This window comes from Nonomuraea sp. NPDC049625 (assembly GCF_040675285.1).
GTDB classification, from domain to species: domain Bacteria; phylum Actinomycetota; class Actinomycetes; order Streptosporangiales; family Streptosporangiaceae; genus Nonomuraea; species Nonomuraea angiospora_A.
This window is the reverse complement of record NZ_JBFAOQ010000016.1, coordinates 171,181-280,816: the sequence shown is the minus strand read 5'-3', so window position 1 is coordinate 280,816 and position 109,636 is coordinate 171,181. Positions and strand designations below refer to the sequence as shown.

The 109,636-nt window shown below is 70.2% G+C and carries 115 protein-coding genes, 2 tRNA genes and 1 other RNA gene (2 of these 118 running past the window's edge); 53 read left to right on the top strand and 65 right to left on the bottom strand.

The features are described 5' to 3' along the window. The 4 genes from AB0J87_RS49205 to AB0J87_RS49190 all read right to left on the bottom strand — a co-directional run. Window positions 1-2,120, bottom strand: the 5' portion of a protein-coding gene (locus AB0J87_RS49205; RefSeq protein ID WP_363979068.1) for a xanthine dehydrogenase family protein molybdopterin-binding subunit. The gene continues 178 nt to the left of window position 1, outside the view; the window shows 2,120 of its 2,298 coding nt (coding positions 1-2,120); it begins with the start codon at window positions 2,118-2,120; the stop codon falls past the left edge of the window. Window positions 2,121-2,190: 70 nt separating this feature from the next. Next, window positions 2,191-3,639, bottom strand: coding sequence for a multicopper oxidase family protein (locus tag AB0J87_RS49200; protein ID WP_363979065.1), 1,449 nt, complete (start codon window positions 3,637-3,639; stop codon window positions 2,191-2,193). Beyond that, window positions 3,636-4,025 (bottom strand): hypothetical protein, encoded by a 390-nt coding sequence (locus AB0J87_RS49195; protein WP_225963822.1) that lies wholly within the window; start codon window positions 4,023-4,025, stop codon window positions 3,636-3,638. The genes AB0J87_RS49200 and AB0J87_RS49195 overlap by 4 nt, the downstream gene beginning before the upstream one ends. Further along, entirely contained in the window at window positions 4,022-5,035 is a 1,014-nt protein-coding gene (locus AB0J87_RS49190; RefSeq protein WP_363979062.1) for a carboxymuconolactone decarboxylase family protein, read from the bottom strand. The genes AB0J87_RS49195 and AB0J87_RS49190 overlap by 4 nt, the downstream gene beginning before the upstream one ends. A 167-nt stretch (window positions 5,036-5,202) precedes the next feature. Here AB0J87_RS49190 and AB0J87_RS49185 point away from each other — a divergent pair, with 167 nt between their 5' ends. From AB0J87_RS49185 to AB0J87_RS49160, 6 genes are all read left to right on the top strand, one after another. Next, the gene (locus AB0J87_RS49185) at window positions 5,203-6,381 is read left to right on the top strand and encodes a sensor histidine kinase (RefSeq protein WP_363979059.1); all 1,179 of its coding nucleotides are present in this window, start codon (window positions 5,203-5,205) and stop codon (window positions 6,379-6,381) included. Next, a complete protein-coding gene (locus tag AB0J87_RS49180; protein WP_363979056.1) occupies window positions 6,378-7,037 on the top strand; it encodes a response regulator transcription factor in 660 nt (219 codons plus the stop codon). The genes AB0J87_RS49185 and AB0J87_RS49180 overlap by 4 nt, the downstream gene beginning before the upstream one ends. Before the next feature lie 19 nt (window positions 7,038-7,056). Continuing rightward, a complete protein-coding gene (locus AB0J87_RS49175) occupies window positions 7,057-7,656 on the top strand; it encodes a sulfite oxidase-like oxidoreductase (RefSeq protein WP_363979053.1) in 600 nt (199 codons plus the stop codon). A gap of 1 nt (window position 7,657) precedes the next feature. Further along, complete coding sequence (locus AB0J87_RS49170) at window positions 7,658-8,371, top strand: ferredoxin reductase (protein WP_363979050.1); 714 nt, start codon at window positions 7,658-7,660, stop codon at window positions 8,369-8,371. 11 nt (window positions 8,372-8,382) lie between these two features. Beyond that, on the top strand, window positions 8,383-8,649 hold the full coding sequence (locus tag AB0J87_RS49165; RefSeq protein WP_185069447.1) for a DUF6510 family protein: 267 nt from the start codon (window positions 8,383-8,385) through the stop codon (window positions 8,647-8,649). Window positions 8,650-8,783: 134 nt separating this feature from the next. Beyond that, window positions 8,784-10,190, top strand: coding sequence for an LCP family protein (locus AB0J87_RS49160; RefSeq protein WP_350723999.1), 1,407 nt, complete (start codon window positions 8,784-8,786; stop codon window positions 10,188-10,190). A 299-nt stretch (window positions 10,191-10,489) separates the two neighbouring features. Here AB0J87_RS49160 and AB0J87_RS49155 read toward each other — a convergent pair whose 3' ends face one another. Continuing rightward, the gene (locus AB0J87_RS49155; RefSeq protein WP_363979045.1) at window positions 10,490-11,056 is read right to left on the bottom strand and encodes an NAD(P)-binding domain-containing protein; all 567 of its coding nucleotides are present in this window, start codon (window positions 11,054-11,056) and stop codon (window positions 10,490-10,492) included. Between the two features lie 74 nt (window positions 11,057-11,130). Continuing rightward, window positions 11,131-11,727, bottom strand: a complete 597-nt coding sequence (locus AB0J87_RS49150) for a TetR family transcriptional regulator C-terminal domain-containing protein (RefSeq protein WP_363979042.1) — start codon at window positions 11,725-11,727, stop codon at window positions 11,131-11,133. A gap of 66 nt (window positions 11,728-11,793) precedes the next feature. Here AB0J87_RS49150 and AB0J87_RS49145 point away from each other — a divergent pair, with 66 nt between their 5' ends. Further along, window positions 11,794-13,062, top strand: coding sequence for a cytochrome P450 (locus AB0J87_RS49145; RefSeq protein WP_363979039.1), 1,269 nt, complete (start codon window positions 11,794-11,796; stop codon window positions 13,060-13,062). On the opposite strand, the gene AB0J87_RS49140 is transcribed toward AB0J87_RS49145, so the two are convergent. Continuing rightward, window positions 13,025-13,195 carry a DUF3073 domain-containing protein gene (locus AB0J87_RS49140; RefSeq protein ID WP_363979036.1) on the bottom strand — a complete coding sequence of 57 codons (171 nt, stop codon included), beginning with the start codon at window positions 13,193-13,195 and terminating at the stop codon, window positions 13,025-13,027. The two genes, AB0J87_RS49145 and AB0J87_RS49140, sit on opposite strands and share 38 nt — an antisense overlap. Before the next feature lie 87 nt (window positions 13,196-13,282). On the opposite strand from AB0J87_RS49140, the gene AB0J87_RS49135 reads away from it, so the two are divergent. Then, complete coding sequence (locus AB0J87_RS49135; RefSeq protein ID WP_090938046.1) at window positions 13,283-13,615, top strand: metalloregulator ArsR/SmtB family transcription factor; 333 nt, start codon at window positions 13,283-13,285, stop codon at window positions 13,613-13,615. Here AB0J87_RS49135 and AB0J87_RS49130 read toward each other — a convergent pair. After that, a complete protein-coding gene (locus AB0J87_RS49130) occupies window positions 13,608-14,162 on the bottom strand; it encodes a hypothetical protein (protein WP_363979033.1) in 555 nt (184 codons plus the stop codon). The genes AB0J87_RS49135 and AB0J87_RS49130 overlap by 8 nt on opposite strands. A gap of 77 nt (window positions 14,163-14,239) precedes the next feature. Here AB0J87_RS49130 and AB0J87_RS49125 point away from each other — a divergent pair, with 77 nt between their 5' ends. From AB0J87_RS49125 to AB0J87_RS49115, 3 genes are read left to right on the top strand one after another with little or no spacing between them, the layout of a single operon-like run. Then, window positions 14,240-14,752: a PadR family transcriptional regulator gene (locus AB0J87_RS49125; RefSeq protein ID WP_350724009.1), complete on the top strand. Its 513-nt coding sequence runs from the start codon at window positions 14,240-14,242 to the stop codon at window positions 14,750-14,752. Window positions 14,753-14,762: 10 nt separating this feature from the next. Beyond that, window positions 14,763-15,641 (top strand): 1,4-dihydroxy-2-naphthoyl-CoA synthase, encoded by an 879-nt coding sequence (locus AB0J87_RS49120; RefSeq protein ID WP_363979030.1) that lies wholly within the window; start codon window positions 14,763-14,765, stop codon window positions 15,639-15,641. Window positions 15,642-15,668: 27 nt separating this feature from the next. After that, complete coding sequence (locus AB0J87_RS49115; RefSeq protein ID WP_363979027.1) at window positions 15,669-16,583, top strand: aminoglycoside phosphotransferase family protein; 915 nt, start codon at window positions 15,669-15,671, stop codon at window positions 16,581-16,583. Here the strand turns inward: AB0J87_RS49115 and AB0J87_RS49110 are convergent. Further along, window positions 16,571-17,497 carry an NADP-dependent oxidoreductase gene (locus tag AB0J87_RS49110; protein ID WP_363979024.1) on the bottom strand — a complete coding sequence of 309 codons (927 nt, stop codon included), beginning with the start codon at window positions 17,495-17,497 and terminating at the stop codon, window positions 16,571-16,573. The two genes, AB0J87_RS49115 and AB0J87_RS49110, sit on opposite strands and share 13 nt — an antisense overlap. Before the next feature lie 141 nt (window positions 17,498-17,638). Here AB0J87_RS49110 and AB0J87_RS49105 point away from each other — a divergent pair, with 141 nt between their 5' ends. Genes AB0J87_RS49105 through AB0J87_RS49095 form a run of 3 tightly spaced genes read left to right on the top strand, consistent with a single transcriptional unit; the run spans window position 17,639 to window position 25,199 of the window. Continuing rightward, a complete protein-coding gene (locus AB0J87_RS49105) occupies window positions 17,639-18,190 on the top strand; it encodes a hypothetical protein (protein WP_350724016.1) in 552 nt (183 codons plus the stop codon). Next, entirely contained in the window at window positions 18,190-20,286 is a 2,097-nt protein-coding gene (locus AB0J87_RS49100; protein WP_363979020.1) for a flotillin family protein, read from the top strand. The genes AB0J87_RS49105 and AB0J87_RS49100 overlap by 1 nt, the downstream gene beginning before the upstream one ends. A 5-nt stretch (window positions 20,287-20,291) precedes the next feature. After that, complete coding sequence (locus tag AB0J87_RS49095; protein WP_363979017.1) at window positions 20,292-25,199, top strand: DNA repair ATPase; 4,908 nt, start codon at window positions 20,292-20,294, stop codon at window positions 25,197-25,199. Between the two features lie 86 nt (window positions 25,200-25,285). Here AB0J87_RS49095 and AB0J87_RS49090 read toward each other — a convergent pair whose 3' ends face one another. Beyond that, complete coding sequence (locus tag AB0J87_RS49090) at window positions 25,286-25,756, bottom strand: MarR family transcriptional regulator (RefSeq protein ID WP_363979014.1); 471 nt, start codon at window positions 25,754-25,756, stop codon at window positions 25,286-25,288. 50 nt (window positions 25,757-25,806) lie between these two features. On the opposite strand from AB0J87_RS49090, the gene AB0J87_RS49085 reads away from it, so the two are divergent. Next, window positions 25,807-27,027: an NAD(P)/FAD-dependent oxidoreductase gene (locus AB0J87_RS49085; protein WP_363979011.1), complete on the top strand. Its 1,221-nt coding sequence runs from the start codon at window positions 25,807-25,809 to the stop codon at window positions 27,025-27,027. On the opposite strand, the gene AB0J87_RS49080 is transcribed toward AB0J87_RS49085, so the two are convergent. Beyond that, window positions 26,989-27,867, bottom strand: coding sequence for a 4-hydroxy-tetrahydrodipicolinate synthase (locus AB0J87_RS49080; protein ID WP_363979008.1), 879 nt, complete (start codon window positions 27,865-27,867; stop codon window positions 26,989-26,991). The two genes, AB0J87_RS49085 and AB0J87_RS49080, sit on opposite strands and share 39 nt — an antisense overlap. A 71-nt stretch (window positions 27,868-27,938) precedes the next feature. On the opposite strand from AB0J87_RS49080, the gene AB0J87_RS49075 reads away from it, so the two are divergent. After that, window positions 27,939-28,808 carry a LysR family transcriptional regulator gene (locus tag AB0J87_RS49075; RefSeq protein WP_350724027.1) on the top strand — a complete coding sequence of 290 codons (870 nt, stop codon included), beginning with the start codon at window positions 27,939-27,941 and terminating at the stop codon, window positions 28,806-28,808. Here AB0J87_RS49075 and AB0J87_RS49070 read toward each other — a convergent pair. Further along, the gene (locus AB0J87_RS49070; RefSeq protein ID WP_350724028.1) at window positions 28,805-29,389 is read right to left on the bottom strand and encodes a TetR/AcrR family transcriptional regulator; all 585 of its coding nucleotides are present in this window, start codon (window positions 29,387-29,389) and stop codon (window positions 28,805-28,807) included. The two genes, AB0J87_RS49075 and AB0J87_RS49070, sit on opposite strands and share 4 nt — an antisense overlap. Before the next feature lie 80 nt (window positions 29,390-29,469). Here AB0J87_RS49070 and AB0J87_RS49065 point away from each other — a divergent pair, with 80 nt between their 5' ends. Continuing rightward, window positions 29,470-30,423: a zinc-binding dehydrogenase gene (locus tag AB0J87_RS49065; protein WP_363979004.1), complete on the top strand. Its 954-nt coding sequence runs from the start codon at window positions 29,470-29,472 to the stop codon at window positions 30,421-30,423. A 7-nt stretch (window positions 30,424-30,430) separates the two neighbouring features. Here AB0J87_RS49065 and AB0J87_RS49060 read toward each other — a convergent pair whose 3' ends face one another. The 4 genes from AB0J87_RS49060 to AB0J87_RS49045 form a co-directional block, all read right to left on the bottom strand. After that, complete coding sequence (locus AB0J87_RS49060) at window positions 30,431-31,375, bottom strand: serine hydrolase (RefSeq protein ID WP_363979002.1); 945 nt, start codon at window positions 31,373-31,375, stop codon at window positions 30,431-30,433. 70 nt (window positions 31,376-31,445) lie between these two features. After that, window positions 31,446-31,973 (bottom strand): flavoprotein, encoded by a 528-nt coding sequence (locus AB0J87_RS49055; RefSeq protein ID WP_350724033.1) that lies wholly within the window; start codon window positions 31,971-31,973, stop codon window positions 31,446-31,448. A gap of 61 nt (window positions 31,974-32,034) precedes the next feature. Further along, window positions 32,035-33,492 (bottom strand): argininosuccinate synthase, encoded by a 1,458-nt coding sequence (gene argG / locus AB0J87_RS49050; RefSeq protein ID WP_350724035.1) that lies wholly within the window; start codon window positions 33,490-33,492, stop codon window positions 32,035-32,037. A gap of 78 nt (window positions 33,493-33,570) precedes the next feature. Then, window positions 33,571-34,299 (bottom strand): class I SAM-dependent methyltransferase, encoded by a 729-nt coding sequence (locus AB0J87_RS49045; RefSeq protein ID WP_363978997.1) that lies wholly within the window; start codon window positions 34,297-34,299, stop codon window positions 33,571-33,573. A gap of 127 nt (window positions 34,300-34,426) precedes the next feature. Here AB0J87_RS49045 and AB0J87_RS49040 point away from each other — a divergent pair, with 127 nt between their 5' ends. The 3 genes from AB0J87_RS49040 (at window position 34,427) to AB0J87_RS49030 (ending at window position 37,313) form a co-directional block, all read left to right on the top strand. Continuing rightward, the gene (locus tag AB0J87_RS49040) at window positions 34,427-35,794 is read left to right on the top strand and encodes an LCP family protein (protein WP_363978994.1); all 1,368 of its coding nucleotides are present in this window, start codon (window positions 34,427-34,429) and stop codon (window positions 35,792-35,794) included. 125 nt (window positions 35,795-35,919) lie between these two features. Further along, complete coding sequence (locus AB0J87_RS49035) at window positions 35,920-36,849, top strand: ATP-binding protein (RefSeq protein ID WP_350724041.1); 930 nt, start codon at window positions 35,920-35,922, stop codon at window positions 36,847-36,849. A gap of 77 nt (window positions 36,850-36,926) precedes the next feature. Beyond that, on the top strand, window positions 36,927-37,313 hold the full coding sequence (locus AB0J87_RS49030; protein WP_350724043.1) for an SCO5389 family protein: 387 nt from the start codon (window positions 36,927-36,929) through the stop codon (window positions 37,311-37,313). Between the two features lie 84 nt (window positions 37,314-37,397). Here AB0J87_RS49030 and AB0J87_RS49025 read toward each other — a convergent pair whose 3' ends face one another. The 3 genes from AB0J87_RS49025 to AB0J87_RS49015 all read right to left on the bottom strand — a co-directional run bounded on the left by AB0J87_RS49025 (window position 37,398) and on the right by AB0J87_RS49015 (window position 40,137). Continuing rightward, window positions 37,398-38,381 (bottom strand): LLM class flavin-dependent oxidoreductase, encoded by a 984-nt coding sequence (locus AB0J87_RS49025; protein ID WP_363978990.1) that lies wholly within the window; start codon window positions 38,379-38,381, stop codon window positions 37,398-37,400. A 28-nt stretch (window positions 38,382-38,409) separates the two neighbouring features. After that, entirely contained in the window at window positions 38,410-39,081 is a 672-nt protein-coding gene (locus tag AB0J87_RS49020) for a ribonuclease HII (protein ID WP_350724047.1), read from the bottom strand. Between the two features lie 78 nt (window positions 39,082-39,159). Then, window positions 39,160-40,137, bottom strand: coding sequence for a LysR family transcriptional regulator (locus AB0J87_RS49015; protein ID WP_350724049.1), 978 nt, complete (start codon window positions 40,135-40,137; stop codon window positions 39,160-39,162). A 79-nt stretch (window positions 40,138-40,216) separates the two neighbouring features. Between AB0J87_RS49015 and AB0J87_RS49010 the strand changes: the two genes are divergently transcribed. The 3 genes from AB0J87_RS49010 (at window position 40,217) to AB0J87_RS49000 (ending at window position 45,545) form a co-directional block, all read left to right on the top strand. Then, a complete protein-coding gene (locus tag AB0J87_RS49010; protein WP_363978987.1) occupies window positions 40,217-41,503 on the top strand; it encodes a pyridoxal phosphate-dependent aminotransferase in 1,287 nt (428 codons plus the stop codon). Window positions 41,504-41,644: 141 nt separating this feature from the next. Beyond that, on the top strand, window positions 41,645-42,289 hold the full coding sequence (locus AB0J87_RS49005) for a GNAT family protein (RefSeq protein WP_350724051.1): 645 nt from the start codon (window positions 41,645-41,647) through the stop codon (window positions 42,287-42,289). Between the two features lie 256 nt (window positions 42,290-42,545). Further along, window positions 42,546-45,545 carry a BTAD domain-containing putative transcriptional regulator gene (locus AB0J87_RS49000; protein WP_363978984.1) on the top strand — a complete coding sequence of 1,000 codons (3,000 nt, stop codon included), beginning with the start codon at window positions 42,546-42,548 and terminating at the stop codon, window positions 45,543-45,545. 267 nt (window positions 45,546-45,812) lie between these two features. Here the strand turns inward: AB0J87_RS49000 and AB0J87_RS48995 are convergent, their stop codons facing one another. Beyond that, window positions 45,813-47,204, bottom strand: a complete 1,392-nt coding sequence (locus tag AB0J87_RS48995) for a methyltransferase (RefSeq protein ID WP_363978981.1) — start codon at window positions 47,202-47,204, stop codon at window positions 45,813-45,815. Between the two features lie 179 nt (window positions 47,205-47,383). Here AB0J87_RS48995 and AB0J87_RS48990 point away from each other — a divergent pair, with 179 nt between their 5' ends. Then, window positions 47,384-47,686: a hypothetical protein gene (locus AB0J87_RS48990; protein ID WP_192788942.1), complete on the top strand. Its 303-nt coding sequence runs from the start codon at window positions 47,384-47,386 to the stop codon at window positions 47,684-47,686. 13 nt (window positions 47,687-47,699) lie between these two features. Here AB0J87_RS48990 and AB0J87_RS48985 read toward each other — a convergent pair whose 3' ends face one another. The 3 genes from AB0J87_RS48985 to AB0J87_RS48975 form a co-directional block, all read right to left on the bottom strand. Continuing rightward, window positions 47,700-48,659 (bottom strand): NAD(P)-dependent oxidoreductase, encoded by a 960-nt coding sequence (locus AB0J87_RS48985; protein WP_363978978.1) that lies wholly within the window; start codon window positions 48,657-48,659, stop codon window positions 47,700-47,702. 74 nt (window positions 48,660-48,733) lie between these two features. Further along, entirely contained in the window at window positions 48,734-49,324 is a 591-nt protein-coding gene (locus tag AB0J87_RS48980; protein ID WP_363978970.1) for a TetR/AcrR family transcriptional regulator, read from the bottom strand. After that, window positions 49,321-49,836, bottom strand: a complete 516-nt coding sequence (locus tag AB0J87_RS48975) for a GNAT family N-acetyltransferase (RefSeq protein WP_363978967.1) — start codon at window positions 49,834-49,836, stop codon at window positions 49,321-49,323. Before AB0J87_RS48975 ends, AB0J87_RS48980 begins: the two co-directional genes overlap by 4 nt. A gap of 58 nt (window positions 49,837-49,894) precedes the next feature. Between AB0J87_RS48975 and AB0J87_RS48970 the strand changes: the two genes are divergently transcribed. The 4 genes from AB0J87_RS48970 (at window position 49,895) to AB0J87_RS48955 (ending at window position 53,303) form a co-directional block, all read left to right on the top strand. Beyond that, window positions 49,895-50,362: a helix-turn-helix domain-containing protein gene (locus tag AB0J87_RS48970; RefSeq protein ID WP_350724063.1), complete on the top strand. Its 468-nt coding sequence runs from the start codon at window positions 49,895-49,897 to the stop codon at window positions 50,360-50,362. 41 nt (window positions 50,363-50,403) lie between these two features. Then, window positions 50,404-51,189 (top strand): SURF1 family protein, encoded by a 786-nt coding sequence (locus AB0J87_RS48965; RefSeq protein WP_363978964.1) that lies wholly within the window; start codon window positions 50,404-50,406, stop codon window positions 51,187-51,189. A 10-nt stretch (window positions 51,190-51,199) separates the two neighbouring features. Then, window positions 51,200-51,943: a tyrosine-protein phosphatase gene (locus AB0J87_RS48960; RefSeq protein WP_363978961.1), complete on the top strand. Its 744-nt coding sequence runs from the start codon at window positions 51,200-51,202 to the stop codon at window positions 51,941-51,943. A 163-nt stretch (window positions 51,944-52,106) separates the two neighbouring features. Beyond that, window positions 52,107-53,303: an amidohydrolase family protein gene (locus AB0J87_RS48955; RefSeq protein WP_350724068.1), complete on the top strand. Its 1,197-nt coding sequence runs from the start codon at window positions 52,107-52,109 to the stop codon at window positions 53,301-53,303. On the opposite strand, the gene AB0J87_RS48950 is transcribed toward AB0J87_RS48955, so the two are convergent. From AB0J87_RS48950 to AB0J87_RS48940, 3 genes are all read right to left on the bottom strand, one after another. Beyond that, window positions 53,300-53,653 carry a YkvA family protein gene (locus AB0J87_RS48950; RefSeq protein ID WP_350724070.1) on the bottom strand — a complete coding sequence of 118 codons (354 nt, stop codon included), beginning with the start codon at window positions 53,651-53,653 and terminating at the stop codon, window positions 53,300-53,302. The two genes, AB0J87_RS48955 and AB0J87_RS48950, sit on opposite strands and share 4 nt — an antisense overlap. Before the next feature lie 160 nt (window positions 53,654-53,813). Next, window positions 53,814-54,776, bottom strand: a complete 963-nt coding sequence (locus tag AB0J87_RS48945; RefSeq protein ID WP_363978957.1) for an LLM class F420-dependent oxidoreductase — start codon at window positions 54,774-54,776, stop codon at window positions 53,814-53,816. A 62-nt stretch (window positions 54,777-54,838) separates the two neighbouring features. Beyond that, window positions 54,839-55,507, bottom strand: a complete 669-nt coding sequence (locus tag AB0J87_RS48940) for a TetR family transcriptional regulator (protein ID WP_350724074.1) — start codon at window positions 55,505-55,507, stop codon at window positions 54,839-54,841. Window positions 55,508-55,772: 265 nt separating this feature from the next. Here AB0J87_RS48940 and AB0J87_RS48935 point away from each other — a divergent pair, with 265 nt between their 5' ends. Continuing rightward, window positions 55,773-56,633, top strand: a complete 861-nt coding sequence (locus tag AB0J87_RS48935; RefSeq protein WP_363978954.1) for a hypothetical protein — start codon at window positions 55,773-55,775, stop codon at window positions 56,631-56,633. Window positions 56,634-56,746: 113 nt separating this feature from the next. Here AB0J87_RS48935 and AB0J87_RS48930 read toward each other — a convergent pair whose 3' ends face one another. The 5 genes from AB0J87_RS48930 to AB0J87_RS48910 all read right to left on the bottom strand — a co-directional run bounded on the left by AB0J87_RS48930 (window position 56,747) and on the right by AB0J87_RS48910 (window position 60,633). Then, window positions 56,747-57,805: an aspartate-semialdehyde dehydrogenase gene (locus tag AB0J87_RS48930; protein ID WP_350724078.1), complete on the bottom strand. Its 1,059-nt coding sequence runs from the start codon at window positions 57,803-57,805 to the stop codon at window positions 56,747-56,749. After that, the gene (locus tag AB0J87_RS48925; RefSeq protein ID WP_350724080.1) at window positions 57,802-59,076 is read right to left on the bottom strand and encodes an aspartate kinase; all 1,275 of its coding nucleotides are present in this window, start codon (window positions 59,074-59,076) and stop codon (window positions 57,802-57,804) included. The genes AB0J87_RS48930 and AB0J87_RS48925 overlap by 4 nt, the downstream gene beginning before the upstream one ends. An 84-nt stretch (window positions 59,077-59,160) precedes the next feature. Further along, on the bottom strand, window positions 59,161-59,688 hold the full coding sequence (locus tag AB0J87_RS48920) for a DUF5063 domain-containing protein (RefSeq protein WP_350724082.1): 528 nt from the start codon (window positions 59,686-59,688) through the stop codon (window positions 59,161-59,163). Then, window positions 59,681-60,280, bottom strand: coding sequence for a recombination mediator RecR (recR, locus tag AB0J87_RS48915; RefSeq protein WP_103957155.1), 600 nt, complete (start codon window positions 60,278-60,280; stop codon window positions 59,681-59,683). The genes AB0J87_RS48920 and recR overlap by 8 nt, the downstream gene beginning before the upstream one ends. Window positions 60,281-60,282: 2 nt before the next feature. After that, a complete protein-coding gene (locus tag AB0J87_RS48910) occupies window positions 60,283-60,633 on the bottom strand; it encodes a YbaB/EbfC family nucleoid-associated protein (RefSeq protein WP_350724084.1) in 351 nt (116 codons plus the stop codon). Window positions 60,634-60,941: 308 nt separating this feature from the next. Between AB0J87_RS48910 and AB0J87_RS48905 the strand changes: the two genes are divergently transcribed. Then, window positions 60,942-62,354, top strand: coding sequence for a GAF domain-containing protein (locus AB0J87_RS48905; protein WP_363978947.1), 1,413 nt, complete (start codon window positions 60,942-60,944; stop codon window positions 62,352-62,354). Between the two features lie 40 nt (window positions 62,355-62,394). Here the strand turns inward: AB0J87_RS48905 and AB0J87_RS48900 are convergent, their stop codons facing one another. Next, window positions 62,395-64,878: a DNA polymerase III subunit gamma and tau gene (locus tag AB0J87_RS48900; RefSeq protein ID WP_363978944.1), complete on the bottom strand. Its 2,484-nt coding sequence runs from the start codon at window positions 64,876-64,878 to the stop codon at window positions 62,395-62,397. Window positions 64,879-64,909: 31 nt separating this feature from the next. Beyond that, an RNA gene (ffs, locus tag AB0J87_RS48895) (signal recognition particle sRNA small type) lies at window positions 64,910-65,005 on the bottom strand. 86 nt (window positions 65,006-65,091) lie between these two features. On the opposite strand from ffs, the gene AB0J87_RS48890 reads away from it, so the two are divergent. Continuing rightward, a tRNA-Ser gene (locus tag AB0J87_RS48890) sits at window positions 65,092-65,176 on the top strand. A gap of 415 nt (window positions 65,177-65,591) precedes the next feature. After that, window positions 65,592-66,368: a class I SAM-dependent methyltransferase gene (locus tag AB0J87_RS48885; RefSeq protein ID WP_363978941.1), complete on the top strand. Its 777-nt coding sequence runs from the start codon at window positions 65,592-65,594 to the stop codon at window positions 66,366-66,368. A 13-nt stretch (window positions 66,369-66,381) separates the two neighbouring features. Here the strand turns inward: AB0J87_RS48885 and AB0J87_RS48880 are convergent, their stop codons facing one another. Both AB0J87_RS48880 and AB0J87_RS48875 read right to left on the bottom strand, forming a co-directional pair. Next, the gene (locus AB0J87_RS48880; protein ID WP_363978938.1) at window positions 66,382-67,593 is read right to left on the bottom strand and encodes a sigma-70 family RNA polymerase sigma factor; all 1,212 of its coding nucleotides are present in this window, start codon (window positions 67,591-67,593) and stop codon (window positions 66,382-66,384) included. Beyond that, window positions 67,590-67,961 (bottom strand): YciI family protein, encoded by a 372-nt coding sequence (locus tag AB0J87_RS48875; protein ID WP_350724098.1) that lies wholly within the window; start codon window positions 67,959-67,961, stop codon window positions 67,590-67,592. The genes AB0J87_RS48880 and AB0J87_RS48875 overlap by 4 nt, the downstream gene beginning before the upstream one ends. A gap of 218 nt (window positions 67,962-68,179) precedes the next feature. Here AB0J87_RS48875 and AB0J87_RS48870 point away from each other — a divergent pair, with 218 nt between their 5' ends. Beyond that, entirely contained in the window at window positions 68,180-69,667 is a 1,488-nt protein-coding gene (locus AB0J87_RS48870; RefSeq protein WP_363978935.1) for an MFS transporter, read from the top strand. Window positions 69,668-69,699: 32 nt separating this feature from the next. Here AB0J87_RS48870 and AB0J87_RS48865 read toward each other — a convergent pair whose 3' ends face one another. Next, window positions 69,700-70,329, bottom strand: coding sequence for a LysE family translocator (locus tag AB0J87_RS48865; RefSeq protein WP_363978932.1), 630 nt, complete (start codon window positions 70,327-70,329; stop codon window positions 69,700-69,702). 98 nt (window positions 70,330-70,427) lie between these two features. On the opposite strand from AB0J87_RS48865, the gene AB0J87_RS48860 reads away from it, so the two are divergent. Genes AB0J87_RS48860 through AB0J87_RS48850 form a run of 3 tightly spaced genes read left to right on the top strand, consistent with a single transcriptional unit; the run spans window position 70,428 to window position 72,621 of the window. Then, on the top strand, window positions 70,428-71,375 hold the full coding sequence (locus tag AB0J87_RS48860; protein ID WP_363978929.1) for a neutral zinc metallopeptidase: 948 nt from the start codon (window positions 70,428-70,430) through the stop codon (window positions 71,373-71,375). Between the two features lie 55 nt (window positions 71,376-71,430). After that, on the top strand, window positions 71,431-72,276 hold the full coding sequence (locus AB0J87_RS48855) for a neutral zinc metallopeptidase (protein ID WP_355192966.1): 846 nt from the start codon (window positions 71,431-71,433) through the stop codon (window positions 72,274-72,276). A 48-nt stretch (window positions 72,277-72,324) separates the two neighbouring features. Continuing rightward, window positions 72,325-72,621 carry a type II toxin-antitoxin system VapB family antitoxin gene (locus tag AB0J87_RS48850; protein WP_185069514.1) on the top strand — a complete coding sequence of 99 codons (297 nt, stop codon included), beginning with the start codon at window positions 72,325-72,327 and terminating at the stop codon, window positions 72,619-72,621. Window positions 72,622-72,925: 304 nt separating this feature from the next. On the opposite strand, the gene AB0J87_RS48845 is transcribed toward AB0J87_RS48850, so the two are convergent. From AB0J87_RS48845 to AB0J87_RS48780, 14 genes are all read right to left on the bottom strand, one after another. After that, on the bottom strand, window positions 72,926-73,624 hold the full coding sequence (locus AB0J87_RS48845) for a FadR/GntR family transcriptional regulator (RefSeq protein ID WP_363978925.1): 699 nt from the start codon (window positions 73,622-73,624) through the stop codon (window positions 72,926-72,928). Then, window positions 73,621-74,634 (bottom strand): aldo/keto reductase, encoded by a 1,014-nt coding sequence (locus AB0J87_RS48840; RefSeq protein ID WP_363978922.1) that lies wholly within the window; start codon window positions 74,632-74,634, stop codon window positions 73,621-73,623. Before AB0J87_RS48840 ends, AB0J87_RS48845 begins: the two co-directional genes overlap by 4 nt. A 37-nt stretch (window positions 74,635-74,671) precedes the next feature. Continuing rightward, on the bottom strand, window positions 74,672-75,433 hold the full coding sequence (locus AB0J87_RS48835; protein WP_363978919.1) for an SDR family oxidoreductase: 762 nt from the start codon (window positions 75,431-75,433) through the stop codon (window positions 74,672-74,674). Beyond that, on the bottom strand, window positions 75,430-76,473 hold the full coding sequence (locus AB0J87_RS48830; protein ID WP_363978916.1) for an alcohol dehydrogenase catalytic domain-containing protein: 1,044 nt from the start codon (window positions 76,471-76,473) through the stop codon (window positions 75,430-75,432). Before AB0J87_RS48830 ends, AB0J87_RS48835 begins: the two co-directional genes overlap by 4 nt. Continuing rightward, window positions 76,470-76,907 carry an RbsD/FucU domain-containing protein gene (locus AB0J87_RS48825; protein ID WP_363978914.1) on the bottom strand — a complete coding sequence of 146 codons (438 nt, stop codon included), beginning with the start codon at window positions 76,905-76,907 and terminating at the stop codon, window positions 76,470-76,472. The genes AB0J87_RS48830 and AB0J87_RS48825 overlap by 4 nt, the downstream gene beginning before the upstream one ends. Next, complete coding sequence (locus AB0J87_RS48820) at window positions 76,898-77,284, bottom strand: amidohydrolase family protein (RefSeq protein WP_363978911.1); 387 nt, start codon at window positions 77,282-77,284, stop codon at window positions 76,898-76,900. Before AB0J87_RS48820 ends, AB0J87_RS48825 begins: the two co-directional genes overlap by 10 nt. Continuing rightward, entirely contained in the window at window positions 77,277-78,602 is a 1,326-nt protein-coding gene (locus tag AB0J87_RS48815; protein WP_363978908.1) for an L-fuconate dehydratase, read from the bottom strand. Before AB0J87_RS48815 ends, AB0J87_RS48820 begins: the two co-directional genes overlap by 8 nt. Window positions 78,603-78,692: 90 nt before the next feature. After that, window positions 78,693-79,736 carry an ABC transporter permease gene (locus tag AB0J87_RS48810; protein ID WP_363978905.1) on the bottom strand — a complete coding sequence of 348 codons (1,044 nt, stop codon included), beginning with the start codon at window positions 79,734-79,736 and terminating at the stop codon, window positions 78,693-78,695. Then, window positions 79,729-81,291, bottom strand: coding sequence for a sugar ABC transporter ATP-binding protein (locus AB0J87_RS48805; RefSeq protein ID WP_363978902.1), 1,563 nt, complete (start codon window positions 81,289-81,291; stop codon window positions 79,729-79,731). The genes AB0J87_RS48810 and AB0J87_RS48805 overlap by 8 nt, the downstream gene beginning before the upstream one ends. 52 nt (window positions 81,292-81,343) lie before the next feature. Then, window positions 81,344-82,405, bottom strand: coding sequence for a sugar ABC transporter substrate-binding protein (locus AB0J87_RS48800; protein ID WP_363978899.1), 1,062 nt, complete (start codon window positions 82,403-82,405; stop codon window positions 81,344-81,346). Window positions 82,406-82,954: 549 nt separating this feature from the next. Beyond that, window positions 82,955-83,044, bottom strand: a tRNA-Ser gene (locus AB0J87_RS48795). A gap of 10 nt (window positions 83,045-83,054) precedes the next feature. Continuing rightward, window positions 83,055-83,492, bottom strand: a complete 438-nt coding sequence (gene tadA, locus AB0J87_RS48790; protein WP_350724347.1) for a tRNA adenosine(34) deaminase TadA — start codon at window positions 83,490-83,492, stop codon at window positions 83,055-83,057. A gap of 31 nt (window positions 83,493-83,523) precedes the next feature. Continuing rightward, window positions 83,524-84,000 (bottom strand): tRNA adenosine deaminase-associated protein, encoded by a 477-nt coding sequence (locus AB0J87_RS48785; protein ID WP_350724125.1) that lies wholly within the window; start codon window positions 83,998-84,000, stop codon window positions 83,524-83,526. A gap of 17 nt (window positions 84,001-84,017) precedes the next feature. Then, complete coding sequence (locus AB0J87_RS48780; RefSeq protein ID WP_355192944.1) at window positions 84,018-84,536, bottom strand: tRNA adenosine deaminase-associated protein; 519 nt, start codon at window positions 84,534-84,536, stop codon at window positions 84,018-84,020. Between the two features lie 197 nt (window positions 84,537-84,733). Between AB0J87_RS48780 and upp the strand changes: the two genes are divergently transcribed. From upp to AB0J87_RS48745, 7 genes are all read left to right on the top strand, one after another. Beyond that, window positions 84,734-85,372 carry a uracil phosphoribosyltransferase gene (upp, locus tag AB0J87_RS48775; protein ID WP_350724129.1) on the top strand — a complete coding sequence of 213 codons (639 nt, stop codon included), beginning with the start codon at window positions 84,734-84,736 and terminating at the stop codon, window positions 85,370-85,372. Window positions 85,373-85,492: 120 nt separating this feature from the next. Next, window positions 85,493-85,717 (top strand): hypothetical protein, encoded by a 225-nt coding sequence (locus tag AB0J87_RS48770; protein ID WP_192788986.1) that lies wholly within the window; start codon window positions 85,493-85,495, stop codon window positions 85,715-85,717. A 71-nt stretch (window positions 85,718-85,788) separates the two neighbouring features. Continuing rightward, window positions 85,789-85,971, top strand: a complete 183-nt coding sequence (locus tag AB0J87_RS48765) for a hypothetical protein (protein WP_192794450.1) — start codon at window positions 85,789-85,791, stop codon at window positions 85,969-85,971. After that, window positions 85,968-86,501, top strand: coding sequence for a PH domain-containing protein (locus tag AB0J87_RS48760; protein WP_192788987.1), 534 nt, complete (start codon window positions 85,968-85,970; stop codon window positions 86,499-86,501). Before AB0J87_RS48765 ends, AB0J87_RS48760 begins: the two co-directional genes overlap by 4 nt. 96 nt (window positions 86,502-86,597) lie before the next feature. Continuing rightward, complete coding sequence (locus AB0J87_RS48755) at window positions 86,598-87,941, top strand: helix-turn-helix transcriptional regulator (protein ID WP_363978892.1); 1,344 nt, start codon at window positions 86,598-86,600, stop codon at window positions 87,939-87,941. Window positions 87,942-88,041: 100 nt separating this feature from the next. Continuing rightward, the gene (locus tag AB0J87_RS48750) at window positions 88,042-88,716 is read left to right on the top strand and encodes a FadR/GntR family transcriptional regulator (RefSeq protein WP_350724133.1); all 675 of its coding nucleotides are present in this window, start codon (window positions 88,042-88,044) and stop codon (window positions 88,714-88,716) included. 99 nt (window positions 88,717-88,815) lie between these two features. Continuing rightward, a complete protein-coding gene (locus AB0J87_RS48745) occupies window positions 88,816-89,268 on the top strand; it encodes a universal stress protein (protein ID WP_355192939.1) in 453 nt (150 codons plus the stop codon). A gap of 168 nt (window positions 89,269-89,436) precedes the next feature. Here the strand turns inward: AB0J87_RS48745 and soxR are convergent, their stop codons facing one another. Together soxR and AB0J87_RS48735 are read right to left on the bottom strand one after the other, a co-directional pair. Next, the gene (gene soxR / locus AB0J87_RS48740) at window positions 89,437-89,970 is read right to left on the bottom strand and encodes a redox-sensitive transcriptional activator SoxR (protein WP_363978887.1); all 534 of its coding nucleotides are present in this window, start codon (window positions 89,968-89,970) and stop codon (window positions 89,437-89,439) included. A 9-nt stretch (window positions 89,971-89,979) separates the two neighbouring features. Then, window positions 89,980-90,411: an Lrp/AsnC family transcriptional regulator gene (locus AB0J87_RS48735; protein ID WP_350724139.1), complete on the bottom strand. Its 432-nt coding sequence runs from the start codon at window positions 90,409-90,411 to the stop codon at window positions 89,980-89,982. A 56-nt stretch (window positions 90,412-90,467) separates the two neighbouring features. On the opposite strand from AB0J87_RS48735, the gene AB0J87_RS48730 reads away from it, so the two are divergent. Then, window positions 90,468-91,382 carry an SMP-30/gluconolactonase/LRE family protein gene (locus tag AB0J87_RS48730; RefSeq protein ID WP_355192935.1) on the top strand — a complete coding sequence of 305 codons (915 nt, stop codon included), beginning with the start codon at window positions 90,468-90,470 and terminating at the stop codon, window positions 91,380-91,382. A gap of 2 nt (window positions 91,383-91,384) precedes the next feature. Here AB0J87_RS48730 and AB0J87_RS48725 read toward each other — a convergent pair whose 3' ends face one another. Both AB0J87_RS48725 and AB0J87_RS48720 read right to left on the bottom strand, forming a co-directional pair. Next, a complete protein-coding gene (locus AB0J87_RS48725; protein WP_363978884.1) occupies window positions 91,385-92,113 on the bottom strand; it encodes an ABC transporter permease in 729 nt (242 codons plus the stop codon). After that, window positions 92,110-93,015, bottom strand: coding sequence for an ABC transporter ATP-binding protein (locus AB0J87_RS48720; protein ID WP_363978881.1), 906 nt, complete (start codon window positions 93,013-93,015; stop codon window positions 92,110-92,112). The genes AB0J87_RS48725 and AB0J87_RS48720 overlap by 4 nt, the downstream gene beginning before the upstream one ends. A 109-nt stretch (window positions 93,016-93,124) precedes the next feature. On the opposite strand from AB0J87_RS48720, the gene AB0J87_RS48715 reads away from it, so the two are divergent. The 3 genes from AB0J87_RS48715 to dnaN all read left to right on the top strand — a co-directional run bounded on the left by AB0J87_RS48715 (window position 93,125) and on the right by dnaN (window position 96,404). Continuing rightward, entirely contained in the window at window positions 93,125-94,555 is a 1,431-nt protein-coding gene (locus AB0J87_RS48715; RefSeq protein ID WP_363978878.1) for a histidine kinase, read from the top strand. Continuing rightward, a complete protein-coding gene (locus tag AB0J87_RS48710) occupies window positions 94,555-95,208 on the top strand; it encodes a response regulator transcription factor (protein WP_350724149.1) in 654 nt (217 codons plus the stop codon). The genes AB0J87_RS48715 and AB0J87_RS48710 overlap by 1 nt, the downstream gene beginning before the upstream one ends. Window positions 95,209-95,306: 98 nt before the next feature. After that, on the top strand, window positions 95,307-96,404 hold the full coding sequence (dnaN, locus tag AB0J87_RS48705; protein ID WP_363978875.1) for a DNA polymerase III subunit beta: 1,098 nt from the start codon (window positions 95,307-95,309) through the stop codon (window positions 96,402-96,404). Here dnaN and AB0J87_RS48700 read toward each other — a convergent pair. Continuing rightward, window positions 96,387-96,857: a MarR family winged helix-turn-helix transcriptional regulator gene (locus AB0J87_RS48700; protein WP_363978872.1), complete on the bottom strand. Its 471-nt coding sequence runs from the start codon at window positions 96,855-96,857 to the stop codon at window positions 96,387-96,389. The two genes, dnaN and AB0J87_RS48700, sit on opposite strands and share 18 nt — an antisense overlap. A gap of 58 nt (window positions 96,858-96,915) precedes the next feature. On the opposite strand from AB0J87_RS48700, the gene AB0J87_RS48695 reads away from it, so the two are divergent. Beyond that, window positions 96,916-97,752 carry an SDR family oxidoreductase gene (locus tag AB0J87_RS48695; protein WP_363978869.1) on the top strand — a complete coding sequence of 279 codons (837 nt, stop codon included), beginning with the start codon at window positions 96,916-96,918 and terminating at the stop codon, window positions 97,750-97,752. A gap of 330 nt (window positions 97,753-98,082) precedes the next feature. Then, window positions 98,083-98,562 (top strand): GtrA family protein, encoded by a 480-nt coding sequence (locus AB0J87_RS48690; protein WP_363978866.1) that lies wholly within the window; start codon window positions 98,083-98,085, stop codon window positions 98,560-98,562. Between the two features lie 60 nt (window positions 98,563-98,622). Here AB0J87_RS48690 and dnaB read toward each other — a convergent pair whose 3' ends face one another. Beyond that, a complete protein-coding gene (dnaB, locus tag AB0J87_RS48685) occupies window positions 98,623-99,978 on the bottom strand; it encodes a replicative DNA helicase (protein ID WP_350724159.1) in 1,356 nt (451 codons plus the stop codon). A 283-nt stretch (window positions 99,979-100,261) separates the two neighbouring features. On the opposite strand from dnaB, the gene AB0J87_RS48680 reads away from it, so the two are divergent. Continuing rightward, window positions 100,262-101,563: an MATE family efflux transporter gene (locus AB0J87_RS48680; protein WP_363978862.1), complete on the top strand. Its 1,302-nt coding sequence runs from the start codon at window positions 100,262-100,264 to the stop codon at window positions 101,561-101,563. Between the two features lie 125 nt (window positions 101,564-101,688). Then, complete coding sequence (locus AB0J87_RS48675) at window positions 101,689-103,161, top strand: amino acid permease (RefSeq protein WP_363978859.1); 1,473 nt, start codon at window positions 101,689-101,691, stop codon at window positions 103,159-103,161. An 85-nt stretch (window positions 103,162-103,246) separates the two neighbouring features. Here the strand turns inward: AB0J87_RS48675 and AB0J87_RS48670 are convergent, their stop codons facing one another. The 7 genes from AB0J87_RS48670 to rpsF all read right to left on the bottom strand — a co-directional run bounded on the left by AB0J87_RS48670 (window position 103,247) and on the right by rpsF (window position 107,853). Further along, entirely contained in the window at window positions 103,247-103,990 is a 744-nt protein-coding gene (locus AB0J87_RS48670) for an amino acid ABC transporter ATP-binding protein (RefSeq protein WP_350724165.1), read from the bottom strand. Further along, window positions 103,987-104,988: an amino acid ABC transporter permease gene (locus AB0J87_RS48665; RefSeq protein ID WP_363978855.1), complete on the bottom strand. Its 1,002-nt coding sequence runs from the start codon at window positions 104,986-104,988 to the stop codon at window positions 103,987-103,989. The genes AB0J87_RS48670 and AB0J87_RS48665 overlap by 4 nt, the downstream gene beginning before the upstream one ends. After that, entirely contained in the window at window positions 104,985-105,842 is an 858-nt protein-coding gene (locus AB0J87_RS48660) for an ABC transporter substrate-binding protein (protein ID WP_350724169.1), read from the bottom strand. Before AB0J87_RS48660 ends, AB0J87_RS48665 begins: the two co-directional genes overlap by 4 nt. A 314-nt stretch (window positions 105,843-106,156) precedes the next feature. Beyond that, window positions 106,157-106,603, bottom strand: a complete 447-nt coding sequence (gene rplI, locus AB0J87_RS48655) for a 50S ribosomal protein L9 (RefSeq protein ID WP_185069541.1) — start codon at window positions 106,601-106,603, stop codon at window positions 106,157-106,159. Between the two features lie 14 nt (window positions 106,604-106,617). Next, window positions 106,618-106,854: a 30S ribosomal protein S18 gene (gene rpsR, locus AB0J87_RS48650; protein ID WP_020543048.1), complete on the bottom strand. Its 237-nt coding sequence runs from the start codon at window positions 106,852-106,854 to the stop codon at window positions 106,618-106,620. 64 nt (window positions 106,855-106,918) lie between these two features. Further along, window positions 106,919-107,485 (bottom strand): single-stranded DNA-binding protein, encoded by a 567-nt coding sequence (locus AB0J87_RS48645; protein ID WP_363978850.1) that lies wholly within the window; start codon window positions 107,483-107,485, stop codon window positions 106,919-106,921. 77 nt (window positions 107,486-107,562) lie between these two features. Then, the gene (gene rpsF / locus AB0J87_RS48640) at window positions 107,563-107,853 is read right to left on the bottom strand and encodes a 30S ribosomal protein S6 (protein WP_080044189.1); all 291 of its coding nucleotides are present in this window, start codon (window positions 107,851-107,853) and stop codon (window positions 107,563-107,565) included. Window positions 107,854-108,042: 189 nt separating this feature from the next. Between rpsF and AB0J87_RS48635 the strand changes: the two genes are divergently transcribed. Next, window positions 108,043-108,357 carry a hypothetical protein gene (locus AB0J87_RS48635; protein WP_363978847.1) on the top strand — a complete coding sequence of 105 codons (315 nt, stop codon included), beginning with the start codon at window positions 108,043-108,045 and terminating at the stop codon, window positions 108,355-108,357. Window positions 108,358-108,414: 57 nt separating this feature from the next. Here the strand turns inward: AB0J87_RS48635 and AB0J87_RS48630 are convergent, their stop codons facing one another. Next, window positions 108,415-108,594 (bottom strand): hypothetical protein, encoded by a 180-nt coding sequence (locus AB0J87_RS48630; protein ID WP_319714256.1) that lies wholly within the window; start codon window positions 108,592-108,594, stop codon window positions 108,415-108,417. Window positions 108,595-108,701: 107 nt separating this feature from the next. Between AB0J87_RS48630 and AB0J87_RS48625 the strand changes: the two genes are divergently transcribed. Next, window positions 108,702-109,445: a deoxyribonuclease IV gene (locus AB0J87_RS48625; RefSeq protein WP_355192904.1), complete on the top strand. Its 744-nt coding sequence runs from the start codon at window positions 108,702-108,704 to the stop codon at window positions 109,443-109,445. A gap of 63 nt (window positions 109,446-109,508) precedes the next feature. On the opposite strand, the gene AB0J87_RS48620 is transcribed toward AB0J87_RS48625, so the two are convergent. After that, window positions 109,509-109,636: the final stretch of a mannosyltransferase family protein gene (locus tag AB0J87_RS48620; RefSeq protein ID WP_363978843.1), read on the bottom strand. 949 nt of this gene lie beyond the right edge of the window; 128 of the gene's 1,077 nt are visible here — the last part of the coding sequence; the start codon falls outside the window, past its right edge; the stop codon is at window positions 109,509-109,511.

Genomic DNA, 109,636 nt, shown 5'->3' with positions numbered 1-109,636 from the left:
GACGGCGTCTCCAGCATCACGACCTCGATGTCCGGCACCTCCCGCGTCGTCGGCAGGAAGTAGTCGGTGATGGGCTGGCCTTCGGGGGTGTAGACGATCTCCTCGGTGAGCGCCTGGCCGATCCCCTGGACCACGCCGCCGCGGATCTGGCCTTCCACGACGGCCGGGTTGACCAGCACCCCGGCGTCGTTGACGACCCAGTAGCGCTCCACCTCGACGGCCCCGGTCTCCGGGTCCACGGCCACGGCGGCCGCGTGGGCCCCGTAGGCGAACGTGTAGGCGTCGGGGTCGTAGCTGACCCGTTCCTCCAGGCCCGGTTCGACCCCGTCCGGGAGGTCCCAGCCGCGCCACGCCGACGTGGCCAGCTCCCGCAGCGTGAGGGACGCCGCCGGGTCGCCCTTCACCCGCACCACGCCGTCGGCGATCTCCAGGTCGTCGGGGGCCGCCTCCAGGCGGTGCGCGGCCAGGGCCACGAGCTTGCCGCGCAGCCGCTCCGCGGCCCGGGTGAGCGCACCGCCGCCGACCACGAGCGAGCGGCTGGCGATCGACCCGACCGACGAGTACGGCGTGGCCGCCGTGTCCCCCAGCACCACCCGTATCCGCTCGATCGGCACCCCGACCCGGTCGGCCGCGAGCTGGGCCAGCGCCGTCTCGATGCCCTGCCCTATCGACACCACCCCCGACGACACGACCACCGACGCGTCCTGCTCCATGCGCAGGAACACCGACTCGTAGCCGCCCGCCTGGATGCCGGCGTCCCTGAACTCCTTCGAGGGCCCCATGCCGGTGGTCTCCACATGGCAGGAGTAGCCGATGCCGCGCCTGCGCCCGTCGGCCTTCTCGACCGGGGTGACCAGGTCGCGCAGGGTACGCAGGGCGTGCGGGTAGTCGCCGGAGTCGTAGCGCTGGTAGACGCGGTTCGTGTACGGCAGTTCGCCGGGCCCCAGCATGTTGCGCAGCCGCAGCTCGACCCGGTCGATCCCCAGCCTGCGGGCCGCCTCGTCGATCAGCCGCTCCCTGGTCAGGCTGCCCTCCGGCTGCCCGAACCCGCGGTAGGAGCCGGTCGGCGTGGTGTTCGTGACGACGCCGCGCACGCGTACCGCCACCCGGTCGAACCGGTACGGCCCCGGCAGCAGGGTGGCCGTCACCGCGAAGGTCGACGCGCCCACGTTCGAGGGGTGCGCGCCGATGTCGCCGACCAGGTCCACGTACATCGCCACGAAGCGCCCGTCCCCGTCGAGCGCCAGCCGCCCCCGGTGCACGGCGGCCCGCGCCGGCAGCGTGGCGACCAACCGGTCGCCCGGCGACTCCGACCAGCTCACCGGCCGGCCCAGGCGCATCGAGGCCAGGCAGATGAGCGCCTCGTCCGGGTAGACGTGCTCCTTGCCGCCGAACCCGCCGCCCGTGTCGCGGCTGATGACGCGTACCCGGTCGTGGGAGAGCCCGAACGCCTCCGCCAGGTGCTCGCGCACCTGGTGCGGCGCCTGCGAGGAGGTGTGCACGGTCAGCTCGTCGTCGGCGTACGAGGCCACCACGCCGCGCGGCTCCATGGGGTGCGGCGAGACGCGGCCCATCGTGAACGTCAGCTCCACGACGTGCGCGGCCCCCTCGACGAAGGCGGCGCAGTCCTCGTCGCCCATCGTGAAGTCGGTGAGCACGTTCGTGCCCCACTCCGGATACAGCAGCGGGGCCCCGTCCCGCATCGCCCGCTCCGTCCCGACCACCGCCGGCAGCTCGTCCAGCGAGAGATCGACGAGCTCGGCGGCGTCCCTGGCGGCCTCGGGGGTGCCGGCGACGACGAGCGCGAGCGGCTGGCCCGCGTACCTGATGGCGTCGTCCAGCACCCGGTAGGACTGCAGCCGCTGGCCGGGGGACAGGTGGACGCACGGCAGGCGCAGGTCGGGGGCGTCGGCGGGGGTGATGACGTCGAGCACGCCCTCCACCGCCCAGGCCGCCTTGGCGTCGCAGCCGAGCAGCCGCCCGTGGGCGATGGGGCTGCGGACCACGTACGCGTGGACCGTTCCCGGCAGCCGCACCGCCCCGACGTACCTGCCTCGACCGGTCAGCAACCTGGCGTCTTCCCGCCGCGGCGTCCTGGCGCCGACATAAGGCTCACCCATGGTCCCGATTCTGAGCGCGCCCGCCCCGGCTGTCGATGACCCCACCCCCTCCCGGTGGACCGACGCGGGGTCATACCACCTCGAAAGCCGCCATCATCGCCATGTCCTCGTGTTCGAGGTTGTGGCAGTGCAGCACGTACCGCCCCCGATAGTCGGTGAACCTGGTGACGATCTCGACGGTCTGCGCCTCGCGCAGCTCGACGGTGTCCTTCCACTCGGGCGGCCCCTGCGGTCGCTCCCCGTTCACCGTCAGCACCTGGAAGTGGTCGAGATGCAGGTGCACGGGATGCGCGACGTCGCTGGTCAGCCGCCAGACCTCGATGTCCCCGAGCCTGGGCCTGGCCTCCATGCGCTTGGGGTCGAACGGCTTGCCGTTGATCAGCCACCCCATCCCCCCACTGCTGAACTCGAAGTCCCGCGTCACCTTCGCCTTTCCGGGATCGAGCGCCTCCACCGTGGACAGCCGCTCCGGCACGGACGACTCGTCCTTCTCGTCCCGATCCACGGCGAACCGCATGACCCTCGCCTGCGCGCCCTCCCCCGCCAGGTTCCGCAGCTCGACCTGCCGGCCCACCTTGTACGCGGAGAAGTCGACCACCACGTCGGCCCGCTCGCCGGGAGCCAGCCGGAGCTGCCGCACCGTACGCGGCCGAGCCAGCAGTCCGCCGTCGGAGCCGATCTGGACCAGCGGCCCGCCGGTCGCAAGCTCGTACGTCCGGGCGTTGGAGGCGTTGCACAGCCGCAGCCGGTACCGGGCCCTGGCCACCCGCAGCTCGGGCCACGGCGCCCCGTTCACCAGGATCACGTCCCCGAGCACGCCCCCCATGTACGCCTCCCGCACCCCGGGCCGGCCCTCCAGCGCCGGATACAGCATCGTGCCGTCGGCGGCGAACGACCGGTCGCAGATCAGCAGCGGCAGGTCGCGTTCCCCGGCGGGCAGCGGCAGCGCCTCCTCCTCCGCGTCCCGCACCAGGAACATCCCGGCCAGCCCGCGCCAGACCTGCGGCCCCGTGTAGTCCATGCGATGGTCGTGGTACCAGAGCGTGGCGGCCCGCTGCTCCAGCGGGAACACGTACTCGCGGGACGCCCCCGGCGCCACCAGGTCGGTGGGGAAGCCGTCGGACTCGGGCGGGGTGTGCCCGCCGTGCAGGTGCAGGACGGTCGGCTCGCCGAGCTGGTTGACCAGCTTCACGACGGTCCGTCGCCCGGCGCGGGCCTCGATGGTCGGGCCGGGGAACGTGCCCCCGTACCCCCAGATCCCGGTACGCAGGCCCGGCAGCACCTCCACCTCGGCCGCCCGCTCGGTCAGCTCGTAGAAGTCGGCCCCGCCCGCGCTGCGCACCGGCTTGGCCGTCTCCGGGACCGGCAGCGGCACCGCGTACGGCCTGGGCAGCGGCGCCGCGCTCGTCAGGAGCTGCGGCTGCGGGGTTCCGGCGATCAGCGAGCAGCCCGGCACCCCGGCCACCGCCACCGCGCCCAGTCCCAGCAGCCGCAGCACGTCGCGTCGCGTGTGGGTCATTGCCGCGCCATGACCCGGTTGAGCTGCTCGACGCCTCCGTGGAACATCAGCACCCCCAAGGGCACGTGCAGGACCTTCAGCCCAGCGACTCCGAGAATCGCCTGCACCACCGTGGCCACCAGGAGGATCACCGCCGGAAGGATGAACTTGGCCTTCCCACCGCCGGGCCAGCGGACAAGGATCGCCGCGACGACATGGACGATCCCTATGACGAGCAGGGCGACGGCCGTAGCCATGTGCAGCGCCCGGCCGCCGGGCGTGGAAAGCAGCAGGCCCGCCGCCACCGCCTGGAACAGCAGTGCGACGGCGTGCAGGGGCGCCACGACTTTGAGCGCCCACATGGGCCAGGTCGCCGGCCGGACGGCAAGGGTCTGTTGCGCGGTCATGATCGATCTCCCGGGAGTGTTCGCGCAGGGAGGGCTTCCCCGGCGGTGATGAAGGTCTCCATGCGTTCCATGGCCGAGGCGGCGCCGAACGCGCAGAGCCGTACCAGGTCCTCGTCCGGCCGCGAGCCGCGCCAGGCGGCCACGTCCGCGTCGGTCACCCGGTACGGTGCGAGCGCGGCGAGCAGGGCCAGCCGCGCCCCGGCGCGCTCCCCCGCCGGAACCTCGGCGAGCGGCGCGTCCAGCCAGGCGCCGCCCATGGGCGGGCGCTCCCCGTCCCAGGCCGCCACCGTGTCCGCCACGGCGGCGCGGGCGGCGTCCCCGAGCAGTTCCCCACCGGCGGCTCCGGCGGCCCGCAGCGCGGCGTAGGCGGCGCCGGCGGCCGTGCCGGCGCCCCAGGCGGGCTCCGGCCGCGCGGGCAGGTCAGCGACCAGGGGCAGGCTCGCGCCCGGTGTCAGCCGCCTGCGCACCGTACGGGCCATCACCCGGCCGCCCACGCTCCTGACCAGGCGCGATTTCTGGAGGTTCGCGGGCAGGAGATTCTCGGTGAGCAGGGCCGAGGCCATGCGGTTGATGAAGTGGAAGGTCAGCGCCGTCCCGACGTGCTCCGCCCCTATCCAGGCCCCGCCGCGCCGCGACGTGGCCCAGGCCAGCAGCGCGGCGTGCTCGGGGTCGTCGGGCGTGCCGCCCGCGGCGATGGTCTCCGCCAGCCGGTGGTCGCCGGTCGCGTGCAGCAGCGTCGTGTGCGCGGCCACGCAGAACGGGCACCGGTTCGCCATCGACACGCCCAGCGCCACGACCTCCTTCCCGGTCCTGGACGCGGTCCCGGCCAGCAGCGACTCGCGCAGCGCGGCCCAGGTCGCGGCGAGCACGTCCGGCGCGGGCGACAGCGTCAGGAAGACCGCCATGCGCGCCATGCCGAAGTCGTCCGCGAGTTGCGCGTAGACCTGGGCCACCCGGCCGGTCGCCGCCTGCGGCTGCACCGGCGTGACATAACGGAACTGTGTCTCCATAGCCGGACATCGTGGTATTTCTCAGGCCCTCGGGGCGTCGTGCCGTGGTTGACTCATGCACCTACCGCCCAGGAAGAACCTTCGTGCGGAGTACTGCGCCGGGAGTAGTCCGGAATTACATCCAGGCGGCGAGGATCGTGCCCTGGTCAACGCTCTAATGTGCAGAGATGACCTTTCTGCGCGGATGGCACCCGCTCGCCGTGGACAGCGCGCTCGCCGCCGTCGTGGCCGTCATGCTGGCCGCCACCGTGCTGGTCACGCCGCAGGCGGGCGCCCTGGACCTGGCCGCCGTCCTGGTCGGCTCGCTCTCCCTCGTCGCGTGGCGCCGCGCGCCCCTGGTGCCGCTGGTCGTCGGCACGGTCAGCATGCTCGTCTTCTCCGTGCACGCCCAGCCGGGCCCGCCCGCCGCCTTCCCCGTGCTGATGGCGGTCTTCGCCGCGGTATGGGCCGGACACTTGCTGCTGCCCGCGCTGGCGAGCGTGGTGTTCCTGGGCGTCAGCCTGGCGATCAACCTGGCCACCGCGACCGGGCAGAGTCCCAAGGACATCGTCCAGGGAACGACGTTGCTGCTCGGCTGGTTCCTGGCGTCGGGGGTGACGGCGACGGTCGCCCGGCAGCGGCAGGCGTACCTGGAGCAGGTCGAGCAGCGGGCCGCGGAGGCCGAGCGCACCCGTGAGGAGGTCGCGCGCCGGCGCGCGGGCGAGGAGCGGCTCAGGATCGCCAGGGAGCTGCACGACTCGCTCACGCACAGCATCTCGGTCATCAAGGTGCAGGCGGGCGTGGCCGTGCACCTGGCCCGCAAGCGCGGCGAGGACGTGCCCGGGGCGCTGCTGGCCATCCAGGAGGCCAGCGGGGACGCCATGCGCGAGCTGCGCGCCACGCTGGAGGTGCTGCGCGACACCGACGCCGCGGACGGCTCCGGCGGCTCCGACGGCTCCGACGGCTCCGGCGCGCAGGACAGCCGGCTCGACCGGCTCGACGACCTGGTGGAGCGGGCCCGCTCGACCGGGCTGGCCGCCACGGTGACGATCTCGGGGGTACGGCACGAGCTGCCGCCCGAGGTCGACCGGGCCGCGTACCGGATCGTCCAGGAGGCGCTCACCAACGTCTCCAGGCACGCGGGCGGGGCGGCGGCGTCCGTACGCGTCGACTTCGGCGGCGACGAGCTGGTCGTGCAGGTGGACGACGACGGCCTGGCGAGCAGGGACGCGCCGCCCGTGCCCGGCGTGGGCCTGCTCGGCATGCGCGAGCGGGTCACGGCGCTCGGCGGCCGGCTGCGGGCCGAGCCCCGCCCGGAGGGCGGCTTCACCGTACGCGCAGAGCTTCCACTGGGGGAACCGACGTGATCCGCGTGCTGCTCGTGGACGACCAGGCACTCATCCGCGGCGGCTTCCGCGCCCTGCTGGAGGCCGAGGACGACATCGAGGTCGTGGCCGAGGCCGCCAACGGCGAGCAGGCCCTCGCCCTCGCCCTCGAACACCTGCCCGACGTGGCGCTCGTCGACGTCCAGATGCCGGTGATGGACGGCATCGAGGCGACCCGGCGCATCGCGGCCGACGAGCGGCTGAGCGAGGTGCACGTCGTGATCCTCACCAACTACGGCCTCGACGAGTACGTCTTCAACGCGCTCAGGGCGGGTGCGAGCGGGTTCCTGGTCAAGGACACCGAGCCCGCCGACCTGCTGCAGGGCGTCAGGGTCGCGGCCCGCGGCGACGCGCTGCTGTCCCCCGCCATCACCCGCCGCCTCATCGGCGAGTACGTGGCCCGCCGCCCCGAGCCGGACCCGCAGGGTCTGGAGGTGCTCACCAACCGCGAGCGCGAGGTGACCGCGCTGGTCGCCCGCGGCATGTCCAACGACGAGATCGCCGCGCACATGGTGATCAGCCCGACCACCGCGAAGACGCACGTCAGCAGGGCCATGACCAAGCTGCGGGCACGCGACCGGGCACAGCTCGTGGTCTTCGCGTACGAGTCGGGCCTGGTGACACCGCGTCATAGCTGATGGCGTGATGAAATGAGGCGTGAACATCATTTCGCGCGGTTTCCGCGGACGGCACCGGCCGGACGGCGACCGGGTGCCGCCGGGGCAGTACCTCGTCGACGACTTCCCCGTGCTGTCGGCCGGGCCGACGCCGCGGGTGCCGCTGGACCGGTGGGAGTTCGCCATCGACACCGAGGCGGAGCAGACCCACCGCTGGTCGTGGCAGGAGTTCATGGCGCTGCCCAGTGAGACTCCCATGGTCGACATCCACTGCGTGACCAAGTGGACCAAGCTGGACACCACCTGGGAGGGCGTCTCGCTCGACGTGCTCTTCGAGGACGTCGAGACCGCCGCCGAATACGCGCTCATCTACTCGTACGGCGGCTACACCACGAACCTCCCGCTCGAGGACCTCCTCGACGGCAAGGCGTGGATCGTGCACCGCTTCGACGGCGAGGAGCTGGAGCCGCGGCACGGCGGCCCGGCCCGGCTGATCGTGCCGCACCTGTACTTCTGGAAGTCGGCCAAGTGGGTACGCGGCATCCGGCTGCTGAACGAGGACTGGCCCGGCTTCTGGGAGACCGCCGGCTACCACAACTACGGCGACCCGTGGCGCGAGCAGCGCTACGAGGGCGACTGAGGTGCGCCGCCTGGCCTGGCGGGCGGCCGAGCTCGCCGAGATCGTCACCGAGACCGCGACCGCGCGCACGCTGCGGTTCCGGGTGCCCGAATGGCCGGGGCACCTGGCGGGGCAGCACGTGGACGTGCGGCTGACGGCCGAGGACGGCTACACCGCGCAGCGCAGCTACTCGCTGGCCGGCCCCGCCGACGGCGACCTCGTCGATCTGACCGTGGAAACCGCGCCGGACGGCGAGGTGTCGCCGTACCTGACCGAGGTCATCGAGGTCGGCGACCAGGTCGAGCTGCGCGGCCCGGTGGGCGGCTGGTTCGTCTGGCGGCCGGAGAGCAAGGCGCCGGTCGTGCTGGTAGCCGGCGGGTCGGGGATCGTGCCGCTGATGGCGATGATCAGGGCGCGCCGGCAGGCGGGCAGCCGGGTGCCGTTCCGCCTGCTCTACTCGCTGCGCGACCCGGACCGCCGCTACTACGCCGAGGAGCTGCGCCGCTCCGACCCGGGGCTCGACATCTCCTACCTCTACACCAGGTCCGCGCCGTCCGGCGCGTCCCGCCCGGCGGGGCGGATCATGCTGGACGACCTGGCCGAGGGCGGCTGGCCCGCGACCTTCGAGCCCGACTGCTACGTGTGCGGGCCGACAGGGTTCGTGGAGGCGGCGGCCGACCTGCTGCTCGCGCTGGGGCACGCGCCCGAGCGCATCCGTACCGAACGTTTCGGATAGGGGGAGCTCACATGACCGCAGAACACCTCGACGGCAACGCGCTGGCGGGCCCGCTCGGAGAGATCTTCGCCGTGGACGTCACCGCCGCCACCGGCCGCTGCGCGAGCTGCGGCCTCGCGGGCCCGGTCGCCTCGCTCCGCGTGTACGGCCCCGACCCCGGGCTGGTGGCCCGGTGTCCCGGCTGCGAGGAGGTGATCCTCCGGCTGGTACGCGGCCCGGGCACGGCCTGGCTCGACCTGCGCGGCACGGTTTCACTGCGCGTTAACCTGCCCGACTGACGACATTGGGGACAGATCGTTCCTCATGAAGGTGCCCGACTGAGTACACTCGGGCAGGTTCAACCGGCCGAGATCTGTACGGCGAGGCTCTTGGCCATGGGCGGCGGCCCGCGGCCCCGTCCCTCTGGAGTCACGTGAGCAGCGGGCTAGTCGACGCGCCCCCGTCCGAACCGAGCGCGCCACCCCGGCGGCGCCGCCGCTGGCTGCGCTGGACGATCGCGGTCACCGTGACCGTGGTCCTCCTGGTCGCGGGCGTGGCCGTCGGCGTCTACGCGAAGCTGACCGGCAACGTCAAGCACATCGACGTCACCGCCGACGACCTCGGCGCCACCCGGCCGCCCAAGGTCGCGGGCACCGCCATGAACGTCCTGGTCGTCGGATCGGACCAGCGCGACGGCAAGAACGCCAAGTACGGTCACCACATCGCGGGTGAGCGCACCGACACGATCATGCTCGTGCACGTTTCGTCCAAGCGCGACAACGCGATGGTCGTCAGCTTCCCGCGCGACTCGCTCGTCCAGCTCCCCGCCTGCCGCGCCACCGGCGGCCTGCCCGGCCAGCGGCCGCACCTGGGCATGATCAACGAGTCGTTCAACTCCGGGGGCATCGCCTGCACCTGGAAGACGATCGAGACGCTCACCCACATCCGCATCGACCACTTCGTGAAGGTCGACTTCACCGGCTTCAAGAGCATGGTCAACGCCATCGGCGGCGTCGAGATCTGCCTGCCCGAGCCGGTGAACGACAAGAAGGCCCTGCTCCACCTGCCCGCCGGGCGGCAGACGCTCACCGGCGAGCAGGCGCTCGGCTACGTACGCGCCCGCTACAGCATGGGCGACGGCTCGGACATCGGGCGCATCCAGCGGCAGCAGATGTTCATCGCGTCGATGGTCAAGAAGGTCATGAGCGGCGAGACGCTCACCGACCCCGCCAAGCTGCTGGGCATCCTCGACGCCGGCACCAAGGCGGTGACCACCGACCGCGGCCTGAACTTCGGCGTCATGAAGGACCTCGCGACCAGCCTCCAGGGCCTGAACGCCGGGCAGATCCGCTTCATCACCACCCCCTGGCACTACTCCCTCACCCAGCCCGGCCGGGTCGAGTGGGTGCAGCCGCAGGCCGGCCACCTGTTCCAGATCGTGGCCAAGGACCAGAGCGTCCAGGGCGTCAAGGGCGGCCAGGCCAAGGTGGGCCGTACCAAGATCCAGATCGAGCTCCGCAACGGCACCTGGCGCAGCGGCCTCGGCACCCAGGTGGCCGCCGCCCTGGAGCAGCGCGGCTACCACATCACCAAGATCGGCGACTCGGCCCGCAAGCCGCAGGCCAAGACCACCCTCCTGTACGGGCCCAACGGCGAGACCCGCGTACCCACCCTCACCAACGACCTCCAGAACTCCACGCTGCGGAAGGTGGCGGGGGCGCAGACGAACCGGCTGGTGCTGGTGATCGGCTCGGACTGGACGGGGCTGAAGCCGTTGCGCGCGGACGACACGGAGTCGATCAAGGGCTTCGACGCCACCCACGACACCTGCGCCACCTGACGCCCGGCACACCGCCGCACGAGAGCACCGAGCCCCATCGCACGGCGACGCCAGCGGCGCATCCTCGGCGCGCCACCGCACGAGAGCGCCGGGCCCCGCCGCACCCCACCCCGCCGACGCGGCGCGCCAAGGGACCAGGGCGGCCGAAACGCGGCGCCATGGACCAGCAGCGCGATACGCCACCCGATGGCGGCAGTGCGAGTGCGGTGATCGGCGCGGCGGGAGCGGTGCGCGGTGGGGGGCGGGTGCGCGGTGTGGTGGGCCGGGAGCGGGGGTTCGGTGGCCGGGTGTGGTGGGGGTCAGAGGGCGTCGGAGAGGCCGCCGCCGTCGATGGCGGTGAAGCCGGCGTCCTCGATCAGCGGCACCACCGCCTTCTTGGCCGCCTCGTCGTCCCCCCAGTAGGGCATGTCGGCCCGCGACCCGCCCCGCTGCCCCACCGTCCCCAGCGTCAGCAGTTCCTTCGAGTACTTCGTGTTGAACGTCCGCACCAGCCGGACCTCCGCCCCGAGCACGTGCTGCTGGTACTGCGGGCTGGTGAGCCCGCCGGGGACGGCGACCACCACGGACAGGCCGTCCCGTTCGGCGATCGGGTTGCTGGGGTCGACGACGATCTTTCCGGAGAGCGCGCCGTCGAGCTCCGCCGACACGGCGCGGAACGCCTCCCATCCCACCGCCAGCACGATGACCTCGCCGAACCGCGCGGCCTCGATCGGCGTGCCGCCTTGGGCCTGCCCGCCGGTCGCCGCCGTGGCCGCCTCCACGCGGCCGGGGTCGGCGTCGCTGAAGAACACCTCGTGTCCGCCCGTCGACAGCAGGCGGCCAAGAGGCACGCCGAGTCTTCCAGAACCCACGATTGACACACGCATGTCTTGATCACCTCGTCACCGAAAAGAACCCACCAGACCCCGCCGGTGACATTCCTCCCCAGGTCAGAGGCTTGCTACGCGATGAGCAACGAGAGAGCGGCGAGGGAATCGACGACCTGCCGGGCATCGGGCGTGGCGGCCGGATCGAGCAGCCACTGCAGCAGCAGCCCGTCGGTGATGGCCACCAGCACCGACACGAGCACCTCGGGCGCCACCGGCAGCTCGATGTCGAACTGGGTGACGGCCCGGCGCACCATGTCGGCGCCCGCACGGCGGCAGCGGGCGTACGACTCGGCCAGCCGTTCCCGCAGCACGCTCTCGCGCAGCGCCGCCGGGTAGCCCTCGACGAAGACCACGAGCTGCGGCCGCAGCTCCTCGAACCTGTCGACCAGCTCCGTCATGGCGCGCTCCAGCATCTCCCGCGCGCTGCCCGGCTCCGAGCTGAACATCGCCCGCTCGACCTGGGCGATCCACTGGTCGAAGAACTCGGCGAGGGCCTCGTTCAGCAGCGCGTCCTTGCCGCCGAAGTGGTAGCCGATGGAGGCCAGGTTGGTGCCTGAGGCGGCTACCAGGTCCCGGGCCGTCGTACGGGCATAGCCCTTCTCCTGCAGGCAGCTCACCGCTCCCGCCAGCAGTCTCTCCCGGTATCCACCGGCCTCTGTTCGTGCCACGTGATCCATGCTACAGATATATACAAGCGTCTATGACGGACGTACGTATACAAGGAAAGGTCGGAAATGATTCCTCCAGGGCCGAGACTTCCCTCGGCGATGCAGACGGCATGGTTCATCCGGGACGCGCCCGGCATGCTCACCAGGCTCCGGCGCAAGTACGGGCCGATCTTCACGGTCCGCTTCACCGGCCTCCCGCCGGAGGTCTACGTGACCACCGGGGAGCTGGCCGAGCAGGTCTTCCGGACCGACCACGGCGGCGGACGCGCGGGCGAGGCGAGGCGCGAGTTCCTCGCGCACATGGTGGGCGAGCACTCCGTCCTCACGCTCGACGGCGATCCGTGGTGGCGGCACCGCAAGCTGCTCAACCCGCCGCTGCGCGCCAAGCAGGTCGCCGGCTACCGCGACGACATCGCGGCCATAGCGGCGGAGCGGATCGCGACCTGGCCGCTGGGCAGGCCGTTCGCGCTGCGCGACCGCATGCAGGACATCACGCTGGAGATCATCATCCGGTTGATCTTCGGTATCCGGGACGCCGGGCGCGTCAGCCGGCTCCGCGCGCTGCTGCCCCACCTGATCGAGACCGGCGGGTCCCCGCTGATCCCCATGCTCCCGGAGAAGTTCCGCAGGATCCCGTTCGGGCCCTACCCCCGGTTCGTACGGGTGAGCGCCGAGGTGGACGCGATCCTGTTCGACGAGATCCGCCGCCGCCGGGCCGCGCCAGGAGGCACCGACGTGCTCGGCCGCCTGCTGGACACCGAGCTGAGCGACCATGAGATCCGCGACGAACTGATCACCATGCTCCTCGCCGGGCACGAGACCACCGCCACCGGCCTCGCCTGGGCCTTCGAACGGCTCCTGCGCATGCCCGAGATCCTCGACCGGCTCCCCGACGACGAGACCTACCTCGACGCGGTGGTCAAGGAGGTGCTGCGGGTCAGGCCGGTCGTCTACGAGGCGCCGAGAATGCTCGACGCCCCGCTACGGCTCGGCGAGTACGAGATCCCCGCCGGATGGTACGCCGGACCGTTCATCCCGCTCGTGCACCACGACCCCGCCGCCTTCCCCGAACCCGACGAGTTCCGCCCGGAGCGCTTCCTCGACGGACCCCAGAGCAGGGCCTGGATGCCGTTCGGCGGCGGGCGGCGCTTCTGCGTCGGCGCGCAGCTGGCGCTGCTGGAGATGCGCGTCATCATCCGCGAGGTACTGCACCGCCTGGAGCTCACGGCACCCGATCAGGCACCGGAGGCCAGGCGGCTGAAGAACGTCACGCTCGCACCCGCGAACCTGACCCGCGTCACTGCGCGCGCTCGGACTCCTGCTCGGACGCCGTAGGCGGATAGATCTCCTCGCTACGCGCATCGGCTCCCAACTCCTCGCGAAGCCGGTCATAGTCGATGTTGTGGTTGGTGTACTTCAGCTGGCGAGCGACCTTCGTCTGCTTCGCCTTGGCTCTTCCTCGGCCCATGGCTACTCCCTAGTCCCCGCTGTCATGCTATCCAACAACGTTACGACTTGAAGAATTATGCAACTGCGCTGGATTAGTCTGGGCTATATGCACGTGGAGGTCCACCAGGCCAAGGCCGACTTCTTCAGAACGCTCGGCCACCCCGCTCGCATCCGAGTGTTGGAGCTACTCCAGGAAGGGCCGCTTCCCGTCCGGGATCTGCTGGCCCAGATCGACATCGAGGCCTCGAGCCTCTCCCAGCAGCTCGCCGTCCTGCGCAGAGCGGGGATCGTGAGCGCGATTCGCGAGGGCAGCACCGTCGTCTACACGCTGGCCACACCCGAGCTGGCCGACCTGCTCGGGGCTGCCCGCAGGATTCTCACCGACATGCTCGCCGACCAGGGCGAGCTGCTCGCGGAGCTGCGAGCGGAGGTCACTTAGCCGGCGCCTGCCGCACGCGCTTGGGGTACCAGGCCGTGAAGACGGCGGGCAGAACGAATGTGAGCACCTTGATGGCGATGACGAGCGTCGTCGCGTGAGGTGAGACGGAAAGCACGAGCGTCAGGGAGGCCGCGGCGACGGTGAAGGCCGCCGCCCAGACCGTGGTGATCAACGCGTTGACGCGGTAGAACCGCGGGGTCTCCCAGACCTCCTTCGGCGCCATCGTGCGCGCGATGCCGAGCGTGAAGGGCCTGCGGATCGCCAGCGAGCCCCAGGCGGTGCCCGCCAGCCAGACGTTGACCAGCGCGGGGCCGTACGGAGTGAGCGGCGAGTGCGGGGCCACCAGCGACAGCGCCGTGAGGCAGGCGAAGAACAGCGCCGCGCTGCTCTCGATCACCATCTCGTCCCAGGCCTTGCCCGCCCTGCGGTCGATGACGACGAGGCCGAGGGCGATGACGAGCCCGGTGATGGCGCCCCAGCGCCACTCGTCGCCGGTGGCGATGACCGCGTAGACGATCCAGGGCAGGAAGCCGAGCAGACCGCGCATGGTGGGGTGTCCTTCCACATTCCTAAAGTGACATGTCGAAGCTAGAACCTCCTGCGCTGATATGTCAACATAGGAATATGAGCCTTCGACACGCCGTGCTGGGACTGCTCTCCGAGGGGCCCGCGAGCGGATACGACCTGATGAAGATGTTCGACATCTCGTTGTCGAACGTGTGGCCCGCCACGCAGAGCCAGCTCTACGCGGAGCTGGGCAAACTGGCCGACGCGGGTCTCGTGGACGTGTCGGCCGAGGGCCCGCGTGGCCGCAAGGAGTACGCGGTCACCGAGGCGGGCCTGGCCGAGCTGCGCCACTGGATCACCGAGGTCGAGCCGACCAGGGTCCTGCGCAGCGACATGCTGCTCCGCGTGTTCTTCCTGGCCCAGGTCGCGCCCGAGCAGGCCCGCGGATACCTCCGCCACCAGGCCGAACACGTCCGCAAGCACGTGGAGCACCTGGAGGGCCTCCGCGAGTTCCTCGAGAACCGCGAGGACAACCTCTCGGCGTACGGCCGGATCAGCCTCGAATACGGCCTGCGACTGGGCAAGGCGCAGCAGGAGTGGGCCGAATGGGCCGAAGGTCAGATCCGTTAGGCTCTGGCGCATGGTCTCCGAGCTGTTCGATCCCAAGGCGTGGCAGGCGGTCGAGGGATTCGACTTCACCGACATCACCTATCACCGGGCAGTCGACCAGGGCACGGTGCGGATCGCGTTCAACCGCCCCGAGGTGCGCAACGCCTTCCGGCCCGCAACCGTGGACGAGCTCTACCGCGCGCTCGATCACGCCAGGCAGACCACCGACGTCGGCTGCGTGCTGCTCACCGGCAACGGCCCCTCGCCCAAGGACGGCGGGTGGGCCTTCTGCTCCGGCGGCGACCAGCGCATCAGGGGCAAGGACGGCTACCAGTACGCCGACGGCTCGGCGGCCACCGGGCGGCTGCACATCCTGGAGGTGCAGCGGCTCATCCGGTTCATGCCCAAGATCGTGATCTGCGTGGTGCCCGGCTGGGCCGCGGGCGGCGGCCACAGCCTGCACGTCGTGGCGGATCTCACACTGGCCAGCGCCGAGCACGCCCGCTTCAAGCAGACCGACGCCGACGTGGCCAGCTTCGACGGCGGCTTCGGCTCGGCCTACCTCGCGCGGCAGGTCGGACAGAAGTTCGCCCGCGAGATCTTCTTCCTCGGCGACACCTACACGGCGGCCGACGCGCACCGCATGGGCATGGTCAACGCCGTCGTCCCGCACGAGGAGCTGGAGCGCACGGCCCTGGAGTGGGGCCGCAAGATCAACGGCAAGTCGCCGACGGCGCAGCGCATGCTCAAGTTCGCCTTCAACGCGATCGACGACGGGCTCGTCGGGCAGCAGGTGTTCGCCGGCGAGGCGACGCGGCTGGCGTACATGACGGAGGAGGCCGCCGAGGGGCGCGACTCCTTCCTGCAGAAGCGCGAGCCCGACTGGTCGCCGTACCCCTGGCACTTCTGAACCGCCGTCCCCGGGCAGACTGGGGGCATGAAGATCAGGGTGCCGGCGGCGTTGACCGAATCCCACGTGAAATACGACGGGGAGGCCGGTCGCGCCTGGTCCGCGGGGCTGCCCGCGCTGGCTGAGCGTTACCTGGAGGAGTGGGCGCTGCGGCTGGACGGGGAGTCCAGGCACGGGGTGGTGTCCCTCGTGCTGCCCGTCTTACGCGAGGACGGCACGAAGGCGGCGCTCAAGCTCCAGCCCGTCAACGACGAGAACGCCACCGAGGCCCCCGGCCTGCGCACCTGGGCCGGTGACGCGTCGGTGCTGCTGCTCGACTCCGACCCCGGGACCGGCACCCTGCTGCTCGAACGGCTGGAGGCCGACCGCTCGCTGTCCGGCATGCCGGACGACATGAAGGCCCTGGGCATCCTCGCGGACCTCCTGGCCCGCCTGGTGTCCTACCCGGCGCCCGAGGGGATGCGCCGGCTGGGCGACATCGCGCGAGCCATGCTGGACGACGTGGACAGGGCCGTGGCGAAGCTGCCGCGCGAGAGCGACCGCCAATGGATCCGCTACTGCGCGGGCGCCGTCGGCGAGCTCGTCCCCGAGCCGGGCGACCGGCTGCTGCACTGGGACCTGCACTACGACAACGTGCTGGCCGCCGGCCGGGAGCCGTGGCTGAGCATCGACCCCAAGCCGCTGGCGGGCGACCCGGGGTTCGACCTGCTGCCCGCCCTGCACAACCGCTGGGACGACGTGGTCGCGACCGGCGACGTGCGGCGGGCCGTGCTGCGCCGCTTCGACCTCATGGTGGACCGGCTCGGCCTCGACCCCCGGCGGGCTGCCGGGTGGACGCTCGGCCGGGTGCTGCAGAACGCCCTGTGGGACGTCAAGGACGGGGAGACCGAGCTCAACGAGATCGGCCTCGCCGTCGCCGAGGCCGTACGTCAGCGGATCTGAAGGACGATCTTGCCCTGGCCGTGGCCGGTCTCGATCTCCCGGTGCGCCTCCGCCGCGTCCTCCAGCGGGTACGTCCTGCGTACCGCGAACGTGAAGGCGCCTTCGGCGTACAGGCGGGCGTAGCGCCCTAGCCGCTCGGCGGAGCGCTGCCCCTGCACCACCCGGACGCCCAGTTCGGCCGCCTTGCCGTGCTCGACCAGCGTGACGATCCGGGCGCGGTCCTTGACCAGCTCGATCGAGACCTCCAGCGCGTGACCTCCGGCCCCGTCGAGCGCGGCGTCCACACCGTCCGGGGCGAGCGCGCGTACCCGGTCGGCGAGCCCTTCGCCGTAGACCACCGGGATGGCGCCGAGGTCGCGCAGGTAGTCGTGGTTGGCCTCGCGGGCCGTGCCGATCACGGTGGCCCCGCGCCGCCGGGCGATCTGCACGGCCGCCGTGCCCATGGACCCGGCCGCGCCGTGCACGAGCAGCGTCTCGCCCTCCGCGAGGCCGAGCCCGTCGATCGCCAGCTCGGCGGTCTGCACGCCCGAGGTCAGCCCGCCGGCCACCTCCCACGGCACCCCCGCCGGCTTGGGCGCCACGTCCGTCCCCGGCACCACGATGTACTCGGCATAGGCGTACAGCGCCGAGAACCCGAGCACCTCGTCCCCCGCGGACACCCCGGTCACCCCGTCACCCACCTGGTCCACCACGCCCGCGAACTCGTTGCCCGGAATGCGCGGGAAGGGAACGGGGCCCATGTACGGCGGCAACCACCCCGCCCGTACGGCCGTGTCGAACGGCTGCACGCCGGCCGCGCGCACCCGCACCCTGACCTGGCCGGGACCCGCCTGGGGCGCGGGCAGCTCCATCACCTTCAGGACCTCCGGGCCGCCGGGTTCGGCGAAGGCCGCGGCTCTCATCACGTCAGTCATGAGCCCAACCCTGCAACCTCAACCTAAGTGGAGGTCAAGCCGGGAAAGTCACCAGACTTTTCGGGAACTTTCCGCTTTAGTCGCGCTTTATCTGTATATAGTCCGTCAGGACATCAACGGGGGATGGGCACACGGGGCGGGATGATCGAGTTCTTAGACACCGTACTGAGCTTTCCGACTGTCATTTTCACTTTCCTTCTCGTGGTGGTCATCGGCTATTGGCTGACCGTGATCACCGGGCTGTTCGAACTGGAAGATGACGCCACCTGGCTGGGCCTCGGGGGAGTCCCGGCCGGGATCGTGCTTTCGCTGTTGATTGCCCTGGCCTGGTTGCTCTGCCTGATAGGCAGCGTGGTGGCGAGTGGCGGCCTGCTGATCGCCGTCCCCTTCGCCGCACCGGTCGGGGCCTGGCTGGCCATCCGTGGTCTGCTGGGTCCGCTACGCAGGCTGTTCCCCGCCGGGGACCGGCACTCGCGTGGTGATTTCGTCGGCCAGATGTGCGTGATCCGCACCGGCGCGGCCACCCCTGACTTCGGCCAGGCCGAGGTCACGGCCGCCGACGGCTCGTCCGCGATCGTGCAGGTACGCACGACCGGCGAGGACCGCCTCGCCCGCGGCGACGACGCACTCATCTTCGAATACGACAAAGACGGCGAATTCTTCTGGGTCATGCCCTACGAAAGTGAGCACTGATGGACGTCATCTCCACCGGCTTCGGCGTATTTCTCGCCGTCATCCTGGTCATCGTGATTGGCCTGCTCGTCGTCATCGGCCGCCTTTTCCGCAAGGTGGATCAGGGCAAGGCACTGATCATCTCCAAGGTCAACAAAGTGGACGTGACGTTCACCGGCGCCGTCGTCTTACCGGTCGTCCACAAGGCCGAGACCATGGACATCTCGGTCAAGACCATCGAGATCGAGCGGACCGGCCGCGAAGGGCTCATCTGCCAGGACAACATCAGGGCCGACATCAAGATCACGTTCTTCGTCCGCGTGAACAAGACCGCCGAGGACGTCATCAAGGTCGCCCAGGCCATCGGCACCGTGCGCGCCAGTGACGAGTCGACGCTGCAGGAGCTGTTCAGCGCGAAGTTCTCCGAGGCGCTCAAGACGGCCGGCAAGCAGCTCGACTTCGTGGACCTCTACACCAAGCGCGACGAGTTCAGGGACCAGATCGTCCGGCTCATCGGCACGGACCTGAACGGCTACAGCCTCGAGGACGCCGCCATCGACTACCTCGAGCAGACCTCGCTCATGCAGCTCGACAAGAGCAACATCCTCGACGCGCAGGGCATCCGCAAGATCACCGAGCTGACGGCGATCGAGCACGTGCGCACGAACGAGTTCCAGCGCAACGAGGAGAAGGAGATCACCCGCCAGAACGTCGACGCCCGCGAGGCCATCCTGGAGCTGCAGCGCCGCCAGGCCGACGCCGAGCTCAAGCAGCGGCGGGAGATCGAGACCGTCAAGGCCCGCGAGGAGGCGGAGATCGCCCGCGTGCAGGCCGAGGAGCGGCTGCGCGCCCAGAGCGCGAACATCAAGGCCGACGAGCAGCTCGGCGTGCAGAACGAGAACCGCGCCCGTGAGATCGCGGTCGCCGAGAAGAACCGCGAGCGCGTGATCGCGATCGAGTCCGAGCGGATCGAGAAGGACCGCGTGCTGGAGGTCATCGCCCGCGAGCGGGAGACCGAGCTGTCGCGCATCGCCAAGGACAAAGAGGTCGAGACCGAGAAGCGGACCATCGCCGAGGTCATCCGCGAGCGCATCGCGGTCGACAAGACCGTGGCCGAGCAGGAGGAGAGCATCAAGCGGCTGCGCGTGGTCGAGGAGGCCGAGCGCACCCGCCAGACTGTGATCATCGCCGCCGAGGCCGAGGCCCAGGAGAACCTGGTCAAGGACATCAAGGCGGCCGAGGCCGCGGAGGCCGCGTCCAAGTTCAAGGCCCGCGAGGAGCTGGTGCTCGCCGAGGCCAGGCAGCAGGCGGCCGAGCTGGAGACCAGGGCCAAGATCCGGCTGGCCGAGGGCATCCAGGCCGAGTCGGCCGCGGCCGGGCTGGCGGAGGTACAGGTCAAGGAGCGCGACGCCGAGGCCATCGAGAAGGTCGGCCGCGCGGAGGCGCTGGTGCTGAAGGAGCGGCTGGCCGCCGAGGCCGAGGGCGCCAAGTCCATGGCGCTGGTCGAGGGCGACCGGCTCAAGGCGCAGGCCGAGGGTGAGCAGGCGATGGCGCTGGCCGGGGCGGCCGCGGTGGGCGAGAAGCTCAAGGCCGAGGCCGAGGGTCTCACGCAGAAGGCGGCCGCGATGGCGGCGCTGGACGAGGCCAGCAGGGCGCACGAGGAGTACCGCCTGCGCCTGGAGGCCGACAAGGAGATCAGGCTCAAGCACATCGACGTGTCGCGGCAGGTGGCGGAGTCGCAGGCGAGCGTGCTGGCCGCCGGTCTCGCCAAGGCGAACATCGACATCGTCGGCGGCGACACGATGTTCTTCGACAAGGTGGTCGGGTCCATCACCGCGGGCAAGGTGGTCGACGGGTTCGTGGACCACTCGGAGGTCGCGGGCGCGCTGGTCTCGCCGTACGTGAACGGCTCGGCCAGCCTGGCGACCGACCTGGCGAACGTGATCGGCGGCGTGCGTACCGAGGACATCAAGAACCTGACCGTCTCCGCCCTCCTCATGCGGCTCATCCAGGACGGCGGCCCGCAGGCGACGGCGCTCGGCGAGCTGCTGGAGACGGCCCGCAGGCTCGGCCTGGCCGACTCCCCCGTGGCGGCGCTCGCCGGGGCCGCTCGGTGACCCAGGTGACCCAGCTGGAGGCGGGGACTTACGAGGTCCTCAGGAACAGGCTCCAGGCCCAGGCGAAGACCCTGACGGCGGCGGCCGAGGCGCTCAACGGGGCGCGGCTGAAGGTGTTCGGCGGCGCGGAGCTGCGCCTGCTGGGCACCGAGCGGATCCGCACGGAGAACAACTGCGTCCCCAGGGACATCGTCTCCCTGGGCGACGTGATGCTCTTCGGCTACAACGTCTTCATCGGGCTCAAGCCGGAGACGGCGGTGGCGGACGTGTTCGCGGTGCACCGGTTCTCCAGGGACGGTGACGCGTTCAGGTTCGACGCCGACAAGCTGGAGACGCTGGACGATCCGGCGTTCAAGAAGGACTTCGCCGAGCTGTACCGGTACTACAAGGAGACCAGGCTGCAGCAGCTGCGGCGGGCCGAGGGCAAGCTGCTGGCGGTGTTCCAGACGGGGCCGGCGGACCTGCGGGTGCTGCGGTGGACGGTCGACAACGGCGGCGTCCCGAAATATGTGGACAACCGGGGGGAGCGGGACCACACCTTCCCCCCGTCCCACGACTTCGAGTGGACGCCGACCACGCGCGACGACCACGTGCTCGGACGGCACCCGCACATCTCGATCGAGGGCGAGGTGTTCGTCGAGACGGTCGGCGGCGACCTGACCATCAAGATCGAGAACAACACGGAGACCGGCGCCGGCATCTACGCCGAGCCGGTCGCCGAACCGCTGCAGAGCCTGGCGGACGCCGACGTCGAGTACGCCAGGGTCGGGCCGCTCGTCCTCATGCGGATCAGGCCGTACAAGGAGACCGAGTGGCGCCACCTGGTCTTCAACACCCGCACCAAGGCCGTCATCAGGCTCGACGGCCTCGGCCAGGCGTGCCAGCGCCTGCCCGAGGACCAGGGGTTGATCTTCCCCGGCGGCTACTACCTGGCGACGGGGGCCAGCAAGACGTTCGACACGGACGTGACGGATCTGGAGTTCAAGCGGGTGGTCCGCTCGCCCAACGGCGAGGACGTCCTGTACGTCTTCCACGCCAGGGGTGACGGGCGCTCGCTGCTGCTGCCGTACAACGTGATCAGGAAGGAGGTCGCCAACCCCATCGTCTGTCACGGCTACTCGCTGTTCGACGACGGCACGATGGTGGTCTTCCGCGCGACCTCCGACGAGCCCACCCGGGTGCACCCGATGCAGGTCTGGCAGACGCCGTACGTCTCCGACACGTACGCCGCCGCCCAGCCCCCCGGGACGGGGCCCCTGGAGCGCATCGGCAACGCGGAGCTGGTGCGCGGCATCTCCGACTGCCTGTCCGTCTCGCGGATGGTCGAGGAGATGGCGGCGTCCGCGGGGACGTTCGAAGGGCTGATCGCCGCCTGCACGCGGACGTTCGACTCCTATCACTGGCTCGAGGAGCACGGCCTGAGCGGGCCGCTCGCCGACGTGCGGGCCACGGCCGAGCAGGTGCTGGACGAGTACGAGAACGTCGAGCAGCTCACCCGCCAGGCCGCCGAGGCGCTCACCGCCGCCTCCGAGGAGATCACCCACCTGGTACGCGAGGCGCGGGCGGACAGTCCGGTCACCGCGGACGCCTGGGTCGACACGCTGGCCACGCTGCGGCGGGCCCAGGGCCGCCTGGTGACGTTGCGCGAGACCCGCTACATCGACCTGGCCGGCCTGGACGCGCTGTCCTCCTCCGTGACGGAGGAGCTGGCGTCCGTCGGCAGGCGGGCGGTCGAGTTCCTGCAGGGTGCGGACGCGTTCACCGCCTACCATGCGGCCGTCGAGGAACTCGCCGCCGGGGCGGCCGCGATCGGCACGGTCGCGGAGGCCGCCCCCGTGGCGGACCGGCTGGCCGCGCAGGCGGAGGGGCTGGAGGTGGTGACGGAGGTCGTCGGCTCGCTGGACATCGCCGACGCGACCGTACGCACCTCCATCCTGGGCCGGATCGCCGAGGTCCTCGGCGGGGTGAACCGGGCGCGCGCCATCCTGGACGGGCGCCGGCGCGAACTGCTCGGGACGGAGGGGCGGGCCGCGTTCGCCGCCGAGTTCGCCCTGCTCGGCCAGGCCATCACGGGCGCGCTGGCGATGGCGGACACCCCGGCCAAGTGCGACGAACAGCTCGGGCGGCTGATGCTGCAGCTGGAGACCCTGGAGTCGCGCTTCGGCGAGTTCGACGACTTCGCGGCGCAGCTGTCGGCCAAGCGGGAGGACGTCTACGAGGCGTTCTCGGCCCGCAAGCAGACCCAGCTCGACGACCTCGCCCGGCGCGCCGACCGCGTCTTCGCCTCCGCCGAACGCATCCTGGGCAGCATCACCCGCCGCCTCGGCGCCCTCGCCTCCCTGGACGATGTCAACACGTACTTCGCCACCGACCCGATGGTGGCCAAGGTCCGCTCGGCCGCCGTCGAGCTGCGCTCGCTCGGGGACGCCGTACGGGCCGAGGAGCTGGACGGGCGCGTCAAGTCCGCCCAGCAGGAGGCGGGCCGGGCCCTCCGGGATCGCCTCGACCTCTTCTCCGACGGCGGGGAGACGCTCCGGCTCGGCCGCCACCGCTTCGCCGTCAACACCCAGCCCATCGACCTGACGCTGGTGCCGCACGGAAGCGGCCGTGAGCATGAGCGCGTGTCCATGCACTTCGCGATCACCGGGACCGACTACCGCTCGCCGGTGCCCGCCTCCTTCGCCGACACCCGGCCCTTCTGGGACCAGTTGCTGGTGTCGGAGACGCCTGAGGTGTACCGGGGCGAGCACCTGGCCGCCTCGCTCCTGGACTCCCTCTCCCCCGGGGCCACTCTTGAGGACGCGGTGCGGCAGGCGGTGGAGTCGCGCTATGACGAGGGGTACGAGCGCGGGGTCCACGACCACGACGCCGCTGCCATCCTGGACGTGCTGGTACGGCTGCGGTCGGGGGCGGGGTTGCTGCGGTACCCGGCCGAGGTGCGGGCGGCGGCGCAGCTGTTCTGGGCCTTCGGGTTGGACGAGGTTTCACGTAAAACATTCACCACGCGCGCCGTGTCACTCGTCCGAGCCCGCGCCGTCTTCGGCCCCACCCCGGCCCTGGACTCGCTGGCGGTCGAGCTGGAGACGTTGATCGCGGACTTCGTCGACGGCCTCCGCCCGAACCCACCGGGCGCGCCGGCAGCGGGCCTCCGCACGTCGGCGCCCGACCCTACCGTCGCGGGGGCCGGGCTTGCGGGAGAGTATCTCGTCGAGGAGCTGGGCAGCAGCCCGTTCGGGTTCGTGACCGGCAAGGCGGCGCGCGACCTCCTCGACGGCTTCCGCCAGGCCCTGGGCCCGGCCAAGCTCCGGGAGTTCGAGGACGAGCTCAAGAGCGTCCCGCTCCCCGAGCGCCTGCAACTGGCCCACGCCTGGATGGCCGCCTACCACCAGGGCCCCGAGGTGGCGGAGGCCATCGCGGTGCAGCTGTGCGACGTCCCCCGCCACGACTCCAGCGCCGCCGTCCAGGAGACCGTGGACGGCCTCCTGGGTGCCCACCCCCGCATCAAGGACCGCAAACTCGACATCCGGCTGGACGAGCTCCTCACCAGGACACGCCGCTTCCGCCAGGAGCGCGTACCGGCGTACCGGGCCTACCAGCGGCGCAGGAGCGAGCTGGTCGAGGCCGAGCGCCACCGCCTGCGCCTGGACGAGTACAAGCCCAAGGTCATGAGCGCCTTCGTGCGCAACCGCCTGCTCGACGAGGTGTACCTGCCGCTGATCGGCGACAACCTGGCCAAGCAGCTCGGAGCGGCGGGCGCGGGCAAGCGTACCGACCAGATGGGCCTCCTCCTGCTCATCTCACCGCCCGGCTACGGCAAGACGACCCTGATGGAGTACGTGGCCAGCCGCCTGGGCCTGGTGTTCGTCAAGGTGAACGGCCCGGCCCTGGGCCACGAGGTGACCTCGCTGGACCCGGCGGACGCGCCCGACGCGACGGCCAGGCAGGAGGTGGAGAAGATCTCGTTCGCGCTGGAGACGGGCAACAACACGCTGCTCTACCTCGACGACATCCAGCACACCTCGCCGGAGCTGCTGCAGAAGTTCATCTCGCTCTGTGACGCCCAGCGGCGCATCGAGGGCGTGTGGAACGGCCGCACCCGCACGTACGACCTGCGCGGCAAGCGGTTCGCGGTGTGCATGGCGGGCAACCCGTACACCGAGTCCGGGCAGCGTTTCCGCATCCCCGACATGCTGGCCAACCGCGCCGACGTCTGGAACCTGGGTGACGTCCTGTCAGGCAAGGACGACCTGTTCGCGCTGAGCTATGTGGATAACGCGCTGACCTCCAACCCGGTGCTCGCGCCGCTCTCCGGCCGCGACCGCGCGGACGTCGAGCTCCTCGTACGGCTCGCCAGGGGCGACACGACCGTCCAGCCCGACCAGCTCCGTCACCCGTACAGCAAGCCGGAGCTGGATCAGATCCTCAGCGTGCTGGCCAAGCTCGTACGCGTCCAGGAGGTCGTGCTGGCCAACAACCAGGCCTACATCGCCTCGGCCGCCCAGTCCGACGCGGCCCGCACCGAGCCCCCGTACCGGCTGCAGGGCTCGTACCGCAACATGAACAAGCTGGCCGAGCGCATCGTCCCCGCCATGAACGACGCCGAGCTGGAAGCGGTGATCGACGACCACTACCTGGGAGAGGCCCAGACCCTGACCACGGATGCCGAGGCCAACCTGCTCAAGCTGGCCGAACTGCGCGGCCGCCTCACCCCGGCCCAGGCCGGACGCTGGGCGGAGATCAAGACCGCCTACCTCAGGGCCAAGGCCCTGGGCGGCGCCGACGACGACCCGATGGCCCGGGCCGTGGGCGCCCTCGGCCTGCTGGCCGACCGCGTGAGCGAGGTCGGCACCGCCATCCGCGAAGCCGACCGCGTGAGCGAGGTGGACACGACCGTTCACGAAGCCGACCGCTAGGCCACCGGCCCCGGCTCGCTCGCTCTGGTGCTGCGGCCCGTGATCCCACCCACCGGCCGCCGCACACAGCACTGGAGGCTGCGGGGCTAGGTCGTCAGGTCGCGGGTGGCCACGCGTTGGAGGGCCGTGGCGCGGGTGACGTAGTCGAGGATCAGCTCCAGCTCGTCATCCGTGTACCGCGCGTACAGCTCCCCCAACGCCGCCACGAACGGCTCGAACAGCTCGCTGAACCCGGCCAGCCGCTCGTAGTTGATCTCCACGATGACCCGCCGCCGGTCCCGCGTGTCGCGCACCCGCCGCACCAGCCACTTCGACTCCAGCCGGTCGATCAGCCCGCTGACCGTCGCCGGCGCCAGCCCCGCGTGCTGGCCGATCTCCCCCGCCGTCAGCGGCCCCATGCGCTGCAGCAGGTCGAGCGTCTTCTCCTCGGTCATGCCGAGCCCCAGCCGCTCGCCCATGGCGGTGTGGTACATCACGGCGGCGTTGCTGCTGTCCCGCCCCGCCATGCCGAGGGCCTCCAGCAAATTCTTTCGCCGCTCCGAAATATCTCTGGACACAGGTAAAGCCTCCGCATATATTTCGTTCGACCGAACGAAAGGTTATCACTATGAAGGCTCTGATCATAGGCTGCGGCATCGCCGGACCCGTCACGGCGATGGCCCTGCGCGAAGTGGGTGTGGACGCCGAGATCTTCGAGGCGTACGGGCAGGGTGCGGAGGACGTGGGCTCGTTCCTGAACGTCGCCTCCAACGGCCTGGCCGCGCTCCGCGTGCTGGGCGCGCACCACAAGGTACTGTCGGAGGCCATCCCCACTCCACGCATGGTCATGTGGAGCGGATCAGGCAAGCGGCTGGGCGAGGTGGCCAACGGGCTGCGGCTCGACGACGGCACGGTGAGCCACACCGTCCTGCGCTCCGACCTCTACCGGACCATGCGTGACGAGGCCGCCCGGCGCGGCATCGAGGTCACGTACGGCAAGCGCCTGGTCTCGTACGACGAAAGCGCAAGACAGGTGACCGCCAGGTTCGCGGACGGCACGGAGGCGACGGGCGACCTGCTGATCGCGTGCGACGGCGTGCACTCAAGCACCCGCACGATCCTGGACCCGCAAGCTCCCGCCGCCCGCTACAGCGGCCTCTACAGCTTCGGCGGGATCGTCAAGGACGCCGGCTTCCCCGGCGAGCCGGGTGTCTACAACATGGTCTTCGGCAAGCGCGCGTTCTTCGGTTACACGGAGCGGCGAGCCTGGGGCGGAGAGCGGCAGCTTGCGTCACCAGCGGAGCCCCGTGCGAGCGCGACCATAGGCGCGGTACCGAAGTCGGGCGAGACCTGGTGGTTCGCGAACCTGCCCAGGCGGCTCGGCGACGTTCCGAAGGACTGGAAGCCGGTGCTGGTCAGGGCGTTCGAGGACGACGCGAACTTCTCCGCCGAGCTCATCCGGCGCAGCGACGTCCAGCCGGGGTCGCCGATCTACGACCTGCCGCCGGTGCCCGTGTGGCACCGCGGCCGGGTCCTGCTGATCGGGGACGCCGCGCACGCCACCTCACCCAGCTCCGGCCAGGGCGCCTCGCTGGCCATCGAGGACGCGGTCGTGCTGGCCAGGTGCCTGCGCGACAGCGGGAGCCACACGAAGGCGTTCGAGCGCTTCGAGGCCGAACGGCGGCCCAGGGCGGAGCGGGTGGTGGCGTACTCGAGGACGATCAGCAACAGCAAGGCCGCGAGCCCGGTCGCCCGGGTCTTCCGCGACCTGATGCTGCCGTTCTTCCTGAAGAAGAGCGCGAGCCAGGAGTCACTCGCCTGGATGTACCGCTACCAGGCGAGCCTGTGAGACCGCCGCCTCCCCGGCCGGGACCAGCGGCAACCGCACGTCCGGGGTCGGGATCAGGCCCTGGGCGTGCAGCACTCCCTTGATCACGGTGGGGTTCGGCTCGGCGAAGAGCGCGGCCGAGAGCCTGGCCAGCCGGTGCCCGAGCGCCCTCGCCCTGGCCGCGTCGCCCGCGTTCCAGGCGTCCACCAGCTCGACGTAGCCGCGGGTCTGCAGATGCGCCGAGGCGAGGATCCCGCCGACGGCGCCCAGCGCGAGCAGCGGCGAGATGAACGCGTCGTCGCCCCCCACCACCTCGAACCCCTCGGGCAGATCCCCCAGCAGGTCCACCGCGTCCTGGTCGATCCCGCCCGCCGCGTACTTCATGCCCGCGATCATCGGGTGCGCGCCCAGGTGCCGGAAGGTCGCGGCGCCGACCGCCTGACCCGTCCGGTACGGGATGTGGTAGATCACCAGCGGCACCGGCGTCGCCTCCGCCAGCGCCTCGAAGTGCGCGATCACCCCGCGCTCGCCCGGCCGCAGGAAGTACGGCACCGTCACCAGCGCGGCGCCGACCCCCGAGGGCAGGCCCTGCAGGGCCCGGGCCGTCGAACGCGTGTCGTTCCCCGTCACCCCCACCGTCAGCAGCGCCTGCCGCTCCGCGCACACCCGCGCGCACGCCTCGATCACCAGTTCCCGCTCACCGGGTTCGAGCGCGGCCACCTCGCCCGTCGTCCCCAGCGCGACCAGCCCGGCAGCGCCCTGGTCGAGGTAGTCCGACGCGAGCTTCTCGATCGCGTCCACGGCCACCTCTCCCGACGAGGTGAACGGGGTGACCAGCGGTACGTGTAGTCCTCTCAGCATGGTTCGAGCCTGTCCTGCCCGGACCCGTTAGGTCCAGCGCGGATTTCTTCGTTTGAGATTAAGCTCAGCTTATGCTCGACCCGCGCAAGCTCCACCTCCTCCGCGAACTCGCCCGGCGCGGCACCATCGCCGCGGTCGCGGAGGCGGTGACGTTCACGCCTTCGGCCGTCTCCCAGCAGCTCAGCGCGCTGGAGCGGGAGGCGGGCGTGCCGCTGCTGGAGCGCACCGGCCGTACGGTGGCACTGACACCCGCCGGGCACCTGCTGGTCGAGCACGCTCACGCCGTGCTGGAGCAGCTCGAACGCGCGTCGGCGGCGCTCGCCGCCGCGCGTGGCGGGCCTTCGGGGCCGCTACGGATCGGCGCGTTCCCGACGGCGGCCCGCGTGCTCCTGCCCCCGGCGCTCGTCGAGCTGACCGGGGCGCATCCCGGGCTGGTGCCGATGGTCTCCGAGATCGACCCCGCCGACGTCTCGGCCGCGCTGCGGGCGGGCGAGCTGGACGTGGCGCTCGTGCACGAGTACGACTTCGTGCCGCCCGTGACGGACGCGTCCATCGAGACGGAGCCGCTGTACAGCGAGCCCATGTACCTGACCGACCGGCCCTCCGTGGCCGACGCCCGCGCCGACGCGTGGATCACCGACAGGCCGGGCACCCTCTGCCACACCATGGCGATCCGGGCGTGCCAGGCGGCGGGGTTCGAGCCGCTCGTACGGCACCACATCGACGACTTCGACACCGTGCTCGCCTTCGTCGCCGCCGGGCAGGGGGTCGCGCTCGTACCGCACCTGGCGGCGATCGACCCGCCGGCCGGGGTGACGCTCACCCGCCTGCCGCTGAGCCGCCGCACGCTCGCGGCGTTCAGGAAGGGGAATGGCGAGCACCCGTCGATCAGGGCGGCCGTCGCCGCCTTCCACGCGGCGATCCCGCACCTGCCCCTCTAACGCAGCAGCCCTCTGACCAGGTCGGCGAAGCCGGCGGCGAGCCGTTCGTGCTGCCCGGCCCGCAGCTGGCTCGCGATCGGCTCCATGTGCAGCGTGCCGAGCAGCATGTGGGCGATCTGCTCGGCGTCCACGTCGGACCGCCCTTCGGCGATCAGCCGGGACACGTGCCGGTGCCAGGACCGGTAGATCGGGTTCTCCTCCCTGCGCTGCTCGCCGTGGGCCTTCGTGGTGACCCTGGCGTGCTCGATGGCGCTGACGAGGTTCCCGTTGCGCGCCGCCAGCACGGCCACGTCCGCGAAGAACGCGACCAGCCGCTCGACCGGCTCCGCGCCCGGCCCCAGCGGCGGCGGCCCCTCGGTGAACGCCTGCTCGAACTCGCGCGCCCGCTCGCTCATCAGCTCCAGCATGAGCCCCGTGCGGCTCCCGAACCGGTGGAACACCGTCCCCTTGCCCACGCCGGCGGCGACCGCCACCCGCTCGACCGAGACCTGCTCGGGCGGGTGCCGCCGCAGCAGCTCCTCGGCCGCCCGCAGGATGGCCTGCCTGTTGCGCGCGGCGTCGGCCCGCTCTCGACGTTCCATCCGGTCATTCTTTCCCATGGACAAACTTGACCAGTGGTCCATATATTAACTGGACCATCGGTTCAGTTAAAGGAGTTCACGTGCGCGCGATCGTCCTGTCGGAAAAGGGCGGCCCCGAACGGCTCGAAGTCGCGGACCTGCCGCGCCCCGGCCCAGGAGAGGGCCAGGTCCTCATCCGCACCCAGGCCGTCGGCGTCAGCTACGCCGAGACGCAGATCCGGGCGGGGACGCTGCCGTTCCCGCTGCCGCTGCCCGCCGTGATCGGCGCGGAGGCGGCCGGCGAGGTGGTCGAGGTCGGCGAGGGGGTGGACGCGAAGCTGCTCGGGAGCACGGTCGTGGGGGTCACCGGCGGGCTCGGCTCGTACGCCGAGTACGCCGTGCTCCCGGCCGCTCTGACGGCCCCGGTGCCGGACGGCGTGCGGCCGGACCAGGCGCTGGCCGCGGGGGCGCCCGGCGCGCTGGCCCTCGCCCTGCTGCACAAGGCACGCCTCGCCGGCGGAGAGACCGTGCTGGTCGAGGCGGGCAGCAGCTCGGTGGGGACGTACCTGGTGCGGCACGCGAAGGAGTTCGGGGCCGGGCGGGTGATCGCCACCGCCGGCTCGGCCGCCAAGCGGGACCGGACCGCCGAGCTGGGCGCCGACCTCGTGCTCGACCACGGCCCGGCCGGCTGGCCCGACGAGCTGCCCGAGGTGGACGTGGTGTTCGAGTCCATCGGCGGCACCACGGCCAGGCGGGTGCTCGACCACCTCACCCCCGGCACCGGCCGGATGCTGTTCTACGGGATGCTGACCGGGGAGCCCGCCGCCGTCACGGCCGCCGACCTCATGGAACGCGGGGTGACGCTCACCGGGTGCAGCGGGCCCGGCTGGGCCGGGGAGGTGTTCGGGACGCACTATCCGGCGATGCTCGACCGGCTCGCCTCCGGGCGCAGCGTCGCCTACATCGACCGTACGCTGCCGCTGGAGGAGGCCGCGCAGGCCCACCGCCTCCTGGAGAGCCGCGCGGTCACCGGCCGGATCCTGCTCATTCCGTAAGGAACCCTCAGGAGGCGAGGACCGCTTCGAGCACGGCCTTGGAGCTGTCCCCGCTCTGGTCGTAGTCACCGGCCGTCAATGCCACGACCAGCTCCTCCTCGGGCAGGACGAGCAGGTGCTGACCGCCGTTCCCGAGGCCGCCGACCCAGTGGCGGTCCTTGGTGTTCACGTACCACTGGTAGCCGTACTCGAACCCGTCCTCGATCACCACCCGCGACCGCACCAGCTCCCGGAGCCACTCGGCGGGCACGATGCCCCGGCCGCCGTCGAGCACCAGCTGCCCGACGGCGGCCAGGTCGACCGGCCGCAGCCGCAGGCCGGCCGCGGCGCTCACCGTGTCGTGGAATCCCTTGGACCACTCGAACGTGTCGATCCCGAGCGGGCGGAAGAGCGCGGTCGCGGCGTACTCCTCCAGCGGCCTGCCGGCCCCGCGGGCGATCAGGCCGCCGAGCAGGGCGCTGGCTCCGCCGCAGTAGTGCCAGAGCTTTCCCGCCTCCTCGACGACGGGCCGCTCCAGCAGGTACCGGTACCGGTCGGGCGCCAGCTCCATCGCGATCTCGCTGTTGGCCGGGCTGGTGTAGGGGGCGCTCTCGTCCCATTCGAGGCCGAGGGTCATGGTCAGCGCGTGCTCGACGGTCAGATGAGCGCGCTCCGGATCCGCCACCAGATCCTGATATTCCGGAAACTGGGCTACCAAGGGCGCACTCGGCTCCGGCACGAGCCCTTCGCCCAGCGCGATGCCGTACAGCAGCGCCACCATGCTCTTGGACACGGAGCGCAGGTCGTGCAGCGTGTCCCGGTCGAACTCGACGTGCCCCAGCGAGTCGCCCAGCCGGTGGTCCGGCCCCGCGCCGTAACGCTCCAGCACGATCTCCCCGCCCCGCATCACCACGAGACCGTGGAAGTTCGGCGCCTTGCCCGTGCCCAGGATCTCGTCGACCCGCTCAGCCATTGCCACGATGTTCCTCCTGAAAGTCGGCACCTCCTGGCATACCGCCTCACACAGTGTCAGGCGCAAGTCCTTAGGACAGCTCCGACAGCGCGCGTTCCCAGGGGAATCGGTGGGCGCCGGCGTCCGGCTCGTCCGTGGCGACCTGCCGTGGCAGGCCGAACACGACCCGGACGCCCTCGGCGCGCAGCTCGTCGATGCTGCGCAGGAAGGGCCGGCGGGCGGCCAGCGCGCTGTTGACGAAGGGCAGCACGACGACGGGGATGCCGAGCCCGGGCGCCTCGGCCAGCAGGCCCAGGGCATAGGTGTCGGCGATGCCCCCGGCGAACTTGTTGACCGTGTTGTACGTGGCCGGCGCGACGATGATCGCGCCCGGTCGAGGAGGTTTGGGCTCGTGCGGCTTGCGATAGCGGCTGCGGACGGGCCGGCCGGTCTGGGCTTCCAGGGCGGCCACGTCGATGAAGTCGAGAGCCGACGGAGTGGCGACGACCTGGACGGCCCAGCCCCGCTCCTGCGCCATGGCGACCAGCCGGCCGACGTCCGGGGCCGGCCCGGCGGCGCACACGATGATGTAGAGCTCGTCGCCCTGCGGTTCGGCCACGCGTCGGCTCCCGGGGGGTTGGCGGTGCCGCGGCTGCCGGGCAGCCGCGGCCGTCTCCTCGTCAGTCGGTGCCGGACTCCATCGCGGCGTGGTCGAGCAGCTCGTCGTCGCCGGGGATCTCGCCGCGCTCGCCACGGTTGGCGATCGCCTCGGCGCCGCCCTCGGGCATCTCGCCGATCAGCTCGGTCGAGGCCGTCTGCGGCACGTCGGTCAGCATCGGGTGCTGGGGTCCGACGATGCCGAGCCCGGCGTACTGCTCCAGCTTGGCGCGGGTGTCGGCGATGTCGAGGTTGCGCATGGTCAGCTGGCCGATGCGGTCGACCGGCCCGAAGGCGGAGTCCTCGGTGCGCTCCATGGACAGCTTGTCCGGGTGGTAGCTGAACGCCGGTCCGGACGTGTCCAGGATGGAGTAGTCCTCGCCGCGCCGCAGCCGCAGGGTCACCTCGCCGGTGACCGCCGTGCCGACCCAGCGCTGCAGCGACTCGCGCAGCATCAGCGCCTGCGGGTCCAGCCAGCGGCCCTCGTACAGCAGCCGGCCCAGCCGCCGCCCCTCGGCGTGGTAGTTGGCCAGGGTGTCCTCGTTGTGGATCGCGTTGACCAGCCGCTCGTAGGCGGCGTGCAGCAACGCCATGCCCGGCGCCTCGTAGATGCCCCGGCTCTTGGCCTCGATGATCCGGTTCTCGATCTGGTCGGACATGCCCATGCCGTGCCGGCCGCCGATGGCGTTGGCCTCCAGGACCAGGTCGACGGCGGAGGGGAACTCCTTGCCGTTGATGGTCACCGGCCGGCCCTGGTCGAAGCCGATCGTGACGTCCTCGGCGGCGATCTCGACGTCGGGGTCCCAGAACCGCACTCCCATGATCGGCTCGACGATCTCGATGCCCGCGTCGAGGTGCTCCAGCGCCTTGGCCTCGTGGGTCGCGCCCCAGATGTTCGCGTCGGTGGAGTACGCCTTCTCCGTGCTGTCCCGGTAGGGCAGCCCGTTGGCGAGCAGCCACTCGGACATCTCCTTGCGGCCGCCGAGCTCGGTGACGAAGTCGGCGTCCAGCCACGGCTTGTAGATCCGCAGGGAGGGGTTGGCGAGCAGGCCGTAGCGGTAGAACCGCTCGATGTCGTTGCCCTTGAAGGTGGAGCCGTCTCCCCAGATCAGCACGTTGTCGTCGAGCATCGCGCGTACGAGCAGGGTGCCCGTGACGGCCCGCCCGAGAGGCGTGGTGTTGAAGTAGGTGCGCCCGCCGGAGCGGATGTGGAACGCCCCGCAGGCCAGGGCCGCGAGCCCCTCCTCCACGAGCGCCGCCCGGCAGTCGACCAGCCGGGCGACCTCGGCGCCGTACGCCGTGGCGCGGCCGGGCACCGAGGCGATGTCAGGCTCGTCGTACTGGCCGATGTCGGCGGTGTAGGTGCACGGCACCGCGCCCTTCTCGCGCATCCACGCGACCGCGACCGAGGTGTCGAGGCCACCGGAGAAGGCGATCCCGACACGTTCACCGACAGGCAGAGAGGTGAGCATCTTAGACACGAGTCGAAGTATATACACACCTATGCATGACCATGCAAACCCCCTCGCCGGATTTCCGCCGCGATGTGCATCGCAGGCTCAGGCCGCGGGTTTCCTGACCTCCAGGATGCCGGTGCTGAACCACGGTCCGCCGTACCAGAACCGCCAGCCCGCGTCGCGCCGCCGCACGTCCACCACGCCGAGCGAGCGCAGCGTGCCCTCGTACGCGGCCGTGTGCTGGAAGTCGGCGATCAGCATCAACCCGCCGGGCCGCAGCACCCGGTGCGCCTCGCGCACGGCCTGCGCGCGCCCTTCGGCGTCGGGGATGTTGTGGATGGCCAGGCTCGACACGATCGCGTCGAACGCGCCGTCGCCGAACGGCAGGTCGCGCATGTCGCCCGTCACCAGCTCGACGCGGTCGGCGACGCCCTCGGCGGCGGCGTTCGCCCTGGCCTTGGTCTCCCGGTTGCCCGACTGGTCCTTCGACTGCCACAGGTCGATGCCGGTCGCCTTGCCGCGTTCCAGCCGCCGGGCCGCCATCAGCAGCACCGCGCCCCGGCCGCAGCCGAGGTCGAGCAGGAGCTCGTCGCCGTTCAGCCGCTCGAGCTCACCGGCCCAGACCGCGAACTTGCCGCGCCGCGTCGTATAGAGGTAGCTGGCCGCGCTGGCCAGCGTGTAGAGCCCGCCGAGCAGGAACGCGATGCCCGCCAGGGGGATGTCGAGCAGGAACGAGACCGACGCCAGGGCCAGGAGCACCAGCGCTCCGAACAACAAGCCGACCAGCGCCCAGGGAGCGTCGAATCCGTAGCTTCCGTGTCGCTTGCGCACACTCACGTTATATCTCAAGGTGGTCTTGACATGGAATTGACCTGACCCGTCCCTTCCTACCGTCTTTCCCGCACAGCGCATTACTAAGGTGGCGTGGATGGGCGCGCAAATGGGGGTTTGACCAGGCATGACGGAGAAAGAGCGGGGATTCGGCCTGGGGGCGAGCATGGCCCTGACACTGGCATCGTCCTTGTTGTGGGGAGTGGCACATCTGGCCGCGGAGCGCCGTAAGACGGGCTTGGCGCTCATGTTCGGATATGTCGTGATGCTGGCCGGCATCCTCATGGTGTTCACGGCGTACAGCACTCACCTGCTGTCGCTGGCGGTGCAGCCCCGCTGGCTCGTCGGGTTCACCGTGGTGCTGGTGGCGATCGCGATCGCCTGGACCGGCGTGGTCGTCTGGTCCTTCGTCCTGGTACGCCCGCCGAGCTCCGACAGGATCGGCCGCTTCCTGACCACGGCGCTGACGCTCGCGCTCTGCGCGCTCATCATGACCCCGACGGTGTACGCCACCAGGCTGGCGTACCTGTCACGCGATGTCGTGAACACCCTGTTCCCCAGCACCACCGCCACCGCGCCCATCATGGCCCAGGACCCGTGGAACGGCGCCCGCCGGGTCAACTTCCTGCTCCTGGGCGGCGACGCCGCGCCGAACCGGCCCGGCGTGCGTACCGACAGCATGACCGTGGCCAGCGTGGACACCGAGACCGGCGCGACCACCCTGTTCGGCCTGCCGCGCAACCTCCAGCGCGTCGAATTTCGCGCGGGCCCGGCCAGGGACCAGTTCCCCTACGGCTTCACCGGCACCGGCCCCGACACGCCCGGCCTGCTCAACGAGATCTTCCAGTACGCCGAGGAGCACCCCGAGGTGGTGCCGGGCGTGGAGCGGCGCCAGCGCGGGCCGGCTCTGATCAAGCAGACGATCGGCGACATCCTCGGCCTCAACGTGGACTACTACGCCCTGGTGGACATGAAGGGGTTCGCGGAGATCATCGACGCCATGGGCGGCGTGAAGGTCACCATCAAGGAGCCCATCGTGTACGGCAAGTACCGCGAGGGCCTGCTGCCGGCCGGCACCCGCAGGCTGTCCGGCGAGGAGGCGCTCTGGTACGGCCGCTCGCGCACCGACAGCGACGACTACGTCCGCATGGGACGCCAGAAGTGCCTGCTCAACGCGCTCGCCAAGCAGGCCGACCCGATGACCGTGATCAACAGCTTCGAGCGGCTGGCCGTGGCTACCAAGCGGGCCATCTCCACCGACCTCCCGCAGGACCTGCTGCCGGCCGTCATCGACCTCGCGCAGCGGGTCAAGGACGCCAAGATCCGCAGCCTCAGCTTCGTGCCGCCGCTGATCAACACGGCGTACCCCGACTGGTCGTTCATCCGCCGCAAGGTCGCCGAGACCCTGGAGGCCGGCCCGACCAGGGCCGGCACCGCCGCCGAGCGGACACCTGACCCGGAGACCCCGGTCAACCTCGACGCCACCTGCACCTGAATCGCCCGTCCGGAAAGGCCACGTGGAAACCGTCCACGTGGCCTTTTCGCGTTGTCCGCACACGCCCCGCACGGAGTGTGGCATGATGACAACGGAAACGGTTTTCATATCCACCTGGAGGGCCCGTGAGAGTGGCGTTCGTCGGAAAGGGCGGCAGTGGCAAGACGACGATGTCCGCGCTGTTCGCCAGACATGTGGCGAGCCAGGGCGGGCCGGTGGTGGCCGTGGACGCCGACATCAACCAGCACCTGGCCATGGTGCTCGGCCTCGACCGGCAGCCCGAGCCGCTCGGCGCCCACCTGACCGAGATCAAGGAGCGGCTGCGCGGCGACAACCCCCGCATCCCCTCCGCCGACGCCATGGTCAAGACCACCCCGCCCGGCCGCGGCTCCCGGCTGCTGAGCTTCGAGGACCTGGCCGCCGACCCGTACGCGCTGACCACCCCCGACGGGCTGCGCCTCCTCGCGACCGGCCCGTTCAGCGAGGACGACCTCGGCGTGGCCTGCTACCACTCGAAGGTCGGCGCGGTGGAGCTGCTGCTCAACCACCTCATCGACGGCCCCGGCGAGTACGTCGTGGTGGACATGACCGCGGGCGCCGACTCCTTCGCGTCGGGGCTGTTCACCCGGTTCGACCTGACGTTCCTCGTCGCGGAGCCGACCAGGCAGGGTGTGAGCGTCTACCGCCAGTACCGCGAGTACGCCGCCGCGTACGACGTCGCGCTGGCCGTGGTCGGCAACAAGGTCCACGGCCCGTCCGACGTCGACTTCCTGCGCGAGCACGTGGGCGACGACCTGCTCACCTGGATGGAGCACTCCGCCGCCGTCCGCGCCATGGAGCAGGGCCGCCACTTCACGCTCGACGACCTGGAGCCGGTCAACGCCGACGCGCTGGCCGTGCTCCGCAAGACCCTCGACGAGCAGGAGAAGGACTGGGCGCGCTTCGGCCGCCAGACCGTGGACTTCCACCTGCGCAACGCCCACGCGTGGGGCAACGACCGGACCGGGTCCGACCTGGCCTCACAGATAGACCCGGATTTCGTGTTCGGCCCCTGAGTGCCCCCCTCCAGGCATCTGGAGCGATCACGAATCCCCACTTAGCGTCAGATTGATCCCATTCGAGAGGAGACAGCATGTCGCTGACCGTTCCGAACGAACTGCTCGACCAGGCCAGAGCCGGCGAGGTGGACGACGCGGCCTTCATCGCGTGCGTCCGCGACTCGCTGCCGTACGCGTGGTCGCTGATCAGCGGGCTGGCCGAACAGCGCGAGCAGACCGGAGCCGAGTTCGCCGACAACCAGGTGCCGCCGCCGTCCGAGGAAGCCCGCGGCCAGCTCCTGCGCTGCCTGGCGAGCGACGCGATGCGCGGAGCGCTGGAGCGCCACTTCGGAGTACGGCTGGCCTTCCAGAACTGCCACCGGGTCGCCGTCTTCGACCCGACGGCGACCAAGGCCCTGCACGAGTTCGTCACCCCGAGGGCCCAGATCCTCAACCAGAAGCCGGAGCTGGTCGACTGCTGACCGTCCGGCCCGGTGACCCGGCCCGGTGATCCGGCCCAGTGACCCGGCCCAGTGACCCGGCCCGGTGATCCGGCACTGCCCGGGTCACCGGGCCCGTAGCAGCGGCAGCACCTCCGCCCCGAACCGCCGCACGTTCTCCACCGTCCGCCGGTGCTCGCCCAGCCCCTCGACCAGCAGGATGAACCGCTCGATCCCGGTGTTCTCGGCGGTACGCAGGATCGTCGCGGCACAATGCTCGGCCGACCCGACCGGATGAATCCGGGCCAACAGATCCACATATGCCGGGATATTTCGCATAGGTCGGGGGCGATCGTCCACCGGCACGTACCCCGCCAGCCCCGGCTCCAGCCACCGGGGCAGCGACTCCTTGATCTCCCGCACCGCCCCCGCCGTGGAGTCGGCCACGTAGGCCACTCCCGCCGCCACGTGATCGGTGGCGGTCCCGCCCCGGGCGATGTAGTCCTCGACCAGGGCGGCCTTCTCGGCGTCCCCGATGTGCATCCCGAGCAGCATCGGCAGCCCCCGCTCCGCCGCCACCCCCACGGTCGCCTCGGAGGTGCACGCGACCACCGGCCGCATGCTCGCGCCCGGCACCACCCGGACCTCCCTGAACCGGAAGAACTCCCCGTCACCGGCGACGGGACCGCCGGAGAGCCCGTCGAGCAGGAGGTCGAGCGACTCCCCGAACCCCCGCTCGAACCGCTCGGCCCCCGTCCCGAACACCTCCAGGTCCACCCACGGCCCGCCCCTGCCGACCCCCAGCGTGAACCGCCCGCCGGACAGGTGGTGCAGCATGGCCGCCTGCTCGGCCAGCGCCACGGGATGCTGCGTGGACAGCACGCTGACGGCCGTGCCGAGCCCGATCCGCGAGGTCCTGCCGAGGGCGACCGCCGCCAGGGTGGTCGCGGAGGGGCACACGCCGTAGGACATGAAGTGATGCTCGGCGACCCACGCGTCGTCGAACCCCGCCTCCTCGGCGGCCACGATCACTTCGACGGCATCGGCCAGCACCTGCCCGGCCTCCTGGCCGGGGAACTGCGCCGCGATGACGAAGACGCCGATTCGCACCCATCCGATGATGCCCGATGGTCCCCGCTCAGCCGAACAGGCTGGCCTGACCCTCTCCCACGAGGGGGTCCCGGTGGTGCTTGAGGTGCCGCCATCGAGGGAGGTCGTCCAGGTAGGACCACGAGAGCCGGTGGTGGGGCGTGGGGCCGAGCCGGGCCAGGGTCTCCTGGTGGAGGGGTGAGGGGTAGCCGGCGTTGTCGGCGAAGCCGTACTCCTCGCAGCCGATCGTCCCCATGTACGCGTCGCGCCGGACCTTGGCCAGGACGGACGCCGCCGCGACCGAGATGCTGGCCGCGTCGCCCTTGACCTCCAGGCGTACCGGCCAGGGCGGGCCGATGTAGTCGTGCTTGCCGTCGAGGATCACCGCGTCCGGGCGCACCGGCAGCGCCTCCAGCGCCCGCCTGGCGGCCCGGCGCAGGGCCTCGGTCATGCCCAGCTCGTCGATCTCCGTGTGGGTGGCCTCGCCGAAGCCGATGCCGGCCGCCCACGCGGTCAGCTCCTCGGCGAGCGGGGTGCGCCTGGCCGCCGAAACCTGCTTGGAGTCCGTGAGGCCGGACGGCGGCTCGGACAGGTCGGTGACGACGGCGCAGACCGTTACCGGTCCCGCCCACGCGCCACGGCCCACCTCGTCGATGCCCGCGACCGTGCGGGTGCTCGGCTGGGAGAGCAGGAGGTGCTCGATGTCGTACGTCGGCGCCATAACGGCAGACGCTATCGCCTCCCGGGCCGTTCACTGAGCCGTTCACTGGGCCGTTCACTGGGCCGTTCACTGGGCCGTTCACTGGGCCGCCTCGTCATCTTCCAGCGGATCGCCGGGCGGGCGGCGGTCCGCCGGGCGCACCGGATCCAGGTCGGCGGCGAGGTAGCGGGCGGCCACGTGGATCGCGCGGAGCGTCACCGACACCGACGGCCGGTTGACGCTGGAGTTGCGGGCGACCGCGTGCACGTCGCGCCCCACCGGGTTTCCCGGGAACTGGCGCACCGCCAGCCCCCGCACCCCTGCCGCCAGCGCGAGCGCGGGCACGGCGGCGATGCCGATCCCCTTCGCCACCAGAGAAAGGATCGTTCCCAGCCCCTCGAACTCCCACGGCGTGGGCCGGGTCCCGCCCACGTCCACCAGGAGCCGGTCCACCGCCAGCCGGGACGGCTCCCCGTCGGGCGTCGCCATCCACGGCTCGTCGCGCAGCTCCCGCAGGTCCACCGGCACGTCGGGGTCGGCCAGACGGTGCTTGCGCGGCACCACCAGCACCAGGGGGTCGCGCAGCAGCGGGAACACCCGCAGGCTCTCGTTGTCGCGAACCCGCCCGTACCAGTCGTCCACGAGCGCGATGTCCACCTCCCCCGACTGCACCTCGCGCATGCCCCGGCCCGACCTGCTCTGCCCCAGCCGGAGCGTCAGCTCGGTGTGGCGGCGCAGCGAGCGGGCGAGCGCCGGGGCGAACGCGACCGCGGCCGTCGGGAAGGCGGTGACCACGACCCGCCCCGCGGGTGTCCCCGCATGGGCGGACAGGTCCGACTCCGCCTCCTCGACCATGGACAGGATGCGCTCCGCGTGCGCCACCAGCCGCCGCCCCGCGTCGGTCAGCTCGGCACTGCGCGCGGTCCTGTCGATGAGGACCGTTCCGGTCTCACGTTCGAGCGCGACGAGTTGCTGCGACACGGCCGAAGGACTGTACCCCAGCGATGCCGCCGTCGCAGCGATACTTCCGCGACGAGCGAACTCGCAGATCAGGACCAAACGCCGCAATTCAAGCATCAGTCTTCCTTATGCCTACCCACGAAAAGCCTCGCTTGTGCTGATGCCTTCATCAAACCACCCTGGGAACGTGACAAACATGACCGTGACGTTGTCCGCCACTTTGGCGGCAAACGAGGACATCGACCGAAGACGGCGCGCCGGGGAGCGAGTGCTTCACCTGGCCTTCGGCGAGGCAGGGCTGCCCGTCCACCCGGCACTGCGCGACAGGCTGGCCGGCGCGGCCGAACGCAACGGCTACGGGCCGGTCGCGGGGGCATCCGAGCTCAGGACGGCGGCGGCGGGCTACTGGACACGACGCGGGCTCCCCACCGACCCCGGGCTCGTCGTCTGCGGGCCTGGCAGCAAGTCCCTGCTGTACGGCCTCCTCCTGGCGATCGGCGGGGACATCGTCCTGCCCATGCCCAGCTGGGTCAGCTACGCCGCCCAGGCGGAGCTGGTCGGCTCCCGCCCCATCCTGGTGCCCGCACCGCCAGGAGGGGGCGGAGTGCCCGACCCCGATCTCGTGGCCGGCGCGGTGCTCCGGGCCAGGGCCCAGGGCCGGACGGTCAACTCGCTGCTGGTGACGCTGCCCGACAACCCGACGGGCCGCCTGTCCGGTCCGGAGACCATCGCGCGGCTGGTGGAGATCGCCCGCGAGCTCGATCTGATCATCATCTCGGACGAGATCTACCGCGACGTCGTGCACGACCCGGCCCTGCCGTTCACCTCCCCCGCCGACCTCGCCCCCGAGCGCACGATCATCACCACCGGGCTGAGCAAGAGCCTGGCGCTGGGCGGCTGGCGGATCGGTGTGGCCAGGCTGCCCGCGGGCAGCCACGCGCTGCACAGGAGCCTGCTCGCGGTGGCCAGCGAGATCTGGTCGGCGCCCGCGGCCCCGGTGCAGGAGGCGGCGGCGTACGCCTTCGACGAGCCCCAGGAGTTGCTGGCCCGCATCGAGCTCGCCCGGCGGCTGCACGGCACGGTCGCCAGGGCCGTCCACGAAAGGTTCACCGAGATCGGGGCCGACGTGCCCGCCCCGCAGGGCGGCTTCTACCTCTATCCCGATCTGAGCCACCTCCGGCTCGGCGGCTCCGCCGAGATCACCAAGATCCTGCTGGAGGAACACGGCATCGGTGTCCTGCCCGGACACGCCTTCGGCGACGACCCGGCGGCGGCCAGGGTGCGGGTCGCGGTGAGCCTCCTCTACGGCGAGACCGCCGAAGAGCGACTGACCGCTCTGAACAGCCCGAACCCCCTCCAACTCCCCTGGATCGCCGACAATCTGGACTATCTTTCGAAGGGTCTGAACGAGCTGGCCTCGGTGTCGCACGAAGCGGTGCGTGAACGGCGTCCCGCGCTCGTCCCGACGCCATGTCACAGTTAGGCGAATCTTTCCCCAAGAGCGGGTTTACCATCGCTCAAAAGGGGCCGCTGACCTGCAGGAACACCCTGTCTGCAGAAAGCTGCAAAAGATCTTCCTAACTGCATGGTTACGTGCGCCCCCGCTTCCCCTCATCATGTGCTCATGCCCGCTCTTGTCACCTTGTCCGGGCGCTCCGTGCGCCTGGAACCTCTCAGCCTCGCGGCGATCGACGACCTCGTCGCCGCGGCGAGTGAAGACCGTTGCACTTACGCCTTCACTCGCGTCCCGGAAAGCCGGGACGAGATGGTCTCCTATGTGGAGGCCGCCATGGCTGAGCAGGCGGAGGGCCGCTCCATGCCCTTCGCCATCCGGTGGCTGAACACCGACCGCGTGGTCGGTGCCACCCGTCTCATGCACCTGGAGTACTGGCAGGGCCCCATGCCCTGGCCTCCGGGTACACGGGGTGCGGTGGGCGAGATCCCGTCCGTGGCGGACATCGGTTACACCTGGCTGGCCGCCAGTGCCCAGGGCACGGGTGTCAACCGTGAGAGCAAGTTCCTGATGCTCTCGCTCGCCTTCGAGACATGGAACGTCCACCGCATCACCCTCAAAGCAGATGTACGTAACACCAAGTCCCGGGCCGCCATCGAGGCCCTCGGCGCACACTTCGACGGGGTGCGGCGAGCGGATAGCCGAGGCGCCGACAACACGGTCCGAGATACCGCGTTCTACTCGATCCTGAGCTCCGAATGGCCGCTCGTACGCGAGCGGCTCGCCCTGCGGCTCGGACTGGTCGAGGCGGCCTGAGAACCTGTCCACCACGGCCCCGCCCCAAGAAAGTTTGGGCGGGGCCGTATTTTTTCCTGCCTACGCGTGCTCTACATGACACGCCCCCGCGGTGTGAATCATGCCTAGCCGATCATCAGCATCCAGGGGCACGCTCAACACCGGATCAAAGACGGATCAACGGCACATTTAACGATCAGTCCGGAGTCTAGGTGACAAAGGACGTTGGATCTATCATTTGGTAACAAAACGATCCATTGGCTGGGAGACATTCGGCATGGCTGGTCAGAGCGTCGAGGGCGGGCTGAGGTTCGCCGTGCTCGGTCCTGTCCGCGCCTGGCGTGACGGCCAGGAGCTCGATCTGGGCACTCCGCTGCAGCGTTCCATCCTGGGCATGCTGCTGCTGCGTGAAGGCCATGCGGTCACCCCCAACGAGATGATCGACGCGGTCTGGGGCGAGGACGCGCCCCCGCGGGCCCTGGGCGCCCTGCGCACCTACGTCTCCCGCCTGCGTACGGTGCTGGAGCCGGACCGGCCCGCCCGTTCCCGCCCGGAGCTGCTGACGTCCATCGGGAGGGGTTACGCGCTGCGGCTGCCCGACGGCTCGCTCGACCTGGTCCGCTTCGAACGCGGCGTCCAGGACTCCGAGAGCGCGCGCAAGGGCGGTCGGCTGCGCGAGGCCGCCGAAGGGCTGCGCGAGGCGCTGTCGCTCTTCGAGGGCGAGCCGCTGGCCGGGACCGTCGGCCCCTACTCCGAGCACCAGCGCGACCGGCTGGTCGAGCGCCGCATCAGCGTCGTCGAGACGCTCATGGACGTGGACCTGGAGCTGGGCGACCACGCGAAGGTCGTCTCCGAGCTGATCGCGCTGACCGCCGACCACCCGCTGCGCGAGAAGCTGCGCGCCCAGCTGATGCTGGCCTACTACCGGTGCGGGCGGCAGGGCGACGCCCTCAACGTGTTCACCGAGACGCGCGAGGCCCTCGTCGAGGAGCTCGGCATCGAGCCGGGCCCCGAGCTGGCCGCGCTGCACCAGCGCATCCTGGCCGCCGACCCCACGCTGGCCGCCGCCGAGGTGCCCGCCGAGGAGCCGGTGGAGGAGCCGGAGCAGCGCCAGGCCCCGCAGTTGCCGCGCCCCGCGCAGCTCCCCGCCGCCGTCAACGACTTCACCGGCCGCAAGGAGGTCGCCGTACGGCTCCGCACGCTGCTGTCGGCCCAGTCGTCGGCGCAGTCGTCGGCCGAGGGCGTGCCCGTGATCGCGGTCTCCGGCATCGGCGGCGTGGGCAAGACCGCGCTGGCCGTGCACGTCGCGCACCTGGCCGAGGACCTGTTCCCCGACGGCCAGCTCTATGCCGACCTGCGCGGCTACACCGACGAGGCGACCGTGCCCGAGTCGGCGCTCGGCGGGTTCCTGCGGGCGCTCGGCATCCCGCCGGACATCGTCCCGGACGGGCTGCCGGAACGCGCCGCGCTCTACCGGTCGATCCTCGCCGACCGCCGCATCCTCGTGCTGCTCGACAACGCCCGCGACGCCGAGCAGGTCAGCCAGCTGCTGCCGGGTTCGCCCGGGTGCGCGGCCATCGTGACGAGCCGCGGCAAGCTGGCCGACCTGCCCTCCGCACGGCTCATCGACCTCGACGTGATGGAGCCGGGCGAGGCGCTGTCGCTGTTCGCGTCGGTGGCCGGGGCCGAGCGCGTGTCGGCCGAGCACGGCGCGGCCATGGACGTGGTGGCCGCCTGCGGGTTCCTGCCGCTGGCGGTGCGCATCGTGGCCGCCAGGCTGGCCGCGCGCCCCTCCTGGACGGTCGCCTCGCTCGTGCCCAGGCTGGCCGACGAGCAGCGCCGCCTCGACGAGCTGCGTGTGGGCAACCTGGCCGTCGAGGCCACGTTCGCGCTCGGGTACGGCCAGCTCGCGCCGGCCCAGGCGCGTGCCTTCCGCCTGCTCTCGCTGTCCAAGGGGCCCGACATCTCCACGGGGGCGGCGGCCGCCGTGCTGTCGGTGAGCCAGTTCGAGGCGGAGTCCGTACTGGAGTCCCTTGTGGACGCGAGCCTGCTCGAGGCGCCCGCGCCCGGCCGCTACCGCTTCCACGACCTGCTCAAGCTGTTCGCCAGGCGCCAGCTGGACAAGACCGAGCCGCCCGAGGCCAAGGCGCGGGCGCTGCACCGGTTGCTCGGCTTCTACCTGGCCTCGGCCCAGTCCGCGCACAGCCTGGCCTACGAGGGCAGCATGATCCCGGCCAACATCGTGACGATCAGCGAGGGGCTGTCGTTCACCAGCGTGGACGAGGCCGTGGCCTGGCTGATCGCCGAGGGCGACTCGCTGTTCGCGGCCATCAACCAGGCCGCCGCGTCGGCCGTCGCCGGCGAGCAGTTGCTGCCCGCCGGAGACCTGCTGGTGGCGATGGAGCCGCTGCTGGAGGCGGGCACGCACACGCGGGAGTTCGCCCAGGGCACGCGCGCCGTGCTGAGCGCCGCGCAGCGGCTCGGCGACCAGGGCAGCGAGCTGCGCAGCCGGTACGTACTCGGCCGGGTGCTGTTCGCCGACAACCAGCTGAAGGCGGCCGAGGGCCACTTCCGGGTCGTCCACGAGCTGTCCACGGCCCGCGGCGAGAAGATCGTCACCGGCGAGGTGCTGAACGCCCTGGCGGTCGTCGTCGGCAGGCAGCGCCGCCACATCGAGGCGCTGGAGCTGTTCGACGCGGCGATGCGGTTCTACCGGGCGAACGACGTGCCGGCCGGCGAGGCGCTGGTGCTCAGCTACTCGGCCCGCGACCACCTGGGGCTCGGCCGGCCCGCGGACGCGATCGCGGCGGCGGAGAAGGGCCTGGCCCTGTTCACCGAGATCGGCAGCGGCGCCGGGACCGCCCGCGCCCGCTACCACCTCGGCATCGTGCTGTCCCGGGTCGGCCGGCTCACCGAGGCCGTCCACCACCACGCCGAGTGCCTGGCCTTCTTCCGGGCCAGCAAGCAGCGCGTCTGGGAGCAGCGGGTCTGCTCCCGGCTGGCCGAGACGTTCATCGCCGCCGGACGCCACCCCGAGGCCGTGCGCCACGCGGAGCAGGCGCTGGTGGTCTCCCGCGAGATCGGCCACCCGTACGGCGAGGCGCTGTCGCTCACGGTGCTCGGCAAGGCGCTGCGCGGTCTGGGCAGCACGACCAGGAGCCTGGAATGCCTACGGCAGGCGTTCGAGATCTTCTCCCGGCTCGGCGCCCCCGAGGCCGGGGACCTCAAGGCCCTGATCGAGGCTATCCCCGCCGAAGGGGCCGTCGTCGAGTCCTGAGTACAGCTCATCGTCCAGACGTGTCATCCACACATGGTTGATCAAGGCTGTCCTTAGGCCGTCACGAATATGTCGTGATGCAGCCCGGCCGGTCATCTGTCGCCACCACGCGTCGCTAGGGGGCCCGGTTATCCGGATGCTCCGCGTAGTGGCTAGCCGCCTCACCTTAGACGACCGGCCGGACCTGACACGGCCCTCGAACCCCCCGGGGTCCGTGTCTTGGCCATGAGCCTCCACCCCAGCGCTCAACGTCCAATTGACGGGCGATTAAAGCAGGAAGTAACCCTCCGCGATCAGCGGCCTGACCGCGTCGGAGTCGAGGATCTCACCGTCGCCGACCAGCTCGGCGATCACGTTGAGCAGGGGGCCGAGCGCCAGCTCGCCGTCGCAGACCCCGGCCAGCGCGGCCTCCACCGTGCCGACCTCCCTGCTGCGGCGCAGGCCCTGCGTCTGGCGCAGCACGATGCGGATGGGGTCCTCCGCGCCCGGCAGGCCGATGCGCTCGTCGAGCAGGCCGTCCGCGGTGCGCAGGAGCGCGGTGTCCAGGTCCTTGACGCGGTGCGCGGTGGCGATGGCGTCGAGCACGGAGTCCACGTAGTCGCCGACCGGGAGCGAGACCAGGTGGTCCAGGTGCTCGACGCGGACGACCGGGTCGAGCGTGCCGGAGTTGCGCATGGTGATCCAGCCGAACCCGATGCCCTCGACCTTCCGCTCGTCGAACCAGGCCAGCCAGCGGTCGTAGTGCTCGGCGTACGCCTTCGTGCCCTGCTCGGCGGCGTCCCTGAGCCAGAGCTCGACGTACTCGGCCGGGTCCTGCACGTCGCGCTGGACCACCCAGGCGTCGCAGCCGGTCTCGCGCAGCCAGCCGCCCACGCGGTCGTGCCAGTCCTCGCCCTCGACGTGCAGCCAGTTGGCCAGGAAGTGGGCCTGGCCGCCGGGGTTGAGGTGGCCGGGCGTGCGGCGTACGAGGTCGCGGCAGAAGCCGTCGCCGCCGGCCTCGCGGTAGGTCAGGCCGCCCCCGGGGCCGATGACGAACGGGGGGTTGCTCACGATCAGGTCGAACAGCTCGTCCTCGACCGGCTCGAACATCGACCCCGTACGTGCCTCCACGCCGGAGATGCCGGACAGCTCCCAGCTCAGCCTGGCCAGCTCCACGGCCCGCGGGTTCACGTCGGTGGCCACGATGTGCTCGGCCCGCCCGGCCAGGTGCAAGACCTGCACGCCGCAGCCGGTGCCGAGGTCGAGCGCGCGCCCCACCGGGCGGCGGGTGGCGAGCTGGGCCAGGTTGGCCGAGGCACCGCCGGCCCCGACCACGTGGTCAGGACGCAGCGCCGGGTCGCCGGGGCGCACCTTGCGGTCGGAGACGAGGTAGCCGCCGGTCTCCCAGGGCTGCAGGTGCACGGTCGCGCTCACCTGGTCGCCGTCGGCCCTGACCAGCCCCGAGTCGAGGACCTCCGGGGCGAGGGACGCGGCGGGGACGGGAACGCCCAGCCACCACAGCCTGATCGACGCCGCCAGCGGATCGAGGTCGGCGGTGGCGCGCAGGGCCGGCACCAGCTCCTCCCTGGCCAGGGCCGAGGCCGCCATGCTGCCCAGCCGCTCACGTACGCCGTCGATCGTGTAGTCGGTCTCCAGGAGGTGATGGCGCAGTCGTTCCACAAGTCCATCCTTTCACCACGGACACTCCCGCATGGCCCGATACCATCGGCGCTCGCACTGTTTCCGGATACCGACAGTGCTCATACTGTTACTTAGACACCCAAGCGTTCTGCAAGCGGCGGACAAGTAGTGAGCGGTATCTCTAGGGAAGTCGCCATGTCGCCCCGAGGAGCGGACCCATGCTGATCCCTTGCTTGGCCTGCGAGTCCCGGTTCGGACCTGACGAATACTTCCGCGCCTGCTCCGACTACAACCGCGGCATGGACCTGGTGTCCTGGACGTGCCCGCGCTGCGGCAACCGCGACGACCTGCGGGTGCTGCCCGGCGAGCTGGGGTTCGGCTATCCGCATCGGGGCAGGTTCGACGTGCACGACCGGGTCCGCGTGCCCGGCCTGCGCAGGCACCGCGGCGACCTGCGGCTGGACATCTCGCTCGACCGGGCGAGCTGGCGCGTCCACACCCGCCTCCGCCAGCCCGCGTAACGGCCCAGGCGGATCAGGCGAACGGCAGGGCGGGCACGCAGGCGTGGGCGGGCCGCTCGCCGCGCAGCAGCCGGGCGATATCCTCCACCAGCATCCCGGCCAGCTCCTCCCGGCTCTCCCCCGTGGCCTCGCCCAGGCGGGGTGTCAGCACCACGTTCGGCAGGCGCGTCAGGGGGTGGGCCGGATCGAGCCACTCGCCCTCGAAGTGGTCGAGCCCCGCGCCGCCCACCTGGCCCTGGCGCAGCGCGTCGACCAGCGCCGTCAGGTCGTGCAGCGCGCCGCGCGAGGTGTTGAGGTAGATGGAGCCCGGCCGCATCGCGCCGAACTCGGGGTAGCCGAAGAAGCCCCGCGTCTCCCCGGTCAGCGGCACGTGCAGCGACACCACGTCCGCCTCCGCCAGCAGGGCGGGCAGGGTGTGGGTGGCCTCGGGGACGAACGGATCGCAGGTGATCACCCGCATCCCCAGGCCCTCGCAGCGCCAGCGCACGGCCCTGCCGACGCGGCCCAGGCCCACGATGCCGAGCGTCCTGCCGCTCAGCCGCCTGCCGCGGTGGCGCTGGGCGGGCGGCACCTTGCCGACGCGCCCCTGGCGCACCTCCCGGTCCGCGGCCACGATGTTGCGGCTGACGGCGAACATCAGCGCGAGCGTGAGCTCGGCCACCGACTCGGGGTCGCGGTCGGCGGCGTGCAGGACGGTCACCCCGTACTCGGCGGCCAGCGTCAGGTCCACGCTGGTGGTCGGGCCCATGACGGCCACCACGTCGAGGGGCAGGGCGAGCACCGACGTGCGAACCTGGTCGCCGTCGGTGATGAGCACGGTCGCGCCGGTCTCGATGACCAGGTCGGCGAGCTGCTCGTCGGTGAAGCCGAGGCTGGGACGCGCGGGAACCTCGGCCAGGTCGGCTACCTCACCCAAGCGGGCGAGCGCGCTCTCCGGCATAGCGGGCAGTGCCAGCGCCCGAGGTCGAGTCACAAGTGGACAATAACACCACAGACGGTGCCCGGATCATCGCTCCCCGCGCTGGTCAGGCCCCTTGCGGGGGCCTGTCATTGCTGGCGGAGGCTCTGCCAGGCGGCGGCGCCCAGCCCCTTGATCTCCTCTTCCGTAGGCGTGTGGGCGCCCGCGAACCACAGGCGGCACATCTCCTGCGCGGGCCCCAGCCACAGCACGTAGCACATGGTCGGGTGGACGGGCTGGAGCAGGCCGTTCTTCATGTGCGGCCGCCACCAGTCGGAGACCTGGCGGAAGAACCCGCGCCGGGCCTCGGCCACCTCCGCGCCGCCCGGCTCGTGCTTGCGCGGCGGTCGCTCGCTGACCAGCAGCCTGGCCCTCTCCGGGTGCTCGCCGGCCCACCGCATGTGGAAGGCCACGACGGCCTCGATGCCGTCGCGGGCCTCCTCGTGGCTGACCAGCTCGGCGAGGAAGGCGGCCTGGTAGGCGGTCAGGATCTCCGCGTACAGCACGCCGAAGACATGCTCTTTGCTGGCGAAGTGGTGGTAGAAGCTGCCGACGCTGACGCCGCTCTCCTCGCGGAGGCTGGCCAGCGTGGTGGCCGAGACCCCGTCCTGACTGAAGCGGCGGAGGGCACCCTCGATGATGCGGGTACGGCCGTCGCGTCCGTTCTTGGCACTCTTCACGCTGTCAATGGTGTGCCAACAGAACCTTGTTCCGCAAATAGGCCGAGTGGATCGATCATAGCGGTCACCTCCACCGATCCGGAAGTCACCTTCATCTCGGCGTCCGGCCAGAGCCTGCGGACGAGTCTCAGGACGCGCCGGTTCTCCCCCAGCACGTCCATGCCCACGGTCCGCGCACCTCGTACGGAGGCCCTGAGCAGCAGCACGTCGATCAGCCTGGGCCCGATCCCCTGGCCCTGCCACTGGTCGGCCACGACCACGGCGACCTCCACATCGGCGCAGCCGCCCCTGAAGCTCATGGCGTGGCCGACGATCTCGCCGCCCTCGTTGATCGCGACGAGCGCGTCGCGGCGCTCGTCCAGCGCGAGCAGCGTGCGCACCAGCCCCGCAGCGGGACTGCTGACGCCGGTGAAGAAGCGGAGCGTCTGCGTGTGGAGCGACAGCCCCGCCAGGAAGCGTCTGATCCGTTCCTCGTCGTCCGGGCGCGCGGGGCGGATCTGGGTTCCCTGCATAGACTCAGCCTGCCCGCGAGCGCTGAGTCTGTCAAATGAACTCAGATATAATGTGGCAATGAACGTTCCCTTCCGGGTGGACAACTGCTCGATCGAGCGCACCCTGGACATCGTCGGGGAGAAGTGGACCTTCCTGGTGCTGCGCGAGGCGTTCAACGGCGTGCGGAGGTTCGCCGACATGCAGGCGATCACCGGCGCCCCCCGCCAGGTGCTCAGTGCCCGGCTCGCCCGGCTGGTCGACGAGGGCCTGCTGCGCAAGGAGCCCTACCGCGAGCCCGGCCAGCGGCAGCGCGACGAATACCGGCTCACGGACAAGGGCCGCGACCTCTATCCCCTCCTGGTCGCGCTCATGCACTGGGGTGACAAATACCTGGCGGACGAGGACGGGCCGGCGGTGCTGCTGACCCACCGCGACTGCGGGGCCCCCATCGAGCAGCATTTCCGGTGCGCGGACGGCCACGAGGTGAGCGGGCCGCGCGAGGTGACCGCGGTGCCCGGGTCGGGGGCCCAGCTCAGAAGCGCCTAGGCGCGTGAGGGGGCACCCCCTCCGGTGCCTACCCTTGAAGCGTGTACCGGTTCCTGCTGACGCCCCGATGGCTCGCGCTCCACGTGGTGGTGCTGCTGGTCATCCCCGCCTTCGTGTTCCTCGGGCGGTGGCAGTTCGGGCGCTTCGAGGAGCGCTCGGCCAACAGCGAGCGGGTCACGGCCAACATCGAGGCCGCGCCGGTGCCGCTGGAGCGGCTGGCGGTCCCGGGGCGGCAGGTCCGCGCGGACGACCGGTTCAGGAAGGTCACGGTCTCGGGCACGTACGACCCGTCCCACGCCCTCCTCGTACGCAGGCGACCCCAGGAGGGCCAGAACGGCTTCTACGTCCTGACGCCCCTCGTCACCGGCAACGGCACCGCGGTGATCGTCAACAGGGGCTGGGTCAAGGCCGGCGCCACCGCCGACGCCACGCCCGAGGTGCCCGCTCCGCCCACAGGACAGGTAAATGTCACCGGGAGGCTACGGCTCAGCGAGACCGAGGACTCCAGCGGCATCCGGGAGCGCTCCGGGCTGCCGGCCGGGCAGGTCCTGCTGATCAACGCCGACAAGATCGGCAAGGGGCTGCCGTACCGGCTGGTGGGCGGCTACGTGGAGCTGACCGAGCAGACGCCCCCGCCCGCCACGGCGCCGGCCCTGGTGCCCGAGCCTGACGTGGGCGCGGGTGGCGGCCTCAACCTGGCCTACGGGGTCCAGTGGTGGCTGTTCATCGGCATCGCACTGGCCGGCTGGGTCCTGCTGATCCGCCGCGAGGTGGCCGAGCGGAAGGCCGGCGATTCGTCCAAGGAGTCCGTCACCGCCGCCAATTAAGGTGTTGAGCGTGATCCGCCACATTGAGTTCGCCAACATCTTCAACTTCCGCGACGTAGGTGGATATGTCGCCCATGACGGGCGCACGGTCCAATGGCAGCGGCTCTACCGGGCCGACGCGCTCGGCTGGCTGGCCGGAGACGATCTCAGGATCTTCCGCGAGCTGCGCGTGCGTACGGTCATCGACCTGCGGCATGCGTACGAGATCGAGAAGGGGGGCCGCGTCCCGGACGCCGAGGGGCAGTACTACCAGAACCTGCCCATCGAGGGGCGCCGCTGGGACATCACGGCCTACAAGGAGGAGAGCGGGGTCGGGCGATACCTCGCCGACCGCTACCTGGAGACGACCGAGGACGGCGTCGAGAACCTCAGGACCGCCCTGGAGACGATCGCGCGGGCCGACAACGCCCCTGTGGTGATCCACTGCGCGGCCGGCAAGGACCGCACCGGGGTGCTCGCCGCGCTCGTCCTGTCACTGGCGGGCGTGGGCGAGGACGACATCGTGGCGGACTACGCGCTCACCGGGCTGGCCACCGAGCGGTTCGTCGCCAGCTGGCGCAGCAGGCACCCCGACGCGCCCATGTGGCCGGGGTTCGGCCTGGCGCCCGCGGAGGCCATGCGTCTCTTCCTCGGCGACCTGACGGCGCGGCACGGCTCGATCGAGACGTATGTCACACAAGTCCTGAACATTTCCCCGGCCACCATCTCCGAATTACGCGGCCACCTGCTGACTGAACCGGACTCCGAGGGGTAGTGGCAGGCCGGGTCCCACCTGCTGCGTCCAGGTGAGCGGCCCATCCCTGGCCTGGGACCGCCCGTCGGCCCCCCTCCTGGCGGTCCCGGGTCGAAGATCTCGGATACCCAACGGATACGTCGCAGCTTGTTCGACGTTATCCCGCCGTCGTACGGTTACCTGCGTGACTACGCCGCTGCTCCCCGACCCTGACCCGAGGCGGCGCGACTACGTGATCATCTCCGCCGACGATCACCTGATCGAGCCTCCCGACCTGTTCGAAGGGCGGCTGCCGGAGAAATATGCCGATGTCGCGCCCAAGGTCGTGGATACGGAGGCGGGCCACCAGGTCTGGCGCTACGGCGGGGCGACATACCCGTGCGCCGGCATCGACGTGGGCGCCGGGCTGCCCCGCGAGCAGCGCACGCTCGACCCCATCAGGTTCGAGAACATGCGCCCCGGCTGCCACGACATCGAGGCCCGCGTCGAGGACATGGACCTGGCGGGCATCTGGGCCGCGCTGTGCTTCCCCGGCATGCTGGCCGGGCAGTCCGGCATGCCGTTCGCCAGGACCCGTGACCAGGAGCTCGGTCTGGCCCTGGTCAAGGCGTGGAACGACTGGCACATCGACGTCTGGGCCGGCACCTACCCCGAGCGCATCATCGGCCTGCAGCTCCCGTGGCTACCCGATCCCGATGTGGCCGCCAAGGAGATCCGCGCCAACGCCGCCCGCGGCTTCAAGGCCGTGGTCTTCCCCGAGTTCCCGACCCGGCTGCGGCTGCCGTCGATCCACTCCGGCCACTGGGACCCGTTCTTCGCCGCCTGCGAGGAGACCGGCACGGTGGTCGCCCTGCACACGGGCGACTCGTCGTGGTCCCCGGTGCCCTCGCCCGACACGCCCATCGAGGCCATCACCACGCTGATGCCGACCAGCGCGATGTTCGCCTGCGCCGACTGGCTCTGGTCGGGCGTGCCGCTGCGCTTCCCCTCGCTGCGCCTCCTCATCGTCGAGGGCGGCGTGGGCTGGCTGCCCATGCTGGCCGAGCGCGCCGACTACGCCCTCGACCACCCGGTCGCGAGCGAGGCGTCGTGGGAGGGCGGGCTCAAGCCCAGCGAGGTGCTGCGCCGCAACTTCTTCTTCGGCACGCTCGACGACCACGCGCTGTCCGGCGTGCGGCTCGCGGTCGGGCTCGACCACGTGCTGCAGGAGAGCGGCTACCCGCACTCCGACTCGACCTGGCCCGACACGCAGAAGTCCGTGGCGCGCAATCTCGGAACGCTCCCGCCCGCCGACATCGCCAGGGTCGCCTACGGCAACGCCGCCCGCCTCTTCGGCCACCCGCTGCCCTCGCGCGCCTGGCTGCGGATGGAGGAGATCTAACCCTCTTCCTCGACCAGCCTGGCCTGGATGACGTTGCGCTCGTGCTCGACGTAGCGGCCGCTCTCGCCGAGCAGCGTCGCGGCGAGCCACAGGAACACGCCGAAGTCGTCGACCACGCCGACCATCACCAGGAAGTCGGGCACCACGTCGACGGGTGACAGGATGTAGACCACGCCGAGTCCGAGCATGGCGAGCTTGCTCTTGCCCATGCCCGCGTACTGTCCGCGCATGACCGCGCCGACCATCCGCGGGATCGCCCGGACCCTGGTCATCAGGCCGGGCGACCCCGGCTTGGTCACGTCGCGGTAAGTCCGCCAGGCCGCCGCTGCCCGTGCTGCCTTCGCCATCATGAGGAACCCCCTACCCCCGGCTTCTCACGACATAACGCGTCGGGACCGCCACGAGTTCCTGGCCTGCTCCCAGAAGGGGTCAGCGCAGCGCCGCGTGCTCGAACGGCCCGGCCACCGAGACGTCGTTCGCGTCCAGCCTCAGCACGTCGTGCATGGCCCCCTACAACCCTCGTGGGGCCAGGGCGCGCACGGCCTGCTCTATGGAGATCTCACCGCCCGGGACGGGCGCGAGGACAGGGGTGTCGAGGCCGTTGTCCACGTACTCCTGGATCCTGGCCCGGCAGGTGGCCGCGTCGCCGTGCACGATCAGGGCGTCGACCACCTCGTCGGGGATCGCCTTGAGCGCCGCCTGGCGGTCGCCGGCCTGCCACGCCTCGTGCATGGGCCGCAGCACCTCGCCCCGGCCCAGCCAGTCGTGGAAGGCGGCATACACCGGGACGGTCAGGTAGGTGGCCAGCATCCACCTGGCCATCTCGCGCACGCGGTCGACGTCCTCGCTGACGCAGACGAACAGGCGGGCGATCAGCTCGGTGCCCTCCCCGATCTCGGCGCGCACCTTGCGCACGTCGTCGGGTGAGAGCCAGTTGGTGATCGCGCCGTCGGCCTCCGCCGCGGCCAGGTGGAGCATCCTGGGCCGCAGCGCGGCCAGCACGATCTTCGGCGGGAGCTCGGGGGCCCGCTCCAGCTTGAACCCCTTGATCTCGAACGTCTCGTACGTCTCCGAGACCTTCTCCCCGGCCAGCGCCTTCTTCAGGAAGCGCAGCGTGTCGCGCGTGCGCGCGTAGGGCTTGTCGAACCGCCCGGCGTTCCACCGCTCGACGATCGCCGGCGACGAGGCGCCGATGCCCAGCACGAACCGCTCAGGCGCCAGGTCGGCCAGCGTGGCCGCGGACATGGCCAGCAGCCCCGGGCCGCGCGTCGAGACGGGCACGATGGCGCTGCCCAGCCTGATCCCCGGCGCCCACTGCGCGGCCATCGCCAGCGGCACGAACCCGTCGGCCCCGTTGACCTCGGCGGACCACGCGTCGGTGTAGCCCAGCTCGGGCAGCTCCGCGATCAGCTCCTGCGACTTCGACAGCGGGCGATCGTAGAAGGGGATGGTCATGCCCCAGTTGCGACTCATTCACGGCCTCCAAGCGCGTCCGCAGCGGCCGCTCCACCCTACCAACCGACCGGTATGGCGTCCTAGGCCCGCAACTCGTGGACCGCCGCGATGAAGTCCTTCGTGATCCCCCTCAACCCGGGCAGATGTGACAGCCCGACCAGCCGGTCCACCAGCGGCACCGTCACCTCGATCAGCCGGTACGTACGCGCGCAGCCCGGCGAGGTGTCGTGCACCCAGAACAGCACCATTCCCATGGACAGCAGCCAGAGCAGCTCGGGCAGCTCCTCACGCAGCTCGGCGTTCATGCGGTCCCGCGACCCCTCGACGACCTGGCGGTAGATCTCGATGGAGGCCTCACGGGCCGGGGACGACTGCTTGCTGAACGGGCTCAGCGGGTTGGTGGGCTCGGCCGCGTGCTTGAAGAACTTCACGGCGAACTCGTGGTAAGGCTCGGAGACGCGTACCCACTCGCGTAGCACCCCGCTCAGCCTGGCCGCGAACGACGTCTCGGTGGCCAGGAACTCCCTGCAGGCCTCCTCGTGCTCGGCCTGGGCGCGGTCGTAGTACGCCTGGATCAACGCCTCCTTGCTCTCGAAGTAGTAGTAGGCGTTGCCCACGGACACCCCGGCCTCGGCGGCGATGGCACGCATCGTGGTCGCGTCGAAACCGCGCTCCCTGAACAACCGCAATGCCGTCTCGACGATGACGTCTCGGGTGCTCTCCGATCCTCGGTTTCGGGCTTCGGACACGTTCGTCACTTTACGTCGTGATCGGGCGTCGGGCAGAAAACCCGCTCATCAGGCTGCTGTCCCTCTGTTGTGTCTGGTCAGGGCCATAGCAGCAGTCCAACCTAGCAGGTTTTGCAGTCCAAGGTCATGTAGCCGCACGGTGATCACCGCCACAAGGCAAAGTTGCACCTGCGGCATGAGTTATCTCCTGCGAAAGGTGGGATTGTCGTTTCAGGCGGAAGGGCTATTTCCGCGAAAAGGCATCGACATGTGGATACGTGGAACAGTGCGCCTCGCAGTAGTCGCACTCCTCGGCATTGAGATAACCATAATCGCGCTGGCCTCGGCCGCTTCAGCCGCCACCCACCCCGAAGGGTCGGCTGCGCCGGACAGCCAAAAATCGGCCGAGTCCGAGGGCTCGGAGCAGGGGGCCGGGCCGGACTCGGGCCGGACCTGGGCGTTCGATCGGCTCATGGCGGCCGGTGAGGACATCACCGCCACGCCGGGCTGGCCCTTCAGCGACTCGGCCGACGAACAGGAGGGACCGCCCGACGACTGGACGCCGCCCCGCCTGCACGGGCCCGCGCAGCTGACGGTCATCGACCCGCCGGCGATGGCACCGCGATCTCCGGCCACCAGATCCGCCAAGAGCCGCGTACGTACCAGAGTGGCCCGGATGCCCCGGGTACGGCCGCGCGCGGCGCTCAGGCGCTCTGAAGTCGATCTGACGCGTGTCCTGCCGCGCTTCGGGGCCATGCACATGTCCCACGGCCTGGCTACCGGCTGGCTGAGGAGCGGGGGCGTGCGGATGAAGTCGACCGGCAACTGCTCCAGCAAGCACGTGCACCACTGCACGTCGCTCGACTCGGTGCGGACCGGGACCATCGCCCGGATGATCGAGCTGAAGCGCGAGAGCGGCTGCCCGATCATGGTGACGGGTGGCACGGAAGCGGGCCACGCACCCGGGCAGTACAGCCACGGCAACGGCTACAAGCTCGACATCTCTCACAACACCTGCATCGACCGGCACATCACGCATTACCACGCGAAGGCCGGCGTGCGCAGCGACGGCGCCCGGCTCTACCGTTCCGGCTCAGGCACCGTCTTCGCCGACGAGAGCGACCACTGGGACATCCTCTTCCGGTGACAGAGCCCGGGTGAGGGTACGCCGTGCGGGGAGCGCACGGCGTCACACCACCTGGACAGCACCGGACGGCGGACGCCGTGCGGAACGCACGGCGTCACACCATCCGGATGAGGTTACAGCTCGCCCGCGACCAGCTCGGCGATCTCCGCCGCGTTGAGCGCCGCGCCCTTGCGCAGGTTGTCACCGCACACGAACAGGTCGAGCGTGTTGGGGAAGTCGATCGCCTGACGGATGCGGCCCACGTAGGTCGGGTCGTTGCCCACCACGTCGAGAGGCGTCGGGTAGACCCCGTTGGCCGGGTCGTCCATGAGGACCACCGTCGGCGCCGCCTCCAGGACGCGGTGCGCGTCGGCGACCGTGATCTCACGCTCGAACCGCGCGTGCACGGCCAGCGAGTGAGTCGTGATCACCGGCACGCGCACGCAGGTCGAGGAGACCTTGAGGTCGGGGATGCCGAGGATCTTGCGGGACTCGTTGCGGAGCTTGAGCTCCTCGGAGGCCCAGCCGCCGTCCTTGTAGGAGCCGGCCCACGGCACCACGTTGAACGCGATGGGCGCGGGGAACGGCGAGTCGTCGGGCAGCTTGTTGGCCAGCACCTTGCGTACGTCACCGGCCGCCTGGCCCACCGTGCGGTCGCCCGCCAGCGCCTCGACCTCGTCGTAGAGCCGCGCCGAACCCGCCACGCCGGCGCCCGACACCGCCTGGTAGGAGGCGACGACCAGCTCCGTGAGCGTGAACTCGGCGTGCAGCGCCCCCATGGCCGCCATCATCGACAGCGTCGTGCAGTTGGGGGTCGAGATGATGTTGCGCGGCCGGTTGCGCGCGTCGAGCGGGTTGACCTCGGGCACGACCAGCGGCACGTCCGGCTCCATCCGGAACGTCCCCGACTTGTCGATCACGATCGCGCCGCGCTCGGCCGCGATCGGCACCCAGACCGCCGACACCTCGTCCGGCACGTCGAAGATCGCGATGTCGATGCCGTCGAACACCTCGGGCGCGAGGGCCTGCACCACGACGTCCTCGCCGCGCACCTGGAGCACCTTGCCCGCCGAACGCGGCGAGGCGACGAGACGGATCTCGCCCCAGATGTCCTCACGCGACGACACGATGTCGCGCATGACGGTGCCCACGGCGCCGGTGGCGCCGATCAGGGCGAGAGTAGGCCTGCTCATCGTCCACTACCTCCGTACACCGTGGCTTCGACCTGGTCGGCATCGAGCGAGAACGCGCGGTGGGCGGCCTGCACGGCCGTGTCGACACCGTCCTGCTCGACGACCACCGAGATGCGGATCTCCGAGGTGGAGATCATCTCGATGTTGACCCCAGCGTCGGCGAGGGCCGCGAAGAACGTCGCCGTGACGCCGGGGTGCGAGCGCATGCCCGCGCCGATCAGCGACACCTTCCCGATCTGGTCGTCGAAGAGCAGCGACTCGTAACCGATCTGACCCTGGATCTTCTTCAGCGACGCCAGCGCAGTCTGGGCGTCGGCCGTCGGCAGCGTGAAGGAGATGTCCGTGCGGCCCGTGGCCGCGGCCGAGACGTTCTGCACGATCATGTCGATGTTGATCTCGGCGTCGGCCAGCGTTTTGAAGATCGAGGCAGCCTCTCCGACCTTGTCGGGGACCCCGACAACTGTGATCTTGGCCTCGCTCCGGTCGTGTGCGACGCCGGAGATGATCGGCTGCTCCATCTCGGTTCCTTCGGTGTAAGGGTCGGAGACGACCCAGGTGCCTTCCTTGGTGCTGAACGAGCTGCGTACGTGAATCGGCAGGTCGAACCGGCGAGCGTATTCGACGCAGCGCAGATGCAGGATCTTCGCGCCGCACGCGGCCATCTCCATCATCTCGTCGTACGAGATCCTGGGGATCTGCCGCGCCGCCGGCACGATGCGGGGGTCGGCGGTGAACACGCCGTCGACGTCTGTGTAGATCTCGCACACGTCGGCCTGCAGGGCCGCCGCCAGCGCCACCGCCGTGGTGTCGGACCCGCCGCGGCCCAGCGTGGTGATGTCCTTGGTGTCCTGCGAGACGCCCTGGAAGCCGGCCACGATCGCGATGTTGCCCAGGTCGATCGCCTCACGGATGCGGCTGGGCGTCACGTCGATGATGCGCGCCTTGCCGTGGATGGAGTCGGTGATCACACCTGCCTGCGAACCGGTGAACGAACGGGCCTCGTGGCCGAGGTTGGCGATCGCCATCGCCAGCAGGGCCATCGAGATGCGCTCGCCCGAGGTCAGCAGCATGTCGAGCTCGCGGCCCGGGGGCAGCGGCGACACCTGCTCGGCCAGGTCGAGCAGCTCGTCCGTCGTGTCGCCCATGGCGGAGACGATCACGACCACGTCGTTGCCGGCTTTTTTCGTCGCGACGATCCGCTGCGCGACCCGCTTGATGCAGGACGCGTCGGCGACGGACGAACCACCGTACTTTTGCACAACGAGCGCCACGAGAGTCTCCCGGTTTGGACTGTGAGCTGCCAGTCTACTGGGGGCTTCTCATGAACCCGATGGGCTGTACCACTATCTGGACGATCAGACGGTCGTCTCCTCGGCGACGTCCAGACGCGAGTGCGCGGCCAGGGCCTGGAGGGCACGCATCGCGGCGCCCGCGTGGTTGCCCCAGGTGTTGAAGTAGGAGTACTGCCACCACCAGAGCGCCTCGTGGGGCCGCCCCGCGTGGTAGTGGCGCAGGCCGTGGATGAGATCGGCGGCGACCGCGGTCAGGTCGTCCGAGAGCCGGTAGGGCGTGACACCGGTGTCCTTGTACGGGTCGAACACCTCGGCGTAGTCGTCGACCGGCCGCAGCCGCTCGGCCAGCGCGGTGCGGACGCCGTCGATGTCGGGGTCCTCGCTCATGGCCGGCTCGTAGTTGCCCGCGAGGATCACGTCGCGGTTGGCCCCGAGCTTGGCGCCGGCCAGGCTGACCTGCGCGACCTCCACCAGCAGCAGCGACCAGATGGCGTCGCCGCCCTCGCCGCCGGCGACCCTGGTCAGGCCGTCGACATAGTCCTGCGCGTGCCCGGAGATCTCTTCGGCCAGCGCATTCCACTGGTCAGACATCCAGCAGCCTCCGTCCTTCGAAAGCGCGGCCCAAGGTCACCTCGTCGGCGTACTCGAGGTCACCGCCCACAGGCAGACCGCTGGCCAGTCGTGTCACTTTGATGCCCATCGGCTTGACCAGACGGGCGAGGTAGGTAGCCGTCGCCTCGCCCTCGAGGTTGGGATCGGTGGCGAGGATGAGCTCGGTGACCCGGCCATCCGCCAGACGTGTCATGAGCTCGCGGATGCGCAGGTCGTCGGGGCCGACGCCGTCGATCGGGCTGATCGCGCCGCCGAGCACGTGGTACGTGCCACGGAACTCGCGCGTCTTCTCGATCGCGACGACGTCCTTCGACTCCTCCACCACACATATCACGTGGGTGTCGCGGCGCGGGTCACGACAGATCCGACACTCCTCTTCGGAGGCCACGTTTCCGCAGACGCGGCAGAAACGGACCTTCTCCTTGACCTCCAGCAGCGCGTGCGCGAGCCGCTTGACGTCGGCCGGATCGGCCGCCAGCAGGTGGAACGCGATCCGCTGCGCGCTCTTGGGACCGACGCCGGGCAGCAGGCCCAGCTCGTCGATCAGGTTCTGGACGACCCCCTCGTACATGCCTAGAACCCTGGCAACTGTCCGAGGCCGCCGCCACCCAGCCCCTGGGCCAGCGGGCCGAGCTTCTCCTGCTGCAGATCGGCCGCGGCGCGGACGGCGTCGCGGACGGCCGCGATCACCAGGTCGGCGATCGTGTCCGCGGTGTCCTGCGCGTCCCCGGCGTCGATCACGCTCGGGTCGATCCTGAGCTCCAGCAGCTCACCTGAGCCGTTGACCACGGCTGTGACAAGGCCACCGCCCGATGAGCCCTCGATCTGCGCGTCGTTGAGCTCCTGCTGGGCGCTCACAAGCTGCTGCTGCATGAGCTGGGCCTGCTCCAGCAGCTGCTGCAGGTTGACATCCCCTGGGTTCACCGTCGTGCGCTCCTCGTGGCTCCGGTTCTTGACTGCCACGAGCCTACGGGGTTTGGGCGTCGTCCTGTACTGGTGCAGCCCTACCTGGGATGTTTTTTGGCCGGATCTCGGCCCCCCTCCAGCGTCCGAGACCCGGCCACCACGTCGGCGGAGCGGCCGCACCACGCCGACGCGTTGCCACAAGAAGTTAGCGACCCTGACGTTGCACACACGTTGCGTTCATTCAATCACCCTGTGCAATCCCCCCTTAGGGGTTGCGCGGACCGCCCGCAGGACGGATGCTCTTTGTTGACTACTTGGAGTGACCGATGAGTTACGCAGACCTCGACGCGTACTCGCGCCTGCTACGCGGAGCGCACGAAGCGGCGGTGGCGGCCGGCCGCGTGCCTCCGGAGCTGCCCCGCCGCCTGATCACCGCCTCCTGGGAGCGGTCGCTGGAGGCCGGGATCGACCCGGAGGGCAAGAGCGCGCCCCTGGTCTACGACCTTTCCCACATCAAGGACGTCCGCCAGGCGCACCCGTTGCAGCCGTTGCTGCCCCTCATCGCCCAGACGCTGTCCAGCCTGGCCGACGAGGTCCTGATCGTCACCGACGGCGGCGGACGGGTGCTGTGGCGCGAGGGCAACCACGCGATCATGCGCCGGGCAGACCAGATCGGTCTGGCCGACGGGCACCAGTGGGCCGAGGGCACGGTCGGCACCAACGGCATCGGCACCGCGCTCGAAGCGGGCCGGCCCGTGCACGTCTACTCGGAGGAGCACCTCATGCGGGTGCTGCACATCTGGTCGTGCAGCGCCGCCCCGATCACCGACCCGGACTCGGGCCAGACCGTCGGCTGCGTCGACGTCAGCGGCACCTCGCGCAGCCTGCACCCCGCGACCGTCGCGCTGGTCGCCGCCACGGCCAAGCTCACCGAGACCCAGCTCGCGCTGCGCATGCACGAACGCGACGAGCGCCTGCGCCGCCGCTTCGAGTCCCTGCGCGGGCGGCCCGGGGTCCTGCTGTCGGCCACCGGCCGCGTGCTCTCCGGCGACCCGGCCGGCTCCCTGGGCGAGCGCATCCGCCTGTCCGGCCGGCGGGTGATACTCCAGGACGGTTCCGCCGCCGTGCTGGAGCCGTTCTCCGACGGCTTCCTCCTGCGTCTCACATCCTCCGCGGCGCCTCCCACGCTCGCCCTGTCCTTCCTCGGCGAGGGGCAGCCGGTGGCCACGTTCGGCGAGCTCGACCGGCCGCTCTCGCTCCGGCACGCCGAGATCCTGGCCCTGCTCGCATTGCATCCGCACGGGCTGACGGCCGAACAGCTCTCGTTCCACCTCTACGGCGACGACGGCAACCCGGTGACCATCAGGGCGGAGATCCACCGGCTGCGGGCCCAGCTCGGGGAGGCCATCGCGGCCAAGCCGTACCGGCTGACCTGCCCGCTGGAGGCCGACTTCCTGGAGGTACGCCGCCACCTGTCGGCCAACGACTCCTGCGCGCTGGCCCGCGCGTACCGGGGCCCGCTGCTGCTCCGCTCGGAGTCGCCGGAGATCCGCCGCGAGCGGGACGAACTGGAGGCGCAGGTACGCGTGTGCCTGCTGCGGCACGGGTCGCCGGACGAGCTGTGGACGTACGCGCAGACCTGCAGCGGCCGGGACGACTACGAGGTCCTGGAGCGCCTGGCCGCCCTTCCCTCCACCGACCCCCGCTCCGCCGCCGCCCGCTCCCGACTCTGCCCCTGACGCTCAGGTGCGGTCTTCCCGCTCGGCCTTCGGTGTGGTCTCAGGCGTGATCGATCTCGCCGATCACCCGGGCGCCGAGCTCGCGCTCCAGCAAAGCCATGCCGGAGACCGCGTCCACGTCGGCGTCGACGTCGTTCAGGGGGTCGACGTCGTCCGACTCCGGGCCCTTGTTGCGGCTGGGGACGCTCTCCGGCCAGGCCGCGGCGCTGCCACGGGCGGCCGGAACGCGCGGACCCGCCTGGGCCGCGGCCCGCGCCGCCGACTTCGCGGCGGCCATCCCGCCGCCGACCGCGACGACGGTGTTCGTGGGGTCGGGGGCCGGCGGTGAGCCGGGGCCGAGGTCGTCAGGAGCGTCGGGCCAGGACTCGTCCGTGGTCTGACGTCCGGTGGACCCGGCCGCGGGGTGGCCTGGGCCGGCCTCCTGGGAGTCCCCGTCCTCGTGGGACCCGCCGTGGGAGGCCGTACGCCCCTGGGAAACGTGAGCCCCCGGCTGGGCGCCCGCCCCACCCTGGGCACCGGCAGGTCCAGGCACGCCGGAGGGGGCGGAAGGCGGACCGGCCGAACCGGAGGAGGCGTGCGGACCGGTCGAGCCGGAGGAGGCAGCGTGCGGGCCGGCCGAGCCGGGCACCGCGCCATGACCTCCCGCTGGGCCATGACCTCCCGCCGCACCGTGGCCGCCCGCCGGGCCGCCGTGCGCGGGCGGGCGGGGAGCGCCCCGGGACGCGGAGCCGCCGCCGGGGGCCGGGGAGCCGCCGACGACCGCCTCGACGCGCCACGTGCCGCCGAGCACATCGCCGAGCGCACCGGCCACGACGGCGTCCTTGCCACCGCCCGTGAAGTTCTTCATCGCGCCGACCTGGGTGAAGCCCAGCGTGACGACGTTGCCTTCCACACCAACCACCTGGGCGTTGGTGCTCACGTTCGCCCAGACGACGATGCTGCGCTGCTTGAGCGAGGCCAGCACGGCGGCCCACTGCGCCTGCAGGGCCCCCGCCCCACTCCCGGTGGGAGCGCCGCCACTGGGCTGTCCGCCGTTGGCCGCCTGGGGCGCGCCGCCTGCCGCTGGGGCCGCCTGTGTCACGGAAGGCGAACCGGGACGAGCCGGCTCAGGCCAGTCGTCACCCCCCGCCGCACCGGAACCGGCAGCCGGACCCTGGCCACCCACCGCCGCTTCACCCGTGTTCTCAGCACCCGCCGGGGCCGGCGCGCCACCCTGCCCGGACGAGACACCCGGTCGAGGAATGGACACCGAAGCGGAACCGGCCGTACCGGCTGGACCGGAAACGGGCGGGGCGGAGACAGGCGGGACAGAAGCCACGGAAGGGACGGGTGGGGCGGCGACCCTGGCGGCGGCCATCTGAGCGACAGCCCCACCACGCTCCAGCCGCTCGATACGGGCGAGCAACGCTTCCTCACCCTGCGCGGCCCCCGGAAGCAGGACGCGCGCGCACATCAGCTCCAGCAGCAGCCGAGGCGAGGTGGCCCCGCGCATCTCGGTGAGACCGGCGTTGAAGACCTCGGCCGCGCGCGTGAGCTCCGCCGGGCCCATCGAAGCGGCCTGCTGAACCAGGCGCTCCAACTCATCGGCGGGCCGGTCGAGCAGCCCGCTCGACGCCGCCTCGGGGACGTTCGCCAGGATGACCAGGTCACGGAAGCGTTCGAGCAGGTCGGAAGCGAAGCGGCGGGGGTCGTGGCCGCCCTCGATGACCCGGTTGACCGCGTGGAACACCTGCCCGCCGGCACGCGCCGCGAACGCGTTGACGACCTCGTCGAGCAGGTCGCCGTCGGTGTAGCCGAGCAGGGAGACGGCCTTGGCATAGGTGATGCCGTCCTCCTCGGCCCCGGCGAGGAGCTGGTCGAGGATCGACAGCGAGTCACGCGCCGAGCCCGCGCCCGCCCGTACGACGAGGGGCAGCGCAGTGGGCTCGAAGGGCACGCTCTCGGAGGTGAGGATCTCCTCCAGCAGCGCGCGGAGCGTCGCGGGCGGCATCAGCCTGAACGGGTAGTGGTGGGTACGCGACTTGATCGTGCCGATGACCTTTTCCGGCTCGGTCGTCGCGAAGATGAACTTCAGGTGCGGTGGGGGCTCCTCGACGAGCTTGAGCAGCGCGTTGAAACCCTCCCGGGTCACCATGTGCGCCTCGTCGATGATGTAGATCTTGTAGCGCGCGGAGACGGGGGCGAAGAACGCCCGCTCACGCAGGTCGCGCGCGTCGTCCACGCCACCGTGCGAGGCGGCGTCGATCTCGATGACGTCGAGGTGGCCAGGACCGGTGGGGGCGAGCGCGACACACGACTCGCAGACACCGCACGGGTCGGGCGTCGGCCCCTGCTCGCAGTTGAGAGAGCGCGCCAGGATGCGCGCGCTGGAGGTCTTGCCACACCCGCGAGGGCCGCTGAACAGGTAGGCGTGGTTGATCCGCCTCGTACGCAACGCCTGCCGCAGCGGGTCTGTGACGTGCTCCTGACCCTTGACCTCGGCGAACGTCCCGGGCCGGTACTTGCGGTAAAGCGCAAGGCTCATGCGACCATCCCGCCTGCGAGGGGGCTCTCAACGAAGAGACCCCTCGCACACCCGCCAGAGCCCGCTTATCCTTGCTGCCTTCCGGCCCTGGGGAGGTTCACAGGATGACGCCGCGCGAGGGGTCCCTGCACAGTCTAGCCGGATGACGCAGTGCTCGCTCCACACCGGAAAAGGTGGTCTGCACACGCCCAGAAGTCCGGTAAGCTCGTCGGCGGAGGATTCGCCTAGTGGCCGAGGGCGCACGCTTGGAAAGCGTGTATAGGGCAACCTATCAGGGGTTCAAATCCCCTATCCTCCGCGCCTGGTTGAGGCAGTAAACGCGAAGGGGCCGACCCCATCCAAGTCGGCCCCTTTCGCTATTCCGGGCCTTCCCGCCTCCCAGATGAGACTCCAGACCTCTGCTTGGCCACGGCCTGCCGGATGTCGTCGGTGACGTGCTGATACCGCGCTGCCATGCCCGAACCTGACCACCCCACGCCGAACAGGCGGGCCGGTCGCCATCAGGTGTGACGTCGGAGGCGGTTTTGTCGAGATTCTGTGCACTGAGCGGTTGACGGCATCGCGGCGCTGTCATGATCTCGGAGGCGCCTCACCGATGGGATCCGCGATGCCTACTCGCTCGCTCGTGCTGCCGGCCGCCTCGCTCCTCACGGGCTGCCTCGCAGTTCTGGTGCTCGTCCAGGACTCCGACGTCAACTGCTGACAGGTGTCCCGTGGAGGATCTGTTCGGCGGAGCTGCGCCGTACTACGCGAGATACCGTCCGGGCTACGGCCGGGCGGCGATGGAGCATCTGGCGGAGACGTTCGGCGAGGACGGGCGGGTGCTGGATCTCGGCTGTGGTCCGGGGACGATCGCGATCCCGCTGGCCCGGCGGGTGAGGGCGGTGCTCGCGGTGGATCCGGCGCGGGAGATGCTCGCCGAAGGGAGGCGGCTGGCCGGGGGTGTCGCCAACATCACCTGGGTGCGGGGCGACTCGACCGTTCTGCGGGGGTTGCCGCCGTTCGAGCAGGTGGTGATGGGTCGGTCGTTCCACTGGATGGATCGTAGGTCCGTGCTGACGGAGCTGGACGAGCTGCTGCCGGCCGGCGGCGCGGTGGCGCTGGTCGGCCCGGCGAGGCAGCGGGGAGAGCCGTGGCAGCCGGACTCGCAACCGTGGCAGCCGGTCGAGAGGCGGGTGTGCGAGGAGTTCGGCCTCGACATCCGCACCGCGGCCAACTCGTTCCACGCGACGGGCGAGCACCACCACGAGGTGCTGGCCGCCTCGGCCTTCAGCAGGGTGGAGTCCCGGGTGTTCAGCCGGCGGCTGGTCTGGGACGTGGATGGACTGGTCGGGCTTCAGCTCTCCTACTCCTACAGCTCGCCCGCCAGGCTGGGCGACCGTCTGCCCGCGTTCGTCGAGACGCTGCGACGGGCGTTGCTCGCCGACAACCCGGCAGGCCGGTGGGAGCAGGAGCTGGCGAGCGAGGTGCTGGTCGCCAGGAGGCCCTGAGGCGCAGGCGAATCTAGGGTTTCACCCGGCCGGCCCGGGACTCCAGGTACCGCTGCTCGGCGAGGCTGGCCGTGGACTTCGCGGCGCGCCGGTAGTGCTCGTACGCCCCGGCCGTGTCGCCGGTCTTCTCCAGCAGATGCGCCCGTACGGACAGCAGCCGGTGATGCCCGGCCATCCGCTCGTCGCTGTCCAACGTGGACAGCAGGGCCAGGCCGGCTGACGGGCCCTCGGTTTCAGCGAGCGCGATCGCGCGGTTGAGGGTGACCATCGGGTTGGGCGCGATCCGTTCGAGGATCAGGTAGAGGGCGTGCACCTGCGGCCAGTCGGTCTCCTCGGCCGTGGCCGCGTCGGCGTGCGTGGCGGCGATGGCGGCCTGCAACTGGTAGGGCCCCAGCGCCGGGCCGGCCAGCGACGCCTTGACCAGCTCGATGCCCTCGTCGATCAGGCCCCGGTCCCACTTCGTACGGTCCTGCTCGTCCAGCGGTATCAGGTCGCCGGCCGCCGTCGTACGTGCCTGCTGGCGAGCATCGGTCAGCAGCATCAGCGCGAGCAGCCCGGTCACCTCGCCGTCCTCGGGCAGTTGCGCGTGCACCATCCTGGCCAGCCGGATCGCCTCGTGCGCGAGGTCGGAGCGGTGCAACTCGCTGCCCGAGGAGGCGGTGTAGCCCTCGTTGAAGATCAGGTAGAGCACGTGCAGGACGACCTGCAGCCGCTCCTCGCGTTCCGGGCCCTCCGGCAGGCCGAACGAGCTGCCGGCGGCCTTGATGCGCTGCTTGGCCCGGCTGATCCTGGCCGCCATCGTGGCCTCCGGCACCAGGAACGCGCGGGCGATCTCAGCAGTGGTGAGCCCGCCGACCGCCCGCAGCGTCAGGGCGGTCTGGGAGGCCGCGGTCAGGGTCGGATGGCAGCACAGGAACAGCAGGACGAGCGTGTCGTCGGTGTCCGGCACGTCCTCGGGCTTCACCTCGGTGGCCGTGGCCGACTCGCGCTCGCGGCGCGCATGGTCGCTGCGCATCTGGTCGATGAGCCGCCGGGAAGCGACAGTGACCAGCCAGCCGCGCGGGTTGTCCGGCAGTCCCTCGGACGGCCACTGCACGGTGGCGGCGAGGACGGCCTCCTGCACGGCGTCCTCACACTCCTCGAACTGGCCGTGCCGGCGTACCAACGCGCCGAGGACCTGCGGCGTGAGCTCACGCAGCAGGTCCTCGATGGCGGATGTCGTCATGCCTCCAATTGTCCGTCAGCGAACATCACCTGCCGCACCTCCACCCCCAGCCCCTGGATCGCGGTGTCCGGGATCTGGGTCGCCAGCTCGATCGCCCGCTCCTTGTTCTCGCAGTCGATCAGGTAGAAGCCGCCCAGGTACTCCTTCGCCTCCAGGAAAGGGCCGTCGGTCACCACCGGCTGACCGTTGCGTACGGACACCACAGCCGCCTGTGACGGGTCGACCAGCGCCTGCGTGGTGATCAGCTCGCCGGATTCCTTCAGCGCCTCGATGAACCTGCCGTGGCCGTCGCCGATCGCCGCCTTCTCCTCGTCGGTCAGCGCGTCGAGCACGGCCGGATTGATGTGCAGGCTGATCAGGAACTTCATCGTGTCCTCCTTGTGGTTCGCGAGCCCCGGCCGGGGCCTTCGACCGGTTGGTCGGAGCCGCTGCCGCCGTCTTGACATCCCCGGCAGAACATTCGCACAAGTTTTTCGCCGCCCCACCGTGGCGGCAGTCGCGCGAGGTCTCCCCCGTGTCGATGTCAAGAAACTCTCGACCGCTCCGACCAACCGGCGAAACGTCGAGAGAACAGGGAGTTTCGGATATGAGAGTCAACCGGGCATGGCTGGGACTGGCCGTCCTCATGCTGCCGACATTGCTCGTCGCGATGGACATGACGGCGTTGCTCCTCGCGCTTCCGCAGCTGAGCGCCGACCTGGGTGCCACCAACGTCGAGCAGCTGTGGATCAGTGACAGCTACGGGTTCATGGTGGCCGGCATGGTCATCACGATGGGGACGCTCGGCGACCGGATCGGCCGCCGGCGGCTGCTGATGATCGGCGCGGCGGCGTTCGCGGTGCTGTCGGTCGTGGCCGCCTTCGCGGCCGGCCCGCTGATGCTGATCGTCGCACGGGCGCTCCTGGGCATCGCCGGCGCGACCCTGGCGCCGTCCACACTGGCCTTGATCACCAACATGTTCCGCGACGAACGGCAGCGCGGGCAGGCCATCGCGATCTGGGCGACCTGCCAGTTCACCGGCGGCGCGCTCGGACCCGTCCTCGCCGGATTCCTGCTCCAGCACTTCTGGTGGGGATCGGTGTTCCTGGTCGCCGTGCCGGCGATGGCGCTGCTGCTGCTCACCGGGCCGGTCCTGCTGCCGGAGTTCCGCAGCGACCGGGCCGGCCGGCTGGACCTGGCCAGCGTCGGGCTGTCGCTCGTGGCGGTGCTTCTGATGGTCTACGGCCTCAAGCAGCTGACCGTCGAGAGCGTGCCGGTCGTGCCGGCGGTGGCCCTCGTCGTCGGCGCGGTCGTCGGATCGCTGTTCGTACGCCGGCAGCTGCGGCTGGAGACGCCGCTGCTGGACCTGCGGCTGCTCCGCAACCGGCCGCTCACGGCCGTGATCGTCGCGCTGGTCTTCGCCGGCATCGCCATGGCCGGCACGGGCCTGCTGGTGACCCAGTACCTGCAGAGCGTGCTGGGCTTCTCGCCGGTCGCGTCGGCGGTGCTGTTCGCGCCCATGGGCCTGGGCGTGGCGGTCGGCACCATGGCCGCGCCGGCGCTGGCCCGGCGGATGAAGCAGACGACCGCGATCGCCGGCGGGCTGGTGGGGTCGGCGCTGGGCAGCCTGCTCCTGGTCGCCGTCGACGGTCCGAGCGCCCTGCCGCTGGTGATGATCGGCATCACCGTACTGGCGCTGGGCACCGGCCCGCTGTTCGCGCTGGGCACCGGCCTGGTCGTCGGGTCCGTGCCGCCGGAGCGCGCCGGCTCGGCGGCGTCGATGTCGGAGACCGGCAACTACTTCGGCGGTTCGCTCGGCTTCGCGCTGCTCGGCGTGGTGGCCGCGGTGGTCTACCGCAGCCGGATGGACGGCACGTCCGACTCGCTGGCCGGCGCGGTCGCCGCCAGCCGGCACCTTCCCGCGAGCCAGGGGGCGGAACTGCTGCACGCGGCGCGGGAGGCCTTCACGGCCAGTCTGCACGTCACGGGCGGTGTCGCCGTGGTCGTCTTCGCCGGGATGGCCGTACTGGTCCTGGCCATGCGCCCGGCAACCCGGGCCGCCTCGGCCCCGCTCCCCGAGGGCGCTCGCTCATGAGCCGGTGGTCGCCGCTGTCAGCCGCGCCGACGCTAGGCGGCCACCAGGGCCTTCGATCGGTCGGTGGCCATGTGGATGGCGAAGGCGCCGAGGATCGTGCCGGTGACGTAGCGCTGGACGCGGAGCCAGAGAGGGCGGCTGCCCAGGAAGGCGGCCAGCGCGCCGGCCGAGATGGCGATCAGGCCGTTGACCGTGGTGGCGACCACGATCTGGACCGAGCCGAGCGCCAGGCTCTGCAGCAGTACGTGGCCCATCGAAGGGTCGATGAACTGCGGGAGCAGGGACAGGTACAGGATGGCGATCTTGGGGTTGAGCAGGCAGGTCAGCAGGCCCATGCCGAACAGCTTGCGCGGGGGTTCGGGGGTGAGCGTGCGCGGCTGGAAGGCCGAGGTGCCGCCCGGCTTGACGGCGTTCCAGGCCAGCCAGAGCAGGTACGCGGCGCCGGCGAGCTTGAGTGCCGTGTAGGCGGCCGGTACGTACGCGAAGACCGCCGTCAGCCCCAGGCACGTCGCGGTCAGGTAGAGCGTGAAGCCGAGGAAGACGCCGGTGAGGGAGATCAGGCCGGCCCGGCGGCCCTGGGAGATCGATCGTGAGATCAGATAGACCATGTTCGGCCCGGGCGTGAGAACCATGCCCAGCGACACCAGCGCGATTCCGATCAAGCCAGCCGTCATATCGGCAGATTAGCGGACATATCCGGTCGCGCGCATCCCAGTTTGTCGCGCTGCGTATTCGACCCGTTGCTGGGGAGTAGGGAGGCATGCAGTTCGACGACGACGCGCAACTCGATCCGTCGCAGGTCGAGGACGTACGGGCCTCCGGTCCGCAGCCGGGCGGGGGCGGGATGCCGGGCGGGTGCATGCTGCCCATCGGCGGCCGAGGAGGCTGCGGCGGCTGCCTGCTGCTCATCCTGGCGGCGGCCGGGCTGTTCCTGTTCGGGGTCATCCCCTCGCCGTTCAGCGGCCAGGGAGGCGGGCCGCAGGGCGGCGGGCGGCAGCCGAGCGCCCCGGCCATGCCCGCCCAGACCGGCAACCTGGCGGCGCGGTGCCGGACCGGCGCCGATGCCGAGCAGTCCGAGGACTGCCGCGTCGTCGGCACGGTCAACAGCATCCAGACGTACTGGCGGCAGGCGTTCCAGGAGCGCGGGCGCACGTACAAGCCCGCCAGGACCGTGCTGTTCTCCAACGCGGTCAACACCGGCTGCGGCACGGCCGACGCCGCCGTGGGCCCGTTCTACTGCCCCGTCGATCGCAAGGTCTATCTCGACCTGTCGTTCTTCAACACGCTCCAGCGCGACTTCGGCGCCGAGGGCGGTCCGTTCGCACAGGCGTACGTGGTCGCCCACGAGTACGGCCACCACGTCCAGAACCTGCTCGGCACCATGAACAGGGTCGGCCCCGACAGCAGGCCCGGCGCAGGCAGCCCGTCGGTGCGGCTGGAGCTGCAGGCCGACTGCTACGCGGGCGTCTGGGCGCACAACGCGGTCAAGACCGGCTTCTTCCGGGAGCCGTTCTCCCAGACGGACATCGACCAGGCGCTCAGCGCGGCCGCGGCGGTCGGCGACGACAGCATCCAGCGCCGCACGCAGGGCCGGGTGACCCCCGACGCCTTCACCCACGGCACCTCGCGGCAGCGGGAGAGCTGGTTCAGCGTCGGGTACGACAGCGGGGACCCCAAGCGGTGCGACACGTTCTCCGGAGGTATTTGATACCGGTCTGTGGGGAAGCTGTCATGCGGGCGGCACCTCCGGAAGGGACGTCAGCATGGACTTCAGGGACGATGTCGAGCTCGACTCCTCGCAGGTCGAGGATGCCGGCGGCGGTTATTCGGGCGGTGGTGGCGGCGGCTTCCCCGGCGGCATGATCATCGGCGGTGGCGGCATCGTCAGCCTGATCGTGCTCGTGCTGGTCGTCGTGCTGAACAACGTGGGCGGTGGCGGCGGCGCCGAGCCCGCCCAGCGGCGGTCCCCGTCCAACCTGTCCGGGCAGTGCCGGACGGGCAAGGACGCCGACCAGTCGGAGCGGTGCCGGGTGGTGGGTGTGGTCAACAGCATCCAGGACTACTGGAAGCAGGAAATTTCGGGATATCGGGCGGCGAAGACCATCCTCTACTCCGGTCGCTTACGTACGGGCTGCGGCACGGCCAGCTCGGCGGTCGGCCCCTTCTACTGCCCCGGCGACCAGCGCGTCTACCTCGACCTGAGCTTCTTCGACCAACTCCACACCCAGTTCGGCGCCAAGGGCGGGCCGTTCGCGCAGGCGTACGTGATCGCCCACGAGTACGGCCACCACGTGCAGGACCTGCTCGGCGCGCTCGACACGGGCGGCTCCTCCGTCTCCACCGAACTCCAGGCAGACTGCTACGCCGGCGTCTGGGCGCACAACGCGGTCAAGACCGGCTTCTACGAGAAGCCGTTCACCCGGACGGATATCTCCGAGGCCCTGGACGCCGCCGCGGCGGTCGGCGACGACAGAATCCAGCAACGCACCCAAGGCAGAATCGATCCTGAATCGTTCACGCACGGCAGCTCCAAGCAACGCGTCAACGCCTTCCAACGCGGCTACGAAAAGGGCACAGCCGACTCCTGCGAACCGGGCGACCTGCGCTGACGCTCCCGGACAACGCAAGGAATCGGATTCTCTCCTAAAATCGGGGGGGTGATCTTCAAGCTTGTCGGCGACGGACGCCCTTATCCCGACCACGGTCTCTCTAACCGAGAGTGGGCGCAGATCCCTCCACGGCAGGTCCGGCTCGACTCGTTGATCACCACGAAGGCCGTACTGGACCTGCATTCGCTGCTCGCCGCCGACTCCACCTTCTACGGCGACCTTTTCCCGCACGTGGTGCAGTGGCAGGGCGAGCTCTATCTGGAGGACGGTCTGCACCGCGCGTTGCGCGCGGCCCTGCACCAAAGATCGATCCTGCACGCCAGGGTCCTCGAGCTGCCCAACTGAGAAAGGAAAAGGGAGCCGCGGGATTCGCGGCTCCCTTTTCGCATGCGCTCCATAAATGATGTTGGAAAGGCTCGGGAGCGCCCCGCCTCATGACGAAGGGCCGCCGACCCGTCGGTCGGAGGCCCCTGATGAGCGCCGCGATCAACCGGCCTGACCTGGTGGGGCCACCCCCGCCATTCGATCCCACCGCCGCCGCGGTGCCGGCCGCGCTCGAGGGAGCCATGCCGGCGCCGTGGGCGCGCCGCTCGTCGTGGTTCATGGCCACGTCGGTCAGGCAGGTTCCGGTGCCGTTCGCCGTAGGCGCTCAGCGGGGGAGGGATTCGGTGGTGCGCAGGTATTCCCTCAATCCCCGTTCGGTGCTGCTGACGTGCAGCAGTGCAGCGGCCTGGCTGAGAGCGGCGTCACGGGTGGACAGGGCCGTGAAGATCGCCTCGTGCTCGGCGAGGGTGCGGCCCGCAGCCTCGGCGTCAACGAGGCCACGCCAGATGCGGGCGCGCAACGTACGGCCGGAGATGGCCTCCAGGAGGGTGAGCAGCGTGTCGTTGCCCGTGGCTGAGACGACGGCACGGTGGAAGGCCGCGTCGTGGGCGTTGAGCCGTTCGACGTCGTCGCGGGCCTCACGCATGGCGTCCAAGTGCTGTTGCACCTCGGCGAGTTGTTCGTCGGAGATCCGGATTGCGGCCAGTGCTGTGGCGACCGGTTCGAGGAGCCGACGTACCTCCATCAGATCCTGCAGGGCGGCCGAGTCGCCCTGCAGCAGCTCCACAGCCCCGCCGAGACCCTCGAAGAGCAGACTCGGCTGCAGGCTGGTCACGTAGGTGCCGTCCCCCCGCCGGATCTCCAGGACTCGCGCGACGGCCAGTGCCTTGACCGCTTCCCGTGCGAGGTTGCGGGACAGGCCCAGTTGAGCGGCCAGATCCGGTTCCGGTGGAAGCTTCGAACCCGGCGGCAGGGCTCCGGTGCGGATCAGCTCACGGATCTGCTCAATGGCCTTGTCGGTCAAAGACAATGCGAACTCCTCTGGCGCCCCTTCTCGGCGGGCACGTCCGATCTGATCAATCCTTGGGCACGAAGATCCTCCCAAAGGCCTTCGGGGATGTGCCGACGGTGGAGTTCCGCGTTCCGTGCGACCTGCTCAGCATTCCGCATGCCCAGGGTGACGTTGATGATATGGGGATGGGTGTACGGAAAGGCAATCGCCGCTGCCGGGAGAGTCGTGCCGTGCGCCGCGCAGACCTCGGCGATCGCCAGGGCACTGGCGACCAGGGCAGGCGGCGCGTCCCGGTAGTCGTACTTCATGCCCTCGGCGGGCCGGTCGAGGGAGAGCAGTCCCGAATTGAACACGCCGACCGCCACCACACTTTTGTCCAGTTCCTGAGCGGCGGGCAGGACGTCGTCCAATGCCGACTGGTCGAGGAGCGTGTAGCGGCCGGCGAGCATCACCACGTCGGCGGCGGTGTCACGCAGGAAGCGGGCGAGCATGGCCGACTGGTTCATGCCGGCGCCGATGGCGCCGATCACCCCTTGGTCGCGTAGTTCCGCCAGGACGGGCATGGCCTCCTCGGCGGCCTGCCTCCAGTGGTCGTCGGGATCGTGCAGGTAGACGACGTCCAGACGGTCGAGGCCCGTGCGCTCCAGTGTCGCCTCGATGGAGCGCAGTACCCCGTCCCGGCTGAAGTCCCACTGCCTGCGCAGGTCGTCCCGGACGACGAAACCCTCGTCGTCAACCCCGCGCGGCCGCTCGTTGGGCACCAGCAGACGGCCCACTTTGGAGGATAGGACGTACTCGTTCCGCGGACGGTCCCGCAACGCGGCGCCCAGGCGGTGCTCGGACAGGCCCAGGCCGTAGTGGGGTGCTGTGTCGAAGTACCGGATGCCCGCGTCCCAGGCCGCTTCGACCGCGGCTGCCGCGTCGAGGGCCGGTGTGACGCGGTGGAGATTGCCTATGACGGAGGCCCCGAAGCCGAGTTCGCTGAGCTCGACAGAGGTGTTCGTGATCTTCCGGTGTCGCAAGGTGCGCTCCTTGGGAGTGCGAGGCCGGCGCCGACGGTCATCGGCCCAGCCATCCGCCGTCGACGGGGAGCACGGTGCCGTGCACGTAGGCGGCGGCGTCGGAGGCCAGGAACACGGTGGCGCCCGCGAGATCGTCGGCGGTGCCCCACCGCCCGGCCGGGATGCGGTCCAGGATCGCCCGGCTGCGCGCCGGATCGTCCTGGAGAGCCTGAGTGTTGTCGGTTGCGATGTAGCCGGGCGCGATGGCGTTGACGTTGACGCCGTGCGGGGCCCACTCGTTGGCCAGCGCCTTGGTCAGGCCGGCGACACCGTGCTTGGCGGCGGTGTAGCCGGGTACATTGATGCCGCCCTGGAAGCTGAGCAGCGACGCCGTGAAAAGGATCTTCCCGTAGCCTCGGGACACCATCGCCGCGCCCACCGCCCTGGTCAGCGTGAACTGGGCGCTGAGGTTGACCTGGAGGACCAGCTCCCAGTCGGCGTCGGCGTGTTCGGCCGTCGGGGCGCGGCGGATGGTGCCCGCATTGTTGACCAGGATGTCCACCGGTCGCTCACGTCCAGCGAGGTCCGTGGCCAGGGCCCGGACTGCCTCGGCGTCGGCGAAGTCGGTGCGGATCGCCTCGAAGGTACGGCCTGCGGCAAGGACGTCCTTCTCGACGGCGCTGCCGGACTCCTCCAGGTTGGCGCTGACGCCGATGACGTCGGCGCCGGCCTCGGCCAGCGCCCGGGCCATGGCCCGGCCGATGCCGCGCCGGGCGCCGGTGACAACGGCAAGTCTTCCCGTGAGGTCGAAGGCAGTCATACGGCTGCTCCCTGTGCGTCGTCGGTGCAGTCCACGAGGATCTTCATGACGTCGCCACCCGCCTCGAGCGCTTCGAACGCGGCGGGCGCCTGGGTGAGTGGCACCACCTTGCTGATCAGCTGCTCGGCGGGGATGGTGGCGTCGGCGACCAGCGTGACCGCCTTCTCGAAGTCTGAACGGTCGTACAGCCTTGCGCCGATGAGGGTCAGTTCGCGCCAGAAGAACCGATGCAGGTCGACCTCTCGAGGCCGGGGGTGGATAGCCACGAGGCACAGCCGGCCGCGTACGCCCAGCACTTGGACCGCGGTGTCCACACCGCCTGCCGCGCCGGAGACCTCGAATGCGACATCCGCGCCTGCGTCGCCGGTCCACTGCCGGACCAGTCCGGGCACGTCCTCGGCAGCCGGGTTCCAGGCGGTCAGCCCCAACTTCTGCGCCAGGATCCGCCGGTGGCCGCTCAGCTCCACCACGCGGACTTCGGCACCGGCGGCGCGCGCGACCAGCGCGATCAGGATGCCGATGGGTCCGCCGCCCACGACGACCACCCGCTCACCGTCCCGCACTCGGGCCCGGCCGACGTCGTGTACCGCCACCGCAGTGGGCTCGACGAGCGCGGCGCGGTCCAGGGGGAGCGAGTCGGGCAGCCGTACGAGGGTGGCGGCGGGCACGATCCAGCGCTGCTGCATCGCGCCCGGGGAGTCGATACCGATGAAATCCAGGTGCTGGCAGATGTGCCGGTTGCCTGCGCGGCAGGCGGGGCAGCTGTCGTCCCAGCGCAGCGGCATCACGGTGACCGCGTCGCCGGGCCGCCAGCCTTCGACGTCCGGCCCGACACGGAGGACACGGCCGGACATCTCGTGCCCCAGGACCGCGGGTGTGCTGACCCGGGCGTCCATGTCACCGTGGAAGATGTGTAGATCGGTGCCGCAGATGCCGACGTAGGCGGGGGCCAGCTCGACCTCACCCGGTCCGGGGGAGGCGGGTTCGACGGGCGCCGTGTCCAGGGTTCGGGCAGCCGTGTAACGGACGGCGAGTGTCATCGTGTTCTCACGTTCCTTTCAGTGCGAACGCCGATGGTCAGCAGCAGGTTCGCGTAGGTACGGATGTCGGCGGTGACGATCGCCAGCGCCAGGTCGGGTGAGCGGGCGGCGTCGTAGAACTCGAAGCGGCCGAGTTTCTCGACCGGGACGGGCGCCAGCTTCGAGCGGTACTCGGTGATGGCCGGCGGCTCCGGTGCGCCCTCGGGGGGCACCATCACCTGGGCCGACTCGACGGGCAGGGCCCGCAGCAGGACGTCGAGCACGACGGTGACGTCCAGCAGGCCGGGGGTCAGGTTGAGGTGGACCGTCCTGGCACGCTCGCCGGTGGCGGTGCTGGCGGGGTAGTGGCCGTCGGCGAGCAGGACGCGGGCGCCGTGGCCGGCTCCGGCCAGGGCTTCGAGGATTCCAGGGTGCAGCAGTTCGGTCAGGAGCATGGGGCGGTCCTCCCGTCGGCGGCGGATGTCAGGCCGTAGAAGGTGGTCGCAGTGTCGGCGAGCACGGCGTCGGTCTCGATGGCGGAGCAGCCGCTCAGGAGTACCTCGACGGTGGCGGCCCAGCGGTTCCAGCCCCCCGCCAGGACGCATAACGGCCGGTCGGAGCCGAACATCAGCCGCTCGGGGGTCTCGACCACGGACGTGATGCACTGGACGACCACCGTGCTCGTCAGCTGTCGGCCGGCGAGGAGCCGGGTCGCGGTCGATCGCAGGTCGTCGAGGCCGAAGGTGCGGCGGATCAGCTCGTGGCCCGCCTCGTCCAGCCAGGGCTGGGGGCGGTGGTCGAGGTTCCACACGTGATGGTGGGCGTCAGGCACGGGCGGTCCAGACCGGGCCGTCGGGGTAGGCGTACTCCTTGAGAGACTCCGGGTGCATCTGCGCGCTGAGTCCGGGCAGGGCCGGGGCGAGGTAGTGGCCGTCCGCGACGCGGACCGGGTCGACGAAGTGCTCGTGCAGATGGTCGACGTACTCGATGACCCGGTCCTCGACCGTGCCGGAGACGGCGACGTAGTCGAACATCGACAGGTGTTGCACCATCTCACACAGGCCCACACCGCCCGCGTGTGGGCAGACCGGCACCCCGAACTTGGCAGCGAGCAGCAGGATCGCGATGTTCTCGTTGACGCCGCCGACCCGTGCCGAGTCGATTTGCACGATGTCCACCGCGCCCGCCTGGAGGAGTTGCTTGAAGACAACCCGGTTGGCGATGTGCTCGCCGGTGGCGACCTTGATGGGGCTGACCGCCTTGCGAACGGCGGCATGCCCGAGGATGTCGTCCGGGGAGGTGGGCTCCTCGATCCAGTACGGCTGATAGGGGGCCAGGGCGCGCATCCAGTCGATGGCGGGCTGCACGTCCCATCTCTGGTTGGCATCGACCGCGATGCGAATGCCCTCGCCCACCGTCTGACGAGCAGTGCGCATACGCCGTAGATCGTCCTCGAGGTCCGCGCCGACCTTCAGCTTGATCTGGGTGAAGCCGTCGGCGATGGCCTCGCGGGCGAGGCGGGCCAGCTTCTCGTCGGAGTAGCCGAGCCAGCCAGGGGTGGTGGTGTAGGCGGGGTAGCCGCGCTCCAGCAGGTGGGCGATGCGCTGCTGGCGGCCCGGTTCGGCGCGGCGCAGGATCTGAAGCGCCTCCTCTGGAGTGAGGGCATCGCTCAGCCACCGGAAGTCGATCTGGGCGACCAGCTCCTCTGGCGACATCTCGCCGAGGAACCGCCAGACGGGCTTGCCGGCCCGCTTGGCCGCGAGGTCCCAGGCGGCGTTGACGACGGCGCCGGTGGCCATGTGGATGGCGCCCTTCTCAGGGCCCAGCCAGCGCAGTTGGGGGTCGTGGACGAGAGAGCGGGAGAACTTGCCGAGGTCGGCGCAGACCTCGTCGACGGACAATCCGACCACATGCGGGGCCAGGGCCGCGATGGCGGCGGCCTGGACATCGTTGCCACGGCCCGTGGTGAAGGCCAGGGCGTGGCCCTCCAGTCCGTCACCGGCGTCGGTGCGCAAGATGACGTAGGCGGCCGAGTAGTCGGGTTCGGGGTTCATCGCGTCCGATCCGTCCAGATGCTCGGACGTCGGGAACCGGACGTCCATGACGTCGAGCGCGGTGATGCGGGCGGATACGGGCACAGCGGAGGACATGGCAGCAACTCCTGTGGCGGCAGGCGGCGACACGACCTCCTGCGACGGAACAAAGACGGGGCGGCGTACGGCGGCGTGGGGCCGCCCGGTTCACTCCTGGACCTTGCCGCCCGTGATGCGGGAGATGGTCAGCGCGACCAGGATGATCAGGCCGTTGAGGGCGCCGATCCACTGGGCGGGGACACCCGCGAGGGTGAGCACATTCTGGATCATGAAGAGCAGCAGGATGCCGCTGAAGGCGCCGAACATGGTGCCCTTGCCGCCGTTGAGGCTGATCCCGCCGATGACGGCGGCGGCGAACACGGTGAAGATGTAACCGTTGCCCTGCGCGGAGGCGACGGAGGCGAGACGCCCGGAGAGCATCAGCCCGGCGAGTGCGGCCAGCAGGCTGCCGGTGACGATGACGATCCACAGCACCCGGTCAGTGCGGATACCGGCCGCCTTCGCCGCGTCGACGTTGCCGCCGATGGCGTACAGCGAGCGGCCGAAGCTGGTCCAGCCCAGGACGACGATCGCGACGGCGAACAGCACCAGGCAGATCCAGATAGAGGCGGGTATCCCGAACCACTGGGCGCTGCCCAGGTAGAGCATCGACTCCGGCAGTTGGAAGAAGGTCTGGCCGCCCGAGATGCCGGTGAGGACACCACGCAGGACGATCAGCATGCCGAGGGTGACGATGAAGCCGTTGAGACCGAAGCGGATGATCAGCAGGGCGTTGACCACGCCGATGAGCGCACCCACGGCCAGCGTGATGGGAATCGACCAGGCGCCGGGGAGGAGCCCGAGGCCGGGTCCGACGCCGGTCGGCACCACCAGCAGGGCGGCGACGCCGGGCGCGAGGCCCATGGTGGACTCCAGAGACAGGTCCATCTTCTTGACGATCAGGATCATCGTCTGGGCGAGGACCAGCAGGGCGATCTCGGACATGGTCTGCAGGACATTGATCAGGTTGTCGCCCTGGAGGAAGACCGGGTTGACGATCTGGCCGACGATCGCGATCGCGACGATCGCGGGAACCAGAGCGAGGTCACGCAGCCGGGCCACGGGTATCCGCCCGCCGAACAGCCCCTTCCGCCCGGCCTCGGGCTTCGTGGGCTTGGGGGCGGGCGTGTCCGCGAGGGCGGTTTCAGGCATTGAGGTCCACTCCTTCCATCGCGGCCACTAGGTCGTGGTCGTGCCAGCCGCGGGCGATCTCTGAGGTCACTCGGCCCTGGAACATCACCAGGACCCGGTCGCACATGCGCAGGTCGTCGAGTTCGTCGGAGGCGATGAGCACTCCGGTGCCGCCTTCCGCGGTCTCCTCGACCTTGCCGAGGAGGAACTCCTTGGAGCGCACGTCCACGCCTGCGGTCGGGTTGATCAGCACCAGCAGCCGGGGGTCGTCGGCGAGGGCGCGGGCCATGACGACCTTCTGCTGGTTACCCCCGGACAGCGCGGAGACCGACAGGTCGGGGCCTGAGGTCTTGATCGCCAGTTTCTCGATCATGCCCTCGGCAAGCTGGTCCCGGCGGTCGCGGCTCAGGAACCCTCCCCGGCTGAGCCGTTTGGGCACGGACAGCGTGGCGTTGTCCGCGATCGACATGTCGGGTACGAAACCCTGGTGGTGCCGGTCCTGCGGGACGAACCCGGCGCCGGCGGCGAGCGCGGCGGGCACGCTGCCCGGCTGTGGCCGCCGCCCTGCGATCTCGACCTCGCCGCCGTCGGCGGCCAGCAGCCCCACGACTGTCTCGGCGACCTCGATGCGACCGCTGCCGGCGGCCCCGGCCAGGCCGACGATCTCGCCCGCGCCCACCTTGAAGGTGACGTCCTCGTAGGCCTGGCCGGTGAGGCCCCGGACGCTCAGCGCCGACGTCGCGCCGACGTCGAGGGCGCTCGCCCGTTCCTCGCGCCTGTCGGCCGCCGCCTCGCCGGTCATGGCGGCGATGAGCTCGGTGCGGGGAAGTTCGGCGACCGGCGCGGTCAGGATGTGCTGGGCGTCTCGGAACACCGTCACCATGTCGCAGATCTCGTAGATCTCCTGGAGGTGGTGGCTGATGAACAGGAAGGTCACGCCCTGGCGCTGCAGATCGCGTATTCTCTCGAAGAGCCGGTTGATCGCCGCGCCGTCGAGTTGCGCGGTCGGTTCGTCGAGGATGATGAACCGGGCTCCGAAGGACAGCGCACGGGCGATCTCGACGAACTGCCGCTGTTCCACGCTGAGATCGCCGGCCGGAGCTTGCGGATCCACGTCCACCGACCAGGTCGACAGCAGTTCCCGCGCCCGCCTGCGCACGCCCTGCCAGCTGATCAGCCCGCTCCGGCCGTGCTCATGCCGGTTCAGGAAGAGGTTCTCGGCGACGGTCAGCGTGGGGATGATCGTCGACTTCTGGTAAACACAGGCCACCCGCTGCCGCCAGGCGTCGCGGTCCGCGAGCCGGGGCGCCAGGCTGCCGCCGAAGGTGACCGTTCCCTCGTCCGGGGCCTGAAGTCCGGTGAGGACGGACACCAGGGTCGACTTGCCGGCCCCGTTGCGGCCGACCAGCGCGTGGGTCTCGTTGGGCATGATGGTGATCCGGGCGCCGTTCAGGGCCACCGTCGGACCGAATCGTTTGACAATGCCCGTCGCCTCGACGACGGGAGGGCCGGCCGGGGCTCTCCCGTCGTGCGCCGGGGCGGACGCGGGGGTGACTGCTCGCTCCCCGTCGCTCATCTCAACCGCCTTGTGTTCGTGAGCCGTTCTGTTTCCTGACGAGCTCTGAGACTCAGCCGAGGTTGTTGCCCCACAGGGACGTGTCGGTGCTCTTGAGGCTGGGGACACCGCCGTAGGTGCCGCCGTCGGCGGTGACGAGCGGGGCTGCGAGCTGGTCCTCCAGCAGGCCGTCACGGACCTGGACGATGGTGCTGTCGTGGTCGGTCTTGCCCGGCTTGAACGTCTTCCCGTCCATTGCGGCCTTCAGGTAGTACAGGGCGTACTTGGCGTAGAGGTCGGCCGGCTGGGAGACGGTGGCGTCGATCTTGCCCTCGGCGATGGACTTGAGCTCTTCGGGGATGCCGTCGTTCGAGACGACGAACACGTGCTTCTGGTCCTCGGGACCGACCAACAGGCCCTTTTGGTTGAGCACCTGGAGCGTGCCGGACAGGGCGAAGCTGGACTGCATGTAGACGCCCTTGATGTCCGGGTGGGCGGTCAGGTCTGTCTGGAGCTTCTGCGCGGCGACGGCGCCGTCCCAGTTGGTGGCCTCTCCCAGCACCGTGATGCCCGGGTAGTTCTTCTTCATGCAGTCGTTGAACGCCTCGGTGCGGTCACGGCCGTTGATGGAGGCAAGGTCGCCTTGAAGCATGACGACCTTGCCCTTGCCGGCCAGCTTGGTGCCCAGGTACTGGCACGCCTTCTCGCCGTAGGCACGATTGTCGGCGCGCACGACCATGTAGACCTTGCCGCTGTCGGGGCGGGTGTCGACGGTGACGACCGAGATCTTCTTCGCCTCCAGCTGCGCGAGGGTCGGGGCGATGGCGGCGGTGTCCTGCGGAGCCATCGCCAGGCCCTTCACACCCTGGCTGATGAACGTCTGCGCGTTGGCGGTCAGCTTGGCGACGTCATTCTGCGAGTTGGTGGTCTTGAGCTCGAGGCCAAGCTCCTTGGCGTACTCGGGCGTGTACTTGATGTACGAGTTCCAGAAGTCGGTGTCGGAGCGCGGGTAGTCCACGCCGACCAGTGGCGTGGAGCTCGACGTGGCCGTGGTGCCGGAGCTGCTGCAGGCGCTGAGCAAGACCAGCGCGGACACGGCGGAGGCGGTGGAGCACAGGACAGTTGTGAGTCTCATCGGCACTTCCTCGCACTGATCCCGAAGCGGGGGATGTTTCATATCGGCGGCATCCGTGTGTCACCAACATGAAGAGATGGGATGTATTTAAGGCCGAATCTGGGGCACTGTCTACCCCAAGGGGCACTTTGCTGCGATGCTCTCGGTAGATCTCTTATCTGGACATCACCGGCAACGAGCGAGAGGATGGATCCATCCCATCAATTCAGTTCAACGCGTGCATGATGTGATCCGGCCATGCCGACCGCTGGATGCTGCCCCATCGGGCACCGGTGGGCAGGATGGTGTCTTCGTCCTCGCCCACGGTGGGCACGTCGGCGGCGGCCGACGGGCCGCCGGGGCGGGCTTGAGGTAGCCGGCCGCTTGCCGTCGATTTACCAGGCGACGCGGTAGCTCGCGCGCCCCTTCAGGCCCTTGCGCGGTTCGATCGATGCCATTCTCTGGCGTTCCTTCCAGGTCGGAAGGTGAGCGACCACCGCCACCGGGAATCCGTCCGCGTGATCTTGACAGACGAAGGGCCCCCGACCCGTAGGTTGGAGGCCCTTCTCGTGGCGGTGGTGGTGGGATTTGAACCCACGGATGAGTTGCCCCATCACACGCTTTCGAGGCGTGCGCCCTCGGCCACTAGGCGACACCACCGCGCATGAGCTTACCGGATCCGGCGAGTAGCGAAGAACCGCTTTAGTACCGACGAGCACTCGTCCGCCAACACTCCCATGACGACCTCGGGCCGATGGTTGAGCCGGCGGTCGCGTACGACGTCCCAGAGCGAGCCCACGGCCCCGCCCTTCTCGTCCACCGCGCCGTACACGATCCGGTCGACTCGCGCCAGTACAGCGGCGCCCGCGCACATCGTGCAGGGCTCCAGGGTCACCACGAGCGTGCAGCCGGCCAGCCGCCACTGCCCGCGCCGCACGGCCGCCTGCCGGAGCGCGAGAACCTCGGCGTGGGCCGTCGGGTCGGCGGAGGACTCGCGGTCGTTGCCCGCCGCGGACAGGACCTCGCCGAGCGCGTCGAGCACCACCGCGCCCACGGGGATCTCTCCCCTGGACCCCGCTGCGTCCGCCTCCGCCAGCGCCAGGCGCATGGCCTCCTCGTACGTCACAGCGAGAGCCGGGTCACCGCAGCCGGTCGAGCTCGTCGGCGAAGGCCAGCCGCTCGGCGATCACCGACAGGATGTCGGCCGGCAGCATGCCCTCCTCCATGCTCAGCTCCAGCAGCTCCTCGGAGCTGACCCCGAGGTCGCTCAGCAGCTCGTAGTCACCGGCCGGGCGCACGCCGAGGCCGTTGGCCTCCTTGTCGGGCGCCACGCCGGCGAACTCGGCGAACAGCTCGCCGAGCGGGTCGGACAGGATCGCGTGCGCGTCCGACAGGAACACGCGCGGCTCCTCCTCGCCCCGGTAGCGGGCGATCGCGAACCACTCGTCCTCGACCTCGACGCAGAGCAGGGCCAGCTCGTCGCCGGAGAGGCTCAGCGTCTCCGTGACCGCGTCACCGAGGTCGTCGACGATCTCGGCCGCGCTCAGATCGACCTCGGCGCCGCTCCAGCCGTCCGAGGTCCTGACGAAAGCCGCAGAGAAGGTGTTGGACGCCATGTCCGAGCTCCAGGGGGTCAGCCGAAGACCGATTCGATGGCACGCTCGAACGGCTCGGAGAAGCCGAGCCGCGCGGCGATGCTGGACAGCACATCTTCGGGCAGCAAGTCGATGTCGCCGGAGAGGATGCCCAGCTCCATCTCGTCCAACCCGAGATCGGCGAAGATCGACAGATCTCCGGCGGGGAGCACGGTCTCCTCGTCCTGGAGGATCTCGTCGAGCTCCTCCTCGTCCGGCACCGGCACGTCGAGGTACTCGAGAACCTGGCGGGCCAGCGGGAAGTCCCAGGAGGCCGCGATGTCGGACAGGAACACGTCCACCCGCTCGCCCAGGACCCGCAGCGCCACGAAGAACTCGTCACCCACGGCGACCAGGCCGATCGTCCCGCTCTCGCTCGGCTGCTGGCGCAGGGCATGGATCAACCCCTGCAGGTCGGACGTGAGCACGACCGGCAGGAGCTCGGCATCCCAGCACCCGTCCTCGCGATAGACCACGATGGCGAAGTCCAGAGCGTCATCTTCGTCTGCCATCGCCATCCCCACCCGACTTCTGACACGACAGGTATTACCAGCACCCAATCGTTTCAGACCCGCGCACGAGGCGTGTGCCTCTCGGACTAAATTGTGATCAAAACCCATGGCCTGAGGGGCCGCCGGGGGTGGGCGCGGTCAGGGGGCCACCGCAGGTGGCGGGGGTCCCCATGCACGTTCCCCAGCGGATAGCCTTGCCGTTTATGGAAACCCTCGTCGTCGACCATCCGCTCGTGGCCCACAAGCTCACCACGCTGCGCGATGTCCGCACCGACTCGCCGACCTTCCGCAGGCTCGCGGATGAGCTGGTGACGCTGCTCGCGTACGAGGCCACCCGCGACGTGCGGATCAACGACGTCACGGTCGAGACGCCCGTGGCCCCCGCCCACGGCGTGCGACTGGCCAAGCCGTACCCCCTGGTGGTGCCCATCCTGCGCGCCGGGCTCGGCATGCTCGACGGCATGACCCGGCTGCTGCCCACGGCCGAGGTCGGGTTCCTCGGCATGATCAGGAACGAGTCCACCCTCCAGGCCGAGACGTACGCCACGCGGCTGCCCGACGACCTGTCCGGGCGCCAGTGCTACGTCGTCGACCCGATGCTGGCCACCGGCGGCACGCTGGCGGCGGCCGTGCAGTTCCTGTTCGACAGGGGCGCGGTCGACGTCACGGCCATCTGCCTGCTGGCCGCCCCCGAGGGCCTGGCGTACATGGACAAGGTGTTCGCCAACTCGGGCAAGCCCATCCGCGTGGTGACCGCCGCGCTCGACGAGCGGCTCAACGAGAACGGCTACATCGTGCCCGGCCTCGGCGACGCGGGCGACCGCCTCTACGGCGTGGTCTGACGCCACGACGGCTGAAAAGCACCTTTCCCGTCACACGCAGTCATCTCTTCGTTACATACTGTTGTTTCGTGGGTACGAAGAGGCAGGAAGGCAACTTCCGCATGCGCGTGGGGGAGCACGATGAGCGATCACAGCGAGGCGGAGCCGGCTCCGTACGCGGAGGTGGAAACTGTGCTGTGCGACGAGTTCGCCGGCATCCACTCCGCGACCACCGTAACGCGCTGCGTTGAAGCTGCGCACTACGGCGCGCTGGAGGTCACCGGTTACGCCCATCCAAGCCTTGTAGAGCGCATCGCACGCAAGCACCTTCACGTCCTGGCCCTGGTGGCCAGCGAACGCGGCTGACAAGATCAAAACTATCCCGCGAAGGCATCTTTACCCGGGCATCCGGGTGGGTAATGTATAGGGCGGGTGGAGTGGGTAAGGGCACGGAGGCGACGGTGCAGGTCAAAAAAGTCCTCACATACGGTGGTATCGCATTTGTCGCGTACTACCTGTTCGCGCGACCATCTGACGCCGCGGACGCGGTGAGAGGAGCGTTCGACACGGTGTTCAACGCGGCCGACTCGCTGGCTCAATTTGTGAACAGCCTGTCATGAGACTTGTGACCCACGGGGACTCCGCCCCGTCGTCGGTCAACCGATACCTTCTCCCCCAAGAACAACAGTTCATCATGGTCCGGCGGCACCCTGCGATCTTGCTACGCCCGGTTGCCGAGGTGCTCGCCGGCCTGATCGTCGCGGGCTTGCTCAGCAAGTTCTTCGGAGGCAGCGATCAGGGTGGCACGGCGCTCGTCGTCGTGTGGTGGTTGTGGCTCCTGCTTCTGGTGCGTTTCGTGTGGAAAGTCGCGGAGTGGTCGGTCGATTACTTTGTGGTGACTTCGAAGCGCATGCTGCTGACAACGGGCTTGATCACCCGTAAGGTCGCGATGATGCCTTTGGGCAAGGTCACCGACATGAGCTTCCAAAGAAGTCTGCTTGGGCGCATGCTCGGTTACGGTGAGTTCATCCTCGAGTCAGCAGGTCAGGACCAGGCACTCTCGACCGTGGAGTACATTCCGTACCCCGAGACGCTGTACCTCGAGGTCTGCGGGATGCTTTTTCCCAGCAAGGACGAGAGCGACGATTAATCTCCTCGCGGGGAATTCTTCACTCGGGGATACCCGATTCGGCTACTTCATGCAATCATTGCGTGTTGTTGACCCTTCCCCGCCTTGAGAGATGAGATGCCGAGTCAGGGAACCATCGGTGACCGCGTCCGCGGACTGCGGCTGAACAGGCGGATGTCCCAGGCCCAACTGGCCGGACCCGACCTGTCTGACAGTTATGTCTCGCTCATTGAGTCGGGCAAGCGCACGCCGACTCCTGTCGTGGCCCGGCTGCTGGCCGAGCGGCTGGGGTGCACGACCGAGTTCCTCCTTCACGGGATCGAACCTCGGCAGCGCATCGACACGGAGCTCGGCCTGCGTCACGCCGAGCTCGAGCTGCAGCATGGCGACCCGTCCGTCGCCGCCGACCGCTTCACGGAGATCGTGAAGGCGGCCGACGAGGAAAACGCCATGCTGACCGCGCACGCCCGGTTCGGCAGGGCGCGCGCGCTCGAGGCCCAGGGTCGCCTCGGCCAGGCGGTGGAGGCGTTCGAGCGCCTGCGCAGGGAGGCCGCGGCTCACCCCGAGCGGCTGGCCGACCTCCCCCTCACGATCGCACTGAGCCGCTGCTACCAGCGGGCGGGCGACCGCCTGCGGGCCCGCGACCTGGCCACCGCCGCCCTCCAGCAGGCCGAGCGGCTGTCCATCACGCAGGGCGAGATCGCCGTCGACCTGGCAGCCGCTCTGGTCGAGGCGCGCAGCGAGCGCGAGAGCGAGTCCCGCGAGCTGGGATACGTCCAGCGGGTGCTGGCTCTGACCGGCGTTCCTCAAGTTGTGGACCGTTCCGGAGAGATCCAGGCGCTGTGGCACGCGAGCGCCGCCGCCGCTGCCGGCGAGGACTCGGCGCTGGCCGTGCGCCTCGCCGACGACGCCATCATGGTCGGCCGCCAGGCCCGGCTGTCGCTGCAGCTGGCCAGGACCGCCATGCACTGGTCCAGGCTGACCACGGTGCCGGCCGACGAGGCCGAGCGCCTCATCTCGGCCGCCGCCGAGGCGTTCGCCACGTTCCCCGGCACGGCGCGCGAGCACGGCGAGAGCCTCATCGTGCACGCGCGGGTCGTGCTGCGGACCGGCGCCTCGGCGCGGGCGAGCGAGCTGGCGAACACGGCTCTGAGCCTGTCGCACGACCGCGCCGGCACCACGCCCGCCGAGGCCCACCTCGTGCTGGCCACCGTCGCGTTCGACGAGGGAGGCGACGCCTCCGCGCACCTGCGCGACGCCCACCGGGCGCTCGACACGCTCGACCGGCCGGTGTTCGGCTCCGATCGGCAGGCCGCGCGTTGCTGGCGTGAGCTGGGCGACCTCTACGGCAGGGCCGGGTCCAGAACACAACAGACCGCCGCATATCGTAAGGCCCTCGAAGCCGCTGGAGTCCGTTCGGCCATGGCGGGGGTGACCGTCGACGCCACAGTTTCGCGCTGATCCTCCGGGAGCTCCAGATTTGGCGTTTTGAGTCTGGAATAATTAGGGTCTACCAGTCATTGACTCATAGGATGATTGGTTTCCCCGGAGGAGGCGGACTGTGAGTCTGCGTACGGCGCAGCGGGCTTCGCTCGTCGACCAGGTGATCGATCAGCTCAAGGAGCAGATCACCTCAGGGTCGTGGCCGATGAACGGCAAGATTCCGACCGAGACCGTGCTCGCCGAGCAGCTCGGGGTGGGTCGCAACACCGTTCGGGAGGCCGTACGCGCGCTCACGCACGCCGGGCTGCTCGAGTGCCGTCAGGGGGACGGCACTTACGTCCGCGCGACCAGCGAGCTGTCCGGCGCGATGCTGCGGCGGCTCAAGCAAGCCGAGCAGCTCGAGATCCTCGAGGTACGTCGTGCGCTGGAGGTCGAGTCCGCGCGCCTGGCCGCAACCCGGCGCACGGACGACGACATCAAGCGCATCGAGGCGGCCCTGGCCGAGCGGGACCGGGCCTGGGAGCTGGACGACCCCGACTACTTCGTCGAGGCCGACCTGGCCTTCCACATGGCCGTGGCGCACGCGACGCACAACCTGGTGCTGATCGACCTGTACGAGGACTTCTCGGCGGCTCTGCGCGCCAGCATCACGGCCGCGGGGACCTCGCTCGACAAGAGCTACATCCCGCACGACGCCATCGCCCGCGCCATCGCGGCGGGAGACGCGGCGGCGGCCGAGCGGGCGGGTCACGCCTGCATGGAACACATCCTCATCGCCCTCACCGAGTCCTGACCCCTCCCCCGGGGTGTGACGAAGGAGACAGCCGGCTCTGGAATGGCGCCTGATCGCTTCAGTGCTTTAGCGGAAGAGTGAAGCGAAAGGAAGAACGCCATGACCATCCTTGTCGCCTACGACGGCTCGGCCGACTCACGGACCGCGATCGAGTTCGCGGCCAAGCATCTCGCCGCCGAGCCCACCGTCGTCGTCACGGTGTGGGAGCCGCTGCTCGTGCAGCTCAAGAAGTATCCGCTGGCCGCGGGCGCCCTCGACCAGAGCACCGAGGACGAGTCGCACGCGCAGGCGGAGCAGCATGCCCGGGAGGGGGCCGAGCTGGCCATCGCCGCCGGGCTCTCGGACGTCACCTATCGGGCGGTGGCTGACAACGAGTCGATCTGGAAGACGATCGTCGATGTGGCGGATGAGGTGGATGCCTCGGTGATCGTCACGGGGTCGCGGGGGTTGGCGGGGGTGCGATCGGTGCTGCTGGGGAGTGTGTCCAACCACGTGCTCCATCACGCGCACCGGCCGACGCTCATCGTCCCGCCGGCCAAGCCCGCCCGCTGAAAGCGGCTCAGGACCTCAGCCGAAGCGCCGCGCTTCGGCTGGGGTCCTTTTGCGTGAGGAGGACGGCCCTGGGGTCCCTCCAGGGGCCGAGCCCGACCGCGAGAGGTCCCTCGGGTGAGGGCCGGGCCCGACCGTGACGACGGCGAGGGGCAGCCTTGGGGTGGGGCGTCAGGAGGCCGTGGGGAGGGGCGTTTCCGTGAAGGGGGCGCAGCCGGGTGAGGGGGCGCAGGACTGGGGTGGGGGGCAGAGGCGGGTGTCGATGCGGCGCGCGCCCGGGCCCTCGTCGCCGAGCCGGTCGTGGGGGTTGGCCACCGGGCACCGGTCGAGCGACAGGCAGCCGCACCCGATGCAGTCCGTGAGATCGTCCCGCAGCCGCTGAAGCTGCTCGATCCGGTCGTCCAGCTCCCCGCGCCAGGCGGCCGACAGCCGGGCCCAGTCGTCCCGGTTGGGCGTGCGCTCGTCCGGCAGTTCGGCGAGGGCGTCCTTGATGGTCTTCAGGGGGATGCCGATGCGCTGGGCCAGCCTGATGAACGCGACCCTGCGCAGGCTGTCGCGGGTGTACCGGCGCTGGTTGCCCGCCGTACGGCGGCTCTTGATCAGGCCCTTGGTCTCGTAGAAGTGCAGGGCGGACACGGCGACCCCGCTGCGTTCGGCGAGCTCGCCGACGGTGAGCTCCTTGGTGTTCCAGGCGACCTTCGTCATACCTGGAGATTACTTGAGGGTTCGCTCGAACAGGGTCTCGAGGACCACGATGGTCTGCGTCCCGGTGACCCCGTCCACCCCGAACACCCGGCGCAGCACGTCCTGCAGCTCCACCGTCCCGGCCGTACGGACCTTGAGCAGCACCGACGCGGGACCCGCGATGACGTGCGCCTCCTCGATCTCCGGGATCGCCGCCAGCCGGTCTGCGCTGTCGCCCATCCAGGTGCTCCCGTCCACCAGCACGTACGCCGTCACCGCACGCCCGAGCGCCGCCTGGTCCACCTCGATCGTCGTCCGCCTGATCACCCCGCGCTCGCGCAACTTGCGCACCCGTTCATGCGCGGCCCCGCTGGACAGCCCCACCGCCTTGCCCAGCACCGCGTACGACCGCGTCGCGTCCTCCTGCAGCAGGCCGATCAGCATTCTGTCGATATCATCCACAGCCGAATGCTATCCAGTGATATGCCTGAGATGTCGAACAGCATATTGTGGACGGCATGACGGACACGATCCCCACTGAGTTCGAGGTGCTCGACGAGCGGTTCGCCGCGGTAGGCGGAGACGACTATGTCGAACGCCTCCACACCGGCACCCGCTGGGCGGAGGGCCCTGTTTACTTCCCGGCCGGCCGGTTCCTGGTCTGGAGCGACATCCCCAACGAGCGGATGCTGCGCTGGGACGAGATGACGGGCGCGGTCGGCCTGTTCCGCCAGCCGTCCGGCTACACCAACGGCAACACCCTCGACCGCGAGGGCCGTCTGATCTCCTGTGAACACGGCAACCGCCGCGTCACCCGCACCGAGCACGACGGCTCGATCACGGTCATCGCCGACCGCTGGGAGGGCAAGCGGCTCAACAGCCCCAACGACGTCGTGGTCCGCTCCGACGGGTCGATCTGGTTCACCGACCCGCCGTACGGGATCCTCAGCAACTACGAGGGCTACGCCGCCGCGCAGGAGATCGACGGCTGTCACGTCTACCGCGCCGACCCGGTGACGGGCGAGGTCCGCGTCGTGGCCGACGACTTCGCCCGCCCCAACGGCCTGGCGTTCTCGCTCGACGAGAGCCGGCTCTACGTCGCCGACACGCGGATGAAGCACCTGCGCGTGTTCGAGGTGCGCGAGGACGGCACGCTCGCGGGCGGCAAGGTCTTCGCCGAGGGGACGGAGCAGGACATCTTCGACGGCCTGCGGCTCGACGACACGGGCCGCGTCTGGGCCGCGGCAGGCAGGGCGCTGCTCTGCTACGACCCGGACGGCACGCTGATCGGCCGGCTGAAGCTCCCGGAGCCCACGGCCAACCTGGTGTTCGGCGGGCTCAAGCGCAACCGGATGTTCATCACGGCCTCGTCCTCGCTCTACTCCCTGATGACCAACGTCACCGGCGCGCGCCCGGTCTGGGCCGGGCGCTAGCCTCACTCCCACCTGAACAGCCGCACGGCCAGCCCACTGAAGATCAGCAGCCCGGCGCCCACCACCACGAGGTGCGCGGTCTGCGGCGCGTGGCCCGCCCAGGTGTCCTTGAGCGCCTGGGCGAACGGCCCCGCGACGGAGTAGTCGCTGACCGTCCGCAGCGCGTCCGGCATGAGGTCGCGCGGCACCCACATGCCCCCCAGGAACATCAGCGGGAACATCACCGCGGACCCGATCCCCGGCGCGACCTTCGCGTTGGGCGCCAGCGCGGCGATCACCAGCCCGATGGCCTGCAACGCGGCGCTGCCGAGCAGGAAGACCAGGATGAATCCCACCCACTGCCGCGGCGCCGCCGACCCGAACACGAGCGAGCCCGTCACGATCAGCAGGGCCGTGGTGACCGCTCCGACCACCAGATTGATCAGGAGCTGCACCCCCAGCAGCCGTGCCGGGTGCACGGGCGTGGTGGACATCCGCCTGAGCACCCCTTGCTCGCGGTAGCCGGTCATCACCGCGGGCACCACGCTGCAGGCCAGGGTCAGCAGCGAGAGCAGCGTCATCAGGCTCGGCATCTGCGTGTCCACGGCCCGCTCCCCCGAGGCCCCGGGCTTGGTCATGTCCGGGATGCTGAGGCCCAGCACGAGCAGGAGCGCGACCGGCAGCCCGATCGTGAAGAGCAGGAACGGCCATTCGCGCAGGTGCAGCTTGGTCTCCACGAGGAGCAGCTTCATGACAGCTTCCTTCCGGTGAGTGCGAGGAACGCGTCGTCGAGCGTGGTCTGCTCGATCCGCAGGTCTCCTGGAACGACCCCGTACTGGGCCAGGGCGAGCGTGACGGCCGGCGCGAGGTTGCCCGTGCCGCTCACCACGACCTGCTCGCCGCTCCTCGTGACCTCGCGTACCTCCGGCAGGGCCAGGAGCAACGCGTCGTCGACAGGAGCCGACGGCCGGAACCTCAGCCGCTGCTCCCCGCCCACCTGCGCGATGAGCCCGGCAGGCGTGTCCGTGGCCGCCACCTTGCCCGCGTCGATGAGCGCGAGCCGGTCGCAGAGCCGCTCGGCCTCCTCCATGAAGTGGGTGACGAGCACGATCGTCACGCCGGAGTCGCGTACCTGCTCGACCAGCTCCCAGGTGTCTCTACGGGCCTGCGGGTCGAGCCCGGTGGTCAGCTCGTCCAGCACGGCCACGCGCGGCCTGCCGACCAGCGCCAGCGCGACCGAGAGCCGCTGGCGCTGCCCGCCGGAGAGCTTCTTGAACGCCGTGTCGCGCTTGCCGCCGAGGCCGACCCGTTCGAGCAGCTCGGACCAGTCGGCGGGGTCGGGGTAGAAGGAGGCGTACAGGTCCATGGCCTCCCACACCTTGATCTTCTCGGGCAGCGCCGCGCTCTGCAGCTGCATGCCCAGCACGTGTCGCAACTCGCCCCTGTTGAGCTGCGGGTCCAGCCCGGCCACCCGTACGGTGCCACCGTCGGGCACGCGCAGGCCGGCCACGCACTCGACGGTGGTGGTCTTACCCGCGCCGTTCGGGCCGAGGATGCCGAAGATCTCACCCTCCGCCACCTCGAACGACACGTCGTCGACCGCCAGGTGGTTCGGGTACTGCTTGCGCAGGTTCCTGACTTCGATGACCTTCATGCAGTCGACGCTAGGAACACGGCCTTCGCCGGGGAATCCGGCTGGATGTCGGGCAAGGGTGTACCTAGGTGCAATGGTCCGGTCGCCCCCGTTGGACCAGACTGGGGGCATGCTGCTCCGAAGGTTCGGTCAGGCCGCGGCGCTGCTCGCGCTCCTCCTCGTCGAGGTGCCGGCGATCGTGCTCAGCCTCACCATGCTGCTGCTGTCGTTCGGGGTGGGCATGGTGTTCCTGTATTCGCCGCAGGTCCGGCTGGTCAGGAGGCTGGCCGAGCTCAACCGGCGGCTGATGCGGAGCTGGACCGACGTCCACATCGAGTCCCCGTACCTGCCCAAACCCCCGCCGCCGGAGCCGCAGTCGGACGGCCTCTACCGCTCCGACCGGACCCTCTACAAGACGCCCCGGATCCCCGCGTGGAACAACCGGTGGAAGTGGCTGACCTCCGACCCGGCGACCTGGCGCGACATGATCTGGCTGGTGCTCGAACCGGTGGTGAAGGCGGCGCTGCTGCCGGTGTTCGTCACGCTCCCCGAGCGTGGCCTGCGGATCTACGCCCTCTGGAGCGACCTGATGCTCCGCGCGACCGTCGCCAGCCGCCTGGCGAGCCAGGTGAGCCACCTCAAGCGGACGCGTAACCTGGCCGCCGACTCGCAGGCGGCCGAGATGCGCCGGATCGAGCGGGACCTGCACGACGGCACGCAGGCCCGGCTGGTGGCGATCGGCATGACGCTGGGCGCGGTCGAACAGCTCGTCGACGACGATCCCGCGGCGGCCAAGGCGCTGCTGTCGAAGGCCCGGGACACCTCTTCCGAGACGCTGACCGAGCTGCGCCGGGTCATCCGCGGCATCCACCCTCCGGTGCTGGCCGAGCGCGGGCTGGCCGACGCCGTACGCGCGCTGGCCATGGACAGCCCGTTGCAGGTCACGGTGGACGTGGACCTGCCGCACCGGCCGGAGGCGCCGGTGGAGGCGGCGGTGTACTTCGCGGTCAGCGAGCTGCTCTCCAACGCCGCCCGGCACGGCGACGCTCAGGCGGTGACGGTGGACCTCAGCACCGACGGCCCCAACCTGCGGGTCACGGTCACCGACGACGGCCTGGGCGGCGCCGACCCGGCCAAGGGCAGCGGCCTGTCCGGGATCGAGCGGCGGCTGGCCGCATTCGACGGGCTGCTCGCCCTGAACAGCCCGCCGGGCGGCCCCACCACCGTGGCGATGGAGCTGCCCCGGGTGCTGCCCGAGCACTGGGCGGGCAGCCTGCCCCGGCTGCCGCGCTGGAAGGCGGCCATCGTCGTGTTCCTCTGGGCCACGGCCTGGTGCCCGACCTTCCCTCAGGGCATCGTGGCCGGCGTCATGAAGACGATCGGGTTCGAGGAGAAGAGCTGGTTCCTCGCCCTGTACCTGCCCGGGCCCTGGCAGTGGCCTGTCATCCTCGGCATGATCACCCTGGGCCTGTGCATGCACATCCTGGCCATCTGGATACCCTCCAACCACAACCGCGACCTCTGGGTCGCGCGTGCCACGCCGATCAAACCCTGGTGCTGATGAAGAACCGCGTACTCGTCGCCGAGGACCTCTACCTGCTCAGAGACGGGCTGGTGCACCTGCTCCAGGCCCACGGCTTCTCGGTCGTGGCGGCCGTGGAGAGCGGGCCCGAGCTGCTGCGAGGCCTGCTGGAGCTGCGGCCCGACGTCTCGATCGTGGACGTGCGGCTGCCGCCCACGTTCACGGACGAAGGGCTGCAGGCGGCGCTCGCGGCCAGGAAGCAGGTGCCCGGGCTGCCCGTCCTCGTGCTGTCCCAGCACGTCGAGCAGCTCTACGCGCGCGAGCTGCTGGCCGACGGCTCGGGCGCGATCGGCTATCTGCTCAAGGACCGGGTCTTCAACGCCGAGCAGTTCATCGACGCCGTACGCAGGGTCGCCGAGGGCGGCACGGCCATGGACCCCGAGGTCATCGCCAAGCTGCTGGCCAGCAACGCCAGGCACGAGCCGCTGGCCGCGCTCACGCCGCGCGAGCGGGAAGTGCTGGAGGCCATGGCGGAAGGGCGCTCCAACACGGCCATCTGCCAGCGGCTCTATCTGAGCGAGAGCGCCGTGGCCAAGCACACGGCCTCCATTTTCGCCAAGCTGGGGCTCGCGCCGTCGGACGACGACAACCGCCGCGTGCTGGCCGTACTCGCCTACCTCAACAGCCGCTAGGAACCCTCCACCTGGGGTTGGCCATCCGGAGACTGCCCCGACTTGTCGGTCGCACCGGCTATTTTCATAAGGGCATGGCGACGAAGGGGTGGTAGCAGGTGAAAATCCGGGTTAACCGCGATGTTCTGGCAGATGCGGTGGCGTGGGCTGCCCGAGTCCTGCCCTCCCGCCCCGTGATGCCCGTCCTGTCCGGGCTGCTGCTGGAGGCGAGCGACGAGCTGGTCCTGTCCGCGTTCGACTACGACGTCTCGGCCAGGGCCTCGGTCGACGCCGACGTGGCCGAGACGGGCAGCGTGCTGATTCCCGGTCGGCTGCTGGCCGAGATCAGCAGGAGCCTGCCCGCCGACGACGTGGAGATCGTCACCGAGGGCGCCGAGGCGGTGCTGACCTGCGGGAGCGCGGAGTTCGGGCTGATCACGATGCCGGTCGAGGACTTCCCGACCATGCCCACGATGCCGCCGAGCATCGGCGCCGTCGGCGGCGGCGTGTTCGCCTCGGCGGTCGGCCAGGTCGCGCCCGCCGCCAGCCGCGACGACACCCTGCCCATGCTCACCGGCATCAGGGTCGACATCGAGGGCGAGTCCGTGGCCATGGCGGCCACCGACCGCTACCGCATCGCCGCCCGCGACTTCGCCTGGCGCCCGGCCGGCCCCGACCTCGCGGTCTCGGCCATGGTCCCGGCGAAGGTGCTGGTCGAGGTGGCCAAGTCGCTGCGCGGCGGCGAGGTGTCGATCGCGATGGGCGACGGGGTGGCGGGGTTCGAGAGCGTCGGGCGGAGCACGACCGTGCGGCTGCTCGACGAGCAGTTCATCGACTATCGCGCCCGGCTGACCTCCGACTGGTCGATCAGGGCCGACGTGGCGGTGGCGCCGTTCGTCAACGCCATCAAGCGGGTCGCCCTGGTGGCCGAGCGCAACACCGCGATCCGGCTGTCGTTCAGCCAGGGGCAGGTGCTCATCCAGGCGGGCGGCGGCGACATCGGGCGCGGCGCCGAGGTGGTCGACTGCGAACTGCGCGGCGACGACATCCAGATCGCCTTCCAGTCGCAGTTCCTGCTCGACGGGCTGACCGGGATCGAGAGCGAGCTGGCCCGCATCAAAATGGAGTCGCCGACCAGGCCCGCCCTGATCCAGGACGTGCCCGGCGACGCCGAGCCCGCCTTCCGCTACCTCGTCATGTCACTCCGCCAGGGCTGAGCCGCCGGTCTGGCGCTCGGCGACCAGCTTGAACACCCTCTTGAACTCCGTATACGCCTCCTCGCCCACGGCCTCGGCATGCTCCGCCTCCATGGCGGCGAGGATGGCGTCCGACTTGACCATGTGATCGCGGCCCTTCTCGGTGGGCACGATCAGCTTGGCCCGCCGGTCGGCCGGGTCCGGCTGGCGCTCCACGTAGCCCAGCTCGACCAGCTCGTCCACCAGCGTGCCGATCACCTGCTTGTGCTGGCCCGACTGCGCGGCCAGGTCCGTGGCCCTGCTGCCCTCCTCGTCCAGGTACGCCAGCACCGCCCCGTGCCGGGGCCTGAGCCCGGGATGGCCCTGCTGGGCCAGCGTCTCGAACAGCTGCCGCTGCAGGCTGAAAAGAGTCCTGCTGGACAGGATGCCGAGATCGGGCTCTTCCTGCTTGCGCCGGCTCCTGCGCACGGTCACGCCCTCCATTTAGTCATCAATTTTGATTGTCACTGAATCTTACTATATCGTCGACGGCATGAGCATCTTGATCACGGGTGCCAACGGCACCGTTTCCAGCGCTGTCCTCCGCTCCCTGTCCGGGACCGCTGACGTGCGGGTCCTCGTGCGTGACGCGGCCAAGGCGCCGTCGGGGGTGGAGGTCACGGTCGGCGATCTGGACGACCCCGCCACGCTTGACCAGGCCTTCCAGGGTGTGGACACGTTGTGGCTGCTGACCGCCATGGGCCCGCAGGCGCCCCACGCGAGCATGAACGCCGTCTGGGCCGCCCGGCAGGCCGGGGTGAGCCACGTCGTACGCATGTCGGCCATCGGCGCGGCCCACGACGCGCCGACCCGCAACGGCCGCCTGCACGCCCTGTCGGACGTCGAGCTCGCGGCCTCGGGCCTCGACTGGACCGTCATCCGCCCGGCCTTCTTCATGCAGAACCTTTTCGGCTCGGTCAACGGCGACACCTTGTACGGCGGGCTCGGCGAGGGGCGGCTCGGCATGATCGACGTACGCGACATCGGCGACTTCGCCGCCGCGGTCCTGCGCGCTCCCGCACAGCACAAGGGCAGCACCTACACTCTCACGGGCCCGGCCGGCGTCTCACTGCGGGACGTGGCCGCCGTGCTGGGCGAGGTGTACGGCACTCCGATCGCCTATCAGCCGATGGCGCCGGACGACGTTCGACGGTCGATGGTGGACGCCGGGCTGTCCCCGTGGATCGCGGCGGTCACCAAGGAGTACCTGACGGCGTACTCGGCGGGGTGGGGTGACTACACGACGCCGGACTTCGAGAAGGTCATGGGCCGCCCGGCCCGCTCGTTCGCCGACTTCGCCCGCGCCCACGCCGCCGAGCTCCGCCCGTGACCGTCACTCCGGGAGCGGGGCGGGGCCTCCGTGGTCGCGCAGCCGGCGCAGGAACGTCAGGACGCCGGTCAGCCCCTGCGCCCGGACCGGGCTCCCTTCGCCGGGCAGCCCGCTGACCGACCCCGGCCGCGCCGCAGCAGTGCCCGACGACGACGAGCCGGGGCAGCCACGCCAGGCAGACCTCGGCGCAGCGGATCGCGAGCCCGCCCTGCACGCGGCCGCCGCGGTGGCCGGCGCCGACGAGGTCGTGGACCGGTGAGAAGATCGAGGGTGCTCCGAATATCAAAAGCAGTACTCGCGAGATTGCCGGAACCACTGCACGCACTTGCGTTGAAGCACCGTGAACTGCTGAAGTTCGCGGTGGTGGGTGGAACAACGTTCTTAGTGGACAACACGGTGTTCTACGGGTTGAAGCTGACCATTTTGGAACCGAAGCCGGTGACCGCGAAGATCATCGCGGTGCTCGTGGCAACGATCGTGTCCTACGTGTTGAACCGCGAATGGTCGTTCCGGACCAGGGGCGGCCGCGAGCGCCGTCACGAGGCGGCGCTGTTCTTCCTGGTCAGTGGCGTCGGTCTCGTGCTCAGCTCCGCGCCGCTATGGATCTCCCGGTACGTATTTCACCTGGAGACCCCGGATGTGAGCCTGGTGACCCAGGAGATCGCCGACTTCATGAGCGCGCAGATCATCGGCACGCTGATCGCCATGGTCTTCCGCTTCTGGGCGCTCCGGAAGTGGGTCTTCCCCGATGAAAAGACTCAGTCCGGCAGCGTGCGGCTGGCTCCCGATTCCACGGACGAGGCGGCTTGACGCCGGCGAATCCAGAAGCCGTTTCGGCGATTGGACTGCTTCATGCCGCTGCTGCGCCCGTCAGTGCTGCGCCATGTCCACGAACCGGCTGTAGTGGCCCTGGAACGCCACCGTCACCGTCGCCGTGGGGCCGTTACGGTGCTTGGCCACGATCAGGTCCGCCTCACCCGCCCGCGGCGACTCCCGCTCGTACGCGTCCTCCCGGTGCAGCAGGATGACCATGTCGGCGTCCTGCTCGATGGACCCGGACTCACGCAGGTCGCTCACCGCGGGGCGCTTGTCCGTGCGCTGCTCCGGACCACGGTTGAGCTGGGAGATCGCGATGACCGGCACCTCCAGCTCCTTGGCCAGCAGCTTGATCGCACGGGAGATCTCCGAGACCTCGTTCTGCCGGCTCTCGGTCTTCTTCGGCGAGCTCATCAGCTGGAGGTAGTCGATGACCACGAACCGCAGGTCGTTACGCTGCTTGAGCCGCCGGCACTTGGCCCGGATCTCCATCATCGACATGTTGGGCGAGTCGTCGATGAACAGCGGCGCCTCCGCCACCTCGCTCATCCGCCGGGCCAGGCGCGTCCAGTCGTCGTCGCCCATCATGCCCGAGCGCATGGCGTGGAGGGCGACCCGGGCCTCGGCGGACAGCAGACGCATGGTGATCTCGTTGCGCGACATCTCCAGCGAGAAGATGACCGTGGTCATCCCATGCTTGATAGCCGCAGACCGGGCGAAATCCAGACCTAGCGTGCTTTTACCGATGGCAGGCCGGGCAGCCACAACGATCATCTGGCCCGGGTGGAGGCCGTTGGTGAGCTGGTCGAGGTCCTGGAAGCCGGTCGGCACGCCGACCATCTGGCCGCCGCGGCTGCCGATGGCCTCCAGCTCGTCGAGGGCGCCGGGCATGATGTCGGCCAGGGGCGCGTAGTCCTCCGAGGTGCGGCGCTCGGTGACCTTGTAGATCTCCGCCTGGGCGCGGTCGACGAGGTCGTCGACCTCTTCGTTCTGCCCGCCGTAGCCGAAGGAGACGATGCGGGTGCCGGCCTCGATGAGGCGGCGCAGGATGGCCTGCTCCCTGACGATCTTGGCGTAGTAGCCGGCGTTGGCCGCGGTGGGGACGACGGCCGTGAGGGTGTGGAGGTAGGCGGCCCCGCCCACCCTGGCCATCTCGCCGCGCTTCTGCAGCTCGTCGAAGACGGTGACCGCGTCGGCGGGCTCGCCCCTTCCGTAGAGGTCGGTGATGACCTCGTAGACCATCTGGTGGGCGGGCCGGTAGAAGTCGTCGGACCGCAGGATCTCGACGACGTCGGCGATGGCGTCCTTGGACAGCAGCATGCCGCCCAGGACGGACTGCTCCGCCTCGATGTTGTTCGGGGGGGTGCGCTCGAAACCAGGGCCTGCGCCCGTCTCGTCGTCAATACTCACCGCGCCCCCTCGAACACTTGCAGGCGGTCGCACCACCCCCACTTGTAGCCGACCGGTCTGACAGTTTCTCGGAGTCGCGAGCCGACGGCAACGCGACCTGTGGACAACCCTGTGGTCAAGCTGTGCACTACCGTGCCCAGGGTGTGAAAGGCCTGTGGACAGTTGCTGTGGATAACTCTCTCGGATATCCACCGGACAGCCTCTGACCTGGGCGAACGGTATCCACCGGCTGTGGAGAAAAGAAAGTTTCGCCGACACGCCGTGTAATGGCCATAATGGACAAATGCTCATTACCCCCAGGGATCGGGAGATACTCCGCTTAGCCGTACCGGCGTTCGGCGCGCTGGTGGCCGAGCCGCTCTTCCTCCTCGCCGACTACGCCATCGTGGGGCACGGGCTGGGCACCACGGCGGTGGGGGCGCTGGGGGTGGCGGGCACGGTCCTCGCGACCCTGGTGAACCTGTGCGTCTTCCTCGCGTACGGCACCACGGCCTCCGTGGCGCGTCAGACGGGCGCCGGGAACCACGCGCGGGCCATGCGCAGCGGTGTGGACGGGATCTGGCTGGCCCTGGCCATCGGCGCGCTCCTGATCGCCGTGTGCTGGCCGCTGGCCCCCGCGATCGTGGAGCTGTTCGGGGCGGGTGAGGGGCAGGGCGCACAGGCCGTGACGTACCTGCGGATCAGCCTGCTCGGCGCGCCCGGCATGCTGGTCGTGCTGGCCGGGACGGGGGTGCTGCGCGGTCTGCAGGACACCGTCACGCCGCTGGCCGTCGCCATCGGCTCCTTCGTGCTGAACGCGGTCCTGAACGCCTGGTTCGTGCTGGGGCTGGGGTGGGGCATCGCCGGGTCGGCCTGGGGCACGGTGATCGCGCAGACGCTGGGCGCGGCCGTCTACCTCACCGTCGTGGCGCGGGGCGCGCGGCGGCTGGGGACGCCGCTCACGCCCGGTCTGGCGGGGGTCAAGGAGGCGGGCACGGCCGGGTTCGCGCTGCTCGTCCGTACCCTCTGCCTGCGGGTGGTGCTGCTCGCGGCCACCGTGATCGCCACCAGGATGGGCGAGGCCGAACTGGCCGCGTACGCCATCGCCACCCAGGTGTGGACGCTGCTCGCGTTCGCGCTGGACGCCATCGCCATCGCCGGGCAGGCCATCACGGGACGCTCGCTCGGCGCGGGGGACGTCGCGTCCACCAGGGCCGCGACCAGGCGGATGGTGCAGTGGGGCAGCTGGTCGGGCGTGCTGCTCGGCCTGCTGGTCGTGGCCGCCAGGCCACTGCTGCCCGGGCTGTTCGACACGGACCCGCAGGTCACCGACCTGTTGCTGGCGCTGATGTGGCCGGTGGCGGCGTTCCAGCCGGTGTGCGGGGTCGTGTTCGTGCTCGACGGCGTGCTGATCGGTGCGGGCGACCAGCGCTACCTGGCGTGGGCGGGGGTGTGGACGACGCTGGCGTACCTCCCCGCCGCCCTCCTCGCCTCCGGCTTCGGGGTCGTCGCCCTGTGGTGCGCGCTCGGGGTGTGGATGCTCGCCCGCCTGGTCAGCCTCGTACGCCGGGCCGCCGGCACCGCCTGGCTGGTGACCGGAGCGTAGGCGCTCTCACTTTGGGCACAGGCCCCGCTACCTGCAGTGATCTGCGGAAACACTGTGACCGTCCTGTGCTTGCTGTTGTCCGAGTGGTGAGACATTGTGGGCGCGTTCCCTGAGCGGGGTGTTCCTTGTCCACGATTCTGCGGCGACTGCCACCCACCGAGGCGACCGGATTACGCACGGGCGCCCGCCACAGCCTGGCCGAGCTCTACCGCCCGGCCGACCTGGTGGTGCTCGGACTCGGTGTGATCATCGGCGCCGGCATCTTCTCCATCGCCGGGCGGCAGGCGGCCACCACGGCGGGTCCCGGTGTCATCCTGTCCTTCATGATCGCGGGCATCGCCTGCCTGCTCGCCTGCCTGTGCTACGCCGAGCTGTCCTCCACGATGCCGACCTCGGGCAGCGCCTACACCTTCACGTACGTCATCTTCGGCGAGGTCTGGGCGTGGATCATCGGCTGGGCGCTGATCCTGGAGCTGCAGTTCGCCGCCGCCGTCGTGGCCAGGGCGTGGGCCGCGATCACGGTCGGGGCGATCTCCAACTTCGGGGTACGCGTGCCGCACCAGGAGCTCGTCGGCGACGTCCTCGTGTTCGTGATCCTGGTGCTGCTCACCGGCGTGGTGGCGCTCGGCGCGCGGATCGGGCTGCGGGCCCTGTGGATCATGGTGGCGGCCAAGCTGCTGGCCATCGGGGCGGTCATCGTCGTGGGCCTGCCCCACATCGACGTGCGGAACTTCGGCGAGTTCCACGTGCCGTCCAAGATCCTGCCGAAGCCGCCCACGACCGTGCTGGAGATCCTGTTCGGTCAGAGCCACGCGTTCGGCTGGTTCGGGATCTTCGCGGCGGCCTCGGCCATCGCGTTCGCGTACATCGGGTTCGACATCGTGGCCACCTCCGCCGAGGAGACCGTGAACGCGCCCGCCGCCGTGCCCAAGGGCATGATCCGCAGCCTGATCATCGCCACCGTCCTCTACATCGCGGTGGCCCTGGTCATGGTGGGTATGGTCCCGTACACGAAGATCTCCGAGGACGCGCCGCTGACCGGGGCGTTCCGGGCGGTCGGCGTGGACTGGATGGTGCACGTCATCGACGTGGGCGCGGTGCTCGGGCTGACGACGGTGATCCTGGTGCTGATCGTGGGGCAGACGCGGGTGCTGTTCTCGATGGCCCGGGACGGGCTGATCCCTCGCGGCCTGGCCACGGTCAGCCGGAAATATCACACTCCGACCCGGGTGACGCTGGTGATCGGGGTCGTGGCGATCGTGCTGGCCGAGTTCGTGCCGGTGCTCACGATGCAGGAGCTCGTGGTGATCGGGACGCTGTTCGCGTTCGCGTTCGTGGCGGCCGGGGTGATCGTGATGCGGCGGCGCATGCCGTACCTGGAGCGGGGGTTCAGGGTGCCGCTCTCCCCGCTGCTGCCGGGGCTGTCGCTGGTGGCCACGCTCTGGCTGATGGTGAACCTGCAGCTGCTCACCTGGGTGTGGTTCGCCCTGTGGATGGCCTTCGGCCTGCTGGTCTACCTCGTGTACGGCCGCCGCCACAGCCTGCTGGCCCGCCCGCACACCCCGATCGAGCCGGCACGCGGCCGCCACCGCCGCTAGAGCCGGCCCGACTCCGGCACCGGCCGAGCGGGTACGCGGCCCGCCACCGCACCCTGATCGAGTCAGTATGCGGACACCACCGCCGCTAGAGGCGGCCCGACTCCAGGACGCTGCGCAGGAACTCCCTGGTGCGGGGGTTCTCCGGCTCGGTGAAGATCTGCTCGGCGGGGCCCTTCTCCAGCAGCACGCCGCCGTCGAGGAAGCACACCGTGTCCGAAATATCGCGACAAAAGCTCATCTCGTGGGTCGTGAGGATCATCGTCATGCCCGACTCCTTGAGCTCCTTGATGACCCCCAGCACCTCCAGCACCAGCTCGGGGTCGAGCGCCGAGGTGACCTCGTCCAGCAGCATCAGCCTGGGCTGCGTGGCCAGCGCCCTGATGATGGCCACCCGCTGCTGCTGCCCGCCCGAGAGCTGGTCGGGGTAGGCCCGCGCCTTGTCCGCCAGCCCGAACCTGGCCAGCAGGCCGTGCGCCTGCTCCTCTGCCTCCCCCTTGGCCACCTTGTGCACCTGGCGCGGCGCGAGCGTGACGTTGTCCAGCACGGTCATGTGCGGGAACAGGTTGAACGCCTGGAACACGATGCCGAGCCGCTTGCGCACGTCGTCCACGTTCACGCGCGGGTCGGTGATGTCCTCGCCGTCGAGGAGGATCACGCCGTCGTCCACGGTCTCCAGCAGGTTGACGCAGCGCAGGAGCGTGGACTTGCCCGAGCCGGAGGCCCCGATGAGGCTCACCACCTCGTGCGGGCGCACCTCGAGGTCGATGCCGCGCAGCACGCTGTGGCCCCGGAAGTTCTTCCACACCCCGTCAATAGTCAGAAGGCTCATGCGCCACGCCTCCTGCGCGTGCGTGCCGCCAGGTGGTCGGTGAACCTGGCCAGGGGGATGGTGAGCAGGATGAACAGCAGCGCCGCCACCAGGTAGGGCGTGTAGTTGAAGGTGCTGGCCACGTGGATCTGCGCCTGCCTGAGCGCCTCCAGCGGCCCGATGGTCGACACGAGCGCGGTGTCCTTCTGCAGCGAGACGAAGTCGTTGAGCAGCGGCGGCACGACCCTGCGGGTGGCCTGGGGCAGCACCACGAACCGCACGGTCTTGATGTGGCTCAGCCCCAGCGAGCGGGCCGCCGCGACCTGGCTCGGGTGGATGGACTCGATGCCCGAGCGGAACACCTCGGCCACGTACGCGCCGTACGAGAGCGTCAGCGCGATGATGGCCAGCGTCACCAGGTCGGTCGGGATGCCCTGCAGCCGGAGCGCGGGCAGCCCGAACCCGATCAGGTAGATCACCAGGATCGTCGGCACGCCGCGGAAGACGTCGGTGTAGAGCGTGGCCAGCGCCCGGATCGGGAAGAACGCGGGCTTCGTGATCCCCCTGGCCAGCGCCACCAGCAGCCCGACGACCAGGATCAGCGGCTCGGCGATCAGGAAGATCTTGATGTTGAGCAGGAAGCCCTTCAGCACGTCGGGCAGCGCCTTGACGAACTCGTCGGGATTGAAGAACGTCTCCTGCACCCGGGGCCAGCCGGGTGAGTTCGTGACGATCGAGACGACCAGCACGATGAAGACGATCGTCGAAACCGTCGCGATCGAGGCCGAGCGGCGGGCGTGCGACCGGCGCACCCGCTCCCGCTCGACCTGCCGCTCCGACTTGACCCACGCGCCCGCCGCACCCGTCCCGGACCCGCCGAACTCGCCCACGGCCTGGCCGACTCGGCCGAACTCGCCCGACGCCGGCTTGCCAGGTCCACCGGGCTCGCCCACGGCGGCCTTGCCGGGTTCCCCGGACTTGCCCGCTGCGGTCTTGCCGGGTTCGTCGAACTCGCTCATCGCAGCTCTGGCGCGCCCGCCGCCGAGCCGAGCCACGCCTGCTCGATCTTGGCCAGCTCGCCCTTCGACTTCAGCGCCTCAACGGCCTTGTCGACGCACGGCTTGAGCGCGCTCCCCTTCTCCATGACCAGCCCGAACTCCTCGGGCGTGCCGCCCGTCGAGCTGAACTGCCCCACGATCTTGGACTTCTCGACCTGCGCGGCCGTCACGTAGAACGCCGTCGGCAGGTCCACGACCAGCGCGTCCACCTGCTTGTTCTTCAGCGCGTTGACGGCGTCGATCTGCTCGTTGTAGACGTTGGGGTCGTCGGCGGGCTTGATGACGTTCTTGACCGCGTCGAGCGAGGTCGTCCCCACCTGTACGCCGATCTTCGCGCTCTGCAGCTCGGCCAGGCTCTTCGCCCCGGCGAACTTGCTCCCGTCGATCGCCACGATGGCCTGCTTGACGGTGTAGTAGCCCTTGCTGAAGTCGACCGCCTTGGCCCGGTCGGGCGTGATGGACACCTGGTTGACGTCGAAGTCGAACTGCTTGACCCCAGGGGCGAACGCCGAGTCGAACTTGATCGTGCTCCACTGCACCTCGGTGCGGTCGAAGCCGAGCTCCCCCGCCACGGCGAAGGCCACCGCGCTCTCGAAGCCCTGCCCGTTGCTCGGGTCGTCGTCCTTGAACCAGGGCTCGAACGCGGGCTTGTCGGTGCCGATGGTCAGCTTGCCCGCGTTGACCAGCTTGAGCTGGTCCTTGGTGCACGCGGTGGACGTTGACGCGATCGGGCTCGCCGAGCTCGACGTGTTGTCGACCGGCGCGCAGCCGACGAGCGCCACGGCCAGCGCGAGCAGCATAAGGGGACGGGCCATGGCTGCAGCCTCCAGGGGGAACATGCGAAAGAACGAACGCATTCTACGCTGACCGAATAGGAAATTACGCCCGGCGGTGCCCCTGACCATGGAGTTGGCCAAGATGGGCTCGCGTAACGGCGGCCCGCCGGTGAAGGGTCAGAGGGCGTTTCCTGGAGGGCGCTGAGCCGGAGTACGGCGGGTGGCCTGCCCGGGCGCAGCCGTAACGTATGGGGCTTTTCAGCCGGGAGTCAGCGGACGTTTCCGGGAAGGCGCTCACAGGGGCAGGAAACGTGGAAGCCCCCTCCGGGCGGAGGGGGCTTCCACAGCAGGACTCAGCCCGCGACGACCTCGACGTCCACAGAGGCCGAAACCTCGGGGTGGAGCTTGATGGTGACGCGGTGCGAGCCGACGCTCTTGATCGGGTTGACGATCTCGATGCGGCGGCGGTCGACGATCGGGCCACCGGCGGCCTTGACGGCGTCGGCGATGTCGCCCGTCGTGATCGAGCCGAACAGGCGGCCGGACTCGCCGGCGCGCGTGGTCAGGCGGACGCGCAGCGCGCCGATCTGACCGGCGACCTCCTTGGCGGTGCCGAGGTCGCGGATCTCGCGAGCGTCGCGAGCCTTCCTGATCGTCTCGATCTGCTTCTCGGCGCCCCGCGTCCAGCGCATGGCGTAGCCGCGCGGGATGAGGTAGTTACGGCCGTAGCCGTCCTTGACCTCGACGACGTCGCCAGGGGTGCCGAGGCCGGAGACCTCGTTGGTGAGGATGAGCTTCATATCGACAGGCCTCCTTAGCGCGCGGTGCTCGTGTAAGGCAGCAGGGCCACCTCACGCGCGTTCTTGATCGCGGTCGCCACGTCGCGCTGGTGCTGGGTGCAGTTGCCCGTCACCCGGCGCGCACGGATCTTGCCGCGGTCGGAGATGAACTTCCGCAGCAGCGCCGTGTCCTTGTAGTCGACGTAGGAGATCTTGTCGTGGCAGAACAGGCAAACCTTCTTCTTCGGCTTGCGCAGTGCCGGCTTAGCCATCGTGGTGCTCCTTTCAGAGCCCCGCCTTCACGGGCGGGAATGGACTCGGGCTTGTGGACAGGTTTTAGAAAGGCGGTTCGTCGCTGAAGTCGCCGCCGCCGCCTCCGAAGCCGCCGCCGCTCTGCTGGCCGCCGCCGCCTCCGAAGCCGCCACCACCGCCGCCGCCGTAACCGCCGCCGCCCTGGGGCGGGGCGGGCGAGGCGGAGGCCCACGGGTCGTCGGCGGGGCCGCCGAAGCCGCCCCCGCCACCTCCACCACCCTGGCGGGAGGTGCGGTTGACCTTGGCGGTCGCGTTACGCAGGGACGGGCCGACCTCGTCGACCTCGACCTCGTAAACGGTGCGCTTCTCGCCTTCCTTGGTCTCGTAGGACCGCTGCTTGAGCCGCCCCTGCACGATGACCCGCATCCCGCGCTGCAAGCTCTCGGCGGCGTTCTCCGCCGCCTGCCGCCACACGTTGCAGGTCAGGAAGAGGCTTTCGCCATCTTTCCACTCGTTGGTCTGACGATCCATGAACCGCGGAGTGGACGCGATGCGGAATCGAGCCACCGCTTGCCCCGTCGGGGTGAAGCGCAGCTCCGGGTCGTCGACGAGGTTGCCGACGATGGTGATTACGGTGTCGCCTGCTGCCATGGCTAGCGCTCGCCTTCCTGCACGCCTTCGCTTGGGTTACGGCTCAGAGTACGGGGCTTCCCCGACAAAAACCGGGGTTAGTGCACGTCCGGACGCAGGACCTTGGTGCGCAGGATGCCCTCGTTGAGGTTCATCTGCCGGTCGAGCTCCTTGACCGTCGCGGGCTCCGCGGACAGGTCGATGACGGCGTAGATGCCTTCCGACTTCTTGTCGATGTCGTAGGCGAGACGGCGACGGCCCCAGACGTCGACCTTCTCCACGGTGCCGCCGTCGTTGCGGACCACGGAGAGGAACTGGTCGAGGGACGGCGCGACAGTGCGCTCATCGAGCGAAGGGTCCAGGATGACCATTACTTCGTAACGACGCATGCGGACTCCAACCTCCTCTGGACTCTTGCGGTCACGACACTCTGCCGTGACAGGAGGACGCTGACGTCTGTGCCCGGGCGCCCCTTTCGGCGCCTCGGGGCGATGGTTCAACCATCACAACGCAGCTTGCCCAGGTTACCAGCCGCGGGAAGGTGGGAAGGCCTTTAGGAAACCTAGGGGGTGGTGGCCGTGCCACATGTGCTTCAGCCCTCCGAGAGGGAGCGGTTCAGGCTCACACTCAACAGCGACGGGCATGCGCATCCGGTGGAGAACGCCCTGGCGGTGGGAGCGCTCGTTTGCGGTCTCATTGCCTTCGTCTCCACATTCTGGGTCTCCGCGCATGCGATCTCCTCGTGGGTCGGCACGCTGGGCTTCGGGGTCGGGTTGTATTCCCAGTACGTCTCGGCGACCACGCCGCAGCGTGCGCTCAACATCGTCGGCATCGTGGGATCGTTCGTGGGAGCCGCGCTGGGCATCGCCCACGGGGGCTTTCTCCCCCACTGAACTTCATTGAGCTGATGAGGAACGGCCCCGGCGCCCGGGGCCGTTCCGGCATGCCGCTCACCCGCCGATGTGCAGGTCTATACCGAGCAGGACCAGGAACCAGAGGAACACCGCGAGCAGCGCTTCCGCGAGGTCTCTGAGCAGTCCGGGGGTGATGTAGTGGTAGACCCAGCCCACGTAGATCCCGATCACGACGTAAACCAATAAGATCAGCGCTCGCAAGCGCCAGCGTGCCATATCGTTTCTCCTCGATTAGGGGGCGCATGGCGACTTCCCGAGCGCGCGCCCGGCAAACCGATCGGTCCCCCGCTGCCGCCTTACTCTCCGGCGTAAGCTCGGGAGCTATGGTGCGCATCGGAGCTCATGTCGATCAGGACGATCCCGCCGCCCACGCCGAGGCGGTGGGGGCCGAGGTGGTGCAGTTCTTCCTCGGAGACCCGCAGGGTTATGACAAGCCGGTGCTGCCCGCCAAACCGGTCGAGGGCGTCGACATCTACATCCACGCCCCCTACCTGGTCAACGTCGCCACCACGAACAACCGCATCAGGATCCCCAGCCGCAAGCTGCTGGAGCAGCATCTCAAGGCCGCCGCCGGGCTCGGCGCCAAGGGCCTGATCGTGCACGGCGGCCACGTCAACAAGAGCGACGATCCACAGGCCGGCTTCGACAACTGGCGCAAGGTGTTCGAGCGCATGGAGTGCCCCATCCCCGTGCTGATCGAGAACACCGCGGGCGGCGGCAACGCGATGGCGCGCAAGCTGGAGCGCATCGCCCGGCTGTGGGAGGCGCTCGACGGGTTCGACGTGGGCTTCTGCCTCGACACCTGCCACGCCCACGCGGGCGGCGAGGAGCTGGTCGACCTGGTCGAGCGGGTCAAGGCCATCACCGGCCGGATCGACCTCGTCCACTGCAACGACTCGCGCGACGACTTCGACTCCGGCGCCGACCGCCACGCCAACCTGGGCAAGGGGAAGATCGACCCCGAGCTGATCCTGGCGGTCTGCCGCGCGGCCGACGCGCCGATCGTGGTGGAGACGCCCGCCGACGGCCAGGCGGACGACATCGCGTTCCTGCGCAAGAACCTCTAGGGAATACACACAGCCTGTGGATAACTTCCCTGGATTACCAAGACGAAGAAGTGGGTAGAAAGGTCAGCCCGCCCACGCGCCACTCAGGAAACGTTCCGCGTTGAGCAGCATGAGCGGCCCGAAGATCAGGGCGTACACGACCATCACCCACGGCCTCCTGGTCGCGACCTTCGCGACCAGGATCCACAGGG

What these genes read in the sequence shown, in the direction of transcription:
- AB0J87_RS48760 (WP_192788987.1), top strand. Translation starts at nt 85,968, where the DNA reads ATGAGACTTGTGACCCACGGGGACTCCGCCCCGTCGTCGGTCAACCGA.
- AB0J87_RS49010 (WP_363978987.1), top strand. Translation starts at nt 40,217, where the DNA reads ATGACCGTGACGTTGTCCGCCACTTTGGCGGCAAACGAGGACATCGAC.
- AB0J87_RS48680 (WP_363978862.1), top strand. Translation starts at nt 100,262, where the DNA reads ATGCTCATTACCCCCAGGGATCGGGAGATACTCCGCTTAGCCGTACCG.
- AB0J87_RS48810 (WP_363978905.1), bottom strand. Translation starts at nt 79,736, where the DNA reads ATGCCTGAAACCGCCCTCGCGGACACGCCCGCCCCCAAGCCCACGAAG.
- AB0J87_RS48710 (WP_350724149.1), top strand. Translation starts at nt 94,555, where the DNA reads ATGAAGAACCGCGTACTCGTCGCCGAGGACCTCTACCTGCTCAGAGAC.
- AB0J87_RS49140 (WP_363979036.1), bottom strand. Translation starts at nt 13,195, where the DNA reads ATGGGCCGAGGAAGAGCCAAGGCGAAGCAGACGAAGGTCGCTCGCCAG.
- AB0J87_RS48780 (WP_355192944.1), bottom strand. Translation starts at nt 84,536, where the DNA reads ATGGCGATGGCAGACGAAGATGACGCTCTGGACTTCGCCATCGTGGTC.
- AB0J87_RS48725 (WP_363978884.1), bottom strand. Translation starts at nt 92,113, where the DNA reads ATGAAGCTGCTCCTCGTGGAGACCAAGCTGCACCTGCGCGAATGGCCG.
- AB0J87_RS49040 (WP_363978994.1), top strand. Translation starts at nt 34,427, where the DNA reads ATGACGGAGAAAGAGCGGGGATTCGGCCTGGGGGCGAGCATGGCCCTG.
- AB0J87_RS48755 (WP_363978892.1), top strand. Translation starts at nt 86,598, where the DNA reads ATGCCGAGTCAGGGAACCATCGGTGACCGCGTCCGCGGACTGCGGCTG.
- soxR (WP_363978887.1), bottom strand. Translation starts at nt 89,970, where the DNA reads ATGACGAAGGTCGCCTGGAACACCAAGGAGCTCACCGTCGGCGAGCTC.
- AB0J87_RS48770 (WP_192788986.1), top strand. Translation starts at nt 85,493, where the DNA reads ATGAGCGATCACAGCGAGGCGGAGCCGGCTCCGTACGCGGAGGTGGAA.
- AB0J87_RS48900 (WP_363978944.1), bottom strand. Translation starts at nt 64,878, where the DNA reads ATGAGCCTTGCGCTTTACCGCAAGTACCGGCCCGGGACGTTCGCCGAG.
- AB0J87_RS48975 (WP_363978967.1), bottom strand. Translation starts at nt 49,836, where the DNA reads ATGCAGGGAACCCAGATCCGCCCCGCGCGCCCGGACGACGAGGAACGG.
- AB0J87_RS48800 (WP_363978899.1), bottom strand. Translation starts at nt 82,405, where the DNA reads ATGAGACTCACAACTGTCCTGTGCTCCACCGCCTCCGCCGTGTCCGCG.
- AB0J87_RS49130 (WP_363979033.1), bottom strand. Translation starts at nt 14,162, where the DNA reads ATGCGCGGTCTGCTCGGCTTCCTGCCCTGGATCGTCTACGCGGTCATC.
- AB0J87_RS49000 (WP_363978984.1), top strand. Translation starts at nt 42,546, where the DNA reads ATGGCTGGTCAGAGCGTCGAGGGCGGGCTGAGGTTCGCCGTGCTCGGT.
- AB0J87_RS48835 (WP_363978919.1), bottom strand. Translation starts at nt 75,433, where the DNA reads ATGACTGCCTTCGACCTCACGGGAAGACTTGCCGTTGTCACCGGCGCC.
- AB0J87_RS48970 (WP_350724063.1), top strand. Translation starts at nt 49,895, where the DNA reads ATGAACGTTCCCTTCCGGGTGGACAACTGCTCGATCGAGCGCACCCTG.
- AB0J87_RS48695 (WP_363978869.1), top strand. Translation starts at nt 96,916, where the DNA reads ATGAGCATCTTGATCACGGGTGCCAACGGCACCGTTTCCAGCGCTGTC.
- AB0J87_RS48945 (WP_363978957.1), bottom strand. Translation starts at nt 54,776, where the DNA reads ATGAGTCGCAACTGGGGCATGACCATCCCCTTCTACGATCGCCCGCTG.
- AB0J87_RS49145 (WP_363979039.1), top strand. Translation starts at nt 11,794, where the DNA reads ATGATTCCTCCAGGGCCGAGACTTCCCTCGGCGATGCAGACGGCATGG.
- AB0J87_RS49020 (WP_350724047.1), bottom strand. Translation starts at nt 39,081, where the DNA reads ATGGCGCCGACGTACGACATCGAGCACCTCCTGCTCTCCCAGCCGAGC.
- AB0J87_RS49075 (WP_350724027.1), top strand. Translation starts at nt 27,939, where the DNA reads ATGCTCGACCCGCGCAAGCTCCACCTCCTCCGCGAACTCGCCCGGCGC.
- AB0J87_RS49015 (WP_350724049.1), bottom strand. Translation starts at nt 40,137, where the DNA reads ATGCTTGAATTGCGGCGTTTGGTCCTGATCTGCGAGTTCGCTCGTCGC.
- AB0J87_RS48730 (WP_355192935.1), top strand. Translation starts at nt 90,468, where the DNA reads ATGACGGACACGATCCCCACTGAGTTCGAGGTGCTCGACGAGCGGTTC.
- rplI (WP_185069541.1), bottom strand. Translation starts at nt 106,603, where the DNA reads ATGAAGCTCATCCTCACCAACGAGGTCTCCGGCCTCGGCACCCCTGGC.
- AB0J87_RS49155 (WP_363979045.1), bottom strand. Translation starts at nt 11,056, where the DNA reads ATGCGTGTGTCAATCGTGGGTTCTGGAAGACTCGGCGTGCCTCTTGGC.
- recR (WP_103957155.1), bottom strand. Translation starts at nt 60,280, where the DNA reads ATGTACGAGGGGGTCGTCCAGAACCTGATCGACGAGCTGGGCCTGCTG.
- AB0J87_RS49185 (WP_363979059.1), top strand. Translation starts at nt 5,203, where the DNA reads ATGACCTTTCTGCGCGGATGGCACCCGCTCGCCGTGGACAGCGCGCTC.
- AB0J87_RS49135 (WP_090938046.1), top strand. Translation starts at nt 13,283, where the DNA reads ATGCACGTGGAGGTCCACCAGGCCAAGGCCGACTTCTTCAGAACGCTC.
- AB0J87_RS49100 (WP_363979020.1), top strand. Translation starts at nt 18,190, where the DNA reads ATGGACGTCATCTCCACCGGCTTCGGCGTATTTCTCGCCGTCATCCTG.
- AB0J87_RS49200 (WP_363979065.1), bottom strand. Translation starts at nt 3,639, where the DNA reads ATGACCCACACGCGACGCGACGTGCTGCGGCTGCTGGGACTGGGCGCG.
- AB0J87_RS48870 (WP_363978935.1), top strand. Translation starts at nt 68,180, where the DNA reads ATGAGAGTCAACCGGGCATGGCTGGGACTGGCCGTCCTCATGCTGCCG.
- rpsF (WP_080044189.1), bottom strand. Translation starts at nt 107,853, where the DNA reads ATGCGTCGTTACGAAGTAATGGTCATCCTGGACCCTTCGCTCGATGAG.
- AB0J87_RS48805 (WP_363978902.1), bottom strand. Translation starts at nt 81,291, where the DNA reads ATGAGCGACGGGGAGCGAGCAGTCACCCCCGCGTCCGCCCCGGCGCAC.
- AB0J87_RS48630 (WP_319714256.1), bottom strand. Translation starts at nt 108,594, where the DNA reads ATGGCACGCTGGCGCTTGCGAGCGCTGATCTTATTGGTTTACGTCGTG.
- AB0J87_RS49105 (WP_350724016.1), top strand. Translation starts at nt 17,639, where the DNA reads ATGATCGAGTTCTTAGACACCGTACTGAGCTTTCCGACTGTCATTTTC.
- AB0J87_RS48920 (WP_350724082.1), bottom strand. Translation starts at nt 59,688, where the DNA reads ATGTCTGACCAGTGGAATGCGCTGGCCGAAGAGATCTCCGGGCACGCG.
- AB0J87_RS48745 (WP_355192939.1), top strand. Translation starts at nt 88,816, where the DNA reads ATGACCATCCTTGTCGCCTACGACGGCTCGGCCGACTCACGGACCGCG.
- AB0J87_RS48855 (WP_355192966.1), top strand. Translation starts at nt 71,431, where the DNA reads ATGGACTTCAGGGACGATGTCGAGCTCGACTCCTCGCAGGTCGAGGAT.
- AB0J87_RS48815 (WP_363978908.1), bottom strand. Translation starts at nt 78,602, where the DNA reads ATGTCCTCCGCTGTGCCCGTATCCGCCCGCATCACCGCGCTCGACGTC.
- AB0J87_RS48880 (WP_363978938.1), bottom strand. Translation starts at nt 67,593, where the DNA reads ATGACGACATCCGCCATCGAGGACCTGCTGCGTGAGCTCACGCCGCAG.
- AB0J87_RS48670 (WP_350724165.1), bottom strand. Translation starts at nt 103,990, where the DNA reads ATGAGCCTTCTGACTATTGACGGGGTGTGGAAGAACTTCCGGGGCCAC.
- AB0J87_RS49070 (WP_350724028.1), bottom strand. Translation starts at nt 29,389, where the DNA reads ATGGAACGTCGAGAGCGGGCCGACGCCGCGCGCAACAGGCAGGCCATC.
- AB0J87_RS49005 (WP_350724051.1), top strand. Translation starts at nt 41,645, where the DNA reads ATGCCCGCTCTTGTCACCTTGTCCGGGCGCTCCGTGCGCCTGGAACCT.
- AB0J87_RS48660 (WP_350724169.1), bottom strand. Translation starts at nt 105,842, where the DNA reads ATGGCCCGTCCCCTTATGCTGCTCGCGCTGGCCGTGGCGCTCGTCGGC.
- AB0J87_RS49120 (WP_363979030.1), top strand. Translation starts at nt 14,763, where the DNA reads ATGGTCTCCGAGCTGTTCGATCCCAAGGCGTGGCAGGCGGTCGAGGGA.
- AB0J87_RS49125 (WP_350724009.1), top strand. Translation starts at nt 14,240, where the DNA reads ATGAGCCTTCGACACGCCGTGCTGGGACTGCTCTCCGAGGGGCCCGCG.
- AB0J87_RS49030 (WP_350724043.1), top strand. Translation starts at nt 36,927, where the DNA reads ATGTCGCTGACCGTTCCGAACGAACTGCTCGACCAGGCCAGAGCCGGC.
- AB0J87_RS49085 (WP_363979011.1), top strand. Translation starts at nt 25,807, where the DNA reads ATGAAGGCTCTGATCATAGGCTGCGGCATCGCCGGACCCGTCACGGCG.
- AB0J87_RS48665 (WP_363978855.1), bottom strand. Translation starts at nt 104,988, where the DNA reads ATGAGCGAGTTCGACGAACCCGGCAAGACCGCAGCGGGCAAGTCCGGG.
- AB0J87_RS48860 (WP_363978929.1), top strand. Translation starts at nt 70,428, where the DNA reads ATGCAGTTCGACGACGACGCGCAACTCGATCCGTCGCAGGTCGAGGAC.
- AB0J87_RS48930 (WP_350724078.1), bottom strand. Translation starts at nt 57,805, where the DNA reads ATGAGCAGGCCTACTCTCGCCCTGATCGGCGCCACCGGCGCCGTGGGC.
- AB0J87_RS48625 (WP_355192904.1), top strand. Translation starts at nt 108,702, where the DNA reads ATGGTGCGCATCGGAGCTCATGTCGATCAGGACGATCCCGCCGCCCAC.
- AB0J87_RS48785 (WP_350724125.1), bottom strand. Translation starts at nt 84,000, where the DNA reads ATGGCGTCCAACACCTTCTCTGCGGCTTTCGTCAGGACCTCGGACGGC.
- AB0J87_RS49165 (WP_185069447.1), top strand. Translation starts at nt 8,383, where the DNA reads ATGACCGCAGAACACCTCGACGGCAACGCGCTGGCGGGCCCGCTCGGA.
- AB0J87_RS48645 (WP_363978850.1), bottom strand. Translation starts at nt 107,485, where the DNA reads ATGGCAGCAGGCGACACCGTAATCACCATCGTCGGCAACCTCGTCGAC.
- AB0J87_RS48830 (WP_363978916.1), bottom strand. Translation starts at nt 76,473, where the DNA reads ATGACACTCGCCGTCCGTTACACGGCTGCCCGAACCCTGGACACGGCG.
- AB0J87_RS48720 (WP_363978881.1), bottom strand. Translation starts at nt 93,015, where the DNA reads ATGAAGGTCATCGAAGTCAGGAACCTGCGCAAGCAGTACCCGAACCAC.
- AB0J87_RS48825 (WP_363978914.1), bottom strand. Translation starts at nt 76,907, where the DNA reads ATGCTCCTGACCGAACTGCTGCACCCTGGAATCCTCGAAGCCCTGGCC.
- AB0J87_RS49110 (WP_363979024.1), bottom strand. Translation starts at nt 17,497, where the DNA reads ATGACTGACGTGATGAGAGCCGCGGCCTTCGCCGAACCCGGCGGCCCG.
- AB0J87_RS48715 (WP_363978878.1), top strand. Translation starts at nt 93,125, where the DNA reads ATGCTGCTCCGAAGGTTCGGTCAGGCCGCGGCGCTGCTCGCGCTCCTC.
- AB0J87_RS48905 (WP_363978947.1), top strand. Translation starts at nt 60,942, where the DNA reads ATGAGTTACGCAGACCTCGACGCGTACTCGCGCCTGCTACGCGGAGCG.
- AB0J87_RS48875 (WP_350724098.1), bottom strand. Translation starts at nt 67,961, where the DNA reads ATGAAGTTCCTGATCAGCCTGCACATCAATCCGGCCGTGCTCGACGCG.
- upp (WP_350724129.1), top strand. Translation starts at nt 84,734, where the DNA reads ATGGAAACCCTCGTCGTCGACCATCCGCTCGTGGCCCACAAGCTCACC.
- AB0J87_RS48950 (WP_350724070.1), bottom strand. Translation starts at nt 53,653, where the DNA reads ATGATGGCGAAGGCAGCACGGGCAGCGGCGGCCTGGCGGACTTACCGC.
- rpsR (WP_020543048.1), bottom strand. Translation starts at nt 106,854, where the DNA reads ATGGCTAAGCCGGCACTGCGCAAGCCGAAGAAGAAGGTTTGCCTGTTC.
- AB0J87_RS49060 (WP_363979002.1), bottom strand. Translation starts at nt 31,375, where the DNA reads ATGGCTGAGCGGGTCGACGAGATCCTGGGCACGGGCAAGGCGCCGAAC.
- AB0J87_RS49195 (WP_225963822.1), bottom strand. Translation starts at nt 4,025, where the DNA reads ATGACCGCGCAACAGACCCTTGCCGTCCGGCCGGCGACCTGGCCCATG.
- tadA (WP_350724347.1), bottom strand. Translation starts at nt 83,492, where the DNA reads ATGCGCCTGGCGCTGGCGGAGGCGGACGCAGCGGGGTCCAGGGGAGAG.
- AB0J87_RS49080 (WP_363979008.1), bottom strand. Translation starts at nt 27,867, where the DNA reads ATGCTGAGAGGACTACACGTACCGCTGGTCACCCCGTTCACCTCGTCG.
- AB0J87_RS49115 (WP_363979027.1), top strand. Translation starts at nt 15,669, where the DNA reads ATGAAGATCAGGGTGCCGGCGGCGTTGACCGAATCCCACGTGAAATAC.
- AB0J87_RS48990 (WP_192788942.1), top strand. Translation starts at nt 47,384, where the DNA reads ATGCTGATCCCTTGCTTGGCCTGCGAGTCCCGGTTCGGACCTGACGAA.
- AB0J87_RS49190 (WP_363979062.1), bottom strand. Translation starts at nt 5,035, where the DNA reads ATGGAGACACAGTTCCGTTATGTCACGCCGGTGCAGCCGCAGGCGGCG.